The sequence below is a fragment of the Novosphingobium mississippiense genome (assembly GCF_044029535.1).
Classification (GTDB): domain Bacteria; phylum Pseudomonadota; class Alphaproteobacteria; order Sphingomonadales; family Sphingomonadaceae; genus Novosphingobium.
This window is the reverse complement of record NZ_CP147003.1, coordinates 1,621,885-1,737,227: the sequence shown is the minus strand read 5'-3', so window position 1 is coordinate 1,737,227 and position 115,343 is coordinate 1,621,885. Positions and strand designations below refer to the sequence as shown.

General features: G+C 62.3%; 101 protein-coding genes and 1 pseudogene (2 of these 102 only partly in view). 46 read left to right on the top strand and 56 right to left on the bottom strand.

Annotation, left to right across the window (positions count from 1 at the left end):
* The 3 genes from WBP06_RS26115 to WBP06_RS26105 form a co-directional block, all read right to left on the bottom strand.
* On the bottom strand, positions 1-1,002 hold the 5' portion of the coding sequence (locus WBP06_RS26115) for an NtaA/DmoA family FMN-dependent monooxygenase (RefSeq protein ID WP_395335410.1). It extends 321 nt beyond the left edge of the window; 1,002 of the gene's 1,323 nt are visible here — the first part of the coding sequence; its start codon is at positions 1,000-1,002; its stop codon lies beyond the left edge, outside the window.
* Between the two features lie 111 nt (positions 1,003-1,113).
* Entirely contained in the window at positions 1,114-1,863 is a 750-nt protein-coding gene (locus WBP06_RS26110; protein WP_395335408.1) for a 4-carboxy-4-hydroxy-2-oxoadipate aldolase/oxaloacetate decarboxylase, read from the bottom strand.
* Positions 1,860-2,816 (bottom strand): hydroxyacid dehydrogenase, encoded by a 957-nt coding sequence (locus tag WBP06_RS26105; RefSeq protein ID WP_395335406.1) that lies wholly within the window; start codon positions 2,814-2,816, stop codon positions 1,860-1,862. Before WBP06_RS26105 ends, WBP06_RS26110 begins: the two co-directional genes overlap by 4 nt.
* A gap of 171 nt (positions 2,817-2,987) precedes the next feature.
* On the opposite strand from WBP06_RS26105, the gene WBP06_RS26100 reads away from it, so the two are divergent.
* Positions 2,988-3,911 (top strand): SMP-30/gluconolactonase/LRE family protein, encoded by a 924-nt coding sequence (locus WBP06_RS26100; RefSeq protein ID WP_395335404.1) that lies wholly within the window; start codon positions 2,988-2,990, stop codon positions 3,909-3,911.
* Here WBP06_RS26100 and WBP06_RS26095 read toward each other — a convergent pair.
* Together WBP06_RS26095 and WBP06_RS26090 are read right to left on the bottom strand one after the other, a co-directional pair.
* The gene (locus WBP06_RS26095) at positions 3,893-5,524 is read right to left on the bottom strand and encodes a family 43 glycosylhydrolase (protein ID WP_395335402.1); all 1,632 of its coding nucleotides are present in this window, start codon (positions 5,522-5,524) and stop codon (positions 3,893-3,895) included. The genes WBP06_RS26100 and WBP06_RS26095 overlap by 19 nt on opposite strands.
* Before the next feature lie 17 nt (positions 5,525-5,541).
* Complete coding sequence (locus WBP06_RS26090; RefSeq protein WP_395335400.1) at positions 5,542-7,107, bottom strand: beta-xylosidase; 1,566 nt, start codon at positions 7,105-7,107, stop codon at positions 5,542-5,544.
* A 225-nt stretch (positions 7,108-7,332) separates the two neighbouring features.
* Between WBP06_RS26090 and WBP06_RS26085 the strand changes: the two genes are divergently transcribed.
* Positions 7,333-8,115 carry an IclR family transcriptional regulator gene (locus WBP06_RS26085; protein WP_395335398.1) on the top strand — a complete coding sequence of 261 codons (783 nt, stop codon included), beginning with the start codon at positions 7,333-7,335 and terminating at the stop codon, positions 8,113-8,115.
* Positions 8,116-8,214: 99 nt separating this feature from the next.
* Here WBP06_RS26085 and WBP06_RS26080 read toward each other — a convergent pair whose 3' ends face one another.
* From WBP06_RS26080 to WBP06_RS26025, 12 genes and pseudogenes are all read right to left on the bottom strand, one after another.
* A complete protein-coding gene (locus WBP06_RS26080; protein WP_395335396.1) occupies positions 8,215-8,472 on the bottom strand; it encodes a hypothetical protein in 258 nt (85 codons plus the stop codon).
* 206 nt (positions 8,473-8,678) lie between these two features.
* Positions 8,679-9,095 (bottom strand): hypothetical protein, encoded by a 417-nt coding sequence (locus WBP06_RS26075; protein ID WP_395335394.1) that lies wholly within the window; start codon positions 9,093-9,095, stop codon positions 8,679-8,681.
* Positions 9,096-9,496: 401 nt separating this feature from the next.
* Complete coding sequence (locus WBP06_RS26070) at positions 9,497-10,015, bottom strand: hypothetical protein (protein WP_395335392.1); 519 nt, start codon at positions 10,013-10,015, stop codon at positions 9,497-9,499.
* 81 nt (positions 10,016-10,096) lie between these two features.
* Positions 10,097-10,183: pseudogene (locus WBP06_RS26065) on the bottom strand (IS5/IS1182 family transposase); the annotation flags it as partial.
* Positions 10,184-10,343: 160 nt separating this feature from the next.
* On the bottom strand, positions 10,344-10,538 hold the full coding sequence (locus WBP06_RS26060) for a hypothetical protein (protein ID WP_395335390.1): 195 nt from the start codon (positions 10,536-10,538) through the stop codon (positions 10,344-10,346).
* Positions 10,539-10,657: 119 nt separating this feature from the next.
* On the bottom strand, positions 10,658-10,972 hold the full coding sequence (locus WBP06_RS26055) for a hypothetical protein (RefSeq protein ID WP_395335388.1): 315 nt from the start codon (positions 10,970-10,972) through the stop codon (positions 10,658-10,660).
* 56 nt (positions 10,973-11,028) lie between these two features.
* The gene (locus WBP06_RS26050) at positions 11,029-12,615 is read right to left on the bottom strand and encodes an MFS transporter (RefSeq protein ID WP_395335386.1); all 1,587 of its coding nucleotides are present in this window, start codon (positions 12,613-12,615) and stop codon (positions 11,029-11,031) included.
* Positions 12,616-12,667: 52 nt separating this feature from the next.
* Positions 12,668-15,130, bottom strand: coding sequence for a glycosyl hydrolase 115 family protein (locus tag WBP06_RS26045; RefSeq protein WP_395335384.1), 2,463 nt, complete (start codon positions 15,128-15,130; stop codon positions 12,668-12,670).
* Positions 15,131-15,132: 2 nt separating this feature from the next.
* Positions 15,133-16,248: a glycoside hydrolase family 105 protein gene (locus tag WBP06_RS26040; protein ID WP_395335382.1), complete on the bottom strand. Its 1,116-nt coding sequence runs from the start codon at positions 16,246-16,248 to the stop codon at positions 15,133-15,135.
* Between the two features lie 44 nt (positions 16,249-16,292).
* A complete protein-coding gene (locus WBP06_RS26035; protein WP_395335379.1) occupies positions 16,293-17,513 on the bottom strand; it encodes a glycosyl hydrolase 53 family protein in 1,221 nt (406 codons plus the stop codon).
* Positions 17,510-20,536, bottom strand: a complete 3,027-nt coding sequence (locus WBP06_RS26030) for a beta-galactosidase (protein ID WP_395335376.1) — start codon at positions 20,534-20,536, stop codon at positions 17,510-17,512. The genes WBP06_RS26035 and WBP06_RS26030 overlap by 4 nt, the downstream gene beginning before the upstream one ends.
* A 4-nt stretch (positions 20,537-20,540) precedes the next feature.
* Entirely contained in the window at positions 20,541-20,834 is a 294-nt protein-coding gene (locus tag WBP06_RS26025) for an L-rhamnose mutarotase (RefSeq protein ID WP_395337584.1), read from the bottom strand.
* A 488-nt stretch (positions 20,835-21,322) separates the two neighbouring features.
* Between WBP06_RS26025 and WBP06_RS26020 the strand changes: the two genes are divergently transcribed.
* From WBP06_RS26020 to WBP06_RS25970, 11 genes are all read left to right on the top strand, one after another.
* Positions 21,323-22,555, top strand: coding sequence for a CaiB/BaiF CoA transferase family protein (locus tag WBP06_RS26020; RefSeq protein WP_395335374.1), 1,233 nt, complete (start codon positions 21,323-21,325; stop codon positions 22,553-22,555).
* Between the two features lie 26 nt (positions 22,556-22,581).
* Complete coding sequence (locus WBP06_RS26015; RefSeq protein ID WP_395335372.1) at positions 22,582-23,235, top strand: GntR family transcriptional regulator; 654 nt, start codon at positions 22,582-22,584, stop codon at positions 23,233-23,235.
* Between the two features lie 289 nt (positions 23,236-23,524).
* A complete protein-coding gene (locus tag WBP06_RS26010) occupies positions 23,525-24,733 on the top strand; it encodes a MaoC family dehydratase N-terminal domain-containing protein (protein WP_395335369.1) in 1,209 nt (402 codons plus the stop codon).
* Between the two features lie 142 nt (positions 24,734-24,875).
* Positions 24,876-26,048 carry a CoA transferase gene (locus WBP06_RS26005; protein ID WP_395335366.1) on the top strand — a complete coding sequence of 391 codons (1,173 nt, stop codon included), beginning with the start codon at positions 24,876-24,878 and terminating at the stop codon, positions 26,046-26,048.
* Positions 26,045-27,232 (top strand): CaiB/BaiF CoA transferase family protein, encoded by a 1,188-nt coding sequence (locus tag WBP06_RS26000; RefSeq protein ID WP_395335364.1) that lies wholly within the window; start codon positions 26,045-26,047, stop codon positions 27,230-27,232. The genes WBP06_RS26005 and WBP06_RS26000 overlap by 4 nt, the downstream gene beginning before the upstream one ends.
* A gap of 47 nt (positions 27,233-27,279) precedes the next feature.
* The gene (locus WBP06_RS25995; RefSeq protein ID WP_395335361.1) at positions 27,280-28,158 is read left to right on the top strand and encodes an NAD(P)-dependent oxidoreductase; all 879 of its coding nucleotides are present in this window, start codon (positions 27,280-27,282) and stop codon (positions 28,156-28,158) included.
* A 25-nt stretch (positions 28,159-28,183) separates the two neighbouring features.
* Positions 28,184-29,134 (top strand): SMP-30/gluconolactonase/LRE family protein, encoded by a 951-nt coding sequence (locus tag WBP06_RS25990; RefSeq protein ID WP_395335358.1) that lies wholly within the window; start codon positions 28,184-28,186, stop codon positions 29,132-29,134.
* Positions 29,135-29,137: 3 nt separating this feature from the next.
* Positions 29,138-29,971: a MaoC family dehydratase N-terminal domain-containing protein gene (locus tag WBP06_RS25985; RefSeq protein WP_395335356.1), complete on the top strand. Its 834-nt coding sequence runs from the start codon at positions 29,138-29,140 to the stop codon at positions 29,969-29,971.
* Positions 29,968-31,446 carry an aldehyde dehydrogenase gene (locus WBP06_RS25980; protein ID WP_395335353.1) on the top strand — a complete coding sequence of 493 codons (1,479 nt, stop codon included), beginning with the start codon at positions 29,968-29,970 and terminating at the stop codon, positions 31,444-31,446. Before WBP06_RS25985 ends, WBP06_RS25980 begins: the two co-directional genes overlap by 4 nt.
* Positions 31,447-31,592: 146 nt before the next feature.
* A complete protein-coding gene (locus WBP06_RS25975) occupies positions 31,593-32,924 on the top strand; it encodes a glycoside hydrolase family 28 protein (RefSeq protein WP_395335351.1) in 1,332 nt (443 codons plus the stop codon).
* Positions 32,925-33,035: 111 nt separating this feature from the next.
* Positions 33,036-35,390, top strand: coding sequence for a GH92 family glycosyl hydrolase (locus WBP06_RS25970; RefSeq protein ID WP_395335349.1), 2,355 nt, complete (start codon positions 33,036-33,038; stop codon positions 35,388-35,390).
* 32 nt (positions 35,391-35,422) lie between these two features.
* Here the strand turns inward: WBP06_RS25970 and WBP06_RS25965 are convergent, their stop codons facing one another.
* Both WBP06_RS25965 and WBP06_RS25960 read right to left on the bottom strand, forming a co-directional pair.
* Positions 35,423-36,109, bottom strand: a complete 687-nt coding sequence (locus WBP06_RS25965) for a DsbA family protein (RefSeq protein ID WP_395335347.1) — start codon at positions 36,107-36,109, stop codon at positions 35,423-35,425.
* Between the two features lie 140 nt (positions 36,110-36,249).
* Positions 36,250-37,479, bottom strand: coding sequence for a rhamnogalacturonan acetylesterase (locus tag WBP06_RS25960; RefSeq protein ID WP_395335345.1), 1,230 nt, complete (start codon positions 37,477-37,479; stop codon positions 36,250-36,252).
* Between the two features lie 265 nt (positions 37,480-37,744).
* On the opposite strand from WBP06_RS25960, the gene WBP06_RS25955 reads away from it, so the two are divergent.
* Positions 37,745-40,702 (top strand): TonB-dependent receptor, encoded by a 2,958-nt coding sequence (locus WBP06_RS25955; RefSeq protein ID WP_395335343.1) that lies wholly within the window; start codon positions 37,745-37,747, stop codon positions 40,700-40,702.
* 74 nt (positions 40,703-40,776) lie between these two features.
* Here the strand turns inward: WBP06_RS25955 and WBP06_RS25950 are convergent, their stop codons facing one another.
* Together WBP06_RS25950 and WBP06_RS25945 are read right to left on the bottom strand one after the other, a co-directional pair.
* Positions 40,777-41,742: a glycoside hydrolase family 43 protein gene (locus WBP06_RS25950; protein ID WP_395335341.1), complete on the bottom strand. Its 966-nt coding sequence runs from the start codon at positions 41,740-41,742 to the stop codon at positions 40,777-40,779.
* Entirely contained in the window at positions 41,739-42,626 is an 888-nt protein-coding gene (locus WBP06_RS25945) for a family 43 glycosylhydrolase (RefSeq protein WP_395335339.1), read from the bottom strand. Before WBP06_RS25945 ends, WBP06_RS25950 begins: the two co-directional genes overlap by 4 nt.
* Before the next feature lie 413 nt (positions 42,627-43,039).
* On the opposite strand from WBP06_RS25945, the gene WBP06_RS25940 reads away from it, so the two are divergent.
* Complete coding sequence (locus WBP06_RS25940; RefSeq protein WP_395335337.1) at positions 43,040-44,332, top strand: tyrosine-type recombinase/integrase; 1,293 nt, start codon at positions 43,040-43,042, stop codon at positions 44,330-44,332.
* Between the two features lie 255 nt (positions 44,333-44,587).
* Here WBP06_RS25940 and WBP06_RS25935 read toward each other — a convergent pair whose 3' ends face one another.
* The gene (locus WBP06_RS25935) at positions 44,588-45,562 is read right to left on the bottom strand and encodes a hypothetical protein (protein WP_395335334.1); all 975 of its coding nucleotides are present in this window, start codon (positions 45,560-45,562) and stop codon (positions 44,588-44,590) included.
* A gap of 188 nt (positions 45,563-45,750) precedes the next feature.
* On the bottom strand, positions 45,751-47,148 hold the full coding sequence (locus tag WBP06_RS25930; protein WP_395335331.1) for a short-chain fatty acyl-CoA regulator family protein: 1,398 nt from the start codon (positions 47,146-47,148) through the stop codon (positions 45,751-45,753).
* A gap of 111 nt (positions 47,149-47,259) precedes the next feature.
* Between WBP06_RS25930 and WBP06_RS25925 the strand changes: the two genes are divergently transcribed.
* The 11 genes from WBP06_RS25925 (at position 47,260) to WBP06_RS25875 (ending at position 62,659) form a co-directional block, all read left to right on the top strand.
* Entirely contained in the window at positions 47,260-48,786 is a 1,527-nt protein-coding gene (locus WBP06_RS25925) for an acyl-CoA carboxylase subunit beta (RefSeq protein ID WP_132385597.1), read from the top strand.
* A gap of 102 nt (positions 48,787-48,888) precedes the next feature.
* Positions 48,889-50,070 (top strand): beta-ketothiolase BktB, encoded by a 1,182-nt coding sequence (bktB, locus tag WBP06_RS25920; RefSeq protein WP_395335328.1) that lies wholly within the window; start codon positions 48,889-48,891, stop codon positions 50,068-50,070.
* Positions 50,071-50,307: 237 nt separating this feature from the next.
* Positions 50,308-50,745: a methylmalonyl-CoA epimerase gene (mce, locus tag WBP06_RS25915; protein ID WP_132385595.1), complete on the top strand. Its 438-nt coding sequence runs from the start codon at positions 50,308-50,310 to the stop codon at positions 50,743-50,745.
* 137 nt (positions 50,746-50,882) lie between these two features.
* The gene (scpA, locus tag WBP06_RS25910) at positions 50,883-53,039 is read left to right on the top strand and encodes a methylmalonyl-CoA mutase (RefSeq protein WP_395335326.1); all 2,157 of its coding nucleotides are present in this window, start codon (positions 50,883-50,885) and stop codon (positions 53,037-53,039) included.
* 76 nt (positions 53,040-53,115) lie between these two features.
* Entirely contained in the window at positions 53,116-55,140 is a 2,025-nt protein-coding gene (locus WBP06_RS25905; RefSeq protein WP_395335323.1) for a biotin carboxylase N-terminal domain-containing protein, read from the top strand.
* A 5-nt stretch (positions 55,141-55,145) separates the two neighbouring features.
* Entirely contained in the window at positions 55,146-55,892 is a 747-nt protein-coding gene (locus tag WBP06_RS25900; protein ID WP_395335321.1) for an electron transfer flavoprotein subunit beta/FixA family protein, read from the top strand.
* Positions 55,892-56,821, top strand: coding sequence for an electron transfer flavoprotein subunit alpha/FixB family protein (locus WBP06_RS25895; protein ID WP_395335319.1), 930 nt, complete (start codon positions 55,892-55,894; stop codon positions 56,819-56,821). The genes WBP06_RS25900 and WBP06_RS25895 overlap by 1 nt, the downstream gene beginning before the upstream one ends.
* A gap of 230 nt (positions 56,822-57,051) precedes the next feature.
* Positions 57,052-57,960, top strand: coding sequence for a helix-turn-helix domain-containing protein (locus WBP06_RS25890; RefSeq protein ID WP_395335316.1), 909 nt, complete (start codon positions 57,052-57,054; stop codon positions 57,958-57,960).
* A 93-nt stretch (positions 57,961-58,053) separates the two neighbouring features.
* Positions 58,054-59,469: a hypothetical protein gene (locus WBP06_RS25885; RefSeq protein WP_395335314.1), complete on the top strand. Its 1,416-nt coding sequence runs from the start codon at positions 58,054-58,056 to the stop codon at positions 59,467-59,469.
* An 8-nt stretch (positions 59,470-59,477) separates the two neighbouring features.
* Entirely contained in the window at positions 59,478-60,935 is a 1,458-nt protein-coding gene (locus WBP06_RS25880) for an acyl-CoA reductase (protein ID WP_395335312.1), read from the top strand.
* Between the two features lie 11 nt (positions 60,936-60,946).
* Positions 60,947-62,659 (top strand): amidohydrolase family protein, encoded by a 1,713-nt coding sequence (locus WBP06_RS25875; protein WP_395335310.1) that lies wholly within the window; start codon positions 60,947-60,949, stop codon positions 62,657-62,659.
* 215 nt (positions 62,660-62,874) lie between these two features.
* Here the strand turns inward: WBP06_RS25875 and WBP06_RS25870 are convergent, their stop codons facing one another.
* A complete protein-coding gene (locus WBP06_RS25870) occupies positions 62,875-65,133 on the bottom strand; it encodes an aldo/keto reductase (RefSeq protein WP_395335308.1) in 2,259 nt (752 codons plus the stop codon).
* 29 nt (positions 65,134-65,162) lie between these two features.
* Positions 65,163-66,539: a hypothetical protein gene (locus tag WBP06_RS25865; protein WP_395335306.1), complete on the bottom strand. Its 1,377-nt coding sequence runs from the start codon at positions 66,537-66,539 to the stop codon at positions 65,163-65,165.
* Positions 66,540-66,825: 286 nt separating this feature from the next.
* Here WBP06_RS25865 and WBP06_RS25860 point away from each other — a divergent pair, with 286 nt between their 5' ends.
* From WBP06_RS25860 to WBP06_RS25835, 6 genes are all read left to right on the top strand, one after another.
* The gene (locus WBP06_RS25860; protein ID WP_395335304.1) at positions 66,826-67,200 is read left to right on the top strand and encodes a limonene-1,2-epoxide hydrolase family protein; all 375 of its coding nucleotides are present in this window, start codon (positions 66,826-66,828) and stop codon (positions 67,198-67,200) included.
* 11 nt (positions 67,201-67,211) lie between these two features.
* Positions 67,212-68,234: an LLM class flavin-dependent oxidoreductase gene (locus tag WBP06_RS25855; protein ID WP_395335301.1), complete on the top strand. Its 1,023-nt coding sequence runs from the start codon at positions 67,212-67,214 to the stop codon at positions 68,232-68,234.
* A complete protein-coding gene (locus WBP06_RS25850) occupies positions 68,227-69,285 on the top strand; it encodes a hypothetical protein (protein WP_395335299.1) in 1,059 nt (352 codons plus the stop codon). Before WBP06_RS25855 ends, WBP06_RS25850 begins: the two co-directional genes overlap by 8 nt.
* Positions 69,286-69,371: 86 nt before the next feature.
* The gene (locus tag WBP06_RS25845; RefSeq protein WP_395335297.1) at positions 69,372-69,755 is read left to right on the top strand and encodes a nuclear transport factor 2 family protein; all 384 of its coding nucleotides are present in this window, start codon (positions 69,372-69,374) and stop codon (positions 69,753-69,755) included.
* Between the two features lie 127 nt (positions 69,756-69,882).
* Positions 69,883-70,263: a VOC family protein gene (locus tag WBP06_RS25840; RefSeq protein ID WP_133085015.1), complete on the top strand. Its 381-nt coding sequence runs from the start codon at positions 69,883-69,885 to the stop codon at positions 70,261-70,263.
* 102 nt (positions 70,264-70,365) lie between these two features.
* Positions 70,366-71,580 (top strand): aromatic ring-hydroxylating dioxygenase subunit alpha, encoded by a 1,215-nt coding sequence (locus tag WBP06_RS25835; protein WP_395335293.1) that lies wholly within the window; start codon positions 70,366-70,368, stop codon positions 71,578-71,580.
* A gap of 790 nt (positions 71,581-72,370) precedes the next feature.
* On the opposite strand, the gene WBP06_RS25830 is transcribed toward WBP06_RS25835, so the two are convergent.
* Positions 72,371-73,948 carry a phytoene desaturase family protein gene (locus WBP06_RS25830; RefSeq protein WP_395335291.1) on the bottom strand — a complete coding sequence of 526 codons (1,578 nt, stop codon included), beginning with the start codon at positions 73,946-73,948 and terminating at the stop codon, positions 72,371-72,373.
* 21 nt (positions 73,949-73,969) lie between these two features.
* The gene (locus tag WBP06_RS25825) at positions 73,970-74,851 is read right to left on the bottom strand and encodes an SDR family NAD(P)-dependent oxidoreductase (RefSeq protein ID WP_395335289.1); all 882 of its coding nucleotides are present in this window, start codon (positions 74,849-74,851) and stop codon (positions 73,970-73,972) included.
* Positions 74,852-74,924: 73 nt separating this feature from the next.
* On the opposite strand from WBP06_RS25825, the gene WBP06_RS25820 reads away from it, so the two are divergent.
* The 4 genes from WBP06_RS25820 (at position 74,925) to WBP06_RS25805 (ending at position 79,045) form a co-directional block, all read left to right on the top strand.
* On the top strand, positions 74,925-75,680 hold the full coding sequence (locus WBP06_RS25820; protein ID WP_395335287.1) for a TetR/AcrR family transcriptional regulator: 756 nt from the start codon (positions 74,925-74,927) through the stop codon (positions 75,678-75,680).
* A 160-nt stretch (positions 75,681-75,840) separates the two neighbouring features.
* The gene (locus WBP06_RS25815) at positions 75,841-76,602 is read left to right on the top strand and encodes a GntR family transcriptional regulator (protein ID WP_395335285.1); all 762 of its coding nucleotides are present in this window, start codon (positions 75,841-75,843) and stop codon (positions 76,600-76,602) included.
* A 1-nt stretch (position 76,603) separates the two neighbouring features.
* Positions 76,604-77,767 carry an acyl-CoA dehydrogenase family protein gene (locus tag WBP06_RS25810; protein ID WP_133085102.1) on the top strand — a complete coding sequence of 388 codons (1,164 nt, stop codon included), beginning with the start codon at positions 76,604-76,606 and terminating at the stop codon, positions 77,765-77,767.
* Positions 77,768-77,833: 66 nt separating this feature from the next.
* Positions 77,834-79,045 (top strand): cytochrome P450, encoded by a 1,212-nt coding sequence (locus WBP06_RS25805; RefSeq protein WP_395337583.1) that lies wholly within the window; start codon positions 77,834-77,836, stop codon positions 79,043-79,045.
* A gap of 73 nt (positions 79,046-79,118) precedes the next feature.
* Here WBP06_RS25805 and WBP06_RS25800 read toward each other — a convergent pair whose 3' ends face one another.
* The 8 genes from WBP06_RS25800 to WBP06_RS25765 form a co-directional block, all read right to left on the bottom strand.
* On the bottom strand, positions 79,119-79,718 hold the full coding sequence (locus WBP06_RS25800; RefSeq protein ID WP_395335283.1) for a malonic semialdehyde reductase: 600 nt from the start codon (positions 79,716-79,718) through the stop codon (positions 79,119-79,121).
* Between the two features lie 2 nt (positions 79,719-79,720).
* On the bottom strand, positions 79,721-80,332 hold the full coding sequence (locus WBP06_RS25795; RefSeq protein WP_395335280.1) for a gamma carbonic anhydrase family protein: 612 nt from the start codon (positions 80,330-80,332) through the stop codon (positions 79,721-79,723).
* 130 nt (positions 80,333-80,462) lie between these two features.
* Entirely contained in the window at positions 80,463-81,788 is a 1,326-nt protein-coding gene (locus WBP06_RS25790; RefSeq protein ID WP_395335278.1) for an acyl-CoA dehydrogenase family protein, read from the bottom strand.
* On the bottom strand, positions 81,694-82,326 hold the full coding sequence (locus WBP06_RS25785) for a TetR/AcrR family transcriptional regulator (RefSeq protein WP_133085022.1): 633 nt from the start codon (positions 82,324-82,326) through the stop codon (positions 81,694-81,696). Before WBP06_RS25785 ends, WBP06_RS25790 begins: the two co-directional genes overlap by 95 nt.
* A complete protein-coding gene (locus WBP06_RS25780) occupies positions 82,323-83,135 on the bottom strand; it encodes an SDR family NAD(P)-dependent oxidoreductase (protein WP_133085023.1) in 813 nt (270 codons plus the stop codon). Before WBP06_RS25780 ends, WBP06_RS25785 begins: the two co-directional genes overlap by 4 nt.
* Entirely contained in the window at positions 83,132-84,301 is a 1,170-nt protein-coding gene (locus WBP06_RS25775; protein WP_395335275.1) for an NAD(P)/FAD-dependent oxidoreductase, read from the bottom strand. The genes WBP06_RS25780 and WBP06_RS25775 overlap by 4 nt, the downstream gene beginning before the upstream one ends.
* Before the next feature lie 13 nt (positions 84,302-84,314).
* A complete protein-coding gene (locus WBP06_RS25770) occupies positions 84,315-84,890 on the bottom strand; it encodes an aromatic-ring-hydroxylating dioxygenase subunit beta (protein WP_395335273.1) in 576 nt (191 codons plus the stop codon).
* Positions 84,891-84,908: 18 nt separating this feature from the next.
* Entirely contained in the window at positions 84,909-86,294 is a 1,386-nt protein-coding gene (locus WBP06_RS25765; protein WP_133085026.1) for an aromatic ring-hydroxylating dioxygenase subunit alpha, read from the bottom strand.
* 92 nt (positions 86,295-86,386) lie between these two features.
* On the opposite strand from WBP06_RS25765, the gene WBP06_RS25760 reads away from it, so the two are divergent.
* The gene (locus WBP06_RS25760; RefSeq protein ID WP_133085027.1) at positions 86,387-86,593 is read left to right on the top strand and encodes a ferredoxin; all 207 of its coding nucleotides are present in this window, start codon (positions 86,387-86,389) and stop codon (positions 86,591-86,593) included.
* Positions 86,594-86,723: 130 nt separating this feature from the next.
* The gene (locus WBP06_RS25755) at positions 86,724-87,875 is read left to right on the top strand and encodes an NADH:flavin oxidoreductase (RefSeq protein WP_395335270.1); all 1,152 of its coding nucleotides are present in this window, start codon (positions 86,724-86,726) and stop codon (positions 87,873-87,875) included.
* A 3-nt stretch (positions 87,876-87,878) separates the two neighbouring features.
* Here WBP06_RS25755 and WBP06_RS25750 read toward each other — a convergent pair whose 3' ends face one another.
* The 5 genes from WBP06_RS25750 to WBP06_RS25730 form a co-directional block, all read right to left on the bottom strand.
* Complete coding sequence (locus WBP06_RS25750; protein ID WP_133085029.1) at positions 87,879-88,604, bottom strand: SDR family oxidoreductase; 726 nt, start codon at positions 88,602-88,604, stop codon at positions 87,879-87,881.
* Positions 88,605-88,609: 5 nt separating this feature from the next.
* On the bottom strand, positions 88,610-89,626 hold the full coding sequence (locus WBP06_RS25745; RefSeq protein WP_236549403.1) for an NADP-dependent oxidoreductase: 1,017 nt from the start codon (positions 89,624-89,626) through the stop codon (positions 88,610-88,612).
* Positions 89,626-90,063: a nuclear transport factor 2 family protein gene (locus tag WBP06_RS25740; RefSeq protein ID WP_133085031.1), complete on the bottom strand. Its 438-nt coding sequence runs from the start codon at positions 90,061-90,063 to the stop codon at positions 89,626-89,628. Before WBP06_RS25740 ends, WBP06_RS25745 begins: the two co-directional genes overlap by 1 nt.
* 117 nt (positions 90,064-90,180) lie before the next feature.
* On the bottom strand, positions 90,181-92,517 hold the full coding sequence (locus WBP06_RS25735; RefSeq protein ID WP_133085032.1) for a membrane-bound PQQ-dependent dehydrogenase, glucose/quinate/shikimate family: 2,337 nt from the start codon (positions 92,515-92,517) through the stop codon (positions 90,181-90,183).
* 40 nt (positions 92,518-92,557) lie between these two features.
* The gene (locus WBP06_RS25730) at positions 92,558-93,013 is read right to left on the bottom strand and encodes a nuclear transport factor 2 family protein (protein ID WP_395335265.1); all 456 of its coding nucleotides are present in this window, start codon (positions 93,011-93,013) and stop codon (positions 92,558-92,560) included.
* A 148-nt stretch (positions 93,014-93,161) separates the two neighbouring features.
* On the opposite strand from WBP06_RS25730, the gene WBP06_RS25725 reads away from it, so the two are divergent.
* On the top strand, positions 93,162-93,686 hold the full coding sequence (locus WBP06_RS25725; RefSeq protein ID WP_133085034.1) for an ester cyclase: 525 nt from the start codon (positions 93,162-93,164) through the stop codon (positions 93,684-93,686).
* A gap of 168 nt (positions 93,687-93,854) precedes the next feature.
* Here the strand turns inward: WBP06_RS25725 and WBP06_RS25720 are convergent, their stop codons facing one another.
* The 12 genes from WBP06_RS25720 to WBP06_RS25665 all read right to left on the bottom strand — a co-directional run bounded on the left by WBP06_RS25720 (position 93,855) and on the right by WBP06_RS25665 (position 102,989).
* Complete coding sequence (locus WBP06_RS25720; RefSeq protein WP_159831191.1) at positions 93,855-94,775, bottom strand: alpha/beta fold hydrolase; 921 nt, start codon at positions 94,773-94,775, stop codon at positions 93,855-93,857.
* A gap of 15 nt (positions 94,776-94,790) precedes the next feature.
* Positions 94,791-95,543: an SDR family NAD(P)-dependent oxidoreductase gene (locus WBP06_RS25715; protein WP_395335261.1), complete on the bottom strand. Its 753-nt coding sequence runs from the start codon at positions 95,541-95,543 to the stop codon at positions 94,791-94,793.
* On the bottom strand, positions 95,540-96,379 hold the full coding sequence (locus tag WBP06_RS25710) for an alpha/beta fold hydrolase (protein ID WP_133085037.1): 840 nt from the start codon (positions 96,377-96,379) through the stop codon (positions 95,540-95,542). Before WBP06_RS25710 ends, WBP06_RS25715 begins: the two co-directional genes overlap by 4 nt.
* A 15-nt stretch (positions 96,380-96,394) precedes the next feature.
* Positions 96,395-96,949, bottom strand: coding sequence for a VOC family protein (locus tag WBP06_RS25705; RefSeq protein WP_395335258.1), 555 nt, complete (start codon positions 96,947-96,949; stop codon positions 96,395-96,397).
* A gap of 21 nt (positions 96,950-96,970) precedes the next feature.
* Positions 96,971-97,360: a MaoC family dehydratase gene (locus WBP06_RS25700; RefSeq protein ID WP_395335256.1), complete on the bottom strand. Its 390-nt coding sequence runs from the start codon at positions 97,358-97,360 to the stop codon at positions 96,971-96,973.
* Positions 97,357-97,815: a hypothetical protein gene (locus tag WBP06_RS25695; protein ID WP_395335254.1), complete on the bottom strand. Its 459-nt coding sequence runs from the start codon at positions 97,813-97,815 to the stop codon at positions 97,357-97,359. The genes WBP06_RS25700 and WBP06_RS25695 overlap by 4 nt, the downstream gene beginning before the upstream one ends.
* An 11-nt stretch (positions 97,816-97,826) precedes the next feature.
* Positions 97,827-98,990 (bottom strand): acyl-CoA dehydrogenase family protein, encoded by a 1,164-nt coding sequence (locus tag WBP06_RS25690; RefSeq protein ID WP_395335252.1) that lies wholly within the window; start codon positions 98,988-98,990, stop codon positions 97,827-97,829.
* Positions 98,991-99,053: 63 nt separating this feature from the next.
* The gene (locus tag WBP06_RS25685) at positions 99,054-99,608 is read right to left on the bottom strand and encodes an NADPH-dependent FMN reductase (protein WP_133085041.1); all 555 of its coding nucleotides are present in this window, start codon (positions 99,606-99,608) and stop codon (positions 99,054-99,056) included.
* A 1-nt stretch (position 99,609) separates the two neighbouring features.
* Positions 99,610-100,386 (bottom strand): SDR family oxidoreductase, encoded by a 777-nt coding sequence (locus WBP06_RS25680; RefSeq protein ID WP_133085042.1) that lies wholly within the window; start codon positions 100,384-100,386, stop codon positions 99,610-99,612.
* Positions 100,383-101,123 carry an alpha/beta fold hydrolase gene (locus WBP06_RS25675; RefSeq protein WP_395335249.1) on the bottom strand — a complete coding sequence of 247 codons (741 nt, stop codon included), beginning with the start codon at positions 101,121-101,123 and terminating at the stop codon, positions 100,383-100,385. Before WBP06_RS25675 ends, WBP06_RS25680 begins: the two co-directional genes overlap by 4 nt.
* Before the next feature lie 5 nt (positions 101,124-101,128).
* The gene (locus WBP06_RS25670; RefSeq protein ID WP_133085044.1) at positions 101,129-102,085 is read right to left on the bottom strand and encodes a VOC family protein; all 957 of its coding nucleotides are present in this window, start codon (positions 102,083-102,085) and stop codon (positions 101,129-101,131) included.
* A gap of 52 nt (positions 102,086-102,137) precedes the next feature.
* Positions 102,138-102,989 carry a fumarylacetoacetate hydrolase family protein gene (locus tag WBP06_RS25665; protein ID WP_133085045.1) on the bottom strand — a complete coding sequence of 284 codons (852 nt, stop codon included), beginning with the start codon at positions 102,987-102,989 and terminating at the stop codon, positions 102,138-102,140.
* A gap of 130 nt (positions 102,990-103,119) precedes the next feature.
* On the opposite strand from WBP06_RS25665, the gene WBP06_RS25660 reads away from it, so the two are divergent.
* Positions 103,120-103,827 carry a GntR family transcriptional regulator gene (locus WBP06_RS25660; protein WP_201282527.1) on the top strand — a complete coding sequence of 236 codons (708 nt, stop codon included), beginning with the start codon at positions 103,120-103,122 and terminating at the stop codon, positions 103,825-103,827.
* A gap of 8 nt (positions 103,828-103,835) precedes the next feature.
* Here WBP06_RS25660 and WBP06_RS25655 read toward each other — a convergent pair whose 3' ends face one another.
* Both WBP06_RS25655 and WBP06_RS25650 read right to left on the bottom strand, forming a co-directional pair.
* Positions 103,836-104,618, bottom strand: coding sequence for an SDR family NAD(P)-dependent oxidoreductase (locus tag WBP06_RS25655; protein WP_133085046.1), 783 nt, complete (start codon positions 104,616-104,618; stop codon positions 103,836-103,838).
* 29 nt (positions 104,619-104,647) lie between these two features.
* Entirely contained in the window at positions 104,648-106,312 is a 1,665-nt protein-coding gene (locus WBP06_RS25650) for a class I adenylate-forming enzyme family protein (protein WP_236549399.1), read from the bottom strand.
* Between the two features lie 157 nt (positions 106,313-106,469).
* Between WBP06_RS25650 and WBP06_RS25645 the strand changes: the two genes are divergently transcribed.
* From WBP06_RS25645 to WBP06_RS25625, 5 genes are read left to right on the top strand one after another with little or no spacing between them, the layout of a single operon-like run.
* Positions 106,470-107,672: an acetyl-CoA C-acetyltransferase gene (locus tag WBP06_RS25645; protein ID WP_133085048.1), complete on the top strand. Its 1,203-nt coding sequence runs from the start codon at positions 106,470-106,472 to the stop codon at positions 107,670-107,672.
* Between the two features lie 47 nt (positions 107,673-107,719).
* The gene (locus WBP06_RS25640; protein WP_395337582.1) at positions 107,720-109,879 is read left to right on the top strand and encodes a 3-hydroxyacyl-CoA dehydrogenase NAD-binding domain-containing protein; all 2,160 of its coding nucleotides are present in this window, start codon (positions 107,720-107,722) and stop codon (positions 109,877-109,879) included.
* Positions 109,876-111,033 (top strand): acyl-CoA dehydrogenase family protein, encoded by a 1,158-nt coding sequence (locus WBP06_RS25635; RefSeq protein WP_133085049.1) that lies wholly within the window; start codon positions 109,876-109,878, stop codon positions 111,031-111,033. The genes WBP06_RS25640 and WBP06_RS25635 overlap by 4 nt, the downstream gene beginning before the upstream one ends.
* 17 nt (positions 111,034-111,050) lie before the next feature.
* A complete protein-coding gene (locus WBP06_RS25630) occupies positions 111,051-111,929 on the top strand; it encodes a MaoC family dehydratase (RefSeq protein WP_133085050.1) in 879 nt (292 codons plus the stop codon).
* Positions 111,926-112,753 carry an SDR family NAD(P)-dependent oxidoreductase gene (locus WBP06_RS25625; protein WP_395335242.1) on the top strand — a complete coding sequence of 276 codons (828 nt, stop codon included), beginning with the start codon at positions 111,926-111,928 and terminating at the stop codon, positions 112,751-112,753. Before WBP06_RS25630 ends, WBP06_RS25625 begins: the two co-directional genes overlap by 4 nt.
* Before the next feature lie 131 nt (positions 112,754-112,884).
* On the opposite strand, the gene WBP06_RS25620 is transcribed toward WBP06_RS25625, so the two are convergent.
* Both WBP06_RS25620 and WBP06_RS25615 read right to left on the bottom strand, forming a co-directional pair.
* Positions 112,885-113,661, bottom strand: coding sequence for an SDR family oxidoreductase (locus tag WBP06_RS25620; RefSeq protein ID WP_133085052.1), 777 nt, complete (start codon positions 113,659-113,661; stop codon positions 112,885-112,887).
* Positions 113,658-114,659, bottom strand: coding sequence for a zinc-binding dehydrogenase (locus tag WBP06_RS25615; RefSeq protein ID WP_133085053.1), 1,002 nt, complete (start codon positions 114,657-114,659; stop codon positions 113,658-113,660). Before WBP06_RS25615 ends, WBP06_RS25620 begins: the two co-directional genes overlap by 4 nt.
* Before the next feature lie 228 nt (positions 114,660-114,887).
* Between WBP06_RS25615 and WBP06_RS25610 the strand changes: the two genes are divergently transcribed.
* A protein-coding gene (locus tag WBP06_RS25610) for a LuxR C-terminal-related transcriptional regulator (RefSeq protein ID WP_395335238.1) crosses the window boundary here: on the top strand, positions 114,888-115,343 show its start. It continues 2,226 nt past the right edge of the window; the window shows 456 of its 2,682 coding nt (coding positions 1-456); its start codon is at positions 114,888-114,890; the stop codon falls past the right edge of the window.

Sequence of the window (115,343 nt, the reverse complement as noted above, 5' to 3'; positions counted from 1 at the left end):
CTGTTCCTGCATGGGCTGGTCGAGTTCGATGCCGGAGAAATCGACGCCCATCGTCCCCGAAAGCCGTGCCAGGCAGCCGTCGAGCGGCAGACGCTCGATCAGATCGTCCAGATGGCGCTGGGCTTCCTCCTCGGTGCCGCCCAGGATCGGCTGCACCCCGAACAGCACGCCGGGCGCCTTGCGGCCAAGGCTGGCGGAAGTTTCGCGCAACTGGCCCATGTAGCGCTGCATGCCGGGCAGGTTGGGCTGGATCGCGAAGACCACATCGCCATGCTCGATCCCGAAGCGTAGGCCGCGCCCCGAAGCGCCCGCCTGGAACAGCACCGGGCGCTTCTGGGGGGAGGGCAGGACGGGGCCGACCGTCTGGCACTTGTGGAATTCGCCCTGAAAATCGACGAACTGCACTTTCGAGGGATCGGCGTAGACGCCCGCCTCACGGTCCGCCAGCACCGCGCCTTCGCCGATGGAATCCCACAGGCGGTAGCAGATCTCCATGTACTCGTCGGCGGCGTCGTAGCGGCGATCGTGGTCCAGCTGTTCATGCCCCAGCGCGCGATGTTCGCCGCGCAAATGGCCGGTGACGATGTTCCAGCCCACGCGCCCGCCGGAGAGATAGTCCAGCGTCGAAAGCTGCCGCACGATCGACCACGGGCGGTACGAACTGGTGGACATCGTGGTCGCAAGGCCGAGATTTTCGGTAACGGCGGCAAGGGCGGAAAGCAGCACGACCGGATCGTGGTTGGGCCAGCAGATGCCGTATTTCACGGCATCCTCGTGGCTGTCGCGATAGCGATCGAATACGCCGGGGGTGTCGGCGAAGAACAGGCCGTCGAACTTGCCGCGCTCCAGCGTGCGGACAAGGTCCTGCCACGCCTTCAGGTCGGCCATTGCCTCCAGCCGGTTGTCGCCCGGGGCGGCCCAGCTGAGCACGGTATGGTTGATGGGGGAATGGATCTGGAAGCTGACCAGATGCATCCGGCCGTTCGGCGTCTTGGCGTCCATAGTGCCTCTCCTCGCATGTGGCGCATGTGGCCGGCTTTGCCGGTCCGGTGTTTCCCCGGGGATACGGCCGAAACCGGCGGAAATGCCGGCTTCGGCCGTCCTGCTGGACCGCTAGCGGTCCCCTCCCCAGGTGCAGTCGTGAAAGGTGCAGTCGTGAATTTCGATGCCCAGGTCCGCGACGATCTTGTCCATGCCCAGAATCTCGAACAGCACTTCGCCCTCGCCGATGCGGCGGCGGAATTCGACTTCGGCGGCGGCGCGCACCTCGGCCTTGGCGACGGTCTGTTCGATCAGCGCCCGCGGGATCACCAGCACGCCGTCGGAATCGCCAACGATCAGATCCCCCGGCTCCACCTGCACGCCATCGGCCACCACCGGCACGTTGACGGCAGCCGGACCGCGTTTCTTGGGATGTTCCACCGAGACGGCGGTGGACCAGACCGGAAAGCCCAGTTCCCGGATCGCATCGACATCGCGCATCGCCCCGTGGACCACGGTGCCGGCCAGACCCTTCTGTTTGGCATAGGTGCAGGCCACATCGCCCCAGAGCGCGCCCTGGTGGCCGCCGCCATTGGTCAGCACCAGCACATCGCCCGCCTCCGCCACCCAGAGCGCGGCGTGGATCGCCAGATTGTCGCCGGGGAAGTTCCAGGCGGTGACGGCCGGACCGCAGAGCTTTTGGCCCGGCGCGATCGGCACCATCGCCGGGCTCATCAGGCCCATGCGCCCGGCGATTTCACCCAGCCCTTCGTGCAGGTCGGCGACGCCGAATTTGGCGGCACGGGCGACCAGCGCGGGATCGGGGCGGGGGATGCGGCGATAGATCACCGATTTGAGTGGGGCATTCAGGGGGGCAGTCATGCGAAAATCTCCGGATTGAGCAGGGTGTCCGGCCGCTCCCCAAGGCTGACCAGATCGACGACGCGGGCGACGTTCAGCGCCATGTCGCGCATTCCGGCCTCGGTAACGCCGGCGACATGGGGGGAGAGCAGGCAGTTCGGCAGTGCGAACAGCGGATTGTCGGGGGAGGGGGGCTCGGCATCGAACACGTCGATCCCGGTCGCAGCGATCTGGCCGGTCTTCAGGGCTTCGGCCAGCGCCGCTTCGTTGACGATGCCGCCGCGCGAGCAGTTCACGAGGATCGCGTGGGGGGCCATCAGGCCCAGTTCCACGGTGTCGATCAGATTGCGCGTACCCTCGGTCAGCGGCGTGTGGATGGAGATGACGTCGCGCTTGAGGATCTCCGCCAGCGGCAGCGGTTCCACTCCAGCGGCGCGGATGTCTTCGTCTGCCACCATGGGGTCGAAAGCGGCCACTTCGGCGCCGAAACCCGCGCCGCAGATCGTGGCGACGCAGCGGGCGATGCGGCCGAAGCCGATCAGGCCGACGCGTGCGCCGGTCAGGTCGCCCAGTCGCACGCCCCAGCGCTCGTCCCAGCGATTGCCGCGAACAAGTGTATCCATCTCACGCGTGCGGCGCAGCAGCGCCAGCATCATCGAGACGGCCCCTTCGGCCACCGCTGTCGAGTTGTTGCCGCCCGGCGTATTGGCCACCAGAACCCCGCGCGCGGTGGCGGCGGGAATGTCGATATTGTCCACCCCGGCGCCGTGCTTCACGATCGCCTTCAGGCGCGGCATACGGCCGAAAACCTCAGGGCCCAGCGGGCTGGTGCGGATCACGATCACGCTGGTTTCGGCAAGGCGCGGATCGTCCTGCCAGTTCGCCGGAGCGATGATATCGTGCGCGTTCGCCATCCGCTCCATGCCGAGGGGATGGATGGGATCAATAATGCATACGAGTTCGCGTGAACTCATCGGGTTTTCGCCTCTCCAAGCCAATTATGTATACTTTTATGGGCTGACTGAGTGGTGAAGCCTCTTTCCAGAACGGTCAATGGGCAATAGGTCTGTGGGGCGCCGGGCGGGCATCGAATGCCGTCGGAGCGATACCGAACCCCATAAAACGGGCCGGATGAGGAGAGAGAGATGTTCGCTGCGCCGCCCGCCGTCATGGCGGAAGTCTTCTGCCGCATTCCCGACGAGTTCCGCCGCTTCGGCGAAAGCAGCGAATGGGCGCGCGTGCAGCTTCACGGCGCGCCGGCGCCGGTGTTCCTCGAAGGGCCGGTGTTCGATGCGGCGGGCAACTTGTGGGTGACGGACATCCCTTGGGGCCGCCTGTTCCGCATCGCGCCAGACGGCACATGCGAGCTTGGCTTCGAATATGACGGTCAACCGAACGGCATGAAGTTCCTCTCCGACGGACGCCTGCTGGTGGCGGACCATCACAAGGGTATGGTGATCTGCGATCCGGCCACCGGAAAGTCGGAAGTCTGGTTCGACCGCTATCTGCTGGAGCCGTTTCTTGGCTGCAACGACCTGACGATCGCCCGCAATGGCGACGTCTATTTCACCGATCAGGGTCAATCCGGCTGGCAGAATCCCAACGGCCGCCTGTTCCGCGTGCGCGCGGGCACCGGGCGACTGGAACTGCTGCTGAGCGGCATTCCCAGTCCCAACGGGCTGGTGCTCAACAAGGCCGAAACCGCGCTGTTCCTGGCGGTAACCCGCGCCAACGCGGTCTGGCGCTGCCCACTGGTGGAAGACGGCGAGGTGGTGAGCAAGGTCGGCACTTACATCCAGATGTCCGGCGGTTCCGGGCCGGACGGGCTGACTATCGACGAGGACGACAATCTCGTCGTCTGCCACGTCGGCTTCGGCGCGGTCTGGCTGTTCAGCAATCGGGGAGAGCCGATGCTGCGCATCGACGTGCCGGAGGGGCGCTACACCACCAATGCCGCCTATGGCGGGCCGGACAATCGCTGGCTCTACTTCACGGAATCGAGCACCGGCACCGTCTACCGCGTAGAGATGCCGGTGCCGGGCCGGGTAATCTATCCCGCGACGATCTGACTGTTCGCGCGATAGCGGAAATCGCGCAGCCGCACTTCGCCCTTGCCCGCGGCATAGATGCCCAGTCGCAGGCTGAGGAAGCCGCCGAAGGTGTTGTGGTGCAGGCCGGACACTTCCATGCGCGTGTCGTGCCGCTTCCACGTGCGGCCTTCGTCGTGCGAATAGTGCCAGGTGATGACGTTCTCATCACTGGTGACGCGCAGGCGAATGCTGCGCGCCTGGTGCTGGATTCCCGCCCACTTCAGCTCTTCCGAATACTCGAAGATTTTCAGCACCGAAGGGGTGAAGCCCAGCCCGACATAGGCCTTGTGGTTGTAGAACAGCAGCAGCCCCGCCTCGGCCTGATCGTCCAGCAGGTCCAGCGTGATCTCGGCCTGATAGCGGCGATCGCCGGCGATGCAGGTCAGCGGCGCGGAATCGGCGGGAGAAGTGCCCGCCGCTGCCAGCACCAGCCCGCCGGGACGGTAGGCGGCGCGCGATGCTCCCGCTTCCGGCGCGAAGAAGGTCCACTGCACGCCCATGCGGTCTTTCGAAAAATCGTCCGAAAGCGCGGGCGTGGAAGGGGAGGGCTTGCCCCCGGCAGGCTTGGGCAACGGGCGGGAGAGATCGCCGCCCTTGGCGCGGAACCAGCCGTCCGCCGTCCATTCGATCGGCTCCAGCAGGGTCTGGCGACCCAGCGTGCGCAGGCCGTTTTCGTAGCCGTGATAGACCATCCACCAATCGCCCGCCGGCCCCTCCACCAAGGTGGCGTGGCCGCGTGACCACCAGGGTTCCGCCGTGCTCTGCGTGCGCACGATCGGGTTGTGCGGGCAATGCTCCCACGGCCCGTTGACCGAGCGGGAACGCGCGGCGATCACCATGTGCCCCGTCACCGGCCCTGCCGTGCCGCCGATCGCGGTGACCAGGTAGAACCAGCCGTTGTGGCGCAGCAGTTTGGGGCCTTCGGGGGCGAAGTTCTCGACGATCCAGTCGTCGGGATAGCGCCAGGGGTCGTAGGCCTTTTCGACCGGCCCATCGGTAGCGAGGCCATCGTCGGTCAGGCGCACCTTGCGGATGCCGTTGGTGAAGAGATAGCGGCGGCCGTCCTCGCCCACCACGTGGCCGGGATCGATGCAGCCGGGGATGTTCAGGTCCACCGGATCGCTCCAGGGCCCGCGGATGTCGTCCGCCCAGATCGCGTAGATGCCCCAGGGCTTCCCGTCCGGCGCGGCGGGCAGGTAGATGAAATAGCGCCCCTTGTGCTTCACCAGATCGACGGCCCAAACGCTGCCCAGGTTGTGTTGCAGCGCCGGCCCGATCGGCGACCAGTTCACCAGATCGCGCGACTGCCAGATCACCAGGCCGGGATAGTAGTCGAACGAGGAGAACGTCATGTAATAGACGTCGCCATCCTTCAGGATCGTCGGGTCCGGATGGTCGCCCGAGAGGATCGGGTTGCGATAAGTGCCGTTGCCCAGATCGGCCTTGCGCTGGCCTTCGGCGCCTTCGCCCCAGTTCGGCGCGGCGGGAGCAGCGCCAGAGCCAGCTTCACGCGCAGCCAGTGGGCCAGCCAAAGCGGGTAGGGCGGCGCTTGCAAGCGCGCCCTTGAACACGGTGCGGCGCGAAAGGCTCATGGTGGTTCCTTCTTTCGTCATGGTGCGGGCTTCAGCGTCACCAGCACGACGTCATTCGTCTGCATCGGGATATCCAGCGCCGCTGTGCCGTCACGGCCGACGGTGATGGTCTTCGCCACTTCCGGCTTGTCGGCGGTTTCTTCCCGCAGCCGCGCAAGCTGCGCTGCATCGGCCGATTCCGGCATGCCCATGTCGATATAGAGCGAGAGCGGATCGTTATGCCGATAGCCGGTGCGGCGCGTCCCCACCCGGTACTTGCCGGGCGCGAGGTGGTCGAACCGCACGGCCAGCGGCGCACTGGCGCGCGAGGGCTGGAGGCGGGTGTAGAACGGCTTGTTGCTCAGCGCCTGCTCCGGCTGGTGCCAATCCCACACCACGGCGGAGATCGCCTTCCCCTCGCGCGCAGCCAGCGTGAACTCGTCCGCCACCGGGATCGCCCGGCCCTGCAGCGCGTGGAGGTACTTGTAGGCGAACCACGCCGGCTTGCGGATGCCTTCGCGGTTCATCAGGCCGAAGCCGCCGTGGAACGGGGTGGGCGGCGGGCCGGGTTCCTCGAACAGGTCGGTATAGGTCCAGTAGCTCATGCCCTGGGCCATCCCTTGCGTCTTCTTCAGCTTGGTGAGGATGTAGGGCGCGCTGACATAGCTGTCGTGCACGAAGTCACGCGGGGTATAGCTGGTGCTCCACTCGGTGAAATAGAGCGGAATGCCGGGATAGGCGGAGGCCTCGATCTGCTCCCGCACATGCCGCACGTCGCCGATCACCGCATCGGGGGAGGGGGAGAGCTTGGTGTCCTGCTTGCCCTGTTCGTCCAGGAACCCGCCTTCAACGCCGTAAGTATGCGTCGTCACGAAATCGACCGGCAGCTTGTTCCGGGCGGCATAGGCCAGGAATTCCGGCACCCATGCCGCGCCCGCCGTGGCCGGGCCGCCCACGCGCAGGCGCGGGTCGATGGCCTTGATGGTCCGGACGGTATCGGCATAGAGGCTGAAATAGGCGCCCTGGTCCGCGCCTTCCCAGAACCCGTCCAGATTGGGCTCGTTCCACAGCTCGAAATACCAGCTGCGCACTTCCTCGGCGCCGTAGCGCGCGCGGATGTGGGTGACGAAGGCATGGATCAGGTCGCGCCACATGGCCGGATCGGGGTGGCTGGTATTGCCCTTCCAGTAGAACAGCTGCTGGTCGGACGTGCGGATCGCGGCCGGGCTCCAGCCCAGTTCCACGAAGGGTCGCACCTTCTTGGCCAGCAGCGCATCGTAAAGCGCGTCTATCCCGGTCCAGTCATAGACGATCTTGCCGTCCACCTTGCGCACGGTGCCCAGCACATCGTGAAACACGTCGTGGAAGCGGATGGTGCGGAAACCCAGTTCGTCCGCCGCGATCTTGAGCTGCGCCTGGCTGTCGGCGCGCTTCAGGGTGCCGGGAAAGTCCGACCCCACCGAAAGGTCGAAAAAGCGGTCCACGGGGCCGGTGGAGGCCGCCGCGTCGATGCGGACCTTGCGGGCGGCACCGGCATCGTCGGCAAGCGCGGGGCTGGTCAGCGCGCAGGCCAATGCGATGACGGACAGGCCGATAAACTTCATGGATTTCCCCTCCCGGCATCCTTCGGGACGCCGTTTCTCGCGTTTATGGTAGCGCAAACATTTTTGGCTGCAAGAGGGCTGAAAGAAGTTTTCGCGGCAGAGGGCCGATCCGCCCCGACCCGCCGCCCTTCGCAATTGAGTTGACCTTGGCCACGCACGCGATAGATCGTTGGGACAGGTGGAAATGCGTCCCTCTAAGTGGGGCGCAAGAACGGATTGCAGACAATGACGGCACAGCGCGAAGACAAGGCCGATGGTGAAGTGAAGGGCACGCAGACGCTGATGCGCGCGCTCGACATCATGGACGAGGTGATCGACGGGCCGATCCGGGCCGCGGATCTCGCCCGCAAGCTGGGCATGAGCAAGACGACCGCGCACCGCCTGGCACAGGCGCTGAAATCACGCGGTTATCTTTCCGTGACGACCGACGGCTTCGGCCTTGGCCCCAAGCTGCTGGAACTGGGAGTGATGGCCACCGAACAGATCGACTATGTGCGCGTGGCGCGCCCGTTCATGGAAAAGCTGTCGGACGAGACCGGCTTCTGCGTCTTCGTCGGCAAGCGAGAGGGCGACTGGTCCCGCCACCTTGACCGGGTGACCGGCCGCCAGCGCCTGCGCGTGGCCACCGCGCCGGGCGACCGCCGCCCGATCGCCGAGACCGGCCTTGGCAAGGCGCTGCTGCTGGACGAGCCGGAAGAGGTTTGGGAAGCCCTCTACCGAGAGGCCAATGGCGGCAAGGTTTCGGCCAAGGCGATGAAGGACTACATCGCCCTGATGCGCGAACACAAGGCGCGCGGCTATGTGCTGCATGACAGCGAACTGGGCGACGGCGTCCGCTCCATCGCCGCGCCGATCCGCGATGCCCGCCGCCAGATCTGCATCGCCCTGTCCATCGCCAGCGCCGCGCATTACCTGACCGACGATATCGTCGACGACCTTGTCGCTGCGATCGTAAAGACGGCGGGCGAGATCGGCGAGGCCGTAGGCTACCGCGCGCCGCGCCGGTAAACGCGCCCGAGGCGATCGGGGAAACGATCCCGAGGGGGCGGCGGAGGGAGGCGACCGGGCCGGATCGCGCCCCTGGCGTTCAAGCCGTGGCGTGCGGCCTTATGACGGGCTGTTCGGCCCGGCGCTCAGGCTGGCGGCGATCTCTTTTTCGGCAGCGGTCGCTTCGGTGACAAGCTGACGCAGGGCCTTCGCGGTATCTTCCAGCAGCCCGTCGCCAAGCGGGCGCTCGCCATTGATGAAGCGCCGGATCGCTCGCTCGTCTATGCCCAGGCGGCGCGAGAATGCCGTGGTGCCGCCAAAAAGTTGGACGCAATAGGCAAAATGCTCACGTCGCTCGTCGATGGAAGGTGCTGTCATGGTGTCCGCCTGTCGATGTCTTGCCGTTGCCATACGCTATCCTGCGCATGAGGCAATGCAGGTGCGCGCCCCGCACCTTGGCGGGATTGATGAATTCCGACCTGAACGAGCGCCCGCTATCGAGAAGTTTTAGGGGCGGTCTGAAGGGCAGGAATGTTGGGGGAAGGCGATCAACAGGCTTCGAGCAGGCGAATTGATTTCGACCATCAGAAGCGCTTCACTTCGAGTGCGTATTCTGAAAGGTGATGGGGAATTCCGGCGGTCGTTAGAAGCGTCGATAAGCCGTCAACGTCCTGTTCATGTTCCCATTGCCTAAATGCGTCTCTTGGCCAAGGCTCTTCAATAAAAATCCGTGGAATAATGATGTGCGCGAGGTCGTCATAAATAAATGGCTGCCCCCAAGTTCCCCCATCAGATACGGATAACTTTCCTAATTCCGCCTCAAGAGGCAGTTGACCCGTCCAATAGCCAGCATCGACCGAAAGGCGGCCATAGGTGGTCCATGAGCACCACGATCGGCACTGCGCTTCGCGGTCATCAGCGCTGCAAATTCCTAAGGACGTTTTCATCGGCCGGATAAGATAGCGCGTAGATATGAGCAGGAACGAACGCAGATCGGCCATATCAACCTCGTTTACGGATCAGTGATCCATACTTCCGAAAAATGAATAATTTCAGCTTTGATACAGCGGTTAGCCGATTGGCGATATCCAGATCCATCGCGGGCAACCTAGCAATGGGAATGTCCGCGATGTTGGCGGGTCCGGACAGGCCGCTTTCGGATTGAGATCCTGAAAAGCCGCCAATCCGCTGATCAGCTGCTTTTCTTCTCCGCACCCGCTTTGCCCGCAACCCTGCTCTTCCGACTCTCGATCCGTGAGTCCTGAACCTCGGCCCGTCCGCAGCCGCGGGTGTGACCTGATGACCCCAATCAAACCCAACCCCCGCCCAGTTGCGACCAGTGCCACTTCACGACCGGTGAAAGATCAGATACAGTCTCGTCACGATGGCTTGTGGCACTCGATTACAGCCGATCGTTATTCATGTAATCGATAATCTCCTGCGAAAATGCATCCGGACGCTTCTGGAATATAAAGCGCAAAAGAAACTTTAGCTCACGCTGATGCAGATAATTAGGGGAGAGCATAAACAGCTCTTGGCCATCCCAATCTTTACGATAAATACGGACGAACTCGAAGGGTTTTCCGAAGTTCAGACCCCGTCCAGGATCACCGACAATCGAATAGATGTCCTCATATCGCATCACTTTCGTGATCGATCGCTCAAAATCGCGTGCGCCGCGCTGATAAACCGCGTCGCCATCATACGAAACCCTGTATATACGAGCAGAACTCAGCAAAGGAAATAGGAAAAAAGCACCACCAAAGATCGATATATATGTGAAATTCCACAATTCTCCACGTAATGACCATCCATCTTTATTAATAGCATTGATAAAGGCAAATATTGATACCGCAGGCCATACAAAAACTATGGGTAACAAATTTAATGGGACGACCCAGTGCAAATACTTTCTTTCCATCAACGATCTCCCATCGATTTATTCGGCGGTGCCCCCCACGCTCAAACCTCCATTCGCTTCAATCGTTGGCGAGCTGGCTATGATGAAGATGATCTCGCTCAGAACCCGACGATCGTCCACCCATGACTTGCCGCGGCTCTTGGAAAGATATGGCGGCAGGCGTTCCATCCGATCGTCCGTAAACCAGTACAGGCGCTCATGCGTGTTCTTCTTGTGTAGCCTGTACGCATCACCGCCTGCCAATCAGTAGGTCCTGAGACTAACAAAAACGGACAGCGACTGCTATGTTGGCGTGTCCGGAACAGCAGAAATCGCTGGAAAGTCGGGGTTAGCTGCCGTTCGATGGTGAATTAATAAACTTGTTGCGAAGGAAGAAACGGCAGCCTTCCCAGATCGCCCCGGCCCCAATCAAGACGATCCAAAAATTTACATCTTCTTCGGTCGAAACTGGAAAGCGCATGGCCACAACGGCTAGCGTCAGCGCCACAGTCACCGAGATGGCTTCTATCCCGATCCTGTTCATCTGGTCATGCTATCTTGATCCAGTCGTACCGGCAATGTCCGCAAAGTTGGCGTGTCCGGAAAGTCGGCTTTCGTCAGAAAAACCGCAAGATCGGGCGCTATCCAGGGCGATGAACGCGGCTAATTGCCATCCGCATCGACGGTAAAGACCATGGGCTTGCCGCGCGAGGTGGGCTCCCACCCGGCCGCCAGCGCGGCCCGGATGCCCCGCGATATCACCGCGTCGCTGATCTGAAGGCGACCGCGCTGCATGCCTTTCAGCAGGCGTTTCGGTGGCGGGAACTCCAGCAACGCGCCGCGCTGGGTGTGCTTCTGCAGCAGGGCGATCGTCATGCCCCGCCAGCCATCGGCATCGCCCCACTGCGGTTCGCTCCGCAGTTCCCATTCATACTGAAGTCCATCGACCTCGACGATACCGGATGACTTGTTGCTCATGGCAGCAGGCCTAGCAGGTCTGGGCCGGCAAACCACCTTTCAGTGGGGAGCGGTAATCAGTGGCCGGCATTGACCGGCTTGCCCAGATCGCCGTTGCGCTCTTCCTGTTCGACCAGCGGATTGCGGCCCCAGAGCTGGTCGTAACGCCAGCCGGACAGGTCCTCCACCACGGCCTGCGCTTCGGGGCTGGTCGGCGCGCGGGCGCCGGTGCGCAAGTGCTCGATCTCACGCATCAGCACTTCGTGGGTGCGGGGGGAGAGGCGGAAGCGCTGCGAGACGGCGATGCCGAAAGCCAGCATCCCAACGGTGCCGAGGCCCAGCAGCACGGCGATGGTCAGGATCGCGCCGTGCGATTGCTGCGCCGCGCCGGAGACGAAGCCGCCCGCCTGCATCACGAAGCCCACGCCGGCGACGGCGGCCGCCTGGGTGGCCTTGCGCACGAAGGTCATGACGCCGGCGAAGGCGCCTTCGCGGCGGCGGCCGGTGACGATCTCGTCCACGTCGGCCATGTAGTTGTAGGTGGCCCAGGGGATGTAGTTCAGCGCGCCGCGGCCCAGCCCGGCCAGCACGATGGGCAGCCAGATCATGGGACTGCTGGCAGTGATCCCGGCGATCCACAGGCCGATCAACGTCAGCGCGCCGGCGCCGAAGCTGGCGGCGGCGATCTGGTAGGCGCGGCTGGGGGAGGCGCGCAGGGCCATGTTGATGGCGACGATCACGGCCATGAACTGCACGATGTACATCGTCCCCAGCAGACCGGATGCGATCGCGGTGGTGCCCGCCAGCGCGAAGATCACGAAGAAGGTGAAGGCGGCGTTGAACACGTCCTGGCTGATATAGCCGCCCAGATACATGCCCAGATGCAGGCGGAACGCGCGGATCCGCATGGTGGAAAACAGGTTGCGGTAAAGCGCCTTCAATGCCTCCAGCGGGCTGGCGGACTGGCGGTGTTCGACGGGCAGCGGCGTGCCCCCCGGATGTCCTTGGGGGCCGTGCCGCTCCCAGCTGAACGCGTAGAGCGTGGCCGCCGTCACCATGAACAGGGCGGAGAAGATCAGGCCCATGTAAAGGAAGGTATCCGCACTGTCGCGGCCCAGCGCCTCGATCAGCCAGAGCGGCAGGAAGCCCGCGAGAATGGCCGATGCCTGGCCGAACAGGATGCGCCAGCCGGCGAACTTGGCCTTGGTGCGATAGTCGCTCGACATCTCGGCGGCGAGCGTTTCGAACGGGATGATCTCCATCGCGTAGACCAGTTCGAACAGCACGTAGCTGACGAGGTAGTACCAGAAGCTTTGCCCCGGCAGCCACATCAGCGCGAAGCTGGGCAGCAGGGGAATGGCGGCAAGGATGAAGAAGCGCCGCCGCCCGAACCGGCGACCGAGAGCGGTGGTGCCGAAGTGGTCGGAGATATAGCCGATCATGGGCGAGGCGAAGGCATCCAGCACGCGCGCCACCGCGAAGATGGTCGCCGCTTGGCCTGCCGAAAGCCCGCAGAACTGGGTGTAGAAGATCAGCACCCAGCCGGAGATCACCGCCATCGACCCGGCCCCGAGCACGTCGTTGGAGCCATAGGCGAGGTAGTTTCTCAGGCGCACGGGGCGCACGGCCAGTGTCTGGCTTTCGGGCACTACAGGATCCTTCACCGTATATGTTCTTGTGCGGGCCGCCTTCGGGGGAAGCCTCGTCGAGCGATTATTATGTCGGAGTAATTGGCTTGTCAGCAGGCAAGAAGCGGATCGCCTCGATCATCACGGCGGGATCGCCGGATTCCAGCGTGATCTGATGGCGACCGCTGGAGAGCGGGGCGGACAGCGGCACGGAAATGCGGTTGTCGAGCACCGCCAGCGCCCAGGCATGGTCGCCGGTGTGACGGGGAATTTCCAGCGTCTGCGCCGCGCCGTCGATGCGCAGGGTGAGGCGCAGGGCATCGCCGTTGTCCGAAGGGTAGCTGGGCAGCACGTCGATCACCGCGCGCCACGCGCCGGTCGGCAGCGTGACCGTTGCGCGTGCGGCAGAGCCACTCGCACCGAGCACGGAGCCTTGGCGGCCGAGGCCGTCGATCCGCCGCCATCCCTTGAACTGGTCGGGACGAAGCAGCGGTAAGGCAGGCACGGGCGCGGCAGGAGGCGGCGCGGCGACTGGCCCGGCGGGCATGGAGGCCAGCGCCGGGATCACCGGCAGGCTTTGGCGGAAACTGCGCCATTGGCTGTCGGCAGGCTCCACCGTCATGATTCCGCGCCATTTGCCGCCCGCGATTTCGCGGTTGAAGCGCCAGGTCAGCGTGCGGATGCGTTCGTCGGCCTCAGCCGCGATCTGCCCGCGCCGCCAGCTTTCGGCGGCGTTCCTGTCGCGCAGCATGTCGTGCGCCTCGGCCGCGAAGAAGCGGCGGTTGGCGGCGGCGGCGGCGGAGACGGGATAGTCCACCAGTTCGAAGAAGGCATCGGCGCGGTCGGCGGCGATCTTCGGGCGCAGCGCGGCCAGGCGCGCCTCCATCGCCGCGAACTGGGCCAGGCGGGCGTCGGCCTCCGGAATGGAAAGCGGGCTGGCGTGCGGCTTCTCACCGGGCAGATACCACTGGAGATGTTCGGGCCGCCGCGCGAAGTTCAGGCGGTGATAGTCCGCCATGATCGCGGCGACATCCGCGCCCGTTCCCCGGCCCAGCGTCTCGTCCGCCCAGCGACCGACCCATGTATCGATCGGCGTCGTCCGGGTGCCTTCCACGTCCCACGCAAGGCTGAGGAAGTAATCGATGTCGATCTCGGCCGGCTTGATGTCTCCGGCGTTGACGATCCACATCTGCCGCGCGCCCAGATCCCAGGCCCGGCCCATTTCCGCGCGGATCAGCGCGGGCGGCGTGGTCGAGAGCCAGAGGTAGGACAGCGGCGCGCCGAGGTAGGACACGTGGTAGTAGACGCCGGCCCCGCCGGTGCGGCGCCGCTCTTCGGCATTGGGGAACTGGCGGATGTAGCCGAAGTTGTCGTCGGTCCACATCAGCGTCACATCGTCCGGCACTTTCAGCCCGGAGCGATAGATATCGAGCACTTCCTTGTACGGCGTGAAGACTTGCGGAGCGCCGGAAATCCCCGCTTCGCGCAGCAATTGGCGCTGATCGGCGAAGACCTGTTCCAACACCGCGCGGCGTTCCGCATCGGTGGTCGGGCCGATCATCGCGCTGTCGTGGATGCCGCGCTGGCCCAGCGTCCAGATCGTTTCGTAACCGCGGTTGGTCTGCACCCGCGCGCGCCAATAGTCGCGGATCGCATCGCGGTTGGTCAGGTAGTTGAACTGCTCCGCCGTGCCCTGCCATTCGCCCACATTGTTGCGCAGCATCGGTTCCGAATGGCTGGATCCCATGACCACGCCGTAGCGTTCCGCCAGCGCGGCATTGGCCGGGTTGGCGTTGAACGCGCGGCTGACCTTGTGCATCGCCGGCCAGAGCATGTTGCCCTTCAGGCGCAGCAGCAGGTCGAACACCCTGGCATACGTCTTCGGGCCGGGCGCGGGCTCATCGGGCGCGAACGTGCCCTGTGCCCAGGGGACGAGGCCCCAATCCTCGTCATTCACATAAATCCCGCGATACTTGACCGAGGGCGGGCCGAAACGCTGCGTTCCGGCGGAGACGTAGAGCGCGTCATGATGTTCCGGCGGCACGTCCGCCCACCAGTGCCACGGCGAAACGCCGATCGCGCGGGATATCTCGTAGGCGCCATAGGCGGTGCCGCGCCGGTCGCTGCCGATCACGACCAGCGCCTGCTTCACGCCGGGCGCCGGGTTGGCAACCGGCACGATCAGGAAGCTTTCCCAGGCGCCGCGCAGCTTGGCGGCATCGATCCGGCCGGTCGCGACCAGCCGGTCGATGGCGGGATTGCGGCCCAGCGTGCCGATCCAGACCTGCCTATCCGACGGCTGCCGCGCGCCAGCGACGGAAGCAAGGTCCGTCCGCAAGTCCTCTGCGGCGATGCGGACCAGTTCGTGGTCCTCCGCCGCCGTGACGACTTGTGCGGCGCGGCCGTCCTGCGCCAGCACGAAGTCGTCCCGCGCGGGCTGGAAATGCACCCAGTCTGCCGGGGCGGCCGCCTGCGCCGGATGGGCGAGGGCAAGCCCCGCTGCTACCGCCGCAAGGCCCCCTATTACCGCAAGGAAGGCCGCCCCGCGCATCGTCAGATGTAGGTCCGCAGGAATTCGGCCAGCGCGCAGATGGCAAGGCTCTGGCCATAGGGCATCGAAGTGAGCGCGATGTCCTTGTAGAACTGCAGCGTGTCACCCATCGCGGTGCCGAAGCTGACCTGCTGCAGCTCGCCCGCATCGTCGATATTGGCGAGCACGCCGCGCACGGCGCGGATGCCGACCTCTTCATATTCGCGCGGCAGGTAGCCCTTCCGCACCGCCTTCAGGATGCCATAGGCGAAGCCCGCCGTGGCGGACGCCTCAAGGTAGCTGGTGGGATCGTCGATCAGCGTGTGCCACAGGCCGGTTTCGGCATCCTGCGTGGCGGCCAGCGTGCGGACTTGGGCCGCCAGCGTGTCGATCAGGAAAGTGCGGAAGGCATCGCCGGGCTCAAGGTCCAGCAGTTCGATGATCTCCGGGATGGCGATCGTCACCCAGCAGTTGCCGCGCGCCCACAGCGCTTCGGCAAAGTTGTGGCGTCCGGTGAAGTCCCAGCCGTGGAACCACAGGCCGGTCTTCTTGTCGGCCAGATACTTGATGTGGACCAGGAACTGGCGCTTGGCTTCCTCGATATACTGCGGACGATCGAGCAGCAGGCCGATCTTGGCCAGCGGCAGCACGCTCATCATCAGCGTGTCGTCCCACAGCTCGCCCGGATTCTCGTCGTTGTAGACGATGTGCTGGAAGCCGCCTTCCTCGGTCTTGGGCAGACCGTCGGGCGCCATCAGCCATTCGGCCCAGGTGTCGAGATAGGGAATGTAGCTGGGATCGCCGTCCAGTTCGTAGAGGTAGGCCAGCGTGATGAACGGTGCCATCGTGTTGATGTTCTTGGTGGGCGTACCTTCAGCGAAGCGGTCCGCGAACCACTGGCGGATGATGTTCAGCGCCGTTTCGTCACCGGTCTGTTCGAAATAGCGCCACATGCCGAACAGGCCGACGCCGTGGGTCCATTCCCAGCCGGCCCAGCCCTTGGTGTCGATCACGCGGCCGTCTTCCAGGTGCAGCAGGAATTCGCCGGTCTCGTCCTTGATGTTGACGAGGTTGTGCATCAGCAGGTCGATCGCCGCGGTGACCTGCTGGCGGGGGATGTCATGGGTAAGGGCGGCCACTCAAGTTCTCCTGTGGGCGTAGCTGCGGCGGGGCGGCGAGCGGGTCATTTCAGGACTCCGTAGTCGCGCGCCATCCGGCGATAGAGTTGGAGGAAGGCGGGATCGGCATCGTACCGGCCGCCATGGTTTTCGGGTTGTCTGGGGACGTCGGGCGTCGCGGAAGGTGTCGCGCCGGGTGCTTCCGCGGCGTTGAGGCCCTGTGAGAGCAGGTCGGCGCGCGGGCCTTCGCCGGCGCTCTTGCCGTCCTTCAGGAAGATCGCCTCCTGATGGCGCGTCGGTTCCCAGATGAAGCTGCCCCAGCCGTTGGGATGGGCGTGGACCAGGTCGTTCAGGTAGCGCTTGCGCGACGAATACTCGATCGCGAAGAAGCCTTTGTCCGGATAGCGGCGGCTGAATTCGGCGAACGTCCGCTGCCAGTCGCCCTGTGCCGCCTGCTGGTAGCAGGAAAAGCCCAGCGCATCGAAATCGACACCGCGCGCGATTAGGCTGTCGGTCCAGTGCTGCACGATCGGCCAGTGGCGGCCGAGGTGGTTGTGCAGCGCGATCGGCGTTCCGGGAAGCTGGGCGCGGGTGGCGGCGACGCCCGCCTTCAGCAGCGCGGCGAACTTGTCGTAGCCGCCTGCGTCCGAGACATGCATGTGCTCTTTGTCGGTCACCGGATTGCCGGTGGGAATGGTCAGCGGCACGCGACCATCGGGCCAGAGCATCCCGAAGGTCGTCTCATTGCCCAGGATCGCCAGATCGGGTGCGACGCCGGCGGCCTTCATCGCCGCGAATGTCTCGTCGGTATGGCGGTGGACGGCGTCGACCAGCTTGGGGAACGGCAGGTCCGCCCATGCGGCCGGCTTGTCCTGATGCTGCGGATCGGCCCAGGTGTCCGAATAGTGGAGGGTGAGCGAAAGGTGGAAACCGGTCGCCTTGATCCGCCGTGCGAACTCGATCGTGCGGGGCAGATCGCACCACGGGCCGCCCGGCTTGCCCTTGGAATAGCCATTGGTGGGATCGACGAAGAGCCGCAGCTTGATCGCGTTGAATCCGGCATCGCGGAAGATCGCCAGCACGTCCTTGCGCTGACCGTCTTCGTAATAGGTCGCGCCCGCCGCTTCGTCTTCCGGCACCCACGAGATGTCGGCGCCGATCAGGTAGGGCCATGGGCGCGCGCCTGACTTCGGCGCGGCGCGTACCACGCCCGGCAGCGCAGCAAGGCAAAGCGCGCCGGCGCCTGCCATGCCGAACTGGCGGCGGGAGAGGGTATCGTCGATCACTTCAACTGGTCCGGCCGGGTCGGCGCGGCGACCATCTGGACGGGAATGCCGCCGCGGACATTGTGCAGGGTGACGAGTTTCACCGCTTCCAGCGCATCGCCGGGCGCGCCGTCGCTGGTCACGGCGAGGGCGACGTGGTTGGTGCCGTGGTGGTTGAGCACGCCCTCCGGGATCGGGAACACGCGCTGCGGGCCGACATGGGCGACGAACTGGCCCATGTTCCAGCCGTTGACGAAGATCAGCACGCGGTACTTCGCAACCGAGCGCGGGCTTTCGGTGTCGCCGAAGGCAAGGCCGATAGTGGCGTCCTGCCCCTTGGGCACGGCAAGGTCGAAGGCGGTGCGGAACCATGTGGTGCCGGGCTGGGCGCTGGCTGCGGGGACCTCAGCAGCGGACCACTGGCGGTCGTCGAAGGCGGGCAGGTGCCAGCCCATGCGCTCGCCATAGAGGCCGCCGTTGTTGGCCATGCCGCGCACCGGATCGGCAAGATCCTCGCCGCCGCGTTTGCCCTGGATCTTCCACGCGATCGGCACCGCGAAGCTGCGCCCGCCCGGCTGCGAGATCGAGGCGGAGATCAGCCCGCGCGCTTCCTTGTGGAAGTCGTCGGCATCGAGATCCCAGTTGTGGCCGTTGTTGCGGACCATGACCGAGAGAACGTGGTGGCCGCTTGCCTGCGCCTCGGGCGGAAGGTCCAGCGTGACGGTGCCAGTGGTGATCGGGCGGGGGACGCCGCTGGATGTCTCCGCCTGCCCGATGAACTTGCCGTCCAGCCACGCCTGCACCAAGCCGGAGCCGCCTGCGCCATAGAACAGCGATACGGTCTTGGCGCCCGCCGCACCGTCGAAACGGCCGCGATACCAGACGTCGCCCTCGTGGAAGCCATAGGCGTCCATGTTTAGGTTCGGCTGGCCGTCGGGGCGCTGGGTGATGCTGGCGTTGGGGCGGCTGCCGCCCACCGCCTGCCATGCGCTGTCATCGAACGCCGGATCGGCCTCGGGCGAACCCTTGGCCATGCGCCAGCCGGTGAGCGCCGGAAGCACGACCGATGCCGGGCCGGGCAGCGGAGCGGTGGAGGCCATGCTGCCCATGGAGGTGGCCTTGGTCGCAATGCGGGCGCCATCCCAAGCGAGGGAGCGGACGGCAGAGGGAGCCCAGACCTCGATCGCGCCCGCTTCACCGGTGTCGCCGGTGAGCGTCAGCGCGCCATTTTTGAGCGAAGCCTTGCGGACCAGTTGGGGGCCGCGCACCAGAACGGTGCCGGCGGCGGTCTGCACGCGGGTATAATGCGCGCCTTCCGCCTCGTCCGCGAGGATCAGCAGCAGGTCGCCGCGCCCACCGCCGGTCACGCGCAGCACGGTGCGGCTTGTGTGCGTGTAGGTGACTTTAAGGTCGCCCTTGGTGCCGTCAAAGACGCTGCTCGCCGCGCCTTCCAGAACCGTGACTTTCGGGGCCGAGGCATAGCGCAGCACGGTCTCGCCAGTCTCGCCCGCGCGGCCGTAGAGCAGCAGCAAGTCGGCACTTCCGGCCTTGGACACGGATTGCAGTTCGGAGGTCGAATAGACCAACCGCTGGCCGCCCAGATTGACGCCGGCGACCAGCCACTTGGCATCGAAGCCATTGAGCCGCATCGGGAAAGTATAGCGGCCATCGGGCAGCGCGGCGGTGACGGTGAAGCTGTCGTCGGTCTGCCCGTTGGATGGCTTGTGCGTCACCATCAGGAAACGCGCGTCGGTCTCGGGGCTCTTGTTGTGGTAGACCTGGATGTTGGGGGAGGAGATTTCCGGCGTGCCCGCCGGGATCATGCCCGCAAGGTCCGGCACGGACGCGATCAGCCCGCCCAGCTGCTTCATTTCCATCGCCTTTTCGCGCAGGTTCCGCGCTTCGGAGATGGCGGCGCCATAATCGTAGCTGGTGAACACCACCGGGGCAGGCAGCCAGCCCCAGCTGGTGCCGCCATAGACCATGTAGAAGCTCTGGATATCGATGCCGTTGGCCAGATTGGTGCCGTAGAACACCCGCTGGAACCGCTTGCCGCGCTGGATCGCGTTGCATTCGTATCCGCCGTTGGAGCCCCAGTAATCGAACCAGCCGCCGCCGAATTCGGCCAGGAAGCCGGGCGTCTTCGGCGAAGCGGAGGCGCCGCCCTTGGCGCCGCCGGGACCGTAGAAGCCCCAGTCCGGCGCGGCCACGCTGCGCGTGGGTTTGCCTTCCACCGTGCAGGTGCCGCCGGGATAACCGTCGAACGCATACATGTCGTTGGGGCCCGGAACCGTCTTGTCTACGACTTTGTCCACGCTCGAACCTTCCGGCACCCAGTAGCCGTTGCGGCCCTGGTCGTTGTGGAAGATCGGCACGGTGATGCCGTCGGCACGCGCCTTGGCGTAGATATGGTCCATGTAGCGGCGCTGCGCGGGCGTGGTCAGCGCCAGTTCGTTCTCGATCTGGTGGAGGATGACGGAGCCCTTGTGCCCCTTGCCGTCGCCGTTGATCTGGTGGCGCGCGATGATCGCGTTGATCTGCGTCAGCCACTCATCGGCAGCCGCCATGTATTCGGGATCGTCGGTGCGGGCGCGGCCTTTCTGGTTGACCAGCCAGCCCGGAAACCCGCCGCGCGACACTTCCGCGTTCACGTAAGGCCCGGCGCGGGTCATCACCCACAGGCCCTCTTCCTCCGCCATGGTCAGCAGGCGGTCGAGGTCGCGGATGCCGCTGAAGTCGTAGACGCCCTGCTTCGGCGAGTGGTAGCCCCAGTCAAAATAGAGCGCGACGGTGTTGAACCCGCTGGCCTTCATCTTCTGCAGCACGTCGCGCCAGAGGTCCGGGCTGGGCAGGCGGAAGGGGTGGAACTCGCCCGACCAGATCACCTGCCGCTTGCCGTCGATCATCAGTGAGCGCGCATCGAAGGAGACGCGGCCGAACGTCTGGACCGGCGCGGAAAGGTCTGCCGTGGGCTTGGCTTCCTGCGCGCTGGCGGGCAGAGGCGCGGCCGTCAGCAGCAGGGCGATAAGGAGTGCGCGCTTCACTGCGTCAATCCATGTGGAACAGCAGGGGGAGGGGCCATTCGAGCGGGCGGTTACCCGGTTCCACTTCCATCAGCGGCGCCATGTAGTCCCACCAGCGGCGCATCACCGGATGATCGGGCAGCGTCTCGCGGGTGTTGTCCGGGGTCACGCGCAGCACGGCGAAGAGCGACAGGCTGCCCTCGTCCAGGAAGATCGAATAATCGCGGATGCCCGCTTCGGTCAGCAGGGCGGAGAGTTCCGGCCAGATCGCGTCGTGCCGGCGGCGGTATTCCTCCACCGTGCCGGGCTTCAGTTGCATCCTGAAGGCGTGGATCGATCCCGTCCCCAAATCCGGCACTACCACTCTCCCGACGTTCCATTATGTGGATACTAATGCCGTTATTTGGTAACCTGTCCCAATCCGCTCGTCAATCGCCATTCTGACGAAGTGGTGGGTTGGAAAACGTCGGAAATTCGCCGTTTTTGCGGTGGATCGGCATGTGTGGGTCGTTGAAAAGTGTTTCCGGGGGGCACGTGTCCACGGGCTGACTGTCCCACATGGCGGACCCAGAGTGCCCATGCCGGGAGCGGGCCGATCAGGCCGGGCTCGAGATAGGCGGTCCACCAGTTCCGGCCCGTTCTCCGCCGGTTCAGGCAGGCGGTTCGCGCGATTTCGCCGTCTCGCCATCGAACAGGCGCATGTCGCTCGATTCGATCGGCCTCATTACCCTCCGGCCCTGCGCGGATATCGCCCGGCGGATGCGCTTCGCGCTATCATGCATAATGCATTATTGTTAGTCAGGCTCCATGAGTAACGGATTTCAGCCCCTCGCGGGCATGCGGGTGCTGGAACTTGGCACCATGATCGCCGCGCCTTTTGCGACGCATATTCTTACCCAGCTGGGGGCGGAGGTGATCAAGATCGAACCGCCTGCGGGCGACACTACCCGCTCGCTGGTCCGTGGCGGGCCTTCGGGGACGATCATCGCCTATAGCCATTCGAAAAAGGCGATCTGCCTTGATCTGACGACCGAGCAGGGGCGCGAGGTGTTCCGCCGCCTTGTGGCCACGTCGCGGGTCGTCATCCACAATTTGGCACCCACGGCGGCGCGCAAGCTGGGGGTGACGGCGGACGATTGCATGGCGGTGAACCCGAACCTGGTTCACGTTCATATCAAGGGGTACACCCACGGTCCGCAGGCGGAGGGCCTGATGACCAACCCCATCGCTGAGGCCGCGACGGGGGCGATGGACGACCACCGCGTCGATGGCCGGCCGACGCGTTTCGGCCCTTCGTATCATGACCAGTTTGCCGGCACTTACGCGGTGATCCGCGTCCTGGCCGCGCTGATGGACCCTGCGGCGGACCAGGCCGCGCGCCGGATCGAGGTGGGGCTGTACGAGACTGGCCTGCACCTTGCCGCGCGCGATCTGGCCGGCATGCAGCTCAAGACCCAGCTTCTGGGCCGTCTGGAGAAGGAAGGCGGCGGCGAATTCTCGATGCCCGGCTATGGCGCCTATCGCACCGCCGACGATCGCTGGGTCTACCTGCTGGTGCTGACCGATGCGCATTGGGCCAGGCTGACCCGCGCGCTCTCCATGCCGGAGGACGGCGCGCCTGAATTCGCCAAGCTGCGCGATCGCAAGAAAGCCCGCGAAACGGTCGAAACCGCGGTGCGTCGCGCTGTCGAGGGGTTGGCGTTCGCGGAGGTGGAGGCGCGTCTGGACGCGGCCGGTCTGGGGTTTCACGAGGTCATGCCGCTCGAACGCGTACTGGATGCGCCGCAGGCGCGCGCCGCCGGCAAGTTGCGCGAAGTCGGGTTTCGCGGCCTTCAGTTCGAAGTGCCCGAATTCGCGCCCGATCCGGCCGGTGCGGCCGATCCCGGCCTGCCGCCCCCCGAAATCGGCGAGCATACCGAAGCGCTGTTGGCGGAACTGGGTTATGCCCCTGACGAAGCCGCCGCGCTGTTGTCATCGGGGGCGGCAAAGGCCTATCAATCGGGTGATTTCGCCTGGGCACCCGTCCGGCAGAAGGCTTGAGGTAGAGAATGGCCGGTGGCGCAACGATGCAGTTTCGCACGAAGGAGGAGCAAGTTGCCGACTTCCTGCGCGAAGGCATCATTTCCGGCCGGATTGCCCGTGGATCGCGGCTGAAGCAGCAGGAAATCGCCACGCTGCTGAACACCAGCATCACCCCCGTGCGCGAGGCGCTGAAGCTGCTTTCGGCGGAGGGCTACGTGATCGGTGACAGCCATCGCGGCGCCACCGTGGCCCCCTTCGATATCGAGGCTTCCAGCGAAGTGCTGAACTTGCGCATCCTGCTGGAAACCCAGCTTGTGCGCGGCGCGGTGGAGCGAGTGACCGGTGCGGACATCGCCGAACTCAAGGTGCTGGGATCCGAATTCGCGACCGCTTTCGCGGCGGGCGACAACGAGGCGGCGCGCGCCGCGAACTACCGCTTTCACCACCGCATGTTCGAAATCGCGGCGATGCCGCAGACGCTGCATTTCGTGCAGATTCTCTGGGCGCGCTATCCCTTCGACCTCATCAACCGGCTGGAGGGCCGCGTCAGCCGCGCCGCCGATGAGCATGACGATATGCTGGCCGCGCTGATCGCCGGGGATGCGGCGGCGGCCATGCTGGCCACGCGCCAGCACATCGAAACGGGCTTTCGTGAACTGCGCGAATCCGTGGAGCAGGCCGCTTCGGTCAAGCGTTAATAGCGGCGAAAACTATCGATTTTGCGACTGTTTCGCCGCGTACCTGAACGACACCCAAGCGGCACCTAGCGACACCTGACGCGCACTCGGGCACGCACTCAGCCGCGCCAACGGCAGCCCTGCCTGCGCCTGCCGCATCCGGCCACTTACCGCGTCCGCGATCAATCGCCGGGATGGCCTGCCTTCGCTGGACCTCATCGCCGCTCCAAAATAATGCATTATCCATCATTGATGGAAATGCGGTGAGGGCAGCCCCCTTGCCCGATGGGAAAAGGGATCAGGCACAATCATGGCTACCATTACCGGCGAAAAGGAAGTTGGCGCCGCCCCGGCAGAGGGCAAGATCACGCCCGAGGCGATCAAGGCGGCCGAGAACATGATCGGCATGCAGCTTCGCCCCGAAGGTCCGTACCTTCAGGACGCGACCGAGGACACGATCCGCAATTTCTGCAACGGCATCGGCGATCTCAACCCGCTCTACCGCGATCTGGAAGTGGGCCGCCTGACGCGCCACGGTTCGATGCTGGCGCATCCGAACTTCCCGATGGCGTTCGGCTGGGTGGGCCGCACGCGCTGGGGCCTGCCCGGCGTTCACGGCTTCTATGCCGGCAACGACTGGGAAATGTTCCGCCACGTCCGCCCCGGCGACCGCCTGACCGCGATCGAGCGTGTGGTCGGCGTCGATGTGAAGGAAAGCCAGTTCTCCGGCACGCTGGTCCTCCAGTATGTCGAGGCCAGCTACTTCAACCAGCGCGGCGAACTGGTCGCCCGCGCGCTGGGCACCTGCACCCGCCACGAGCGCAAGGCCGCGCGTGAGGCGGGCAAGTATGCCGATATCAAGACCCACGAATACACGCCTGAGGAATTCGAGCAGATCGACAACGCGATCCTCGACGAAGAGAAGAACATCCGCGGCGGCAACGTGCGCTATTGGGAAGAAGTGCAGGAAGGCGAAACCCTGCCGGAAATCGTGCGCGGTCCGCTCAGCCTGATGGACACCATGGGCTTCCTGGTCGGCTGCGGCCGTGGCCACACCCATGGCGTGATCTTCAAGAACGCTGTGAAGCACCCCGGCCACTTCTTCCGCAACCCTGAAGCGGGCGGCGGCATCGAATACACCGGCATCGGCCACCACCGCGAATCCACCGCCAAGGAAGTGGGCGTGCCTGGCGTGTACGATTACGGCCCGCAGCGTTCGGCCTGGATGGCATCGCTCATCACCAACTGGATGGGTGACGCCGGCTTCCTGAAGCGCATCAAGACCCGCATGAGCCGCTTCAACACCATGGGCGATTGCACCTGGGCGCGCGGCACGGTGACGCGCAAATACATGAAGGACGGTTTCGCCCTGGTCGATATCGAGATCAAGGGCGAGAACCAGCGCGGCGAACTGACCACGCCGGGCCTGGCGACGGTGGTGCTGCCTTCGCTCGATCCGCAGACCAAGGTCTTCGTCGACGGTTCCGGCCTCGATCTCGAACTGCCGGTGGTTCGCTAATGTCCTTCCCGCAACGGGGAGGGGGACCGCTCGCGCAGCGAGTGGTGGAGGGGACTCTCAGCCCGACGCGACGTCGCGCGATTACGCGACTCCCCTCCGTCAGCCTTTCAGGCTGCCACCTCCCCGGGACGGGGAGGACTGCATGAGTGCGCCTCTCGATGGCCTCAGGGTCGCCGTCCACGCTTCGGGCGTGGCGGCGGCCTATGCGGCGCGCCTGTTGGGCGTGCAGGGGGCCGAGGTGATCTTCGTCGAACCGCCCTGCGGTTCGGCCTTGCGCAAGGAACCTCCATTCCTTGCTTCAGGGGAGGGAGCGAAGCCCACCTCGGCCCTTTTCGCCTATCTGGCGGCGGGCGCGCGCAGCACGACTTGCGATCTGGCGACAGCCGAGGGGCACGCCGCGCTCGGCGCCCTGCTGAGCGAATGCGATATCTTCATCGACGATTCCCCGCGAGGGGGGCGGCAGAATCCAAACCCGAACCTGAGCCTGGACCACGCGGCGCTTTCCGCGCGCCATCCGCAACTGATCCATGTCTCGGTCCTGCCCTTCGGCGCGCATGGGCCAAAGGCCGACTGGCAGGCGAGCGAGATCACCGTGCAGCACGCCTCTGGCGAGGGCAACCTGCTGCCCAATGGCCTGTCGGTGGAGCTTTTCCCGGACCGCGCGCCGGTGAAGATCGCCGGGCACTTTGCCGAGATGCAGGGGGGTATTGCCGCCGCGCTGGGCGCGCTGTCCGCGCTCTGGGTGCGGGACGAGGTGGGCGGCCAGTTCGTGGACATCGCCAGCCAGGATGCCGCGCTGGCGGTGGGGGCCTTCGCGATCCAGCGGCTGGGCGACGGATCCATCGAGCACCGCGTCGAACGATCGTTCCGCTATGGCGGCGTGATCCCCTGCGCGGACGGCCATGTCGAACTGCTGACCTTGGAACAGCGGCAGTGGGACGGTCTGGTCAAGCTGCTGGGCAGCCCGGAATGGGCGCTCGATCCGGCATTGGCGGACAGCCTTGAGCGCAGCCGGCGCGGGCCGGAGATCAATCGCCACATCCGCGCATGGGCGATCGTGCGCAAGGTGGATGACATCGTGGCCGAGGGGCAGAGGCTCTCGGTGCCGATCGGCCGCTACAAGACGCCGACCGATATCCTGCGCGGGGCGCAGGAGCATCATCGTGGGCTGTTCCAGCCCGTGCCGATCGCGGAAATCGGGCTGGTGAACATGCTGGTCTCGCCCGTCCATGTCGATGGCGCGCCGCTCTCGCTGCGCGGCGGGCCGCCCGAACTGGGCGAAATGAACAGGGTGGGTGCAGAGGTGCTGTCATGACGCTTCCCTTGAAGGGCATCCGCATTGCCGATTTCACCGTGCACAACGCCGGGCCGTTCTGCACGCAACTGCTCTCGCAACTGGGCGCCGAAGTGGTGAAGGTGGAGAGCGCGATGCGCCTCGACGCCTTTCGCAAGCCGCATCCGGTCTATGGCCGCATGGGCCCGGCGACCTTCGATCAGGTTGCCTCCAACAAGCTGTCCGTCCGCATCAATCTGAAGAAGGCCGAAGGCGCGGCCTTGGCCAAGCGGCTGGTGGCGGTGTCCGACATCGCGGCGGAGAGCTTTCGCCCGGGCGTGATGGACCGGCTGGGGCTGGGCTTTGCCGCTCTGCAGGCGGTGCGCCGCGATCTGGTGATGCTGTCGGTCTCTTCCTCCGGCCAGACCGGGCCGGACAGCCACTTTGCCGGTTACGCTCCGCTGTTCGGCGCCTGGGGCGGGCTGGGCGAATTGACCGGCTATGAGGACGGGCCGCCGGTGGAGATGCGGCACGTGATGGACCATACCGTGGGCATGAACGCCGCCGTGGCCGTGATGGCCGCGCTGCACCGCCGCCGGGCTTGCGGAGAGGGCGGCCATGTGGACGTGGCCGCGCGGGAGGTTGCCGCTTCGCTGGTGGGCGAGGCGCTGTTGCTGGCCGCCGCGGGAGGAGAGACCCGGCGTGCCGGCAACGATCATCCGCGCATGGCGCCGCACGGCGTCTATCCCTCTGCGGGCGAGGATCGCTGGATCGCGATCGCGGTGGAGAGCGATGCGCAGTGGCAAGCGCTTTGTGGGGTGACCGGCATCGCGGCGGAGCCACGCTTCGCGCGCGAGGCGGATCGCCATGCGCAGCGGCGCGAGTTGGATGCGCTGGTCGCGAGGTGGACGGGAACGCTTGCCGCAGAGGATGCGGCGCAGCGCTTGCAGGCGGTGGGCGTTGCCGCCCATGCCTCCTGGACGACGCCGGAAATCGCCGTCGATCCACACTTGCGGGCGCGCGGTGCCATCGTCGAAGTCACCGAGCCGGACGGCAAGCGCCGCGCCGCCGTGGGCGTGCCGATGCGGCTTTCCAAGGGTGCGGAGATCGGCATCGCGCGCGGCACGCCGGCGCTCGGCGAGCATGAGGACTATGTCTACGGCGAACTGCTGGGCATGGGCCGCGATGAGCGCAAGGCGCTGGAAGAGGCCGAAGTTATCTGGTGAACTGGGCGCGAAGTACCTGAAGCATAAGACAAGAGGACTTTGGGAAGATGAGTGAAACGGCACCGACCTTGGGCTTCATCGGCCTTGGCGTGATGGGCAGCGGCATGTGCGCGAACGCGGTCCGCAAGCACGCCGCGCCGCTCCATGCCTTCGACATGAATGCCGATGCGCTGGCCGTGCAGGTCGCTGGCGGGGCGGTGGCGGCGGGATCGGTGGCGGACGTGGCGAGGGCTGCAAACGTGATCTTTCTCTCACTGCCCGGCGGCAAGCAGGTGCGTGCGGTGTGCGAGGAGATTGCCGCGCATGGTTCGGTGGGCTCAACCGTGATCGACCTTTCCACCACCAGCGTGGCCGAAGCGCGCGAGGTGGCCCTGCTGCTGGCGGCCAAGGGCATGGAGTTCGCCGATGCACCGGTGGCCCGCACGCGGCAGGCGGCGATCGACGGCACGCTCTCGATCATGGTGGGAGCGGGGGAGGACCTCTACGCGCGGATCGAGCCGCTGCTCCGCTACATCGGGTCCGATGTCACCCGCTGCGGTGAAGTGGGCTGCGGGCAGGTGGTGAAGCTGATCAACAACACCCTGCTGTTCGAGCAGGTGGCCGCGCTGGCCGAGATGTTCGTGGTGGCAGAGCGTGCAGGCGTCGCTCCGGCCAAGCTGGTGGAGGCGGTTTCGCTCGGCTCCGGAGACAGCTTTGCCCTGCGCAACCACGGGCTGAAGGCGATGGTGCCGCGCCAGTTCCCGGAAAAGGCTTTCCCTGCACCCTACGCACTGAAGGATCTGGGCTACACCATCGAACTGGCCGAGCAGATGGGCGTGGAACCGCGCCTGCCGCGGCTGGCTGCCGAATACTATCAGGCGGCGGTCGATGCCGGGATCGGGCAGGCCTATTTCCCCGTGATCATCGAAGTCGTCGACCCCCGCTGAGAGGGCGCCGAGCAGGAGAGAACCGATGGAACTGCGCAAGCTGGAATATCGCGACGTCACCGATGGCCTGATCTTCCCCGAAGGCCCCATCGCCATGGCGGATGGGTCGGTGCTGGTGGTGGAGATCAAGGGCGCCCGCCTGATCCGCGTGCAGCCGGACGGAACCAAGCAGATCGTTGCCCATCTCGGCGGCGGGCCGAACGGCGCGGCGATCGGGCCGGACGGGGCCTGCTATGTCGCCAACAACGGCGGCTTTCACTGGATCAGCGAGGATATCCAGGGCGTGAAGGGCTACAACCGCCCGCACGGCCGCGCGGCGGACTATACCGGCGGCCATATCCAGCGGGTGGACCTCGACACCGGCGAAGTGACCACGCTCTACACCCATTGCGACGGCGTGCAGATCAACGGCCCGAACGACATCGTGTTCGATGCGGCGGGGGACATGTGGTTCACCGATCACGGCAAGACCTACGACCGGGTGATGGACTGCGGCGTAGTCTATCACGCGGCGGCGGACGGTTCATGGATCCGGCAGGCGGCGTTCCCGCTGGTGACGCCCAACGGCTGCGGCCTCTCTCCGGACGAGAAGACGCTCTATGTCTCCGAAACCGAGACGGGGCGGCTGTGGCAATGGCCGATCTCAGGCCGGGGCGAGTTGCAGAAGGTGGCCTGGCCCTCACCCAATGGCGGAACGATGCTGGGGCAGGCGACCGGCTACCAGCGCTTCGATTCCATGGCGCTGGAAGCGAATGGGAACATCTGCGTGGCGACGCTGGTGACAGGCGGGATCACCGTGTTCTCTCCCGAAGGGGAGAAGCTCGAATACTGGCAGGGGCCGGAGCCCTATTGCACCAACATCTGTTTCGGCGGGCCGGACATGAAGACGGCGTGGATCACCGTATCCGGCCACGGCCTGCTGATCGCCGTAGACTGGCCCCGCGCCGGCCTGCCGCTGCTCCATCAAAGGAACTGACAAGTGAGCGAATTCGAAGACTGGATCGGCCGCAGCCAGAGCGTGACGGACGTGCTGGAACCGGCGCGCAGCAATGCCCTCGATATCGCCTTGGGCGGCGAGGGAGTGGGCAAGGCCGGCGATCCGCTGCCGCTGCTGCACCACTGGCTCTACTTCTGGGATGTGAAGCCGCCGCAGGGTCTCGGGCTGGACGGGCATCCGGCGAAGGGCGGTTTCCTGCCGCCGGTGCCGCTGCCGCGCCGCATGTGGGCCGGCGGGCGCGTGTCGTTCGTGAAGCCGCTGCTGCTGGGGCAGACCGTCACGCGGACCTCCACGATCACCGCGATCAAGGAAAAGACCGGCAGCACCGGCCGCCTCGTCTTCGTGACGGTGCGGCATGATCTGGACGCAGGGGACGGCTTGGCGGTGAGCGAGGAGCAGGATCTGGTCTATCGCGAACCCGCATCGGCCATGCTGCCCGCGCCGGTTGCCGCGCCAGCGCCCGATGCGGCGTGGCGGGAGGCAGTGAACCCCGATTCGGTGCTGCTGTTCCGCTATTCGGCGCTGACCATGAACGGGCACCGCATCCATTACGACCGGCCCTACGCGATGGAGGAGGAGGCCTATCCCGGCCTCGTCGTCCATGGCCCGCTTCAGGCGACGCTGCTGTGTTCGCTTGCCGCGCGCAATCTGGATGCGCCGGTCACCGGCTTCGATTTCCGGGGGCAGCAGCCCGCTTTCGACGGCGCGGTGCTGCATGTCTGCGGGCAGTCGACCGAGGGCGGGGCCGAAGTCTGGACCCAGCAGGGTGAAGGCAAGAACATGGTCGCCACCGTGCGCACCGGGAGCGCGTCATGACCGAGACGTACGGCCTCTTCATCGACGGCAAGTGGCGCCCGGCGTCGGACGGCGGCACGCTTCCGGCGATCAATCCCTACGACCAGTCGGTCCACGCGCATATCGCCGTCGCCACCGCGGGGGATGTGGAGGATGCCATCTCCGCCGCCCGCCGCGCGTTCGACACGTCGTGGAGCAAGACCACGCCCGGTGAGCGGGCAAAGCTGCTGAACAAGGTGGCGGACCTGCTGGACGCCGATGCCGATCGCATGGCGCTGCTGGAGACTACCGACAACGGCAAGGTCATCCGCGAAACGCACAACCAGATGGGCTATGCCGCGCGCATCTTCCGCTATTACGCGGGCTGGGCGGACAAGATGCACGGCGATGTCGTGCCGCTGGACCAGAAGGACACGCTGGATTTCGCGATCCGCGTGCCGTTCGGCGTGGTGGCCGCGATCACCGCGTGGAACTCGCCCGTCGCGATCCTGACCAACACGCTTCCCGCCGCGCTGGCGGCAGGCAACTGCGTGATCCTGAAGCCTAGCGAGCATGCCTCCACCACGACGCTGGAAGTGGCGAAGATGTGCGAGAAAGCGGGCTTCCCCGCCGGTGTCGTGCAGGTCGTCACCGGGGCAGGCGACGTTGGCCGCGTGCTGACCGAAAGCACGCGGGTGGACAAGATCAGCTTCACCGGCAGCCCCGGTGTTGGCCGCATGATCGCGCAAGTCGCGGGTGCCAACCTGAAGCCGGTGACGATGGAACTGGGCGGCAAGTCGCCCAACATCGTGTTCGACGATGCCGATTTCGACCGCGCGCTGATCGGCGCACTGGCGGGCATTTTCGGCGCCACCGGGCAGACCTGCATCGCTGGATCGCGCCTCTTGGTGCAGCGCGGCGTCTATGATCGCATGGTCGAGGGGCTGGCCGCGCGCGCGAAGATGATCCGCATGGGCGACCCGCGCCTGCCCGAAACCGAGATGGGCACCGCTGCCAACCAGCCGCAGTTCGAAAAGATCCTGTCCTTCATCGAAGCCGCCAAGGGCGACGGCGCGCGTCTTGTCGCGGGCGGCAACCGGGCCGATGGTCCGGGCCTGGAAAAAGGCTTCTTCATCGAACCGACCATCTTCGCGGACGTGAAGAACGACATGAAGGTCGCGGCGGAGGAAATCTTCGGCCCGGTGCTCTCGATCATCCCCTTCGATGACGAGGACGAGGCGGTCTCCATCGCCAACGATACGCCCTATGGGCTGGCGAGCGGCGTCTGGTCGGAAAACATCAGCCGCTGCTTGCGGATGATGCGGGCGATCCAGTCGGGCGTCGTCTGGGTGAACACCTACCGCGTGGCGGCCCCGCAGGCGCCGTTTGGGGGCATGAAGGATTCCGGCTTCGGCCGTGTGCGCGGGGAGGCGGGAATTCTGGAATTCACCCAGACCAAGAACGTCTTCATCGACTTTTCGGGCGATCGACGCGATCCCTTCTCGATGAAGTTCTGATCCGGATCATCCGCTTCGGGGCTTCGCCGCGCCGCCTTTCTCGCGAGCACTATATGGATATTTATTCCATATAGTGCTTCAATGCTCCCCGAGCGACGCACGATCTCCATCCGGGGAGGATTCGCGCCGCGTGAGGGGAGCATGAGATGTCGGACGCCAAGCCGCCGCGTTCCGGAAGGATTTCCGCCAGTTCGACGACACGGCGGAATGTCATTGCCGGTCTGTCCTCGGTCCCGTTCCTGGAAAGCGCGGTTCATGCCGATGACGCAGGGCGCGCGGTGGCACTCGTCACGGATTTCGGCGCAAGGCCCGACAGCATAACCCTCTGCACGGCGTCCATCCAGGCGGCGATCGATGACCTTGCCCGGCGCGGTGGTGGAACGGTGGTCGTGCCCCAGGGCGTCTTCCTGAGCGGCGCGTTGTTCCTGAAGCCCAAGGTGCACCTGCATCTGGAACGCGGCAGCGTGATCAGATGCACCAACGAGATGGAGCACTTCCCGAAGCAGCGAACGCGGATCGAAGGGCATTTCGAGGCGCATTTCACGCCCGCGCTGATCAATGCCGATGGCTGCGACGGCCTGCGGATCGATGGAGAAGGCACGCTGGACGGTTCCGGCCGGCCCGTCTGGGATCTGTTCTGGTCGTTGCGCAATCGGTCACCTGACCCGCAAAACTTCCCGAATATTGCGATCGACCGGGCGCGGCTGATGCTGATCGAGAATTCTGCGGCAGTCCGGATCAGTGGAATCACCTTCAAGGATTCCCAGTTCTGGAACCTGCATTTGTACAAGTGCAGTAACGTGACAGTTGCCGGCGTTCGTTTTCTGGTGCCGGACGACTACGCATGGGCGCCCAGCACCGACGGGATCGATATCGACAGCTGTCAGCACGTGCTGGTGGAACACTGCCATTTTTCGGTGACGGACGACTGCATCGCGGCCAAGGGTTCGAAAGGTCCACGCGCGTTGGAAGATCGCGACAGCCCGCCGGTGGAGCACATTCTGGTACGCAATTGCCTGTTCCGGCGCGGCCATCAGGCCTTTTCCTGCGGCAGCGAGGCGACCATCGTCCGGGACGTGACGATCGAGAACTGCCGGGTTGTCGGCGCCATGAACGTGCTGATGCTGAAGCTGCGCCCCGATACGCCGCAGCTTTACGAGGATATCCATGTGCGCGACCTGACGCTCGACAGCGATGGTGGGGCTTTGCTGGTGGTCCGGCCCTGGAGCCAGTACAAGGACTTGCAAGGCGCGCCGCAGCCCCAGTCGACGGTGAGCAATGTCACCTTGAGCCAGGTGAAGGGCCGCTTCGGCAGTTTCGGCGAGGTGCGCCCCAATCCGGGGCATACCGCGATCACGGACATCGTGCTTCGCGATCTGGACCTAGTTCTTGCGCAGGAAGCCGAACTGGCGGTGACCGACGCCGCGGTTCGGCTGGAAAGGGTGCAGGTAAACGGCCGTCCGGTGCGATCGCTCTGAATTCGCGTCACGGGGATGGCCCGGGGTTGAATGGACCGGGCTTGAATGGGCTTGGTTCGAACGGGCTGGGCCTGGTTGAACAGTCCGGCATGCTCTGTCTATTCTGGCACCATGAAGCTGTCATTCGCGGTCGCCGCCTTAACCTGTGTTCTTGCCGTCCAGCCGCTTGGCGCCGCGCCGGAAGACGATCGGCTGCCCGACGATCCGCTGCACTGGGTGGATCCGATGATCGGCACCGGGCCGGAAGGGCACACGTTCCCCGGCGCCAGCGCTCCCTTCGGCATGGTCCAGCTATCGCCCGACACGGACACCACCTGCCAGGTGCGCGATTGCTATGCCCATGCGGCGGGATACAGCTATCACGACGGCACGATACAGGGGTTCAGCCACACCCACTTCTCGGGCGCCGGGCATTCGGACCTGGGCGACATTCTGGTGATGCCGGCGACGGGCCGCGATGATGACGTGCGGCTGGATCCCGGCAGCGCCGGCCAGCCCGGCTCCGGCTATCGCCAGCGCTTTTCCCATGAAAGCGAGGTCGCCAGCGCCGGCTACTACGCGGTGACGCTGGCCGACAGCGGGGTGCGCGCCGAACTGACCGCCGGCACCCGCGTCGGCATCCACCGCTACACCTTTCCCAAGGCGGCCGAGGCGCATCTGGTGCTCGACCTTCGCAGCAGCCTTTATGACTATCCGGGCAAGATCCTGTGGTCCGGCCTGCATCTGCATGAGGACGGTACGGTCACCGGCTTTCGCGAGACGCGCGGCTGGGCGCCGGGGCGCAAGCTGTTCTTCGCCATGCGCTTTTCCGCGCCCCTGAAGAACCACGCTTTCGTCGATCGTGACGAGCATGTGGCCTACAAGGGATTTCGTGCCCCGCAGGCGCTGCCGGGGCGTGGCGGCGACGGGCTGGCCGAAAAGCTGGGCAAGGCGCTGGAAGCGCGGCTGGACTTCGGCGCGCTGGATCGGCCGCTGGAAGTGCGCGTGGCGATTTCCGGCGTGGACGAGCAGGGCGCGATTGCCAACCTGGATGCGGAAGGCGCCGACTTCGATACCGTGCGCCACCGGACCGAGGGGCAATGGCGGGCAGCGCTGGACCGCCTGAAGATCGACGCCGCGCCGCAGATGCGGACCAACCTCTACACCGCGCTCTATCACAGCCTGCTGGCGCCCAGCGTCTGGAGCGATGCCGATGGTCGCTATCGCGGGCCGGACGATCAGGTCCACAAGGCGGAAGGCTTCACCTTCCGCTCCACTTTCTCGCTCTGGGATACGTTCCGCGCGGAGCATCCCTTGCTGACGCTGGTGCAGCCCGAAGGCACGACGTCCGACATCGTCAACTCGCTGGTCGCCAGCCGCGAGCACAGCCCCTGGGGCATCCTGCCGGTATGGCAGTTCGCCGGGCGTGAGACCTGGACGATGATCGGCTATCACGCGGTGCCGGTGATCGCCGATGCCTACCTGAAAGGGTTCGGCGGGTTCGATGCGGCCAAGGCCCTCGATGCGATGGTGGCCAGCGCCGATTACGCGCCCTACGGCGGGTTGGGCGAGTACATGGCGCGCGGATACGTGCCGATCGACAAGGAGCCGGAGGCGGCTTCGAAGACCGTCGAATACGCGTATGACGATTGGACGATCGCCCGCATGGCGCAGGCGATGGGGCGCAAGGACCTGGCCGCCCGGTTCGACAAGCGCGCCGGTTACTGGCGCAACTCGTTCGACGCCAAAAGCGGCTGGCTGCGCGCGCGCAAGAGCGACGGATCGTTCCGCACGCCCTTCGATCCCACCGCGATCAACTATGGCTCGGACTATACCGAAGGCAACGCCTGGCAATACAGCTGGTTCGTGCCGCAGGACCAGGCGGGCCTTTTCCGGATGCTGGGCGGGGACGGCAAGGTGGTCGCCCGGCTGGATGCGATGTTCGACTTCGACAATTCGAAGCTGGATTACAGCCATGCGGAGGACATTTCCGGGCTGATCGGCCAGTATATCCACGGCAACGAGCCCAGCCATCACGTCGCCTACCTCTATGTCCACGCCGGCGCGCCCTGGCGCACGCAGGAGCGGCTGAAGCAGATCGTCGAGAGCCAGTACAAGCCGACGCCGGACGGGCTTTCGGGCAATGACGATCTAGGGCAGATGTCGGCCTGGCTGGTCTTCACCGGGCTGGGTTTCTATCCAGTGACGCCGGGTTCCAACCAGTACGTGATCGGCCGCCCCTTCGTGCGCCACGCCGCGATCACATTGCCGAACGGCAAGATCTTCACCATCGAAGCCGAGAACCTGTCGGACGCGAACCCCTATGTCGGGAAGGTGGAACTGAACGGTCGCCCGCTGGAACGGGCGTGGATTTCCGATGCCGAAGTCCGCAGCGGCGGCACGTTGCGTTTCACCATGCAGGCCGGGCCCAACAAGGCATGGGGCACGGGCGCGGCGGCAAGGCCCTATTCGATGTCGACGCGCTGAGCGGTGCCGGCGCGGACCACGCCGGACGACAGCTACGTTACCGGTTTGCCGTTCTTCTCGGTCCGCGACTTCTGGACGACGCTGCGCAAGGTTGCGGCATCGATGGCGCCGGGGATCAGATAGTCGCCGATGACCAGCGACGGCGTGCCCGATAGGCCCAGGGTGTCGGCCAGTCGCCCTGTCCTTTGCAGCGCCGCGTCGATTTCTCCGCCGTGGCGGGCAAGGTCGGCCTGCAGCCGGGGCCAGTCGACGCCGGCGCGGGTTCCTGCCTGGCGAATGGCTTCGGAATCGAGCTTGACCGGGCCGGCCATCAGCGCGTCATTGAAGGCGGCATGCTTGCCTTGATAGCGCGCGGCCATGGCGGTCCGCGCAGCTTCCCGCGAGGCAGTGCCGAAGATCGGCCAGTCGCGATAGACCACGCGCAGTTTCTGGTCGGTGGCGAGCAGCCGCTTCAGGTCGGCGTGAAACTTGCGGCAATAGGGGCACTGGTAGTCGGTGAAGACGACGATGGTCACGTCGTACCTCTGCGGCGCCAGGCTGGGCACGCCCGGATCGTTGGCGAGCGCATCCTTCATGCGGGCCCGTTCCTGCGGCGAGGCCATGGTATCGGCCCTTGCGCTGGAGATGCCAAATTCGCCCGAGAAGACCTGTCCGTTCGAGAACAATGCGGCGAGCGCAATGGCCAGCCCGAGCAGGCGCCATCCCATGCTCTTTTTCATAACGTGAATTCCATCCGAAGCTTTGCCGTGGCGCTGCGCCAGATCGGCCGCGACGGCAAGCCCCGAATTTTCGCCTTCAGCTACGCCGGGAGTGGCCGGTGCCGCAAAATTCGCCTTGAGCGAATTTCAGACAGATCCCCTCAGCTCCCTTCCGGCTTGCTTTCGTCGATCGGAATGCTCGGCGCGATCGGCAGGGCATCGGGCAGAGGCGGATGCGCAGGATCGAATGGCTTCACGACGACATAGGGTGCGAGTTCGGGGATCTTTTCGGCCACCTGCCGGGCAATCGCGGCGGCGAACAGCCAGGCGCCATAGTTGTTGTTGTGCGTCCGGTCCTTGCCGTCCTGGGCAAAGGCGCGGGGCGAGACGTCCGGCCCCAGCGCCTGCATGATCGCGATGCTGTCCCGGTTGAGGTCGATCAGCGGCACGTTCTCTTCCGCCGCCATCTTGCGCACGGCGGCGGCATAGGCGCCCAAGGTGTCCTTGATCTTCCCGTCCGCGTCGAAATTGCGGCGTTCGGGCGACGTCACCAGCACCGGATGCACGCCGCGCCGGCGGGCCTCGGCGATGTAGCTGCGCAAGTAGGCGGGATAGGTCAATTCGGGATCAAGATAGGTCATCGGCCATTCGGCCTTCTGGTCGTTGTGGCCGAACTGGATGAACAGCCAGTCGCCCTCGCGCGCCTGCGTCAACAGCTTGGAGAAGCGCAACTGGGCGATGAAGGACTTCATCGTCGCGCCGGACTTGGCGTGGTTGGCGACGACCACGTGATCGTCCAGCATGGCGGGCAGCATCTGGCCCCAGCTGGTGAACGGCTCCGTATACTGGTCCGCCACGGTCGAATCGCCGGCCAGGAACAGGCGCGGCACCTTCGCCGGTTCGATGTGGATCGCCGAGACGCGCGGCTGGCCCAGGAATTCGAAAGTCAGCTTGTCATCCCAGCTGAAGCTGGCGAGATCGCGCTCGTCCAGCAGCACGGTCTGGCCGAAGCGCGGCGCGCCGGTGGGCTGGCGCGGCAGGCGGGCATCGCGCACGTCCACCAGGAAGCTGCGCGTCACCGTCTGTCCGCGACGCGTGGCGACATCGCTGAGGAACAGGCGGCGGCTTTCGGCCTTCACCGTGGTCTTGCCCGCGCTGTGCCTGTCGCCCAAGGTCAGCGTCACGCGGTAGATGCCTTCGGGCAGCGCCACCGAATAGAGGTACGCGCCCGAGGGATCGCGCCGTTCCACGCCGTTGCCGCCCGCGTGATAGGCGGGCATCTGGTCCGGCGTCTTGCCCGCAAGGTCGATATCGATGACCGGCGGGCCGGACGGGGCTGCAGAGGCGGTTGCTGCAGTGACGGCCAATGCCAGCGCCGAGGTCAGGGACATAGCGATCCTCTCTTGATCTTTCGTCGTGCACCGTTTTGGGCTTATATCCCATATGACGGTTCGTGATCGCATATATCGGGAGCATGGAAAGTCAATCCGGGCAAGGCCCGCTGCGCCGCGACCAGCCGTTGCGGGCCTGCGTGGAAATAATGGGTGAGGATCGTTTGAAAGCGATTTTGACTGGATTTGAGCGAAAATGTCATATATCGTAAAACGCAATCCCACATAATGGGACAAGTTAAAGATCGATAATGGGAGTGAGATAATGGGAAGGGCACCCTTCAAGACCGTTATGCGCAGCCGCGTTTCGGCACCCACGCTGGCTGTCGCCGTGCTGATGTCGGTTTCTCATCCCGCTTTCGCGCAAGATGCCGCCGCGCCGCAGGATAGCGGCGCGCAGCAGCCGCCCAGTGCCGAGGACATTATCGTCACCGGCTTCCGCGCATCGCTGAACGCGGCGCTGGCCGACAAGCGTGACCAGACCGCCGCGATCGACACCATCAAGGCCGAAGACCTGGGCAAGTTCCCCGATTCCAACCTGGCGGAATCGATGCAGCGCATTCCCGGCGTCGCACTCCAGCGCGGGGATGGCGGTGAGGGCAAGAACATCTCCGTCCGCGGCCTGGGTGCCGATTTCACCCGCGTGCGCATCAACGGCATGGAAGCCGCCGCGCAGACCGGTGGTTCGGACATCTATGGCGCAGGCAACAATGGCCGCAGCTTCGACTTCAACGTCTTCCCGACCGAAATCTTCTCGGCGCTGACCGTGCGCAAGACGCCTTCGGCCGATGTGGAGGAAGGCTCGCTGGGCGCCACGGTAGACCTTACCGCTCCCAAGCCGTTCGATTCCGCCAAGGAATTCGTGTTTTCCTCCACCGGGCGCGGGGTGTGGAACGAACTGTCCAAGCAGGTCGATCCGCGCGCCTCGGCATTGGTTTCCAAGCAGTTCGGGGACAGCGGCTTCGGCGTGCTGGGATCGATCGCCTACCAGAAGCGCCACACCCGCGAAGTGGGCTATTCGGCGGTGGACATTCTTTCCGCCAACCAGAACGGCATGTTCTGCTCGCCCGTGGGATTCACGCCGCAGAACCCGGCGAACAGCGCGACCACCGGCGCCAGCGCCACCAATTGCTCCACCGGCAATCCGCGCACCAGCGATTCGGCCGCCTACCAGACCGTCTACGACGCGGTGCGCGAAGGCATGACCGGCACGCCCGGCAGCGGCGCCTTCTTCCCGCGCATCCCGCGCTACCTGAATTCCGAACAGACGCAGGAACGCATCGGCGGCACGCTGACGCTGCAGTACAAGCCCGATGACGATACCGACATCTCGCTGGACCTGCTCTATTCGCGCTTCAACGTCACGCGGGATGACAACTACATCGAAGCCATCTCGTTCGGCCGCTCCGCGTCGAACCAGGGCTTCCCGATGATGTCGCTGAAGGATGTGCAGCTTTCCGACCTGGGATCGGTGGAATATGCGCTGCTCGATGGCGTCGATGTGCGTTCGGAAGGCCTGCATTCCAAGTATTCGACGACGTTCAAGCAGGCGAACCTGAACTTCATGCACCGCTTCAACGACCGGTTGACGGTCAACGGCAAGGTGGGCCTCAACGAATCGGTCTGGAAAGACAAGATTCGCATGCAGTACTTCATGGATGCGCTGGATACGGACAACTTCTCCATCGACTATACCGGTGGAGGGCGCACGCCGGTGCTGGGCTTCGGCTTCGACGTGTCCGATCCCACCAACTTCCTCTACGGCCCGACGCCGGGCGCCGGTGTGGTCACCGGCGGCTTTAGCCTTCAGGGCAAGCCCGCCAGCAACACCACCAAGGGCGTGCTGGCCGAATGGAACGCGCATTACGAAGTGTCGGACGCGTTCAAGGTCCACGCTGGCGCGCAGTTCCGGTCCAGCGACTTCAAGCAGCGCTTCACCACCTATTACACCGCCGATACCCTGGTTCAGGCGCTGCCTGCCGGCACCGCACTGTCGGACCTGACGACGCAGATCACCGGGCTGGACAGCCTCTGGGGCCACGGCGCACCGTCCAGCTGGGCCAGCCTCGACTGGCAGAAGCTGGCCGATACCTACAACCTGTTCGACGCGCGCACCTGCACCGGCTGCGGAGAGACCAATCCGGGCGTCAAGGAACAGGAATCGAGCGCCTACCTGATGGGCACGTTCGATTTCTCGGACGCGGTGGGCTTCGGCCTGCGCGGCGATGTGGGCGTGCGCTACATCCACACCTGGCAGCGGTCGACCGGCTACCTCAACCTGTCGGACGCCAGCTCGCCCACCGGGCTGACCGGCCAGTTCCGCGCAGTCTCGCGCAGCTATGACGACTGGTTGCCTTCCGCCAACGTGGTGATCGAGCCGGTGCACAACCTGCTGCTGCGCCTTTCCGCTGCCAAGGTGATGTCGCGCCCGGCGTTGACCCTGCTGGCGCCGACGGTGACGATCAACGCGGTCACCCGCTCCGGCTCGCTGGGCAATCCGCTGCTCGAACCGATCCGCGCCAACACGTTCGACGCTGCCGTGGAATGGTACTTCCGTCCTGGGGCGCTGCTGTCGGCCGCGTTCTTCTACAAGGACATCAAGACTTACGTGCAGAACGTGAATTCGCTGGTGCCGTTCAGCTCGCTGGGGCTGCCGAACGAACTGCTGATCGGCAGCAACACCACCCCGGATGAACTGTTCAACATCGCCACGCCCACCAACACGCCGGGCGGCCCGCTGAAGGGTATCGAGCTGAACGCGCAGATTCCGTTCAACTTCACCTCGGGCTTCCTCAGCCACTTCGGCGTGCTGGCGAACTACACGCACGTCATGTCGAAGATCACCTACTGCCTCACCAGCGCCAACGGCGTCTGCACGGTGACGGTGAAGGACGATCTGGTCGGCCTGTCGAAGGACACCGCATCGGGCACGCTCTATTGGGAAAACAACAAGTTCTCGATCCGCGGCACGATCAACTATCGCGGGCCGTTCATCCGCGGCATCCCGGCCTCGCCCGGCAGCGACCTGGTTGGCAACCACGCCACCACGTATGTCGACGCCTCCGCCTCGTACAACCTGACGGACAATGTGAAGCTGATCCTTGAGGGCAGCAACCTCACCGATGAGCAGAACAGCCTCTACACCGACAGCCAGCGCCAGGACACGCTGTTCCAGACGCGTGTCGGCCGCACGATCTCGGCAGGTGTGAACGTGAAGTTCTGATTTTGTAGATCCCGGCAGGGCCCTCCCGCGCCGGCACTGACGGCTCCCGGATCCTCCATCCGGGAGCCGTCTTTTCACGCGTCGAGGGCAGTCAGCAGTGCGCGATCGATCCGCACCAGCGATCCGTGGCGCGCGCCCTGCGGCATGGAGAGGCGGTTGCCGACGTCTTGCCAGGTCACCATGTCGCGCGTGGATTTCACGCCCCAGCGACCGTCGCGATAGACGTCGTAATAGCAGACCAGATCGGCACCGATCCGCGTGGTCATTGGGCCTTCCACCCAGGAGGGCGTAAACGGATCGCCCAGCGGCGCGAACGGACCCAGCGGGCTGCGGGCGGAGGCGGCACGCAGCCATTTGCGCGGCGGATTGACGGTCTCGTCCTTCACAACCAGCCAGAGGCCGCCGTCCGGTGCGTGGGCGAACGTGCCGTCGATCACGCTGAAGCCGGGATCGTAGAGCACTTGCGGCGCGGCGAAGCTCTCGAAATCGGCGGTGGTGGTGTACCAGAGGCGGTGGTTGTAGCCGCTTTCGGAAGTGCCGGCCGTCTCGGTGAAGCGGCCGTCCACCGTGCTCGACCAGAAGATCACGGTGCGGCGCGTGGCCGGATCGTAGATCGCCTCTGGCGCCCAGCAGTTGCGGGTGCCGGGAACCGCGGCCATCACCGGGATCGCGCGCTGCGGCGTCCAGTTCACGAAATCGCGCGTGGTGGCGTGGCCGATGGTCACGCCCTCCCACGCGGTGGTCCAGACGCAGTGCCACGGCGCGTCCGGCCCCTCGCCGCGCCACAGGAACGGGTCGCGCAGCAGCTTCTTCTCGCCCACTTGCGGCACCAGGAAAGGTTTGCCGCTACCAAGCGTTCGGAAGGCGAAGCCATCGTCGCTCACGGCCAGTTTCAGCCCGTCCGCCTCGCCCTTGCCGGTGCTGAAGTAGGCGAACAGCAGCGGGCCTTCGGGCTCTGCGGAGGCGATGCGCGTGGTTGCGCAGCCGGCGAGCGCGGCCCCGCCCAGGCACAGCGCGCGCCGATCGAGGGTAAAGCTCATCGCCGTGTCTCCTTCGGCGGGGTAAGCCGCACATGCGTGGGGCTGTCGCGGTCCACGGTGATCACGCCGTCCTTCTCCTTCAGTTCCGCGATCTGGAGCACGCTGCGGCGGTTCCAGTCGGGGTTCGCTTTCGCCTCATCCTCGCCGCCCTGATGCACGAAGTAGACGATATAGGCCCGGTCGCCGGAGACGATCACGTCGGGGTGCTGCCCCTTGGCGCGGTCGGTTGGCGCCTGTCCCGGCGTGGCGAGGATGTGGCCAGGCTGGGTGGTCCAATGGTCACCGTCATCGCTGCGCATGACCAGCAGGCCCTTCCACGCATCGGACACCAGCCACCAGCGGCCTTTCCAGCGAAACGCCTTGGGGCCTTCGCCGGGCGTGGTGGTCAGACGGTCCTTCACCGTCCAGTGCACCAGATCGGCGCTGTCCGCCGTGCGGATCGCCTTGCCCATGCGCTCGTCATTGAAGAACAGGCGATAGCCGCCCTTGGGCAGCGCGACGACGCTGGCGTCGATCACCCGGTCGGAGCCGAGATCGAGCTTGTCCCCGCAAGTCCACGATTTCAGGTCGCGGCTGGTGAGGTGGACGATGAAGCGCGGCGCGTTCCAGTCGCGAAACACTCCGGGCACGACGGTCAGCCACATATGCCACTGGCCATTGAAGCGCTCGATATCCGGCGCCCAGAGCGTGGCGCCGGTGCAGCTTTGCGGGATCGTCGCGGTGCCGCCATAGCGCCAGTGGACGCCGTCCCTGGAACGCGCGGTGCCGATCGCGGTGCCGTGGACCCAGCGCACGTCCTTCTCATCTTCCATCGGCAGGTCGGCGCGGCGGTTGGTGTAGAACATACAACGATCGGCAGAATGAAGGATTGAGGGACCTTCCAAAAACCTCAATTTTTGAGGTGCTTAAGAAGGTGTCATTGGCGCATTTTTTTTTCAAGCAAAAACATGATACAAAACTTGATACAAATTTTTCAGCGCTGATATTCACGGCTCGCTTGGGGCATCCCGTCGTGCGGAATGCGGTGGAGCGAGGCTATGCCGGCTCGTGCTGGGAACGCGCCAATTGCGGGTTCAAATCTTGCCCCCGCAACCACATCCAGTCCTGATCCGACCGTCCCGCACCGTCCGGCGACGTCCACGGGCGACCATTTTTCCAAGCATATCAAATATTTTTGACCATCCCGGCGGGCCGTCATGCGTCCCGCTGCGTCCCGTTCAATGCACCCAGAGCCATTTGAATTGGGGGTATTTTTGGGGGTAGCATTTGGGCCGATACCCCCAGATGGACACGGCCCATGGCGCTCACGGAACTCGAGGTCAAATACGCGGCAAAGCGCGGCAAGCCTTACAAGCTCGCCGATGGCGGCGGATTGCATGTTCTCGTCCATCCCAATGGTTCCAAGCTGTGGCGCATGAAGTACCGCTTCGCCGGCAAGGAAAAGCTTCTCAGCTTCGGTCAATACCCCGACGTGTCGCTGACCGCGGCCCGTGCCAAACGACACGAAGCACGCCAACTGCTGGCGCTGGGAAAAGACCCCGCCAAGATCCAGCAGGCCAAAGACGAGGCGGAGGCCCGTACCTTTGAGATCGTCGCGCGTCAGTGGCACGCTCGCCGCGTGGATAGTCTCAATCCCGCCCATGCGAAGCGTCTGCTGGCGCGATTGGAACGCGACGCATTTCCGGCGATCGGATCCACTCCCATGGCCGGTGTGAAGGCGCCCGAGATACTGGCGGCGATCAAGGCCGTCGAGGCGCGCGGCGCATTGGACGTGAGCAGGCGCGTACTCCAGTCGATTGGCCAGATCTTCCATTATGCGATTGCCGAAGGGTTTGTTGAGCACGATCCCTCCGCGCATCTGACAGGTGCGCTCAAGGCGCGTCCCAAAGTGCAGCACATGGCGCGGCTCCCACTGCAGCAACTTCCCGAACTCGTGCACGCCATTCAAAACTATGACGGGGAAGAGGATCCCCGGCGCCGCGAGATTACGCGAGAGGCGATGCTGTTCACGCTGCTGACCTGGTGCCGGACCAGCGAGACACGCTTTGCGGCCTGGCACGAGTTCGAGAACCTCGACGGCGCGAACCCGCTCTGGCGCATCTCCGGCGAGCGCATGAAGATGCAGCGCGAGCATATCGTCCCGCTCTCGCGTCAGGTCGTGTTGCTCCTCCGGCGCCGCCTGCGCGCGACCAACGGCGAAGGGCTGGTGTTTCCGGGAACCAAACCGAGTAGTCCCATCTCGCAAAACACCATGATCTACGCCTGCTACCGGATGGGCTATCGCGGCCGGCAGACGGTGCACGGCTTTCGCGGCATGGCCTCGACCTGGGCCAACGAGAAGGAGATCTACAATTCCGACTGGATCGAGATGGCGCTCGCGCATTCGGAAGACGACGACATTCGCGGTGCCTACAACAGTGCGCTCTATCTGACGCCGCGTCGCCGCATGCTCCAGGACTGGGCGGATACCATAGGGCGCAGTGGAGATGCGGCGATCGAGAAGCGAGCGTCTGCTTATGACAAGGTCGAAACGGACGCCGCTGCAGAACCAGAGGAAGGAAACGTCATCCGATTTCCTTCAAAGCTATAAACACCTTTAGAGTAGAGACTGTCCATCACAGCAACGGGCTCCATCTCGATCGCTTAAACTTCGCCACCGATCCCCGGAAGCCGCCATCACATTGGTGCAGAGTGCAATGACTGCGTCGGTGGTCGATCCGGCACCTTGAAATGGGATTCGATTGTGTCCAGCCGCAGATTCTTGCGCATCGTCTTGCGTGAGAGCCCGGGCCATGATCTCACTGGGCGAACCCATGCAGCTTCGATGGCGTTGTGTTTTGCGGACTCAGTCCTTCTTTACGAAAGGCGCAATAGCAGTCAGGAGTTTCCCGAGGGTCTCGGCCGAGCGTTCGAGTTCTGCTTTTTGCTCAGTATTGGGGGCGCTATTTCGATCAATCTCTGCGAGACCACAAACAAGCTTCGAGTACGAAGTCTGATCCGGTAGTTCAGATCCGATAACCACGGCAGCGATCCTGGCTTCTGCCGAAGTCAGTTCATTATGATAGTATTTGATCTCGGTAAGGCTGTATTTGTAGAGTCCGAGGAAGAAAAATGCAAAAATCTCAATTGAAAGGACGAGCGAGATGCGTGGTGCAAAACTGTATAGAAACTGAGATATCGTGACGTTGGCGTAGTTGGCCGTAAATACAAACACGCCTAGGGTCGTAATTCCAATAATGGTGGCCACAATGCCAATCGAGAGGTTGAGATTGCCTCTAAATTCAAGCGCCTCGATCTCTCTGCGCATTCTGTTGACCGATTGTTCCATTAAATCGGTGTATCGCTTGGCGCGATCATCGGCCAGAACGCGCTGGCTTATCCGGGCCAACAGTTCGGTATGTGCCAGATCATCGATCTGATTCTCAATCGCCTCTCGAACCTTATCCTTGTCGACCTTGCGAAGATCGTTGCCGAGACGTGCAGCGAGACGTTGAAAAGAAATAATTTTCTTTGTGTCGCCGCCAAACGGCAGGATGCTATCCGGGAAAGCCGAAGATCGTCTTCTTGTTTTGTTCAGATAAGTCAGCGTGGCCATAAACAGCGTGGCGGATGCGGCGGCGAACAGTGCAAGTAATTTGGCATCATGGGTTTGGGTAAAATTTTCAAAATCCGATTTGTTCAGGCTGGACGTGGAACCAATCAGTGCAATCAAAGCCGCGGATAGACCCATCGTTGCGGGTACTACCGACATCACTAGGTGTTTCAGTTCTTTGAGATAGTGTTTCTTCAAGAGCTTCAGTTCGACCTTACCCGCAGACACCTTCTATCCCCCTATGATTAAGGGGGGGTAATGCAAAGTATGGACGGAATGTTCAAGGCGATATCGAAGGCGCAATTCGACCGAGCGACGTCGCCCTAACGATAATAATTTGTGAGATTAAGTGCAAAACGAGGTCGAGTTCGCACGGTAGATTGTGCTGTGAACGGTCTAATCGATCTATTTATCTATTAATCGATTGAGTATGGGACTACTTCCCGCCGAAAGCTATCGATGGAGATGTCTTTTCCGTTAGGAGGAAATGCTCTCTGGTCGCAATTATGCCGGCTACAAGTTCGGCATGAAGCTCCGATAGGTGTGGCGGGGTGGCTCAGGTTTATTTCGTCCGCGTAAACGAACTCTGCAGCGAAGTCGACTTCACACCCTAATGCAACGGCGTAGCGACGAGGGCGCTCCGCGTAGCTGCCGGTCGGCTTCACAAGACCTTTCGCCATGGAAACGTAGCGGACGCCATCTGGCATCTCCGCGAGCTGAATATGAATTCTATCAGGCACCGCGGCAGCCTCATGGACTACCCAAAGGGGGCAAGCGCCGCCGAAACGCGCAAATCGAAGGCGCGTAGCCGAGTGCCGTTTTGTGATGTTGCCGGCCAGGTCGACGCGGCAGAAATAAACTGGCGTGCCGCGTGCGTTTGGGCGCTGGAGTGTGGAAAGCCGGTGACAAACTTGCTCGAAGGTCACATTGAAAAGGTGTCGGAGCCTATCAACGTCATGCCGCATGTCGCGCGCCATCGAACGAAATTGCTCGTATGGCATCAGGATCGAACCCGCCATGTAATTGGTTAGGCCAATAGATAGAAGATTCCGAGCGGTTTTGGAGCGGACGTCTGCGTTACTTGAAATCGTCGCGATGTCTTCGTTGAAGTGCGTGCTGCTGATGTGCCAAGCTAGGTGGAACCTAAGACTGTCGTTCGCTTTTGCCGTATTTATCGTGAGTGTACTTTGTTGTTCGTCGAATAATCGAACAGGCCCTTTGTCTGAAAAAATGAGCGAGATATTTTTATCATTGAGCCACGATACCAAGTTTTGGGTTGATGGTGACAGAGTATCATTTGCCAATTCGTGAGAGAAAGCCTCTGCTAGGCGATCTAAATCATCGACATAATTGTTGATGTTGTGAAACCAGTCGCGGACCTCCTCCCATGGTAGCCTGCCTCCAGCCAGATTGTCTGCGCCCAGAGCCTCGTCGAGCATCTCGAGGCGCTGGGAATTGTCTCGATTCACGCGTGCAAGCTGGATGAATGACTCTGCAAAGCTTGGGAATTGTTCCACGATCTTGCGAACTTGTGCGGAGGATTGCGGATCCCGTGAGTGCGTGTCCGACATTGCGTCCTCGAAGGCGCGAAGAAGTTCGGCGCTTTGATCGACGGGGACGTCCTGCCACTCCACCGGAAAATTGCTCCGCAAGCGGTCGAAGATTGCGGGGGTCAGCGGGCGATCGTCGCTTTCGAGCTGCGACAGATATGATGCGCTGATGCCAATAGCTTTGGCTAGATCGGCTTGTTTCATCCCGCGAGCAGCACGCAGGCTCCTCAGCGTGGTTCCTGCGAAGGTGCGGCGCAATGTCATTCTGCGTGTGTAGTTTGCAAACCTCTAGTTTGCAAATTTGCAGATTTGCATTGGACAGCGATCCATTGGCCGCGCAGTTAGGCCGGAATCGGGTTTGTATGGATAGTGGATATGTCAGCCAATATCGCCGAAATGGAGAAGCGCCGCGCCGCAGCAAAGCTGGGTGGTGGTGAGAAGCGCATTGCCGCGCAGCACGCCAAGGGCAAGCTGACCGCGCGCGAACGCCTCGATATCCTGCTGGACGAAGACAGCTTTGAAGAGTTCGACCTTTACGTCGAGCATGACTGCACCGATTTCGGCATGGAGAGCCAGAAGATCCCGGGCGACGGCGTCGTTACCGGATCGGGCACCATCAACGGCCGCCTTGTCTATGTGTTCAGCCAGGACTTCACGGTGTTCGGCGGCTCGCTCTCGCATCGTCACGCGCAGAAGATCTGCAAGCTGATGGACAACGCGATGAAGGTTGGCGCGCCGGTGATCGGCCTCAACGATTCCGGCGGCGCGCGCATTCAGGAAGGCGTGGCTTCGCTCGGCGGCTATGCCGAAGTGTTCCAGCGCAACGTGCTCGCCTCGGGCGTGGTGCCGCAGCTTTCGCTGATCATGGGCCCCTGCGCAGGTGGCGCGGTCTATTCGCCGGCGATGACGGACTTCATCTTCATGGTGAAGGACAGCTCCTACATGTTCGTCACCGGGCCGGACGTGGTGAAGACCGTCACCAACGAAGTCGTCACGCAGGAAGAACTGGGCGGCGCGATCACGCACTCCAGCAAGACCTCGGTGTCCGACCTCGCGCTGGAGAACGATATTGAGGCGCTGCTGGCCGCGCGCGATTTCTTCGACTTCCTGCCGCTCAACAACCGTGAGGAAGTGCCCGAGCGTCCTTGCGCCGATCCGTGGGACCGTGCCGAGGAAAGCCTCGACACCGTGATCCCGCCTTCGGCCAACCAGCCTTATGACATGCATGAGGTGATCCGGAAGACGCTCGACGAGGGCGATTTCTTCGAGGTTCAGCCGCTGCATGCCGGGAACATCATCGTCGGTTTCGGCCGGATCGAGGGCAAGACCGTGGGCGTCGTCGCCAACCAGCCGATGGTGCTGGCGGGCGTGCTGGACATCAACTCGTCCAAGAAGGCCGCGCGTTTCGTGCGCTTCTGCGATGCCTTCAACATCCCGATCATCACTTTCGTGGACGTTCCGGGCTTCCTGCCGGGCACCGATCAGGAACACAACGGCATCATCAAGCACGGCGCCAAGCTGCTGTTCGCCTATGCCGAGGCGACCGTGCCGAAGATTACCGTGATCACCCGCAAGGCCTATGGCGGCGCTTACGACGTCATGGCGTCCAAGCACCTGCGCGGCGATCTCAACTATGCCTGGCCGACCGCCGAAATCGCGGTGATGGGCGCCAAGGGCGCGGTGGAGATCATCTTCCGCGGCCTCTCGCCCGAGGGCATTGCCGAGAAGACCAAGGAATACGAAGACCGCTTCGCCAACCCCTTCGTGGCGGCAAGCCGGGGTTATATCGATGAGGTTATCTACCCGCACTCGACCCGCAAGCGCATCGCGCTGGGGCTGCGCAAGCTGCGGACCAAGAGCCTCGAAAATCCCTGGAAAAAGCACGACAACATTCCGCTTTGATAGCGTCACGGATCGCGGCGCATCGCCTTTGGGCGAGCACCGCGATCCACCCCAGCCGCGAAAGACGGCACGCATCGAAAAACCAGATTGGGAAGTCAGGTCATGGAAGACATCTACATCGTCAGCGGCGTACGCACGGCAGTTGGTGATTTCGGCGGCTCGCTGAAGTCGTTCATGCCCTCCGATCTCGGCGGCAAGGTCGTGACCGAGGCGCTGGCCCGCGCGGGCGTTTCGCCTGAGGACGTCGGCCATATCGTCATCGGCCAGGTCATGCCGACCAGCGCCAAGGACGAGATGCTCAGCCGCGTTATCGGCCTTAACGCGGGCGTGCCGTTCGAAGTGCCTTCGATGACGCTCAACCGTCTTTGCGGATCGGGCGTGCAGGCGATCGTTTCGGCCGCGCAGATGATGAAGCTGGGCGAGGCGGGGATCACCGTCGCGGGCGGCGCAGAATCGATGTCGAACGTGCCCTATCACGACCACGGCGTGCGCTGGGGAAAGAAGATGGGCGACAATACGCAGGAAGACGCACTGACCGTCGGCCTGTCGGACGCCATCGGCGGCTACCACATGGGCATCACCGCCGAGAACGTGGCGGAGCGCCACTGCATCTCGCGCGAGGATATGGACACCGTCGCTGCGACCAGCCACCAGCGCGCCGCCAAGGCTATCGCGGAAGGCCGCTTCAAGGAGCAGATCCTTCCGGTCGAAGTGAAGACCCGCAAGGGCGTCACCGTCTTCGATACCGATGAACATGTTCGCGCGGACACCACGGTCGAGACGCTCGGCGCGATGCGTCCGGCGTTCAAGAAGGACGGCACGGTTACGGCGGGCAATGCCTCGGGCATCAACGACGGCGCTGCCGCCGTGGTGCTGGCTACGGCTTCGGAAGTCGAGAAGCGCGGCTTGAAGCCGATGGCCAAGATCGTTGCCTGGGGCCACGCCGGCGTTGAGCCTGCCTACATGGGCGAAGGTCCGATCAAGGCGGTGCCGGTGGCACTGAAGCGCGCCGGACTGTCGCTCGACCAGATCGACGTGATCGAGAGCAACGAGGCTTTTGCCGCGCAGGCTGCCGCCGTTTCCAAGGTGCTGGGCTTCGATCCGGAGAAGGTGAACCCCAACGGTTCGGGCGTTTCCATCGGCCACCCGGTCGGCGCGACCGGTACGATGCTCGCCATCAAGTGCATGTACGAGCTGAAGCGCACGGGCGGGAAGTACGGCCTTGTCACCATGTGCATCGGCGGCGGGCAGGGCATCGCTCTCGTGCTTGAGAACATGGCCTGAGCCTGTGACGGAGGCGTTGCTCTTCCTTGCTGTCCTGACGGTGTTCTGTTGGCTGACGGTATGGGAAATGCGACGCTTCGGCCGGTTGAGGCTGCAGATTGGACGGAGCGGGGTAGAACATTGGCTGACAGAAAACGAACGGCCGAAGCTGTTTCGAGCGGTGCTGGTCTTGATGTCAGCTCTGCCGGTCCTCGTTGGAAGTATGATGCTAATGTCCCAACTGAAGGTTTTTGCTAAATGAAGCTGGGTCGTCTCAACCATATCGGCGTCGCCACGCCGGATCTCGACGCCTCGATCGCGTTCTATCGCGACGTGATGGGCGCCACCGATATTACCGAGCCGTTCGTGCTGGAAAGCCAGCAAGTGCGGGTCTGCTTCGTCAACACACCCGGTGAAGACGGCACAGCAGGCACGCAGATCGAGCTGCTTCAGCCCACTACGCCGGATTCGGCCGTGGGCAAGTGGCTGGAGAAGAACCCGCTCGGGGGCCAGCACCACATCTGCTACGAAGTGCCGGACATTCACGCCGCCAAGGCGTGGTTCGAAGGCCTTGGCAAGCGGGTGCTGGGTGAGCCGCGCATGGGCGCGCATGGGACGCTGATCTTCTTCGTCCACCCCAAGGACATGGGCGGTCAGCTCACCGAGATCATGGAAACGCCCAAAGAGGCGCATTGAATAGAAGCCGTCGCCCAAGCTCCACCGTCATCCTGAACTCGTTTCAGGATCCATTTCGCCTCCGGGCGACGACGGTGAGAGGGCGAGGAATGGATCCTGAAACGAGTTCAGGATGACGAAGCTGCAAGGGTAGTGCGATGACCGAGGGACCGAACATCAACGACTGGAAGGCAGCCGCCGACAAGGAGGTCAAGGGCAAGGACCTGACCTGGAACACGCCCGAGGGTATCGCGGTAAAGCCGCTCTACACTGCCGAGGACGTGACCGTCGATCCCGGCCTTCCCGGCTTCGCGCCGTTCACGCGCGGTGTGCGCGCCTCGATGTATGCCGGCCGTCCCTGGACCATCCGCCAGTACGCGGGCTTCTCCACTGCCGAGGAATCGAACGCCTTCTATCGCCGCAACCTTGCGGCAGGTCAGAAGGGCCTTTCGGTCGCCTTCGATCTTGCCACCCATCGTGGTTACGACAGCGATCATCCGCGCGTCGTGGGTGACGTGGGCAAGGCCGGCGTCGCCATCGATTCCGTCGAGGATATGAAGATCCTGTTCGACGGTATTCCGCTCGACAAGATGTCGGTCTCGATGACGATGAACGGCGCGGTGATTCCGATCCTGGCCTTCTTCATCGTTGCCGGCGAAGAGCAGGGCGTCGATCGCAAGCTGCTCGACGGGACCATCCAGAACGACATCCTCAAGGAGTTCATGGTCCGCAACACCTACATCTACCCGCCAGAGCCTTCGATGCGGATCATCTCGGACATCTTCGGCTACACCAGCCGCGAGATGCCGAAGTTCAACTCGATCTCGATTTCCGGCTATCACATGCAGGAAGCCGGCGCGACGCAGGTGCAGGAACTGGCCTTCACCATCGCCGACGGCGCGGAATACGTGAAGTACGGCGTGGCATCGGGCCTCGATATCGACAAATTCGCGGGCCGCCTGTCGTTCTTCTTCGCCATTGGTATGAACTTCTTCATGGAAGTGGCCAAGCTGCGCGCCGCGCGCGTGCTGTGGCACCGGGTGATGACGGAGCTTGGCGCCAAGGACGAACGGTCGAAGATGCTGCGCACGCACTGCCAGACTTCGGGGGTTTCGCTGCAGGAGCAGGATCCCTACAACAACGTCATCCGCACCACGATCGAGGCGATGGCCTCGATGCTGGGCGGCACCCAGTCGCTGCACACCAACGCGCTGGACGAGGCGATTGCGCTGCCGACCGACTTCTCGGCCCGCATCGCCCGCAACACGCAAATCATCATCCAGGAAGAGACCGGCATGTGCAATGTCGTCGATCCTTTGGGTGGGTCCTATTACATCGAATCGCTGACGCAGCAGCTGGTCGACCAGGCCTGGGAGATCATCGAGCGCGTGCAGGCCGAAGGCGGCATGGCCAAGGCTGTCGCCGCTGGCTGGCCCAAGGCGATGATCGAGACCGCTGCCGCCGCCCGTCAGGCCCGTGTGGACCGGGGCGACGATGTGATCGTCGGCGTCAACAAGTACCGCCTTGCCAGCGAAGACCTGCTGGAAACGCTGGAAGTGGACAACGCCAAGGTCCGCGAAGGCCAGATCGCCCGCATCAACAAGATGAAGGCTGACCGTGACGAGGCTGCCTGCCAGGCCGCGCTCAAGGCCCTGCGCGACGGTGCCGCCGCGCCTGCCAGCATCGAGAACAACCTGCTCGCGCTCGCCGTCGAATGCGCACGCGCCCGTGCGACGCTGGGCGAGATCAGCTCGGCCATGGAAGACAGCTTCCAGCGCTATGGCACTCAGCCGACCCCGGTGAAGGGCGTCTATGCCGCGCCTTACGAGGGCGACAGCCGCTGGCAGCAGGTGCTGGATGGCGTGCAGGCGGTGGAGCGTCGCCTTGGCCGCAAGCCCAAGGTGCTGGTCGCCAAGATGGGTCAGGACGGTCATGATCGCGGTGCGAACGTGATCGCCTCCGCTTTCGGGGACATGGGCTTCGACGTCGTTTCCGGCCCGCTGTTCCAGACTCCGGAAGAAACCGTGGTGCTGGCGCTGGAGAGCGCGGTCGACGTGGTCGGCGCGTCCTCGCTGGCCGCCGGTCACAAGACGCTGATCCCCGAACTGATCCAGAAACTGCGCGCAGCCGGCCGCAGCGACATCAAGGTGATCGCCGGCGGCGTCATCCCGCCGCAGGACTATGAATTCCTGCGCAATGCCGGCGTTCAGGGCATCTACGGCCCCGGTACGAACGTGGTTGAGAGTGCTGCCGACGTACTGCGCCTGCTTGGCCACAACATGCCGCCGCTCGGTTCTTCGCTGGAAGTAGCATGAACGATCCAACAGCAGGAGAGTTTGCAGAAAATCTCCGCAAACCATTCGGTACGAATACCTGGAAAACGGATATCTGATGTTCAAGAAAATCCTCATCGCAAACCGGGGCGAGATTGCCTGCCGCGTGATCAAGACCGCGCGCCGCATGGGCATTCAGACGGTGGCCGTCTATTCGGACGCCGATGCCCGCGCACCGTTCGTGCAGATGGCCGATGAGGCCGTCCACATCGGCCCCGCGCCTGCCGCGCAGTCGTACCTGATTGCCGATAAGATCATCCAGGCCTGCAAGCAGACCGGCGCCGAAGCCGTCCATCCGGGCTATGGCTTCCTGTCCGAGCGTACCTCCTTCGCAGAGGCGCTGGCCGCAGAAGGCATCGAGTTCATCGGCCCTCCCGTTGGCGCTATCGCCGCGATGGGTGACAAGATCGAGTCCAAGAAGCTTGCCAAGCAGGCCGGCGTCAATGTCGTGCCCGGCTTCGTCGGCGAGATCGAGGACACCGAGCACGCCGTGCGCATCTCGAACGAGATCGGCTATCCGGTGATGATGAAGGCCTCGGCCGGCGGCGGCGGCAAGGGCATGCGCCTTGCCTACGACGAAAAGGACGTGCGCGAGGGCTTCGAGAGCGTGAAGCGCGAGGGCCTGAACTCCTTCGGCGACGACCGCGTCTTCATCGAGAAGTTCATCCTCAACCCGCGCCATATCGAGATCCAGATCCTGGGCGATAAGCACGGCAACATCCTCTACCTGAACGAGCGCGAATGCTCGATCCAGCGTCGCCACCAGAAGGTGGTCGAGGAAGCGCCGTCGCCCTTCGTCACCGAAAAGATGCGCAAGGCCATGGGCGAGCAGTGCGTCGCCTTGTCGCGCGCGGTGGGCTACTATTCGGCCGGTACGGTGGAACTGATCGTCTCGGGCGCCGATCCGACGGGCGAGAGCTTCTACTTCCTGGAAATGAACACCCGCCTTCAGGTCGAACACCCGGTCACCGAAGCGATCACCGGTGTCGATCTGGTCGAGCAGATGATCCGCGTCGCCGCCGGCGAAAAGCTGGAGATGACGCAGGCCGACGTGAAGATCGACGGCTGGGCCATCGAAAACCGCGTCTATGCCGAAGACCCCTATCGCGGCTTCCTGCCCTCGACCGGTCGCCTCGTGCGCTATCAGCCGCCGGTTGATGGCTGGGACGACGACGGCTCCGCAAACGGCCGCCGCGGGATCGACGGCGTGCGTGTCGATGACGGCGTCTATGAAGGCGGCGAAGTCTCGATGTTCTACGACCCGATGATCGCCAAGCTGATCACCTGGGGCGAGACCCGCGACGAAGCGGCGGACAAGCAGGTTGCCGCGCTCGACCTGTTCGAGATCGAGGGCCTTGGCCACAACATCGATTTCGTCTCGGCCATCATGCAGCACCCGCGCTTCCGCTCGGGCGAGCTGACCACGGGCTTCATCGCCGAGGAATATCCCGAAGGCTTCACCGGCGCGCCTGCGTCGGAAGAACTAAAGGGCAAGCTGGCTGCCGTTGCCGCCTTCGTCGCTACCGCGCGGGCAGACCGTGCGCGCCGGGTCGACGGGCAGCTCGCTTCGCGCCGTCTGGCGCCGCCGTCGGAATGGACCGTCCTCGTTGACAAGGCGCCGTACGAAGTCGTCATCGACGATGAGGACGTGACGGTGAACGGCATCTCCGTCGATCTCGCGATGGAATATACGCCGGGTGATCGCCTGATCGATGCCGAGATCGACGGCGAGGCCATCGGCATCCGTGTCGCGCCGACCCGCACGGGCCTGAAGATGACCACGCGCGGGGCGATCCACGACGTGCTGATCCTCCCGAGCCACATCGCCTCGCTCAACAAGCACATGATCGAAAAGATCCCGCCGGATCTCTCGAAGTACCTGATCTGCCCGATGCCGGGCCTGCTCGTCGCGCTCCACGTGGGCGAGGGTGACAAGGTTGAGGCTGGACAGCCGCTTGCCGTTGTCGAGGCGATGAAGATGGAAAACATCCTGCGCGCCGAGAAATCGGGCGTGGTGAAGGCGGTCAACGCCAAGGCAGGCGAAAGCCTTGCAGTGGACGCGATCATTCTGGAAATGGAGTGAGTTCGATGAAGATCCTCGTCCCCGTTAAGCGGGTGATCGATTACAACGTGAAGCCGCGCGTAAAGGCGGACGGCACGGGCGTTGACCTGGCCAACGTCAAGATGAGCATGAATCCGTTCGACGAGATCGCGGTCGAAGAAGCTATCCGCATCAAGGAAGCGGGCAAGGCTGAAGAGATCGTGGCCGTCTCGGTCGGCCCGGCCAAGGCGCAGGATACGCTGCGCACCGCACTCGCCATGGGTGCAGATCGTGCGATCCTCATCGAGACCGATGCCGAAGTCGAGCCGCTGGCCGTCGCCAAGATCCTCAAGGCGATCGTTGCCGAAGAGAATCCGGGCCTCGTGATCCTCGGCAAGCAGGCGATCGACGACGATTCGAACCAGACCGGCCAGATGCTCGCAGCCCTCACCGGCCGCCCGCAGGGCACGTTTGCCAGCAAGGTCGAGATCGACGGTGATCACGTTGCCGTGACCCGCGAAGTCGATGGCGGTCTGGAGACCGTGAAGCTTTCGCTGCCCGCGATCGTCACCACCGACCTGCGCCTCAACGAGCCGCGCTATGCTTCGCTGCCGAACATCATGAAGGCGAAGAAGAAGCCGCTCGATGTGAAGACCGCCGCCGATTACGGCGTCGACATCGCTCCGCGCCTCAAGACCCTCAAGGTCTCGGAGCCGCCCGTGCGCTCGGCCGGGGTCAAGGTTGCCGACGTCGATGCGCTGGTAGCCAAGCTCAAGGAACTGGGAGTCGCCTAATGAAGACGCTCGTTTGGGTCGAACACGACAACGCGTCGGTCAAGGACGCAACGCTCCACACCGTCACTGCTGCCGCCAAGCTGGGTGAAGTTCACCTGCTGGTCGCAGGCGCTGGCTGCCGTGCCGCTGCCGAGGCTGCCGCGAAGATCGCCGGCGTCGCCAAGGTCCACGTGGCCGACAACGCCGCCTACGAACATGCGCTGGCCGAAAACGTCGCGCCGCTGATCGTGGAACTGATGGGCCACCACGACGCGTTCCTGGCGCCCGCCACCACCACCGGCAAGAACGTCGCCCCGCGCGTTGCCGCGCTGCTCGACGTGATGCAGCTGTCGGACATCCTCTCGGTCGAAGGCGAGAAGACCTTCACCCGTCCGATCTACGCCGGCAACGCCATCGCCACCGTCGAATCGAGCGATGCCAAGCTGGTGATCACCGTGCGCGGCACGGCCTTCGAGAAGGCCGCTGCCGAGGGCGGTTCGGCTGCCATCGAAGACGTCGCAGGTGCCGGTGACGCCGGCCTTTCGAGCTTCGTGGGTGCCGAACTCGCGAAGTCCGAACGTCCGGAACTGACCAGCGCCAAGGTGATCGTCTCGGGCGGCCGCGCGCTGAAGGATTCGGAGACGTTCGAACAGTACATCATGCCGCTCGCCGACAAGCTCGGCGCTGCCGTCGGCGCCTCGCGCGCTGCGGTGGACGCGGGCTATGTGCCGAACGACTATCAAGTCGGCCAGACCGGCAAGATCGTGGCTCCCGAAGTCTACATCGCCGTCGGCATCTCGGGCGCGATCCAGCACCTTGCGGGCATGAAGGACTCCAAGACCATCATCGCCATCAACAAGGACGAGGACGCCCCGATCTTCCAGGTCGCCGACGTCGGCCTCGTGGCGGATCTGTTCAGCGCCGTGCCGGAACTGACCAAGTCCGTTTGAAATGTTCGCCTCCGCTGTCAGGGCGCTCAGGCGCCCTATCCGAAGGAAGGTTGCGGTATATGGAGGTTCGCCGCAAGGTGACCAGGAATAGAGTTATAGCGTTTCAAGGCCCCTTGCTTTGAAACGCGGGCGCCGGGCGGGTCGGAGGAGGGCCTGCTCGGCGCATGACATCGAAGACCGGATTGGTTCCATCGACGAGCGGAACAATTCGGCTGACGAGGAGGCCGAACATGGGCATTGCGGATCGAGGCGATTTGCCGATGTGCGCACCTCACACGGCGTCTCATTTCCGCATTGAACGCGAAATCGAAATCAATGGCATTTTTGCGGACATCCGCCATTTCGGTTGGAATGAGGGCAGTCGCGCTCTGTACGAGCCGAATTCATACTACCTTGATTTTTCGCTCGGCCCGCGTTGCCCAAACTCGCGATTTTTCAGGACCGCCAACGAATTAGCCGATCCTCCGGGAAACGTCGTGTTTCTCCCAAAGGGCGGCGAATTTGCGACGTGGAGTGAGCCTGGCGAACATAGCCTTCTTTGCCTGACGTTCGCTAACGAGCGCGCCGAGGAACTGTTCGAAGATGAACAGCTTGCTGATCTGGCTCCTTGTCTCGATGTTCAGAGCGTGTCGATAAGGCAGGGCCTAGCCCGGTTGGCGAATGAATTGCGGCATCCGGGATTCGGTCAGGCTATTCTGCTAGAGAGCATGGCGCTCCTCCTTGTGGTCGAGCTGTGCCGCCATTTCCAGAAATCGGGATCTCCACGGGATGCCGGATCCGGACAAATGCCGGTTTGGCGATTGCAGCGAGTGAGAGACAGGATCGAAGCGGACTTGGGCACCGACCTCTCGGTATCCTGCCTCGCCGCCGAAATTCGCACCAGTCCGAGACATCTCATCCGTACCTTTCGCGCGACCACGGGAGAGACGTTAACCGGCTATATCGCCAAGCGCCGTATCGCCCGGGCTCAGGAGCAACTTCGCGACGATGCGATGATGATCAAGGTTATCGCCGGTAATTGCGGTTTTCAGAGCCCGGCCGCTTTTTCGGCGGCTTTCCGGCGGGCAACCGGCCTGACGCCACGCGAATATCGCGAGCGCTCAATCAGTTGCACACCGTCATTCGACATGACCTCCTGACAATAGTTTGGCGCGAACGCGGCACCGTTCTTCGTTGTCGTGAGCCCCAATGGAGAGCCAGAATTCGTCATCGAAACAGGACGGATTCGCATCATGACTACGTACCTCGACCGCCTCATCGAAGACCCGACAAGCTTTCATGATGCGCCCTATGATCTGGCATTTACGCTTGAGCAGGAGGAAATTGACAGGCTCCATCTTGCGGGCGCGCGCAAGCGCTTCGCACAGCTCCGGCCGGGTCTTTCCGTTCTCGACCGGTTGGCCCGAGAACAGGGGATCGAGACGATCGAAACGATCGATGACCTGGCGCCGCTGTTATTCCCACACACCGTCTATAAGTCCTACCCGATAAGCTATCTTGAGCGAGGCCGCTTCGACAAGCTGACCAAGTGGCTTTCGGGCCTTACGACGAGCGATATCTCTCATGTCGATGCGTCGGGAATAGAGACTATCGATGACTGGATCGATCTGCTGGATGCCGCGACCGACCTGACCGTGCAGCATACTTCGGGCACCACCGGCAAGCTAAGCTTCGTACCGCGCAGCAAGGCGCAGTGGCGAGAGACCATTATCCACTCCGCGATAATCATCCGCGATTGGTGGCCGGAGCGCGGCCCGGACATCCTGAAGGACGGAATGCCGATCATCATCCCGGGCTATCGCTACGGGGCGGCTGCGACGCAGCGAGGGAATGGCATCCAAATCGAACTCTATGCCAAGGGTGAGGAAAATGCCCTTTTTCTCTATCCAGAATCCCGCTTCAGCGCGGATATTGCTTCGCTCGGTGGGCGGCTGAGGGCCGCTGAGGCGAGGGGCGAGGCTGGTGCCCTCGCTATTTCTCCTGCGCTGGCGGAACGCCGGGAGGCTCTGCTCGAGCTCGAACGCCGAAGACCGGAAGACCTCAAACATTTCTTTGCCGAGGCGCAGCGTCGTTTCGGCGGCAAGGATGTCTATGCCACGGCTATGTGGGCAATCCTTTACGATTGGGCGGAAGAGGGGCTGAAACGTGGTCTCACGAACGTTTTCGGTAAAGGCAGCGTGTTGCTGACCGGAGGGGGAAACAAGGGCAAGGAGCTTCCGGACAATTGGCGCGAGCGCGTGCTCGAATTCCTTGGATTCGACACGATCTACGAAATGTATGCCACCTCGGAATTGATGGGGCTGTGCATGATGTGCGAGCAGGGCCACTATCACATCCCACCGATCCAAATCCCGTTTCTGCTCGATCCGGCCACGGGTAAGCCCCTGCCGCGCAAGGATGGCCAGACCGGACGATACGCTTCGTTTGACCTGATGCCCAATACCTATTGGGCGGGGCTTGTCACGGGCGACGAAATCACGCTCTCAGGCTGGCAGACGCCCTGTTCCTGCGGCCGTACTGGGGTGCACATCATCCCGCCGGTTCGCCGTTACAGCGAGAAGGAGGGCGGCGATGACCGCGTAGTCTGCGCCGGCGCACCCGAAGCTCATGACAGGGCGCTGGAATTCCTTGCCGAACTATCGATGTGAGAAAGCTGATGAACGATGACTTCCGCGTTCCTCTCATTATCCGAGGGCAAATCATCGATGATGGTGATGTCCTCTATGGTGGACGCCGGGGAGGCGTATCCTTTCGTGCCCCGGATTTGGCAAAATACGTAGCGGACTTGCCGCTACGCACGCCGTCGGCGATGGCCGATCTCTATTCGCTGCGGTTCGAAGAAATCCTCGATTTCCTGGTCGCGCTGGGTGAACGATTGGACATCGGACGGAACCGCCATCTTCAGCAGGCATTTCGTCTGTCCTGCCTGACGTCTGGACTGTCCGAAAGCATCCTGCGCCGCCACTTCCAGCATATGGGCGCGACGTTTGATCGCGGGGAGATGCGACGAATGATGGAGCGTTCGTGCGGCGTCGATTATCTGGAAGGCTGGGTTGACCAAGGACCGAGCATTTTCCCTGGCCTTTCCGCGCGCACGCGCGCTTTCGGGGCACGAGCTGTCCATGTCATAGCCGGCAATGCACCTATCGTGTCGATATTGACAGTAATCCGCAACGCGTTGACGCGATCTGATGCGATTATAAAGTTGCCGTCGAACGATCCGCTGACGGCAGCGGCGATCGTCCGGACTATGGCCGAGATGGCGCCGGAGCATCCATTGTCCAGACACATATCCGTCGCCTATTGGAAAGGCGGCGATGAGCTGGTTGAACCGGTGATCTATGATCCGCGGGGCATCGAGAAAATCGTTGCCTGGGGCGGTTTCGATTCAGTGAAGCACATCACGCGCTACCTCCAGCCAGGCATCGATCTCATAACGCAGGACCCCAAGCTCTCCGGAACGATCATCGGAAGGGAAGCCTTTGCCGACGACGCAACCATGAAACAGGTGGCGCGTCGCCTCGCTCTGGATATTGGCGCACAGAACCAGGAGGGCTGCGTTTCGGCGCGCGTCATCTACGTCGAAAGCGGGACAGATGATGTCGGACTGCGCAACGCCAACCGCCTGGGCGAACTCACCTTCGAGGCTCTCCAGCGATTGCCCGATCATCTCAGTACGCCTCACAAGGCATTCGACACAGCACTCAAGTCGGAAATTGATGGCGTTCGCCTTAACGATGAAGAGTACCGGGTTTTCGGCGGGCGATCTAATGAAGGCGCGGTGATCGTCAGCCAGGATGACTACCCAGTTGATTTCTCTCGGACACTGGCATGCCGCGTGGGCAATATCGTCCCGGTCGATACCACGGATACTGCGATCAATTCCGTGAACGCCTACACTCAGACGATTGGGATTTTCCCGGAAAGTCTCAAAGAGGCGCTGCGCGATCGCTTGGCTTATCAGGGAGTTCAACGGATCGTGTCGTTGGGGGGCGCTGCGACCATGCAGCATAACATGGAGCGGCAGGATGCGATCGAGCCGGTCCGCCGGATGGTGAAGTGGGTGACCGAGGAACATGCACCGGGTGAACTCTTGGCCTCGTTGGCGGATTGAAGGATTGAGCCATGCCCGACGCAGATTTGATCATCCGAGGCGGCACGATCGTCGACGGGACCGGCGGGAATCCATTCGTGGCAGATATTGCTGTCCTCGACGGCCGCATATCTGCCATCGGGGCGAACCTGGAGCGAGCCCGAGAAGAGATCGATGCCAATGGTCTCCTCGTGACGCCGGGCTTCATTGACATCCATACGCACTACGATGGCCAAGTGACTTGGTCGGACAGTTTGGTGCCGTCCGCCGAACACGGCGTCACAAGTGTAGTCATAGGCAATTGCGGGGTTGGCTTTGCGCCATGCCGCGCGGGCGACCGAGAAGCACTCGTCAATGTCATGGAGGGTGTTGAGGATATCCCCGAGGCTGTCATGGCCACGGGTTTGCCGTGGAACTGGGAGACTTTTCCGGAGTATCTTGAAGCGCTAGGCAACTGTGGGTGGGACGTAGACGTCGGCGCATACATTCCCCACTCTCCCTTGCGCGTCTATGCGATGGGCCAGCGCGGCCTGGACCGAGAAGCGGCGACGCCTGCGGATATCGTCCGTCTCTCCGAGCTTGTCAGCGAGGCCATGGATGCCGGCGCACTGGGGTTTGCAACCTCGCGCTCGCTCGTCCATCGTCGCGGGGACGGAGCCTTCATTCCCTCCTTCCAGGCCGCGTGCGAAGAGTTGGAAGCACTCGCCCGGGCTGTGGGAGAGAGTGGACGAGGGGTCATTCAAATGATCCCTAACCTCGACACTGCAGACTGGTCGGGCGACATCGATCTGATGAAGCGAATGGCTTGCGCTTCCGGCAGGCCAGTGACGTATTCGCTGGCCCAGTGGGCCGGAAATCCCGATGGCTGGCGGCAGACGATGGACGCGCTGCTGGAACATAACCGTAGCGGAGCGGCACCGATCCTGGCTCAGGTCTTTCCCCGGCTCATGGGAGCATTGTGCGGCCTTTCCACTTCGGCAAACGCCTTCAGTTATTGCCGGACCTATCGGGCGCTCGAGGATCTGCCATTACCTGAAAAAGTAAGGCTCATGCGCGATTCACGCTTTCGCGAACGACTTGTGGCGGAAGAGCCCGATGAAACGCCTACGCCGCTCCACGCACTGCTGCGAACATGGGATAATCTCTTTCCGCTCGGTGATGAACCGGACTACGAGCCGTCGCCCGATTCCAGCATTGCATCTCTTGCAAAACGACGTGGAATCGAACCGGCCGAACTCGCCTACGAACTGATGCTGGAACAGGAAGGGAAATCCTTAATCCTGATGCCTTTCTCAAACTATGCGCAGTGCTCTCTCGATCCGGTGCTCGCCATGATGAAGGATCCTTGCAGCATAATCGGCCTGGGAGATGGAGGAGCGCACTACGGTATTATTTGCGATGCCAGTTATCCAACGACAATGCTCGCCTACTGGGCACGCGACCGCGCCGGTGAGCGACTTTCCGTCGCGGCTGCTGTCAAGGCGCTTAGCGCTGATAATGCCGCCTTTCTCGGTCTGCACGACAGGGGGCGGCTGGCACAAGGGCTGAAGGCCGACATCAACCTGATCGACCATGCAGCCCTCAGGCTTCACGCCCCGTACGTCGTTCATGATTTGCCGGGAGGCGGTCGCCGCTTGGCGCAACATGCGTCCGGATATCGTGCGACGATGGTTAGCGGCGTCATCACTCGTCGGGATGGCGTCGATACCGGCGCACGCCCCGGACGGCTAATCCGGGCAACCTGAGCCAGCACTCCATCAGCTTGCTCGGGGTCGCACTTTGGTGCCGGCGGTCAATCCGTGGCGAATGAAGTCCGTTGCCAGGAATTCGTGCGGGAAGCCTTTCGGAGTGAAACTGGCCGCTTCCAATCGATCGAGATGGTGCAGATCCAGCGAAACGCCGAGAGCGGCTACATTGTCCTCATATTGCCGCATCGTTCGTGCACCCAGCAACGGCGAGACTACGGCCGGGAAGCGATGGCCGCTTGTGCCGAAGTAGCGCCGACGTCGTCGGCGACTGCCTGAACGGCGTCAGCAATGGCCAACGTACGAGCGTCCAGCTTGCCCGCAGCGGCCAACATGGCGCCGCGTCCTCCAGTGTCCTGACCCTCTCCGTTGCTCCGGGCCGCGTATTTGCCGGACAGCAAGCCGCTGGCAAGAGGAGACCACGGCATCACGCCAATGCCGAGTGCTTTTGCAGCAGGAATGAGATCCCGCTCGGCGGTACGCTCCACAAGATTGTATTCGGCTTGCAACGCTGCGAACTGGGTCCAGCCGCGCAGGTCGGCCATCGTCTGCAATCGCGCCATCTGCCAGGCGGGCGTATCGGACAGACCCAGATAAAGAACCTTGCCCTGGGTCACCAAGTCATCAAAGGCGCGCATGATTTCGTCTGCGGGGGTGCTATCGTCCCAGACATGGAGAAATAGCAGATCGATGCGATCGGTGCGAAGCCGGCGCAGGCTCGTCTCAACGGTCTGCATCATGTTGCGCCGGCTGTTTCCGGCAGCATTGGGATCTCCAACCGATCGCGTCAGGGAGTATTTGGTGGAGAGAACCAGTCTGTCGCGCTTTGCCTCGGCGAATTTGCCCGTCAAATCTTCCGAAACGCCGCCTGCGTAATATCCTGCAGTGTCGATGAAATTGCCGCCCTGATCGACGTAGGCATCGAAAATGCGTCGGGATTCCTCTTCGCCAGCGCCCCATTCCTCGCCGAATGTCATTGTACCCAGAGCCAAAGGCGAAACTCGTAAGCCCGAACGGCCAAGCAGCCGGTAGGTATCGAGCGAAAGCGGTCCTGTATGCGTGCGGTTCATGGCTGTGTTGGCTCTCTCTGCTTCGGTCACGACCCAATGCATCATGCGATGGACGGGCCATCCCCCGTCGTGCGGCAGGCCGCCGAACTTTCCGCTATTGATGTTGCCAAGGCCGACGATGCGTTGCGCGCCGGCCGACGACAGCCCGTCGCGCAACTGCGTGATGCGGCCGGGCGGATAGACGCCGACCGACTGGGTGGCCACGGAGACATGGGCAATCGCCTCCGCTAGGCTGGAGACGGCGACCACGTTGACAAGCTTGCCACCGGGATTGAATGCGACCGGATCGCTTGATCGAACAACCATTCCGGTGCCGTCGGGTTGTCCGAACACACGGTAAATCGGCTCGAGATTGCCGAGCATATCGAGTTCGTCCAACAATGCCTCGGGAGGACGTGGTCCGCCTTGTCCATTCCCATACCGAACATCCTTGCCCATCTCGGCTACGAGAGCCTCACAATAGGCATCAACTTGCGGTAAGGATCCCTCGACGAACTGGAAGCGAGCGCAGCTACATGCGTCCTGATTGAAAGCGATGATATCGGCCGCGCTGCGCCGGGCGATCTCGGCTATAGGCAATCCTGCGAAAGCCTCCTTGCCGATCAGCGAAATCGAGATCTTGGGGTCGAAGGATACGATCTCGAAACCGGCAGCTGCATATTTCATTGCATGGCGAACGGCCGCTTCGCCTCCCCACACTGCCAGCTTGTCGAAATACTGGGATCTGAAGATGTGTTCCTCGATCGCGGTATCGCCGCCGCGCCAATAGGCCGCCGAGAACGAGCGTGTCACCGGGTGATTGGGCCCGACATCAGCCATCGTGCGCAGAAGTGCCGTGGCAGTGAACATGTCGTTCGAGGGCATCTTCAGCAAATGAACGCCCTTGCTGATAGCCCCGCGCACGATCGTCACTGGCGGCACGATGGGGGCATTTCCGGCAAGAATATGGACCATGCGCGGCGGAAACGCCCGGATGTCGAAGGCTTGGCCCTGGATATCACGTCTAATCCAGCCGTCATTCGCGCCGAGCCAACCGAGAGATTGCTCCGCCTCGGCTTCGACGGCCTCGCGCGTGAAGAACCAACCGATGTCCCTGTAGCAGTTTTCCAGAATCCGCGCGCCAAGACTATTGCAGTGAAGATTGAGGGCTGCCGCTTCCTGTAGATGGGCATTTTTATCGAAATCGAGTGCCTTGCCGACCTCGACGAGGAAATCGACGATTTCCGCCAGCGGCGTTTCGAACGCAGGTCCGGGGTCGCGTCTGGGCCAAATCAGCGCGTCGAGATCCAGTGCAGGGCTCATCACCGGGCTCGCGCTCGCTCGGGAGCGATGCTCGACTGCAGCGTCGAGCTGTACTTCTCCCTTTATGACGTGCGCTATCAGCAGCCTCGGCTCGTTGGACATGCTTTCCGGTCGCATGACTGTTTCCTCGTTCAAGCCGCGAAAGTCGGGGGAGACGAGATCGACCCGCGGACGTAGGAGTCGATGGATCCCGCGCAGCTGAGTTTGTCCTCGCCCTCTTCGAGATCGGCATAACGAGCTACCGCGTGGATCACCGGTGTCTTAACCCCTTCAAGGCCCGATCCGAACTCCACCTGCACCTTGTCGCCGGAAATCACGCCGCCCCAACGCGCATCGGCGAGGATGTCGAAAAATGCCATACGCCCCTCGACGAGGCCCATGTCACCGGTCGTGCCGAGCAGATGTTCGCCGGACTTGTCGAGAACCAAGGGGACGATCCACGGGGGTACCGCATAAGACTCGGTCGGCTGGATCTTGGCGCAGAAGCCGCTCATCTCCACCATTGCATAAGAACTGGTAATCCGGTCGGGCGTGACGCCGAAGAATTGCTGGATTTGTTCCCGGTAGTCTGCTGGGACCGCAGCGCCCTTCGTGCCTCCCCCGAAGCTCATCAGAGTGTCGGGGTGGAAATCTCCGTTCTTTATCCCGCGCTTTCGCAGCGTTTCTACGATCTGCCAGGCAACGCCGTACATTACGCCGATGTAAAGGGGACTGTGCCGGCGGTCTTCCAACAAGTCGATCCAGGTCTCGAACTCGGCTGCACGCTTGATGCGGCGGACCTCAAGTTCGGCTTCGTAGGCTGCGATCTCGCCTGGGCCGATCTTGCCTGCTGCCAACAAACGCCTCAATTGCGCAGGCCTCATAGCATCGAACGCACGGATCGGATCCTCGCTCAATCGGTGCAGTTCGCCGGGCGCTGCCCAGCGAGGAAAGTGGCGGTTGCAGAAATCGATCATCTTATGGGTGCCGCGCTCCGGCATCATCGTGAAGACCGAGCGCGAGTGATCGGCGACGTAGCTGGGCGTGGACAGGTCAGCGGCATGCAGACAGGCCGTGACGCTGATGTCCCGGTCCTGGTCCGACTGATCCAGAAATGAGGATTTTCCAGATGTTCCGCTCGAGGCAAATACGTGGTGGCCGGCCAAACGTGCGCGGTCCAACCACTCATCGATGTCGCGCACGTCCGACACGTCGATGTTGTCTGTGGGATAGGTTGCGAGGGTGCCAAGCCATAGGTTCATGTGAGCCCATTGCCCGTTGTCGACAAAGGCTTCCGGATAGCTTTTGTAGTTTGTGTGAGCGAAGAGAAGGGGCACAAGATCGGACAGCCCGTCTATGCTTTCGATCCCTGCCTCTCTGGCGCGCTTGTTCAGCACACCAATCTGTCCGCGCCGCTCGGAAAAACGTTCTCGTGCGGCTTCGAGCTGCAGTTCGGCCAACTGTTCCGGGGCGTTGCGGAATGGGTCTGCTGATCGTGCAAGTGCGATCAGTTCGTCGACGGCGCTCATGGTTGCGGCACTCCCGTTCGCTTGTGCCGCAGCACTATAGGAAGAGCTGTGCAGCATGCTGCAACTATGACTTTCAACACGAGGACATAGTGTCGCCGAAGCGACGTCATGTTGCGGCAAATGATTGGGGGGCAACGAACGGCCAATGCCAGGCACGACGGATTCCGATCTTCCCAAGGCGATGAGGCCAGGGCGCCGGCCCTAACTCGGGCTGGCTATCTTTCGGCAGGGGCATTGCCTGCCATCAGTCCCCATGGTGCCCCGATTGCAGATCGGGGAGGCGAATATGGCGGGGCCGTTGCAGGAAGTGCTGGCATTTTTCGATGAAAGCGGCGGCACCGCGCAAGACATGATCTCGGCAATGAGGAAGCGATTCACGTCCGTAACGCGCTGGGAAAATGTTGGCGTGGCGACGACAGTCGGAATCGAAGAAGCGATGGCCTTCGTTGAGGGTTTCCTGGCCCGCATTCCCTTCGAGCGCTGCGAAGTCGTTGTTCACCATGCCGCAGCTCATGGCAACGTCGTCCTCACGGAGCGCAGCGATATTTTTTACGGAGCAGACGGCGCGGAACTCGTTTCGCTGCGGCTGATGGGCGCACTGGAGATGGACGGCCCGTACATTACGGCGTGGCGCGACTATTTCGACACCAAGGGCTTCTGAAAGGCGATAGCATGGCAAAAGGAAAAGCTGTTTGGGCGCAAATCGCGCCAATGCCTGGTGAGGAGCTGGTCGCGGCGGTGCGGAGCTACGAAGCCGCCGGAGTAGAGGGAGTTTGGGCACCCCAAATGTTTGGGGCGCCGTTTTCGACCCTCGCGGCCGCCGCGCCTGCCACGCAGAAACTCAAACTCGGGACGGGCATCGCCTTGGCATTCGTGCGCAGCCCGCTTGAGACCGCTTGCAGCGCGGTTGATCTCGATCTGATCAGTGGCGGCCGTGTCGTGCTGGGACTTGGCTCCAGCGCGCAAAGCCAGACGGAAGGATCGTTCGGGTCGACCTATGGAAAGCCGCTTGCACACATGCGCGAAGTTGTGGGCATGATCCGCAAGATTGTGGCTCTCGGCCACACCGGCGAACTGTCGCAGCTCAAGGGCGATTACCACAGTCTAGACCTTTCGCACTTTCGCCTGTTGCAGCCGCCGGTGCGAAATGAGATTCCGATCTATCTTCCTGCAGTATTTCAGAAGGCTTGCCTTCAGGCTGCCGAGATTGCCGATGGACTGCTGGGCCACCCTCTGTGGAACGAGGCCTGGATCGAACGCGAGGTCATTCCGAATATCCGGGCAGGGCTAGACAAATCGGGACGAGAGCGCGGAGATTTTTCGCTCAACCTTTCGATCTTCACGGCGATTGATCCGGATCGCAAAGAGGCCATCGAAGATTGCCGGGCGACCGTGGCCTATTACAGCCAGTCCCCGCAATATCTGCGCTATTTCGAGGAGATCGGCTTCGGCAAGGAAGCCTCCGCTATCCAGGCGGCATTTGCTCGAGGCGATCTAGCGGCGATGACTGCCGCATGCCCGGACGAGATGGTGGAGAGCATCGCGGTTGTAGGCGATGTAGACGAGGTGCGCGCCGGCGTGGCTAGGCGCGCAGCGGCGGCAGACGCGATTACGCCCGTAATTCCGCATTATGGCCTCTCGCCCGAAAAGAGCAGGACATACAGCGTGCGGCTGGCGGAGGCTTTCTATGGCTGATCCAGTGCGCCAACCGATCGCCTCGATGGCAGGAGCAGGTGCTTACAACCGGCATTCCGGTTTGCAGCATGCCAATCTTCATTCGGCGCTTCCTCTCTGGGAGGAGGCAGTGGGAACTATCGCTGCGAATTCCCAAGGCTTGGTTCGGATTGTGGACTACGGCGCCTCGCAAGGGCGCAATTCGCTGCTTCCTATGGGCACAGCCATTGACCTTGTGAGGGATCACAACGGCCAACGAGCACTGGAGATCATTCATACCGATCTCCCATCCAACGATTACACGTCATTGTTTGGGCTCCTTGCGACCGAATCGGACAGCTACCTTGCGGGCCGGCGCGATGTATTCCCGATGGCGGTGGGCCGGTCCTATTTCGAACAGATTCTACCCTCCGACAGCGTGGACTTGGGGTGGTCGTCCAACGCCTTGCATTGGCTCAGTCACAACCCCGTCAATGTCGCCGATCACGGCTGGGCCGTATACAGCAGCAGCGTGCTCGCGCGCGAAGCTGTCGATGACGTGCTTGCCCAGGATTTACTCAATTTCCTGCGGGCCCGGTCGCGGGAATTGAGGGTCGGAGGGCGTCTGGTGTGCCAGTTCATGGGGCGTGGCGGCGACCGACATGGCTTCGAATGGATGGCTGGCCACTTCTGGGCAACGCTCCTCGACTTGAGGCGCGAGGGCCTGCTCGATGACGACGATACATTCATGGCGACCTCTCCATCGGCGGGACGTTCCCTGGAGCAATTGAAGGCGCCGTTCGAGCAAGGGCTCCTTCCTGACCTCTCGGTAGTTCACGTGTCTTGCGTCCGCTCGCCAGATCCATTCTGGGATGCCTACCGCGAAACCGGGGACGCGGAGGCATTCGGCTTTCAGTGGGCGTCGATGATGTGCGCGGCGAACGGCCCCAATTTCCTGGCCCAGATAGGCCGCAACAGAGATCCGGAACGCCTGATGGAAGAATTAAGAACAAGGCTTGCCACGCGTCTGGCCGCTGATCCGCAGCAGAGTGTTTCCTATCTCGCGCTCCTGTCGATCCGAAAAGGGAGCTAGCCACGCGGAATGGACGATCAACGAAAGTCATATCGGAACGTGTAGATTTCCGAACGGCACCTTGGTGAAGGCAGCGGAGAAAAGCGGTGAGCGATATCGAGAAAAATAAGGCAATTGTACGGCGTTATATGCGGGCTGTGGAGGAAGGGGATCTCGAGACAATCGAGGCTTTGCAGCACCCCGATTGCCAATGGTGGATATTGGGCCATGGCGACATGACACGGGCGGATTTCATCGCCAGCGTGAAGGGCGGATTGCTGTCGGCTGAGCGGCGCACGGCGAACGTTGTTGGAATCACCGCTGAAGGTGAGCGAGTTGCCGTGGAAGTGAGCGGCGAGATGGTTTTTCCCGACCGGGTCTATCGCAACGAGTACCATAACCTTCTGATCATCCGAGATGGTCAGATCGTTTCGGGCAAGGAGTACATGGATACGCGCGCGGTGGCTGAGGCTTTTTCGTCCGGCGCTTGAGCGCGTCAATATTTCGCTGCTCAAGCTAGAGTGTATTTGGGATGGCCTGATGCCCCCAAGCGGCCTCGCCAACTGCATCGGACGGTAATTCGAGAGCGCCTGCTTGAGGTGCTTTTTGGGAAAGAAAATGGGCATTTTTACCCACGCGTGCCTCGGCACCAATGACTTGGGGCGGGCAGCCTGCTTCTATGATGCTGCGCTGCTGCCGCTCGGTATTGCCAATTTGGGGCCGTTTCAGGAACAAGGTCTCTGCTATGGGCGCACTGTTCCGGAATTGCTCATTCTGCATCCCCTGGAAGGCCGCGCGACTTCGTCAAATGGTGCGACCTTGGGATTCAAGGCGCCCAGCAGGCTTGCGGTCGACCAGTTTCATGCGGCCGGGTTGGCGGCGGGCGGAACCGATGCAGGGGGGCCGGGACAGCGGAATGCGGTCCCCCACGCCTATGGCGCCTATTTGCTCGATCCCGACGGTAACAAGATCTGCGCCTATTGCTTCGATCCGTGCTGATCGGATTTCCGCCACTGAACCCTATCGGATTGCAGGTTCGCTTTCGCACCTCCCCGCCATCCTGCCCACATCGGGAGACGAGAATACCCAGGAGGACAGCCCATGCATGAAGCTGCATTGCAATTGCTCAAGCGGACGATGGACGATCAGTTGGCCCGGACCGAACACCCGAGCGACTTTCCTGCCTTGCCGCCCATTCCGGCTGGACGCTACACCGATCCCCGGTTTGCGGCCCTCGAGAAAGAAGGGCTGTGGGATCGTGCGTGGTTGCTCGCCGGCATAGCTTCGGAGCTGCCAGAGCCCGGTTCTTACCGACTCTTTCAGCACCTCGATCGATCCGTGATCCTTTCCCGCGGAAAGGACGACCGGATTCGCGCATTCCACAACACCTGCCGGCACCGCGGTTCGCCCCTCCTGCTTGAGGAGGAAGGACGGGCCTCGCGGTTCGTCTGTCCTTACCACTCCTGGAGTTACGCGCTGGACGGTGCCTTGAAAGCGGTGCCCAGCCAACACGATTTTGCCTGTTTCGAAAAGTCGGACCACGGATTGGCAGAAGTGCGCTGCGAAACTTATCGCGGCTTCATCTTTATCAATTTTGATGACGCGGCGGGTCCTTTGCGCGAATTTCTTGGCGAATTTGTTGCCTTGACCGAAGGATATCCCCTCGAACGCATGGTTGTGAAGGACCGGTTCACGGTCGAAATGGATTGCAACTGGAAAATCGCCTATCACAATTTCCTCGAAATCTATCACGTCAATACTGTTCATCCAAAGACGCTTGCACCGCACCTCGATTCCCGCAGTTTCGTGATAGCTCTTTACGACGGTGGCCATATGCGTTTTGGCACGCGCAAGAAAGGCGGCGTTTCGCTCTTCGAAAAGCCGCCTGTGCAGCCTGACGATATTGCCGACGTCTTTCTCGAGAACACGGTCGCATTGCCCACTTTTCCGAACACGTTCTTCTCGCTCGATCCCGTAGGTTTCAATCTGCAATGCTTCTGGCCGGCCGGGCCGAACAAGTCGATCATGGAAGTGCGCCAGATGGGATGGGCAACGGATGACGATGCCGACAGGGAATATTGGGGCGAAATGCGAAAGGCCACCGAACACATCCTGTCAGAGGACCTTTGCCTATTCTCCAGCATACAGCAATCGCTGCGCAACGGCGCATTGTCTTCTATCGTTACGGGTTATCAGGAGCGCGCCCTCTATTGGTTCGAAGAGGAAATCGACCGCCAGATTGGTCCGGATCGTGTACCGCGGGACCTTCAGGTGCAGCCGCGATTGGGCTCCTATTCCACGCCCCATAGCGAATGAGCCGGGCAAGCCGACAAGCTGCGCGATCGTCGCGGTGAACCTATCAGTTGCGCCGTCATATCGTCCATGGGCGGCATGACGGCGTGGCTGATGCGATATACTTGGTTTCCGCCGAAAATTTGATGAGCAGTTTTGGAAAAATGAATCCAGTTGTTTGCGGCAATACAAGCGCATCGGCGGAGCGGTCAAATTCTCCTCGGGGAATAGCTCCGCCGCACTGGCTCATGAAGATGGATGCGGCGCGCGCGAATATCATTCGTCGATTAAACGCGTCATGTGGTGATTTGCATGCATTCAAAAGTTGAAGAACGAGTAGACAATTTGGAACGCGCAGCTCTCGAGTTCGAGGGAGCACAATTCGCAACGCGCCACCTTCTGGCAATGCTACTATCCAGGCTCGACAGACATGAGGCTGAAGAATACTTTCGGGAGCTGCAATGCACCGGGCGTAAACACGTCGTCGAGCTCGGTAAGGCCCGCTTGACCGGGTATCTAGATGAGCTTGAAGCAGTTCGTCACGCTGCTTGCCTGGCGAGAACCCAGCCAGTTACGCCCTTGCGCGTCGTTTTGTGAAGCCGATTGCCCGAGTTTGGTGGCCATCAGACGGATTTCACGACTATCGCCCTCATCAGATGTCGACGTAATATCCCTCGCAGCAGTCATTAATTCGGAGACAAATCAGAGATAGTCTTTGCCAAGGTTTCAGTTTCGCTGGCCAACGCAAAGTGCGCACCATCACAGGTGGGCGGAGTGTGGGACAGCGTGGGTTTGGGTCAGTTCAAACCACCGGCTACCTTGTTTTTTTAAGCGCTCGTAGCGCGCGGGTAGCGGCGATCCGTCCTGCAATACCGGACACACCGCCGCCGGGATGAGCGCCTGCACCGCCGATAAGAAAGCCGGGAAATGGCGGCCGGGGGCCGCCGAAACCGGAAGCCGGACGGTGCACCCCCGATCGCAGGGCACCGAAATCTATGTGGGTGACGCACCCATTGCTGACGTTGAGCCGCTTTTCCCGTTCGCGCGCGGTTTCCACGAAGCGCCCGACCTCTGTGTCGAGCCCGTCGTAGAACTCGCCAAGATGGCTTATGATCGAGGCCATCGTTCGGTCCTTCAGCTCCGGGTTCCAGCCCTCGCGCGCATCCACAGCAACACCGGGCAAGTAGATGTAGGCCAGCGAACCGCCCGCCGGAGCCTGTGAAGGATCAGTATTGGACAGCGGGCTGAGGGACATCGCGTGACGTTCGGGAATGTCGCCGCGTCGCGCCATGGCAAATGACTGCCGCACTTCGACGGGCGTTCCGATGAGCCCCACAGCCTTGTCGAGATCGGCATCGTCATGGCGCATGTCCTGATGTCGCTTGAGCCGCAGCGGCCCGGACATCGCGACATTGGCGAGAAACGGCGCGGCGTTGGATCGGTTCGACGGGGCGTGCTCGATACGTTGCAACAATGTGCGTGAAACGCCGCCCGGCGTCGTCAGGCGCATCGCCGTTCTGGGATCGCACGTCGCGATCACCATCTTGGCGCGTATGATCCGGCCATTTTCCAGCCGCACGCCTTTGGCCGCGCCGTCGTCGACGATGATTTCCGCGACCGGCGCATTGAGCTCGATCGAGGCGCCCGATGCTTCGATACTGCGAGCAAGCGCGTCCGAAAACGACTGGAGGCTGCCGATGGGTTTACCGGTGCCGTATTTATGCGTGACGGCGAAGATCATGTACGCGGCAGCATTTCCGTCGTCATCGATGGGACCGGCGCCTGCGGCGATTCCCAGCAACAGCGCGATTGTTGCGGGGTCTTCAAACCTTTCGCAGGCGATCTGGTCGGCGGTCGCCTTGGACATCGCCACCAGTTCGTCTTTCAGCCGGACGTTGCGGACCGCGCTTTTGATCACCTTCGACATATTCCGCACGTCGGGGCGTCCGGGCTCGGCCATCATCATGGGAAATCCGATATCCATCATGACGTTCAACGTCTTCATGAAATCCAGATAGGCCTTGCCGTCGTTGCGGTTGATGCGGGCGATGTCTTCCGCCGTGCGGCGATAGTCATAGAAGAGGGCGATAGAGCTGCCATCGGGATGGAGGTAGGCGTAAGTGGGATCAGGATCGACAGTCCGCAGGCCGTATTTATGGAGATCGAAGTCCTCGATGATGCCAGATTTGCGCGCAAACAGCAGTTCCACGGCGCAGGGCGTTACCAAGTGCTCAGGCGCTTCCGGAATCATGTAGCCCGAGCTCGTCATCCCGCCCACTTTCGCAAGGCGCTCGACGACGACGACTTTCTTGCCCGCACGCGCCAGATAGCCTGCGGCCGCCATGCCGTTGTGGCCGGCTCCGATAACGACGACGTCGACCTCGTCCATCATTTCCCGCTATCCCTTAGCAAATCAGCCGTTCGCCGCAGCCGTGTACGCCTTGCCCCATTCGGCGAGGGCAAGAAGGCGCGTCTTTCGGTCTGCCTGGATGCGCGGGATCTGCGCTTCATCCGGACCGTCGGGCACGATCACAAGGGGCTCCTTGCCCAGGCTTGCAAGGGCCAGTGCACAGACGTTTGCGGGATCGTAGGCGGTCGAATAGTCCATCCCGAGCCCTTCGGTCGCCCGGCGCAGGGTCGGAGTGTCCATGATCGGGGCGGCAATTCCGAGGATATCTACGCCTTGTCCGTCGAGCTCTGCCCAAAGCGATTCCACGAAATTCAACTCGAAAGCCTTCGTCGCTGAGTACATAGTCAGCCAGGGCTGGCCGCCAAGTCCGGCTCCCGAAGACATGACTATGATCCCCCCGCTGCGCCGCTTGACGAGTCTGTTGCCGAAGCCATGAACGGCTTCGACGACATTGGCTGCATTCATGGTCAGAAGGCTGAGCGCTCGATCAACCGGCTCTCCAAGGAAACTGTTGCCGGCCCCGTCGGCCCCGGCGTTCGAAACGAAGAGTCCGATATCGAGATCACGTGTCTCTTCGACGAGCCGGGAGCCCGTTCCCGATTGCGTGAGATCGGCAACCACCGAGCGAAACGCAATCCCGTACAAACCGGCGAGCCGTTCGCCCAGTTGATCCAGGGCCTCCTTGCGGCGGGAAACGAGGACCACGTTGATGCCCATCGCCGCAAGTTGTTCTGCATAGCTTGCACCGGTTCCTTCCGAGGCTCCGGCGATCACCGCCCAAGGGCCGTAACGGCGTGCAAATTCGGCGTGATCAAGCGGGGGAAGCTCTACTGTTCGCATGCTGGAATGATCCTTGCCCGGGTAACCCGTGTCAGTTTGATTCATTGCGCGGATGGCGCTTGTTACAAGCTGACGGGGAAGCTCCGTCCTATCGGGAGGCAGGGAGCATCCTTGTTGATTGAAAGGACTGGGACATTGCAAGGTCGTTAATGTTCCAAAACATCGGAAAACTACCATTCCGCCCGACGTTGATATGGATTCTTGCGGCAAAGGTGTTAATCCTTGCCCGGTGGAAACGGCCTCGCCTCAACGACGTATACGGATTCTCCGGCGAGCAACCGAAATTTTCCTCGATCGCGGTTATGCCGGTGCGACGATCGACGACATCGCGCAGGCTGCCGGTGTGGGGAAAGTTGCGATCTATCAGCTCTTTGGTGACAAGGTGGAATTGTTCGCCGAATGCATGATCGACGCTGCGAAAACCGCTTCGGAAGGTACCCGGTCTGTGCTGCGCTGTGATGAACCGGTTCGTGACGTACTTGTCGCGTTTGCCGAGCAGCACATTCGCCAGATGCTCCGGCCGGTCTTCGGCGCCAGGCCGTTCTACGAATTTATTCGGGTGCTCCTGAGCGCTTCGATCACACATCCAGATATCAGTGGACGCTGCCTCGATATCCTTCGGACCGAGGAAGCCGCCCGGCTGAACGACTACTTCCAAGCGATGATTGATCGGCGGACGCTGGCAGGGGGCGATGCAGATTTTCTCGCGCGCCAATTCATGCAAACGATCTTCTTTACCAATGTGGTCATTTTGGAGCCCGCAAGCGCAGAGTGCTACAGCAATCCGCGCGTTTCCGCGGAAAATGCAGTTGACCTGTTCTTGAATGGATGTGCGCGAGGCGCTCTGCGATGTCTGGCGGTTGCTTCAGATTGACGTGATCGATTCTGAATTCTCGTCGTGCCATCATCTTCGGCCAGGCCCTGATCTGCTCGCATCATGAAGATGCCAAGCTGGCCGCTTGACACTAATCCATGAGACGCACCCTATCCTTGGAAAGGCGCGAAGATGCAGGGGCTCCGCAATTCTATAGAATATGGAATTGCATCGCCGCCTCCCTTCGCCAGACGTGCCTTCCGGCCCGAGCCTGTTCGGCACGGAGCCGGTCAGTACGCCGCCGACCCGCCGCCAGGCCGTTCTTGAGCGCCTTCGCAGCAGCATCGTTTCAGGAGCCTTGCCCCCCGGTACGCTGCTGCGCGAAACGAGTTTGGCGGCGCATCTGGACGTCAGCGCGACGCCCGTTCGCGAGGCACTTGGCACGCTAGAGGCCGAAGGGCTGGTCGAGATTGAAGTGCACCGCCTGAAACGGGTTGCGCGCATTGACTTTCGCAGCATGCGGGACCTGCTTCGCGTTCAGTCCGAGCTGTGGCGGCTTGGATACATATGGGGCATGCCACATGTTGGCGCAGGGCAGGTAGCTCAACTCGAACACGCACTTGCGCGCTACCGAGCGTGTTTGGCGAGCGATGATTCCGCAGGCGCCCTCACTGCTGGGCTGGATTTCCATACGATCTTCATCGCGGCGTCAAGCAACCAGGAGCTGCTGCGCTCAACGCTCGACCGCAGAGCCCTGATTGCAAGGTTTGTCCTGCTGCACGGTCTTCAAACGATTTGCCCTCTCGGGCTTTCCCAGCATGAAGCGATCCTTGCCGCCTTCCTGGCGAACGACCGCTCCGCAGTGCTCGCTGGTGTCGACCGCATCGCCACTCGCCTGATCGCGCTGGCCGAACAGGGGTGCGAGCTGTCCGACAATGTTGCTGAAAATCAGAAAATATCACTATACGAAAGAGATACCTGAGATGGATTTCGAACTCGAGGACGAATACCGTTCCTTTCGCGACACCGTGCATCGCTGGGTCGAAAACGAGGTGCCCAAGGAGTGGGCGCGAGCGCTCGAGAAGGACGAGCATGCCTACCCCTATGCCCTTTGGGACAAGCTGACTGAGGCGGGCTTTCACGGCGTCGGCATTCCCGAGGAATACGGCGGGCAGGGCGGCGACGTGGTGATGCAGATGCTGCTGGCCCGCGAACTGGCGCGTTCCCTGGGTGGACTGGCATGGATCTGGGGGATCACCAGTTTTGCTGGGGGGAAGTCGATCGGTCTCTACGGATCTGCCGAGCAGAAGGAGAAGTATCTGCCGTTGATCGCTTCCGGTCAGCTCAAGGCCGCCATCGCATTCACGGAACCGGGGGGCGGTACCGACCTGCTTGGCGCGATGACGACAACGGCGGAACGCGTCGATGGCGGCTGGAAGCTCAACGGCGAGAAAACCTGGTCCTCATCTGCGCATGTCGCCGACTATCTTCTGGTGATTGCACGAAGTGACAGGAATCCGGAGAAAAAGCATCAGGGACTGACTCTTTTTTGGGTTCCCGCCAAGACTGCCGGAGTGACGATAACCCCGCTCGCCAAGCTCGGCATGCGATCGATGGGGAGCTGCTCGATCCATTTCGAGGATGCTTTCGTCGCAGACGAACAAGTGCTCGGCGAGCCGGACAAGGCCTGGTACATGTTGCTGCCCACGCTCAACAACGAGCGGATCATGGTCGGCGCGTTCTGCCTGGGCGTCATCGACGGCGTACTGGAAGACGCTGTCGCCTACATGCAGCAGCGCAAGGCATTCGGCGGGATCATCGGCCGTTTCCAGAGCCTGCAGCACTATGTGGCGGATATCGCCACGATGCAGAAGACCACAGAACTCATGCTGCATTTCTGCGCCGACAAGCAGAGCCGAGGCGAAGACGTTGGCGTTGAGGCGAACATGCTGAAACTCATCGCGTCAGAGAATGCCAACGCGGCCGCAGATCTCGGCATCCAGATCCTGGGCGGCATGGGCTACTCCGCAGAGACCGACATGCAGCGATACTGGCGGGACAGCCGGCTCTGGCGGATCGGCCCGATCACCAACGAGATGGTGCGAAATGGCATCGCCGAGAGCCTCGGGTTGCCCCGATCCTTCTAAGCGACAGGTGCAGGAATGACCGGCCCCGGAAATGGGGCGGGACAAACGACAGGGAGTGTGGGAGTGATGATGTTTCCGGAGCAGCCGATCCCCGATCACGTGCCGCCAGCCTTGGTGAGCCGGGACTTTCCATTCATTTTCGGAACGACGACGGACAAAGATCCGTTCGACGATCTGGCCATGAGGATCCATGACGGACCCGAAATCATTTACGCGGCCCATGCCTATCCCGGAGGAACGGGAGCATGGGTGCCACGCCGCATGGCGCATCTTCGCGAAATCTATCTCGATACAGAGCACTTTTCTTCCACCGACTTTTCGCCTTTCTCGAAGCTGGTCGGTGGAGCGTGGATCAATTCGCCGGCGGAACTCGACCCTCCGGCGCATGGCCCATTCCGTCAGATGGTGAACCCGGCCTTCACGCCCAAGGCCATGGCGGCGCTGGAAGACAGGATTCGGCACTATGCGGTGGAGTACATCGAGACCTTCGCCAAGCGCGGGCAGTGCGAATTCATGGGCGAGTTCGCATTCGAATTCCCGATCAAGGTCTTCATGGAACTGATGGGTTTGCCGCTCGACCGGGTCAGCGAATTCATGGAATGGGAAATGAACCTCTTGCATAACCACGATTTGTCCAAGATCGCGGATGCCACGCGCAGTGTGCTTGACTATCTGGCCGGCGAGATTGCCGACAGGCGCGCAAATCCGCGCGACGATCTCATTTCATTCGGCGTGCGGGGCGAGATAGAGGGACGTCCTCTGACGCAGGACGAACTGCTCGGCTTCATGTTCAACCTATTTATCGGCGGGCTCGACACTGTCTCCACGAACATGGGCCTACAATTTCGCCACCTCGGCACACACGTTGAAGACCAGGCAATTTTGAGAGCCGACCCTTCACAGATCCCGCATGCCATCGACGAATTGATGCGGGCATACGGGGCGGTCACCACGTTTCGTACCTGCAAGAAGGAAGCGGTGATAGGCGGTGTGCAGTTCAGGCCGGGAGATAAGGTCGCCATGTCGACAACGCTCGCCGGGCGGGACCCCGACGAGTTCGAAAATCCCTGCGAGGTAAAGTTGGACCGGCGGCCGAGGCACGTCGGCTTCGGCTTCGGCATACATACCTGCGTCGGCATGCACCTGGCTCGCCGCGAATTGCGGATCGCGATGGAAGAGTTCCTGGCGCGGATTCCGGAATTCCGCCTTGCGCCCGGTCATCGGGTGCGTTGTCATCTGGGCATGATCCAGCCAGTGGAATTGCCGCTGGTCTGGTGAGGGTGCGACGGAGCCGTTTCCAGGACAGTCGCTGCTTTCTGACAGGAGAGCGCCTTGGAAACGGCTTTCGAGCCTAAAGGTCGACGCAGGCTTCGTCGAAGTCCAGCCGGGGATTGCGGGGATGGAGTCCTGCCGGATCGCCGTGACCGATGTTGCACAGGAAATTGCTTTTCCAGCGGCCATCCGGGAAGAATTCGGAATCGAGGCTGGCCGCATCGAAGCCCGACATAGGACCGCAATCGAGACCCAGGGCGCGGGCGGCCATGATGAGATAGGCGCCTTGCAATGTCGAGGAACGGGCGACAGTCTGCGCGACGAGTGCGTCATTGCCTTCAAACGTCGCCCGCATGTCCCTTGCGGGAAACAGCTTGCCGTAGAATTCATAGAACCGTGTGTCACCCGCTACGATCACAGTGCAGGGAGCTTGCATGACCTTGTCTCGGTTGCCGGCGTTGACGTGAGGCAAGAGCCGGACCTTGGCATCGGCCGAGCGGATGAAGACAAATCGGGCCGGATTGCTGTTCGCGGTCGTCGGGCCCCACTTCGCGAGTTCGTAGAGGTTCCGAATGGTCTCCGTGCTGAGCGGACGATCTTGCCAGGTGTTATGCGTGCGGGCTTCCCGAAACAGGAGGTTCAGCATCGTGTCGTGTTCGAGCGTGGTTGCGCCAGTCATCCTCATTCCTCGTCAGTGGAGTAGGAACCGGGAATTCCACGCTCGATCCATTGGCGATGTTCGCGTGCGAGGATAGCTTCGGCCTCTTCGGCCAGAAGCGCCATCTCCGCGATCTCCCAGACGCGGTGGTTTCCGGTCGCATAGGCGCGGGCGTTCTCGCGATAGAGGAGCGCATCGATGATGTTGCCGTGCAGCTTGTCAAGAACGCGCGTCACTCGGCCGGGCGTGCCCATTACCAGGGAATTTGGCGGAATAATGGTGCCGGCGGGCAAGAAGCTGTGAGCAGCAACAATCGAGCCGTGGCCTATGACGCAGCGCTCCATGATCGTGGCACCGATGCCGATGAGGCAGCCGGGCTCCAACGTGCATCCGTGCAGGACTGCACGATGTCCAACTGTACAGTAGTCGCCGATGATGGTCGGGTCATTCCAGCCGATGTGGATCATGGCGTGATCTTGCACACTTGCGCATTTTCCGATGCGCACATGACCTCTCTCGCTCCGAACGACCGCGTAAGGCCACAGACTGCAATCCTGTTCCAGCATGACGTCGCCGAAGATCCGGGCTGTGGGATCGACGTAAGCTGGTAGAGAGCCGATGCTCGCCTCGGTCACGATATCGCCGTTCGTTGTCTCTGTTGCTACCCCTGCGCAGCATCCATGGGCCGTCCCTCTCTAAATGGGCTGTGGATGCTGCCACTGGGGCGATCGCCTGCCTAACACGCGATCGCCCCGGCATTTTGGATCAATAGGCACCCGGCGGAGAGATCGGATCGGCTCCGGCAAGGTTCCGGCCATAGATTTCGTAGCCGATGGTCGGGATATTCTGGATGTGGCGGAGAGCCATCGAAATATCGCGCCAGTAGCGGTTGATCGGCTTGTCCAGCGCAAAACCGGAAGAACCCGCCTGGAACATCAGCGATTCACTTGCACTGTGAACGAGTTCGACCATCTGGGCACCGCCGGAGCGCTGCTTTGCCTTCTCGGCGAGGGTGAACTCCTCACCCTGCGCAACTCGGTCGAGCTTGGCTGTGAGGTTGAACAGGATCAACTTGGCCGTGTCGATCATGGCGGCCGCTTCACCAAGGTCGCGCATGTAGGCACCGGAATTGGTGCGCGGCGAAATCGTCGTCGTCAGTACGGGCTTCTTCGGCGATTCTGCCGTAACGATCTCCAGCATGCCCTCGACTGCGCCAATGAGCTGGGCAATGCCGGTCGTGCGAACCACCGGAACGGCAGGAAGGAGGTCTGAAGGCGCGCCGAAATGACGCTTGGTCCGATCGATCTGGCCCGCGCGTTCGTCCATCAATACCATCTGGTCATCGGGAATGAACACGTCCTTTGCTATCGCCGTGTCCGACCCGGTTCCCTGCATGCCCGAAACGAACCAGGTGTCCTCAATAGTCATGCTGTCCATCGGCAGATAACACATGCTGATGCCCGGAACGACCGGCCCGTCGTAGCCTTCAAGCACCACGCCCTGTTGCGCCCACTTCGACTGGCGGGAGCCGGACATGTAGGGCCATTTACCGTTGATGATCCAGCCGCCGTCCACCTTGCGCGCCTTGCCCGGCGGGTTGTAGGCGCCGCACACGGTCTGCGGGCCCTCGCCAAAAATCGTGTCCTGGACACCGTCGGGCGCGAGACTGGTGATCCAGCTGGTGCCGTTGATGATCTGCATCACCCAGCTGACCGCGGGGTCGCCCTTGGCGATTTCCATCTGGACGCGGCAAAAGTCGGTGGTCGAGAGTCCGAAGCCGCCGAGGCGTTGAGGCAGCAGAAGCCGCAGGAAACCTTCCGTCTTGAGCATTTGATCGACGGCCGGGGTTGGGCTGCGCCGCTTTTCCCCTTCAGGCGCTTCCTTTTGCAGGAATTCGCGCAGGCTGCGCGCCTTTTCCACTAGGCCGTTGGCCACCGCCTTGTCGGCGAAACCGGATTGCGTGTCTGATTCGAGCTTTGCTACTGTTGCCATGAAATCATCCTCTCGTATTTTCGGCTTGGTGGCCGGCGATTTGCATTGCGATTTCGTGCAGCCGATCGGGAGAACCGTTCCAGAGTTCCAGCCACTCACCAGTGGCCGGAATGATCAGCGTGCTAAGCTGCAGGCGAACGAGCGTGTCGCAGAATGTGTCCCGGTCTATGGTATTTCCGGTCAGTCCTTCGAAATAGTCGAGCACGGGTTCGAGAGCGCGTTGCACGGCGGCCTTGTGACGGCCGAAATGGCTGCGCAGGAAACTCAGGTGAAAGGCAGGTTCGACTTCGAAGATCCGTTCCGGCGACCGCTCGATCGTAAAACGGCCGAAGAATTTCATGACGGCACGGAACCGCTCGATCGGATCGGGAATGCCTTCGCCAGCCTCGACAATGCCCTTTTCGAAACTGCTGCAGATGTATTCGCTGACTGCCGCGAGCACTTCTTCCTTGGACGCGAAATGACGATAGAGGGTCCCGCGCGACACCCCGCTGCTTTCGCTGATGTCACTCATCGACAGTCGCCGCGTGCCGATTGTTGCGATCGCGCGCAGTGTACCGTCCATGATCTTCTGGACGCTGCCCGTGCTGTCGGTGGCGACGACTTCGCTCCAGTCGGTGTGCGGCGTCAGTTTCATGTTTGGGCTTCCATTTCGGCAAGGTTGTGCGGAACGCTTACATAGCCGGGCAGATGCTGACCGCCATCGACATTGATCAGCTCGCCATTGACGAAACGCGACATTTCCGAAGCGAGGAAGAGCACGACCGGTCCGATGTCCTTCTCGGGATCGCCCGCGCGCTTGAGCGGATTACTTGCTGTTGCCATTTCAAGGAAGCCGGGCACGTCCTCTGCCAGCTGCGCGAACACCTGGCCCATCCCTGTCGGTGCGATCGCATTGGTCCTGATGTTGAACCGGCCCCATTCAACCGCAGCGGTGCGGGTCAGGCCCAGGATCGCCCCCTTGTTCATGTTGTAGTCGGCATGAAGCCATGCACCCGTCTGGGCGTCGATCGAGTAGAAATTGACGATCGAGCCGCCGCCGCGTGCCTTCATGTGCGGGAAGGCGGCACGCATGGCCCACCAGGTTCCCCAGGTACCGATCTCGAGAGTGCGCTGGAGCATCTCATCGGTCTTCTGTTCCAGCAACACGTTGGCAGACAGCTGCGAGGCATTGTTGATCAGGATGTCGAGGCCTCCGAACTCGGAGACGACCCGCTCGATCATGCCTTCGACGTCGTCCTTGATTCCCATGTCCGCCGAAAGGCCCATGGCGCGGGTTCCGAACTCCTGGCTTATCTCGGCCGCAACCGCTTCCGCCGCCGCGCCGTCGCGCCCGGTAATGAGGATATCGGCGCCCTCACGCGCCAGACAGCGGCTGATGCCGTAGCCCAGCCCTTTTGCCCCGCCCGTGACGATCGCGATCTTGCCCTGAACCAACCCAGTCAAGCAGCTTCTCCTGCAAATTGTTCGCCCAGCGCCCGGTCCATTTCCATGCGTTCCTGGCAATAGTCCTGCGTAAAAACGTAGCCCCGCACGTTCTTGTCGTTGTCGCGGAACAGGTACTTGAGCCCCCGCTCGTCGTTGGCCGCTTCCTCCCACCGCCCGGCAACGCCGATCGGAGCCGGAAGCAGCACCACCGGGTAGGCTGTGGTCTTGACCTGCACCGAGAGCGGCGGAAAGTGGATATTGGTAGGTGTTCCGAGCGCACTGGGAGCGATGGCGCGCGCTGCCGACATGATCGGTGTTACATAGGCTGCGAGGCCTTGCGGATATTCCGCGCAGTCGCCGATAGCGTAGATGTCGGGATCGGAGGTCCGCCCGGTCTGGTCGACAGTAATGCCCCGGCCGGTCTCCAGCCCCGCCTCACATGCCAGCGCGACATGAGGGCGAAGACCCACCGCTGAAAGCACCGCAACGGCTTCAATGACCATGCCGCTGTCGAGCTGCGCGCGAACCCCGCTTGGAGACTTGTGGATGGCCGTGATCTTGCTGCCTAGGTGCCATTCGACGCCCTTGGTAGCCAGCGCATCACGGATTCGATCACCGACCCCGCTGGGTACCAGCTGAGCCAAAGGATGGAGCAGCATGTCCACGACTACCGGAAAATAGCCTGCGGCAGAAAGATCGTTCGCAAACTCAGTTCCGACAAGTCCGCCGCCCATGACCAGCACTCGCCCGCCAGCGGGCAGCCGCTCGCGAAACTCGCGGTAATTGTCGAGATTGTTGACCGCAAGAGCCCGGTGGGCCGCGTCGCCATCGATCGGCGGCCGCACAGGATCTGCTCCAAGCGCGAGGATCAGTTTGTCGTAGAAGATCGGCCCGCCAGTTGTCAGTACAGCCTTGTCCTGCCGATCTATGGCCTCGACGAGGCGTCCTGCGCGCAGATCAATTCGGAGCTGAGCCGCCATTTTCTCACCCGGCGTGGTAATCAGGGCGTCGGGCATTTTGCCCTTGGCCAGTGCGGTGGACAGCGCCGGTTTGGAATAGAAGTGGCCATCGTCCTGCGTCACCAGGGTCAACCGGGCGTGCGGCGCGAGCTTGCGTAGCTCCCGCAGGACGCCGTAGCCGGCGAGGCCGCTCCCGATGACGACGATGTGCGGGGATGACGTCACCGTGCCCGTCCGATCAGAGGAAGATCGCAAGATTGGACATTCCCAGCGTGGATTGGTCGACAATGATCTCCCTTACGGACAGCTTGTAGTTGCCATCCACAAGACGCCAGACGTCCCGGCGCTCGGCGGTAAGCGTCTCGTTCTCCGGATTGTCGAAGCGGCTGCGCTCGACGAAGAGGTAGCTGACCACTTCATATTCGCCGGTCTTATCGCTCTCGGCGATCCGCACATTAGTGACGAACCGCCGCGTGCGCGAGGGCGGGTCTTCTGCCCAGGCGCTCTTCGAGAGACGACCAGTGCGCATGAGGATCGACCCGTAATTCTCGTCGAAATGCTTCATCGTCCGTACGACGTCACGGTCCTTGTTGGGGCCATTTCGCGTGAGACGCAGCGGTGCCGTATAGATCAAATCCTCCGCAAGGAAGGCGACCCAGTCGTCGAAGCGCCGCTCGTCGAGCGCAGCCGCTTCGTCATAGAGCGTTTCCAGAATGCGGTTGTAGACCTCCGAACCGAGCGGTACCCGCTTGGTGGAAACAAGACCGCGCATCACTCCAGTCTTGTCGATTGCGGCCGTGGCGTAGTTCACCATGTCGTGATCCTCCCAGTCTCAGGCTTCGGCCATCAGATTGTAGTAAGCCATCCACCAGGCCCACTGCGTGTCGTCCTTGGTGAAGCCGGGATAGAGATCGCCGCCTCCCACCCAGCCTTCCGGCCGCTCGTGGCCGTGAAGCGCCTGGTACTTGAGCGTGATGGTCTTGCTCATGTGGCCGCGTGCATTGCGCATGATCTGCGGCCAGGTATCGGCGTCGTCCTGCTCGATCGTTCCGGAGGTGCCGGTCGACCAGATGGCGTTCTGCAACATATCGCGCTTTACGTCCTCAGGTGCGTCCTTCTCCGCGAAAATGAAGTTCACGAATTCGACCCTGTCCGGCCCCTTGGGAACATAGGTGTGCAGCGACAGCGCGCCTGACGCGCCGCCATCGGTGCGAGGCGCAAAGATGAATGCGATCAGCACGTTGGGGAACATGCCGCCGACTTGCGGGGGGATCGTCGCTAACTGGTTGACCTGATCTTCCGTCAGATTCTTGAAGAGCTGAGGGATCAGGTCCTTGGTGATGCCGGGCGGCGAAAGTAGATGAAGGCGCTCTTCGGTCGACTTCCCTTCAAAACTGACATCCGCAAACATCTTGAAGGTTTGGGCCGCTTCCAGACAGCGCAGGGTATGGCCTTGCGGAACCGAGATATCGACACCGTACATGCCGGGCGCCGTATCGTAGATCGATTCGGCAGTACCGCCCATGATCCCGCCTTCCATAAGCGAGCGGTGCAGCGTCAGAGTATGGAAGCCGTCGGATCCCGACTGTTCGCCAGGGATCTTCCAATTGCAGGGCAGCACGAAGCGCTGCGGCGGGCCGAGCATTTCAAGGCCGTTATCGGTACGGCAGAACAGCTGATCGAGATAGAACTTCGCGTCGCCGAGGTAATCGTCGAACGAAAGATCCTCGTTCCACGTTGCGAAGATGAGGCCGCCGTACAGATGGACGCGGGCCTTCTTGAGCCCGAGTTCTTCCTTCTGGCGCTTGTTGCCGTGCATCTGTTCCTTTTCGATCGGGGCGCCGATAAAGCTGCCATCGGGTCGGAAGGCCCAGCCATGGTAGATGCAGCGGTGGGCATGGGCATTGCCCGCCTCGGCAGTGCAGACCTTCATTCCGCGATGCGGACACACGTTGAGCATGACGTGAATTTCGCCGCTACGGTCGCGCGAGACGATGACATTGTCCTCGGCCATATCGCGCATGACGTAGTCGCCGGCCTTGGGAATCTCGGACTCATGGCCCAGCAGGAGCCAGGTTCGCGCGAAGATGCGCTCCATCTCCAGCTCGTACAATTCCTTGTCGTTCATCACACGCAGCGACACTTCGTTCATCTCGCGGTCGATGAGATTGTCGAGCGTCGTCCCGTCGCTGAGTGTCAACCCAGGGTGGTGCAGCATCTTCCTCTCCTTGGAAAATCCGTGTTTGATCGCGTTATACATATTGAACGAAATCTGTTCAAGCTGTAATAATCCGAAAAAAGGAGAGGACTATGAGTCAGAAGCTGAAAGTCGTGATCGATAAGGCCGCATGCTGCGGATACGGCGTCTGCGCCGAGATCTGCCCCGCGGTGTACAAACTCGACGCCAACGGCATCGTATACGTGGACGACGAAATCGTGCCGGACGGCCTGGAAGAGCTGGCACGCGAAGGCGCCGAAGCATGTCCGCAGGCCGCGCTCGCAGTGGTCGACGCCTGATAAGGGCTCGGTCGGTGGTACAAGAATCCTGATTCGCCCTCTGGGCGAACCTGTCGCCGGGAAGGTCTCAGGACGGAGCGGCTAGAGGCAGCAGTGTCAGAAATCAGGCAGGACGGGAAACCACGGCACTATGGCAAGCGGCACCGAAATTCTTTTCAGGCCATGTGAAGTCGGGCCGCTAGCGCTGCCCAACCGCTTCGTAATGGCGCCGATGACGCGAAATTTCTCGCCTGACGGGATTCCGTCAGCGGGTGTGGCGGACTACTACCGCCGCCGTGCCGAAGCGGAAGTAGGTCTGATCGTCACGGAAGGCATCGGGGTGGATCATCCTGCTGCCGTCGGCAGGGAGACAATGGGGGGCGGAGCCTCGCCGATCATGCATGGCGAGGCCGCGCTTGCGCGGTGGCGCGCGGTCGTGGACGGGGTCCATGAGGCCGGGGGAAAGATCATTCCCCAGCTATGGCACCAAGGCGTCATCCGAGTCCCGGGAACCGGCTATCATCCCGACGCGCCGTCTGCGCGCCCCTCAGGCATCTGGGGCCCACTCGACAAGGCGATGGTGCCCCCGGAATATCTCGAACAGGTTCGCGAGCCTACCGCGCCGCTGACAGAGAACGAAATCGCCGACATCATCGCCGGGTTCGCACGAAGCGCGGCAAATGCGAGAGCCGCAGGCTTCGATGGCATCGCCCTCCACGGTGCACATGGCTACCTGATCGACAGCTTTCTCTGGGGAGAGACAAACCTGCGAACGGACCGGTGGGGAGGCGCACTCCCAGACCGCGCCAGGCTTGCGGCAGAGTTGGTCCGGGCAGTGAGGGCCGCGACGGCGCCCGATTTTCCGATCATGTTCCGGTACTCGCAGTGGAAATTGCAGGATTACGATGCGCGAAATGCGCAAACCCCGGATGAGCTCGAATCCTTGCTGACACCGATTGTCGAGGCGGGCGTGGACCTATTTGACGTCAGCACCCGGGTGTTCTCGGCGCCCGCATTCGACGGCTCCGATCTCAGCTTGGCGGGATGGGTAAAACGGCTTACGGGCCGGCCAACGATAGCGGTGGGCGGCGTCGGCCTCTCGCGCGATTTGCAATCGTCGTTCGCCCAGCCGACCGTGATGACCAACAATCTTTCGCTTGTGGCGGAGCGCTTGGCGAAGGGTGAGTTTGATCTGGTGGGGGTGGGAAGGGCGCTACTGATGGACCCGCAGTGGGTTTGCAAGATGCGGAAGGGAGAGAGCGTCAATCCCTTCCGGCTGGAAGCTTACGGGTCGCTGGATTAACGCTTAATGCGTGTCACAGGCGGCAAACACTTGAATCCGGGCGAGGTTGGTGCGCTCGGGCTGAGCCGCCATGTACCGCACGGCATCCGCAACATCCTCAGGTTGCATCGGCGGTATGAAACTGTCCCAGGCCGGCTGTCCGCGTGACTTCATGTCCTCGAATATTTCCGTGCTGGTCGTGCCCGGCGAAACGATACCGACTTTCACTCCAGTGCCGGCCAATTCGACCCGCAAACAATCGGTGAACCCCTCCAGTGCTCGCTTCAGGCCGCCGTAGACACCGACACCAGGTGCAACGATGTTGGCGCCGATGCTCGAAATATTGATGATCTGGCCTCTGGCTGCCGATTTCATTGTCCGTGCAAACAGAGTACTGGTGCGAACGACCGCTTCGTAATTGAGCGCCATCATCGGTCGCAACTGGTCGAGATCGAAATCGTCGATCGGTGCCGCATGAAGAATGCCCGCATTATTGACCAGAATGTCGGCTCGCCCGAACTTAGCCAGAACGAAGTCGTGCAAAGCCCGAGCGGCGTCGGGATCCGCCATGTCGGCTGAATGGACACAGGCATGCTCGCCAAGTTCGCCCGCCAGTGAGGCAAGGCGTTCGGCGCGGCGGGCGACCAGCACTGTCCTCGCGCCCGCCTCGGCGAGCGCTCGCGCAGTGGCCGCGCCTATCCCCGACGATGCCCCGGTTATAATGGCGACCTTACCTTCAAGGGCGTTCATTACCGTCACTCGTGCGCTCCTGTCTCTTTCAGCCGGATCAACCGCTTGCCGTGGTTTTCCCCACGGTAAAGGCCCGCAAGGGCATCCGGACAGCTCTCAATCCCGTCGAGTATTTCCTCGCGCCACGTCAGGCGGCCCTGCTCGGTCCACTCGCGCAGCTGCGCAACTGCGGCGGCGTAACGGGCCATGTGATCGAAGACGACGAAGCCTTCCATTCGTGCCCGCTTGACCAGAAGGTGGCGTTCCACGCGCGGACCATCGGGCCAGGGAGCCCAGCGGTCCTGCGACGCTGTTCCGCAGACGATGACACGGCCGCCGAGCGCGAGGTGGGGCATTACCGCGTCGCTGATCGGGCCGGCGACGTTGTCGAAATAGACGTGGATCCCCTGGGGCGCGACGCGGCTCAAAGTGGCGGCCACGTCCTGGCCGCGGTAGTCGATCGCAGCCTCGAATCCAAACTCCTCGACACAGCGCCGCACTTTGTCTGCTCCCCCGGCAATACCCACCGTGCGGCATCCAAGGATATTGGCAATCTGGCCCGCGGCGGACCCAACCGCGCCTGCGGCCGTGGATACCAGCACGGTTTCACCGGCGCGCGGCTGCCCGACAAGCGTGAGGGCCAGATAGGCCGTGACGCCGTTTATTCCCAAAATGCCAAGCGATGCGCGAAGTTCTTTTTCGCTGGTCTTCTGAAGGATTTGATCGGCCGCTACGCAAGCGAAATCCTGCCACCCGAACCATCCTGCGACGTATTCGCCAACTTGGAAATGTTCGTGGTTCGATTCGATGATACGGCCTGAGGCGAGGCTGCGCATGACCGAGCCCAGGGCCACCTGGTCTCCGTAGTTACCGACGTCGGCGATCCAGCCGCGCATGGCGGGCTCGACCGAGAGATAGTGATTTTGTACAAGTATCTGGCCCGGACCGGGACGGTCCACCGGAGCGCTGCGGATTTCGAAATGCTCGGCCTGGGCAATGCCTGCCGGACGAGAGCGCAACCTGACCTGCCGGTTCGTCGCCATCAAAAACCCGCTCTGACCATCGTGAATTTCCGGCGGGATATCCGCCAGCCTTCTGCCGTGCGGATCAGGCAGTCGTCATAGAATCCGGCCGCTCTGGTCGCGCTGCCTCCCGGTGCCGGGTCGGTCAGCACAGCGTCCACATAACTGCGGGCCAGAATCTCGCTATTGCGGCTCTCGACCACGATATTGGTTATGCGGTGAAGCGTCGCGCCTAGATTGCGATGCGCGGATTCCATGTACTCGGTGATCTCGCGCGGTCCGCGCCATTGACCGAAGCTGCCGTAATCCACTTCGCAGTCATTCGCGAAGCAGGAGCGAAACAAGGGCCAGTCCCGGGTATCGATGCCGGTCGCGTAGCGCAGCAGCAGATTGCGGATTGCGCGCTCGTCATCGGCCGCGACAGGCGATGTTCTCGTCAGGCTGCCTGATGTCGGCATGCTCCATCCTCCCGTTTTTGTTACTTGCGACGATAGTGCGTAATCGGGGCGACTTGCCCGTCCAAGGATAGGAGCTTGCGGGGACACGCCCCTATTTTTTACGATTTATCTGGCCCATCATTTCGTCGGCAGAGCATAGGCGATCAATTCGTCACTCGTTCCAGACAGCATGGCTGCATGGCCGCCGGCCGCGATGACGACAAATTGGCGTCCGCTGGGCCGGGACCAATACGTGGTCGGCGATGCATTGCCGCCGGCTGGCAACCGTGCTTTCCACAACACCTGCCCACTTTCCGTCGCAAGGGCGCGAAATACGTGCTCCTGAGTCGCGCCGATGAAGGTGAGGCCGCTCGAAGTCGTTAGAGACCCGCCAATGTTCGGCACCCCCATAGGTATCGGTACGAGCGAAGGCAGAGCCAGCGGCCCGCTGTCGCGCGATGAGCCCAAGGTACGGGACCATACCAGCTTGCCGGTTCTGAGATCGACGGCGTTGATGCTGCCATAGGGCGGCTGCTGACACGGGATCGCGAGCGGCGAAAGAAAGGGTGCGATTTGCGCGGCGTAAGGCACGCCCTGTTGAGCCGCTGGACCTCCCACATTGCTCATGTGCGCTGCATTCATCGGCTTGATGCCGCGCCGGTCCGCCTCCGCTCGGGAAATGAGGCGGTTGTAGTTGGCGACCTGGTTGTTGTTGACGATCATGAGGCCGCGTCTCACATCGACGGAGACACCGCCCCAGTCGATCCCCCCAAGGTAGCCAGGCCACGTAATCGTGAAGCGGTCTGTCGAGAGGGGTGTCATTTCGCCTTCGAAACGGGCTTGCCGAAAGCGGATGCGGCACAATGCCTGATCGATCGGCGTGAGCCCCCACATGCTCTTTTCCGTGGGAGCCGGGCCGCCGAAACTTGGCATCGCGGCGGAAAAGGGCTGGGTGGGAGATAGTCGCTCACCGGCGACCGCTCCGCGGGGAACAGCGCGTTCCATTACAGGCAGTAGGGGTTTACCCGTCATGCGGTCCAGGACGAAGATCTGCCCACGTTTTGTGGGTTGTACAAGTCCATGGATGCCGCCGGGCAGGTCGAAGAGAGTAGGCTGCGCCGCAACATCGTAATCCCAAAGATCGTGATGTGTCGTCTGGAACGACCAGCGGACTGCTCCTGTCTGGGCGTCAAGTGCGACAACAGCGCTGGAGTAGCGATCGTCCAGCGCCGTGCGGTGGCCGCCGAAGTAGTCAGGCGTTGCGTTTCCGGTTGGCACATAGACGAGCCCCAGAGCTTCATCGGAACTCATCGGAGCCCAGCTATTCGGCGTGCCTCTTGTGAATGTCGCGCCTGGTTCCGGTGAACCGTGATCGTCCGGGCGGCCAATATCGAATGCCCACGAAAACTCGCCCGAAACAGCATCGAACGCGCGGATGACGCCCGAAGGCTCCTGCGTTCGCTGACCGTCGATGATCCAGCCGCCGACGACCAGCCGTCCGCGAACCAGCGCCGGGGGCGAAGTGACGAAGTAATAGCCCTTTTCGACGGACCCAAGGCCCTTGGTGAGATCCACCTGGCCGTTCTGTCCGAAGGCGCCGCAGGACTGTCCCGTGGCAGCATCGAGCGCCAAAAGCCGAGCATCCAGCGTAGCGGTATAGATACGTTCTGAGCAGGTGCCCGTCGCGCCGGGCACGCGGTAATATGTCACGCCGCGGCATACAAGGCCGTAAACGCCTTCGAGGTTTGTCCTTGGCGAGTGGCGCCAGAGCTGGCGGCCGGTTTCAGGGTCGAGTGCGATTACATCATTGTTGCCCGCGCAAATGAACAAGCGATCACCGATCTTGAGGGGATTGGTTTGAAAGGCCGTGCCCTGCTTGCCGCTTGTCAGTTTGCCCGTATGGTAACTCCAGACGGGTTTCAGATTGCCGACGTTTGCTGGTGTGATCTGACCAAGCGGTGAATAGCGCGAGCCTCCGCGGTCGTTGCCGTAGGCAATCCAGTCACCTTCTTCCGAAGCTGCTGGTGCCGGTCCCCAAGCTGTGCTTGTGGCAGCAGGTGTGCGGTCAGCCCAGAACGCCGCCCCGATCCCGGCTATCCCGATTACCGCGAGGCCAGGCCAAAGTAGGCGGCCGCCGGGCAGGGCTGCCTGCTGGCCCACATGCCGGCGGTACCAACCTGTCAGCATGTAGAGACCCATGACAGTCGGCATTGCGATCCGCGGCGCCAGTGCCCAGCCATCGAGGCCGCACTCCCACAGCGCCCAGCATAAGTTCACACAGAGAAATACCCAATAGAGCAGCGCAGACTTTGCTTCCCTCCGCCATCCCAGAACTGCGCAGACAAGCATGACAAGGCCGCTCAGCACATACCAGGGCGATCCACCCAGCAAGGCGAGCTGGGCGCCAAGGACTGTCAGGGTACCGCCTGTTGCGCCCAGCAGCACCAGGAAAGCATGATTGAATAGGCGTCGCATGTCACCGCCTTGGGTCTCAGGATGGAAAGTGAGCGCGAACTCAGGACGGCAGTTGTTCAGCCAGCCAGTCCGGGACATTGATCCGGTAGCATTTCTGTTCGTAAAGGCGGCTGATCTTCCAGCCCTGCTCGGTCCGGATAAAATCGTGAATATACCAGAGGCCAAATACGAGCGTGTCGCTCGATTGCCCCTGCGAGACGGTCATCGGATTGTAGCATACCGTCTTGGTCCGGGCGGTATCGCCATCGATAGCGTATTTTGTGGTCGACACTGCGTGCTGGTAGGCGAGAATGGGAGATAGCCCCTCCACGAGGAATTGCTTGATCTCGGTCAGTCCGCCGCGCACGCCCACCATTTCTGAATAGTCTATCAGCGCGTCTTGCGTGAAGAACTCGTCAAGCGCGTCCCAATCGCGATTGTCCACGGCATAACAATATCCCACGATCAGGTCCTGCAGTTCAAACCTGTCGGACATTTCCTGCATGCTCAGGGTCATGGCCTCTCCTCCGTTCGATATGGTGCGATCGCACGGGCGTTCGTCCTGGCCGCCTTTCGTTGGGTAGGTGGCAGCAGGTGCGGGGATCGGGATGACGGGCTACGGCCTGCGCGATGGGCGGGCCAGATATCAAGCAAGGAGAATACTGATGGGCCTGGCCCCGTTCACTGAAGCCGATTTCGTCCTGTCCAAGGAGAAGCGGGCCGAAATCACAGCCGGACTGACTGAGCGGCAGGCTTTCATGGTCACGCAATGGATGGACCTGCACGAAGTCATCAATCGGGGCGATTGGGACGGCATGGATGCCTTCTTCAACACCGACACCATGACGTATGACAATCCGAACCGGCCGGATCTTGGCACCTACCATATCTGGAAGACCTCGCCGCAGGGCCTCTACAAGACGTTCCCGCCCAGCACTTACCGGACTTTGAAGGCATGGGGTCGCGGCGACGATGAGGTCTGCGTGCTCTGCCATCACTACGGCAAGCACACTGGCGGTCCCTACATGGGTGTTCAGCCGACAGGAAACGAACTCAACGTCCTGTGGTTCTCCTGGCTGCGTTTCCGCGGCGACAAGATCGACCACATCTATTCGATCTCCGACGTGCTCTCGATGCTGAAGGACCTCGAAGTGATCGATGTGCCTCAGCCAGTCGACCCCTACAAGTGATCGAGCACGCCCCGGCCGCCTGCGTTGTCGGGCGGTCGGGGTGTGAAAAGGCCCAATCTTAGAGCGGGACTTGCGGCATAGCTCGCCAAGGGTTTGACGTGGGGCTCTCGGGTGCCTCGGGGTATCGGCGTCCTTAACGCTGAGAGTTTCCCAGTAGCGGCTGGCGTCTCATTCGCCCGTCTTGGCCATCTCATCGATCCAGCCGTTGAGTTTCGCCCAGCTGTCGCTGCGCGTCGAGGCGAAGTTATGGCAATGCGCAGAACCAGCGAGCGGCATCAGGCTGATACGGCGCGACTTGCCGTAGAACGACGGCTCAAGAAGCGGATCCGGACTGACGTCAATGTCCCCGAAATGCAGATAGACGGGAACATCGATCGCGGCTGCCTCATCCGCCACGCCGCCGGGCACTATCGCCAGGCGGCCGTAGCTGTTGGGCGTGACCGAGGCGCGGGAATCGTCGGCGGCAATGACGGCTTCAGGCACGTCAGGGGCGTGGAAACTCGCGCGCATCGAACCCCGATCCGCTTGACTGTAACCACTGCCTTCGACCCGCTTTTCGAGATCTGCACGCACTTCGTCCGGCAGATCGAGGCTGATATTGGTGAACCCAAGGATCGCAACCTGATCGAAGCTGCGAAACGAGGCCTGCTGAATGATCGTGAGCATTCCGCCCATGGAGTGACCGATGCCGCTGATCCGTTTGCGCTTCGCTGCAAGTTCGGCGCCGAAATCTCCAGCGTCGATCCGGCACAGGATGTTTGCAAGCGCCTGATGGTGCGCCTGCGCGCCGAGCAGGGGATTTAGCAGTCCTTCATCGAGTGGCTTGGAACTATCCCCCATTCCCAGTGCGTCGAGGGTGAGGACGGCCTTTCCCTGGGAGAGGAAGTAATCGATGAAGCTGTAGCCGGGGTGACCGTCAATCCATGCATCCCAGTACCAGCGACTGTACGATGCGCCATGTAGGCAGACGAGCAGGTCGAGAGCATCTGAAGGCACGGTTTCGGGCAGGGCCAGCGTAGCGGCAACCGTGAGTGGCTGCGCGAATTCGATCGCGGGTGCAACGGGTATCGACAGCGTTAATTTGGACACGGTTGCTATCCTGTTTCAGAGGCTGAAGCCACCGTCGACGATGAGGGTCTGACCCGTCACGTAACCTGCACGCGCTGACGCAAGGAAGGCCACGGCGTTGGCGATATCGCCTGCGCTGCCAAAGCTCTGGAGCGCGATCCGCTTGCGCTGGGATTCCCAGATGTCCGGTGTGTAGAGAGTTGAAAGAAATTCGGCGCCAAGCCCTGCGTCGATGATGCCTGGTGCGACCATGTTCGCCCTGATGCCGTATCGCCCTTCTTCTTTCGCAACAGCCCGGCAAAGAGCCTCGATACCGGCTTTGGGAACCGATGAAAGCGCATCGCCAGGGGGGAAGCAGTAATTGGCAACCGATACGACCGCGACGAAATTGCCGAAGCCCTGCGTCCGGAAGTGCGGCAGGGCATGGGCAACCACGCGGGTGAAACCCATCAGTTCGATCTCGATGACTTCGCGCCATTGCTGTTCGACGATCTGACTGACGAATGGCTGCGGAATTTCGACGCCGCTGGCGTAAACGACGGTCCCGATTGCTCCGAACCGCTCCACGGTGCTGCGCATGGCCTCCTGGATCGAAGCATTGTCAGAAAGGTCGCAGCGGACCGCGAGGGTGCCGCCGTTTCCGCCCATTGTTTTGGCGACTGCGAGGGCTCGCTCCTGGCTGGAACGATATCCAATGGCGACTCCGTTCCAGTCAGAGGCAAGCTGCCTGCATATCTCGCTTCCGAGGCCGCCGGTTCCGCCAATGACTATTGCGGCTCCCCGGTTCATAAAGGCAGATGCTCGGCCAGATGGCGCAGCAGTCGAACTGCGAAGGCATCGTTCTGGTCGCCGGTGAACATGTGACCGACACCCTCGGCGATTTCGACCTCCAATTGCGGTGTGAGGCTTTTGAAATGGCGAACGCTCTCGTCCGAGACAAGTTCGCTGAGCTGCGCCTTCACCAGCACGACGGGTGATTTCACCCTGCCGGCCGCTGCGAACAGGGATGCGCGTTCGGAAGGCGGATGCAGGAATTCGGGTGCGGTTGTGCGCGGATCCCAATGCCAGAACAGCCGGCCGTCTTGCTTCCGCATCGACTTGGCCAGCCCGGATACATTGGCAACGCGCGGTTGGCCCAAATGGCGATGCAGAGCATCGGCTGCGTCATCCAGCGTCGCAAAGCCGGCGTCGCTGCTGCGAAAGAAATCGCGAATGCCATCCACGCCGTCATCGACGATCAGCGGCGCCACGTCCGCCAGCATGATGAGCCTGACGAGATCGGGATGACGCGAACCGCCGACCAGTGCCGATTGGCCGCCTCGCGATGCGCCGACCAGCGCAACGGGCCTGGAGAGACGGGTGACGATGGCTTCCACATCGCGCCCGTAGGCTTCCAGCTCATAGTCGCCATCGGCCGCCCAGCCGCTCTCGCCATGCCCGCGCAAATCGAACGTAAGTGCATAGTAGCCGGCCTCCGCTGTCCGCCGTGCCGAACGCGTCCATGAGCGCCGGCTTTGGCCGCCGCCATGGAAGAAGCACACTGCAGGAGCAACAGGGTCGCCGAAGGCATCGGCTACCATGTCGAGATGGTCACCGGGCCACGTAGTTTGGGAAGCGGTGATCATGCGCAAGTCTGCCGATCACGCTGCCGCGACCGGGGGTACCAGTTCTGCAAAGGAAGGATGTTCGCCTGGCCCGCGGTACGCGAACTTGCCCGGCGCATGGTGCCACTTGCCGTCGTTCCTGCTCTCGTAGGGCGAGGCGACCTCGATAAGGCAGCCATGGGTGCTTTTCGGGCCCACCCAGCTCCATTTCTGCCAGGTCATGTCCGGGTCGTTGTAGGTCTTGCCGCCGCCAAGCACCTGAATGCCTTCTGCGGCCAACTTCTCCATCGCGTCCGGTACGTCGTCCGTAGCAAAGCAGAAGTGATGCACGTGCTCGCCGACCTTTTCGAGGCGGTCGCCCATTGGCGTTCCCGGAGAGGGCTGGATGAACTGGATTTCCGTTCCGCCATTGTTGACGAAAGTGGCCCACCGCATGCCTGCATCCGCACCGCTCGAGAATTCGTCGTACTTGACGATACGCTCTTCCAGCGATGCAGGGTCGAGAACGCGCAGGATCTTGGTCCAGTTCTCGATGGCGGTGTCGAGGTCGCGTACGACCATGCAAACGTGGGCAAAAGGTCCGCTAGGCATAATCTCTCTCCTGGAGAATCTTCAGATTTCTATTGTTGCTGTGCCGGAATTGACGGTACCGCGCCCGTCCACGTCGAGCTTGAATTCGCAAGTGACCGTGCTTCCATCGATCGCCGTGACCTTGCCGGTGACGACAGCGCGATCCTCGCCATAGACATTGTCCAGAAAGCGCGAATCCATCTTCGAAATCCGGCCTTTGGGGAAGGCACGCATGAGCATGTTCATCATGTAGGCCACGTTGATTGGCCCCTGGTTGATGACGCGGTTGCCCAGGCCCTTCGCCTTCACGACTTCGACGTCGAGATGGATCGGATTGGGATCCGCGAGAAAGACCGCCCACTGCTTCATTGCATCGGAGCTGACGCGTTCGATGGTGAAGGAAGGCAGTTCGTCTCCAACGTCGTATGTCATGCCGCAAACTCCTTGCGGGGCAGTACCCACACGTTGTCGGTTTCAAGCACTTTGGTGCCGTCCAGCAGGTGCAAACGGAGCCGGTAGGTCAGTACGTCCATGACGCCGAGCTTGCGGCTGCGCTTGCGGACGAGATCGAGGATTTCGCCGGTGACCCTGTAGCTTTCGCCCACCTTCAGAGGGGCGTCGAACGTTACGCCGCTCGAGCCCATCATCGGACCGTCCTCGACGTCGAATTCGCAGGCCTCGCATACGCCGGCCACCGTCTTGCCCATCGCGACCTGGGTCGCGATGTAGTAGTAGATCGGATGCGCAGTGCCGTCAGGCGCCGGCTCGATGCCGGTCGAACGGCACAGCGCAGCGTTTTCCTCGGCACTGATCGTGAAGATCGCGCTGCCGTCAAGAGAGGTGCCGGCAGCGTCTGGGGCAGGGGGCAGATCGTCGAGATCGCTCATGACCATTTCCTTCAGAAAGAGCGGGGCAGCCCGAGGCTTTCGGCAATCGTGTTGCGAACCATCTCGTTGCTGATTGGCGTCATTCTCAGGATCCGATGATCCCGCCAGTAGCGTTGCATGTCCGTCTCTGCGGAATAGCCCATGCCGCCCAGGATCTGGATGCCTAGATCGGCCGCTTTTACTGCATTTTCAGTGGCGACCATCTTGAGCATGTTCGCCTCGACACCGCAGGGCATGCCGTTGGCTTGCATCCATGCGACGTTGTTGAGCAGCAATTCGGTCGTTTTTTGCCAGGTGGCGATATCCGCGACGTAGTGTTGAAGGATCTGAAAGCGGCCGATGATGCCCCCGAACGCCTTGCGCTGCTTCATGTAGTCAAGCGCGTCTTCAAGTACGCCGTCTATCGCACCGAGGCACTGCGCGCCGACCATGATACGCTCGTTGTTGAGCGTCGGCAGCATTGCGTACCACGCCTGCCCCGGTTCCCCGAGCACGTCCTCATCCGGGACGAAGACATCGTCGTAATGGACTTCGCACGAACCCATCGCCCGCATGCCAAGCTTGGGCAGTAGCGAGCAGGTAATGCCGGGAGATTTGGCATCGACGAAGAACATCGTGAGGCCGTGATGCTTCTTTTCGACATTGCGATCCGTCCGCGCGAGGACAAGAAGCCGGTCAGCCGCCTTGGCGGCCGTCGTCCACATCTTGGCCCCCTTCAGCTTCCAGCCACCCTCGACCTTGTCCGCGTAAGTCTTCATCGCGCCCAGGACATCGGTTCCGCCATCGGGTTCGGTCATCGACAGCGAGACGCGAAGCTTGCCCTGGGCCATCGGCCTCAGCCAGCGGTTCTTCTGCTCTTCGGTTCCCACCGCACCGATCGTCTTGGCGCCTCCGAACGAGGTAAGGCCCCACACCCAGAGCAGCCCCCCTGCCGTGCGGGCAAACTCGCGGGCGAAGATCATCTGCATCATGACGTCGCCGCCCAGCCCGTCATATTCTTCCGGGATGCCGATGCCGAAAAAGCCTTGCTCTGCCAGCTTGTCCCAAAGCGCGTAAGGGTAGTTTTCCTCGTCGGCTTCGAGCGTGCGCATCCAGTCCTTCGGGGCTTCTGCGTCGACCCAGCGGCGCACCACGTCACGGAAGGCCTGCTGCTCGTCGGTGAGCGAAAAATCCATTGTACTTCCTGTTCTCTTGCGCCCCCAATTGGCACCCATCCGGTGCGCTCAGAACCTATCGTCCTATAGGGTCGGCCCTGCGTGGAAGCGAAACATCTGGTCTACCATCATGGTAAGCTGGCTGGTGACGGGCGCCTGTTCGATGGGATCGCCCTCGGTTCCGACCGTGTTGATCGCAACCCCGAGAGGTGTGGGCCAACCGCGCAGGGCATGGGTTATGCTGCGAAGCTGCTGGAGCGTTCCAACCGCAGCCTGCCAGCCAGCAGCCGTGGCGATTGCGCCGACCGGCAGGCCGTCGAAGTAGCAGCGACTGTCCCGGTTCGTATCCTCGACATAATCGAGCGCGTTCTTGACGAAGCCCGATATCGCACCGTGATAGCCCGGCGAACCGATGATGATGCCATCGGCGGTCCGAAGCAGTTCAATATAACGCCGTGCTGCGTCGGAGCGCTCCTGATTTTCCGGTGCATACGGGGGGAAATTGATGTCTTCGCCCGAAAGGATGGTAGTGCGTGCGCCGCGCTCCTGCGCGATTGCTAGCGCTTTACGCAGGGCGCGTTCGGTCGATGACATGGCGCGCATGGTGCCGCCGATGGCGATGAAATGGGGCTGAGTCATATCAGATCGACAATCCACCTTCGACCGGAATGACCGATCCTGTCACGTAGGCTCCGGCGCGAGAGGCCAGATAGATGGCAGCGCCCGCCAGGTCTTCCGCAGTACCGGTGCGCCCGCGCGGCACCATGCCTTCGACCATTTTTCTCATCTCGTCGGACGTGATGACGGTCATCTCCGTCTCGAAGAAGCCGGGCGCGATGACATTGGCCGTGATGTTATCGCGGCCCAGTCGTTTGGCGAGACCCTTCGCCAGCCAGTGGATCGCACCTTTGGATGCCTGGTAGGCGTAGTTCTCCTTGGGACCGACCTTGAGAGCGCCTACCGAGCCGATGTTGATGAGGGATGCCGGCCGTTCCTTTGTCCCGCCGGCGCGCAGTAGAGGGAGAAATTTCTGAAGCAGGAAGAACGGTGCCTTCAGGTTGAGATCCATGACCTGGTCCCAGTCCTGCTCGCTGTAATCGTCGATAGGCGCCTCGGCCATCGCACCGGCATTGTTGACCAGGATATGAAGCGCATTCTCGGCTTCACTCACGCGGGCGACGAGAGCGTCCACTCCCTCCAGGGATGAGACATCAGCGGTTAGCCCGATGCATTGACCCCCGGTCGAGGTGCTGATTTCCCGGGCGGCATCGAGCACTTTGGCCTCGGTCCGCGCGCAGATATAGACCTTGGCGCCGGCGGCCGCGAAGCCGGTCGCTATATGGCGCCCAATGCCGCCGGAGCCGCCCGTCACGACGGCGATGCGGTCCTTCACCGAGAACAGTTCTGCGGGGTTCATGCGTCTACCTTCAATCCGGCGATTTTAAGGATCAGGCCGGTGGTGCCTTCGGGATCGCCCACCAGCAGAGCATGGTCGCCGGGATGTTCGTGAATGTTCCAGCCGAGCGCGCGCGCGCGCTCGTGCATCGCCGTCATTACGGTCACGGCGGCGGCGATATAGTCCACCGGTCTTGCGATGGTTTCGCTGCCCTTGGCGATGGCGCCCGCTGTCGCCTTCATTGGCTGGTCAGAAAGGTTGTCGAGCAGCCACTTTTCCCGTGCGGGATCCATGAGGTGCGGATGCTCCTTGGCAGCCGCACGCTGCATCTCGTCGACGCCCGAACCGATCGGTCCCTCGCCGGCTTCAAGCAATGCATCGAGCTGTGCGACTTGTTCCTCGGGTACATAACCCATCAGCGAGGCGATGCGCTCGCCCGAATGGGCGATAATGGCGTCGAGGTAGATGATGCTGGCGATGCGGTCGCCCACCTCTGCTATGATACCCGGCGCCACGGTGCCTGCATAGCTGTGCGCTACCAGCACGACGTCATGCAGATCTTCGAATTTGAAGACGTTGACGATGTCGCGCACGTGGGTCTCGTTGCCCACATCGCGGCCGATGAGATGGCTGCGCTCGCCAAAGCCGGTAAAGGTCGGTGTGTAGACCTTGTGCCCTTGCGCTTCGAGAATCTCCCGGACGTATTTCCAGGTCCAGCCGCCCATGCCGCCGCCGTGAAGAAGAACGAATGTGGTCATGGCAATCAGGCCTCCGCTGGTTCGGTGTTCTGGATAAATTCGGGGAATGGGTCCGGCCCCCAAAGGAACATGCTGTCGTCAGGGGCGTGGTTGGCCGAGGGCCAGTCCACATCCGCAGGAATGAAATCGATGTCGGCGGAATACTCGCTGAAGCTGCCCCAAGGATCGCGTACGTAGTAGAAGTAGTTCGCACCCAGCACGTGCTGGCCGAGGCCCCAGTTGGGTCCGTAGCCGGCGCGCGCCATGCTTGCGCCGCCGAGACCCACTTCCATGACGGAACCCACGTCCCAGCTGTTGTGATGCATACCGCGGCGGTCGGAGAGCACGAGTGCGAGCAAGTGGTGATCGCTCCCATGGACACCATGGAGAAAGGCAACAGCGGGCTCGCTCTTGTCGGAGAGCCGCAGGCCAAGCGTCCGCTCATAAAAGTCGATCGCGGCGTTCACGTCGGTGGTGAAAATCGCAAAGTGCGAAAGACGCCGGGGGTGGACCTTGGGTGCCTTGCTGTTGGGAATCGCGCCGGACTTGCCGGGTTCTGAACTCGTGAAGCTGAAGCGGCTCTTTTCGGCGGGCGTCGCCTTTTCCGCAACGCGGACGTTGATGGGAAGGCCGTCGAACCCTCTGAACCAGATACCCTTGGCTTCTGCGTTGTCAGGTGCCGGGATGAATTCCACACCGGCGCGCTTGAGGTGGCCGCGAAACGTCTCCTCCTCATCCGCGAATATCCCGAAGCTGAGATAACGCAGCCGCTTGGCATCGCCTGCCTGGCTGAGGACTGCCCACCTGTGCGGATGACCCTGCGCATAGAGTTCGAGCCGGCCATCCGCCTCGCGCACGTCCAGACCGAAGAGCGTGTAGAAGCGTCGTGCCTCGTCGAGGTCGGGCACTTCCACCGCAAAGTGATCGATGGAATGGACACCAAGTACATTGGCGCGGCGACTGGCGATGCTTTTCTCGTTCATCCTGTCCTCCATGGCGGCCGAGCGATGTTCTGGCGCATCGCTCGGCCCGAAATCACGCTGCCTTGATGGGATTGACCAGCAAGCCGATTTTTTCGATCTCCACTTCGCACACATCCCCGTCCTTCATGAAGAGCGGAGGATTGCGGGCAAGTCCGATGCCCGACGGCGTGCCCATGACCAGCACGTCGCCTGCTTCCAGCGTGAAGCATGTGGAAAGCAAGGACACCGTATCGACAACATCGAAGACCATGTCAGAGGTATTGGCGCTCTGAACCACCTGCCCGTTCAGCCTGGTCTCGATCTTGAGCCCAGCGCCGCCCGCGGGCAGTTCATCGGCCGTGACCAGCCATGGACCGAAGGCACCGGTATCGTCGAAATTCTTGCCCACGGTCCATTGCGGCGTCTTGAGCTGATAGTCGCGCACGGAGCCGTCATTGAACACCGAGTAAGCGACGATGTGGGACAGCGCGTCTTCCTTTCCGATGTTCTTTCCGCCCTTGCCGACGATTGCGACCATTTCAGCCTCGTAATCGAGCTGGTCCGATGTGGCCGGCTTGATGATCGGTGCGCCGTGGCCGATCAGGCTCGAATTGAACCGTCCGAAAACTGTCGGGAATTCGGGAACCTGAAAGCCGCCTTCGGCAGCGTGATCCTTGTAGTTGAGACCAAGGCACAGGATTTTCGGCGCCTTGATGAGCGGAGGCAGAAATTCAAGGTCGTCTTGCGCGACGCTCTCTCCCTGGGCCAGGACTTTGCCGCCCGCCTTTGCGAGCGCTTCGCCGCCCTGAGCGACAAGGTCGTCCAGATCGTAGAGTGCCGCGTCGCCGAAAATCGCCTTGATGCCGGAGCCAGTGTCCACCGCAACGCCGATGCGACCGTCCTTCGAAACTTTTGCCAAGCGCATGATTCGATCCTTTTCCAAACTCGGGCACCGTGGGGTGGCTCGGTCGGCTCGTCAATCTGAAATATATTCTAAGTACTCAAATATACCTCTAGCGTTTACCTTGCATTTCGTTGCTGCTATGGAGACTGGGATGACAAAAAAGCTCAGCCTCACCGAGCAGGCCTATCGCCGGCTGCGGGACAATCTCCTGACCTGCCGCCTTGTGCCGGGGGAGCGGATCAACATCAAAGACGTGTCGGACAACCTGGGGTTCAGTCTCGGTGCAGTCCGAGAGGCCTTGTCGCGCCTGACGTCTGAAGGGTTCGTCGTCCTTGACGATGCGCGAGGCTTTCGGGCAGCGCCGATTTCCATCGCCGATCTGACTGACCTCGTCATGGTGAGGAGTGACATCGAGGGACAGTGTCTTCGCCGCGCCATCGAACGCGGCGGCCTCGATTGGGAATCGACGATCGTGAGTGCTGCCCACCGTCTCAGCAAGACGCCGACACGCGATCCCGACATGCCGGAGCGGCTCAATGAGGACTACGCCGAGGCCCATGGTGACTTCCATCATGCCCTCGTCGATGCTTGCGACAGCCCATGGTTGCTGCGCATGCGCGAATGGCTCTACGCTCAATCCGAACGATATCGCTACCTCACGGTTCCGCTCGCAACCGGCGAGCGGGATCTGGTGCATGAGCATGCCGAAATCGTCGAAGCCACGCTTGCCAGGGATGCGGATCGGGCCGTCGCTCTCCTCAGAAGCCATCTCGAGGCAACAGCCAGGCTTCTGATCGATGGACAGACCGACCCGGCGGGTGAGGCGAACCTGCGTTTCCTGGATGACAAGGCCGCCTGACACCATTTTCAGCGTTGCCTTTGCTGGCCCGTGCCGCCCCCGCTGGCCGGCATCAGCATGTTGCTCATGCCGCCGTCGACAAGCACATCGATACCGCTGATGTGGCTGGCCTGCGAACTGGCGAGGAACAGGATGGCGTTGGCGACATCCTCGGCCAGGCCGAGTTTACGCAAAGGTATACTGGCTTCCCGCTCTTCCCGGCGCGTCTTGTCACCGTAGCCGGCGGCCGTCATCGGCGTGTAGGTAGGACCGGGAGAGACGGTATTGCAGCGGATGCCATCGGGACCCCACTCAATGCAGAGTTGCCGGATCAGCATCAGAAGCGCCGCCTTGCTGCACGAATAAAATCCGAGCCCCGGCGTGGGCTGGGTGCCCGACATCGAACCTGTAGCAATGAAGGCACCCTTGCTGGCTCGCAGGTGCGGATGCGCGGCCTTTGCTAGCAGCCAGGTGGAGCGAGTGTTTACCGCGAAGATCCGGTCGAAGTCGGCAAGTGGCTGGTCGACAAGAGCGCCACCCATGATGATGCCCGCATTGCTGATGACTGCATCGATACCGCCCATGTGGGCGAGTGCAGCCTCGACGATGCGATCGCCGCAGTCGGGCTCGGCAAGATCGACGACGCAGCCCCCTGCCGCCGGCCCAATTTTGCCCGTCACTGCTCCAAGATTGGCCTCGTCCCTGTCGGCGAGGAGCATTGAGTGCAGGCCGGGCAACACTTGTCCCGCCGCCAGCAGTTCAGCGCAGGCGCGGCCGATGCCGCTGGCTGCACCAGTAATGACCACACGCATTCCATTCTCCCTTTGCGCGCAGCGCCTGATCAGTCCTTGAGACCAAGCTCGTCCATCAACGCGCTGCGCAGCTTGAACTTCTGTATCTTCGATGCCGACATCGGCCATTCGTCGATGAACCGGATGTGCCGGGGCACCTTGAACGAGGCAAGGCGCGCCTTGGTAAAGGCGATCAATTCCTCCGGCTCGACAATCACGTCGCCGTCTCGCTCGATGTAGGCTGCAGGGATTTCGGCCAGCCGCTCGTCCGGCAGGCCAACGACCTGGGCAAGACGAACAGCCGGATGCGCGGCCAGGACCGCTTCGACTTCTGCCGCCGCGACGTTCTCGCCGCCCACCTTGAGCATGTCCTTGAACCTGCCGTGAAACATCACATGCCCGTGCGCATCGATCGAGCCGATGTCGGCGCTGTGATACCAGCCCTCGCTGTCGAGCGCCTGGGCCGTCTTCTCAGGATCTTTGTAGTATCCGTCGAACAGATTGTAACCGCGGATCAATATCTCGCCCCGTTCGTCGACGGCTTTCTCCAAGCCTGTTTCAGGGTCGATGATTTTCATTTCGATGCCGGCAAGAGGATAACCGAGCTTTCTGAAGCCCATTTCCGGCTCCATCCCGTAGCCGCCGGTGGTCACGATTCCTGTAGCCTCCGTCATGCCCATGGTCCCCACCTGCAACATACCGGGAGCCTTCTCCCGGTATGCCTGACCGACCCGGTCGGGCATGAAGGCAAAGCAGCTGTTCTGGAGCCTGACCGAGGAAAGATCTGACGTTTCCCAATCGGGATGCGCGATCATTGCCTGATGAAATGTGACGAAGGGGAGGAACATCATCGTCACGCGCTCCTGCTCGATCTGGCGCAGGCTTTCTCCGGCGTCGAAATGCGGCTGTCCGATGAAGGTACCACCTACCTCCATCGCGCCGAGCATGCAGAGCATTGCGGCGATATGGAAAAGCGGCAGCGGCGACCATGCTCGCTCGCCGGGCTGGAAGGCCCAGCGATAGTGCGCCAGGTTGTTCGCCTCGCGCGTCACGGCTTCATGGCTTAGTAGACAGCCCTTGGGATTGGCCGAAGTGCCGGAGGTGTACAGAATCATCGCGGTATCACGTACGCGAACAGTGAGGCGCGCCGCATGGATTTCGTCTTCGCTGACCTGTTCGGCGGCTTCATCGAACATCGCCTGGTCGATGAAGCCGGGAACCGAACGACCGCCAAGCATGATGATGCGGGAAAGCTTCGGTGCCGCGGCAAGTGACAGGCGAGCAGGATTGTCGGCACTCGCCAGGTCTGCAAACGCCTCGTAAAGCCGGGCACCGAAGTCGACGTGTTCAGAGACAAGATCGTTTGTGACGATGGCTGCAAGGTCGGCGTTCTCCGACACGTACGCCATCTCTGGTGCCTTGTAGCGGGCATTCATGAGAACCGAGACGGCACCGCACATCGCATTTGCGAAAAGCGTTTCGACGAATTCGATGCTGGACGGCAGCAAGATGCCGACATGGTCGCCCCGCCGAATCCCGAGCGCCCTTAGCCCCCTCGCGCGGCGCAGAACACTGGCCACGACTTCGTCATAAGTCTTGCGTTCGCCCGGAAAAACCAGGGCCTCCCTGTCCTTGCCCTTGTCCCACCCCGCCAAGAGGTGATCACCCAACGTCGTCGCGGTGATGCGAATTGCGGCGTCGTCTTCACCCGTCATGCTCACAAAAGCTCGTCCTCAAAGTTCGTCCCTGCGCGATGAGTGCGAGATTGCAGCGAACCCGCGATCCTGCGCCTTTCGTTGGATAGGTGCGGACAGGCTGGCCAGACCCAAGAGCAGGATCACGAAAACACCGATCACTGGCCGGGAAATGACGATGGAAGCCTATATCTACGATCATGTTCGCACGCCGCGCGGCAAGGGCCGGCCCGATGGCGCGCTGCATGAGATCACTTCGGTCGAAATGGCGACACAGCTGCTCAAGGCCTTGCAGGAGCGCAACGCACTCGACACCGCCTTGCTCGATGACGTTATCATTGGCATGGCGCAGCCGGTCGGCGAACAGGGCGGTGTCCTGGCGCGCGCGGCAGTTCTTCAAGCCGGCTATGCGCAATCGGTGGCTGGCCAGCAGATTCACCGATTTTGCGCGACTGGCCTCGATGCTGTCAGTCTCATCGCGGCCCAGGTCCATTCCGGCATGATCCAGGCCGGCATCGGGGGCGGCGTTGAATCCATGAGCCGGACGGTCATGGGCTATGATTCCGGTGCCTGGACGTCGGACCCGGCTGTTGCATTCGGCAACTATTATGCGCCGCAGGGCATCGGCGCGGACATCATCGCGACGCTCGACGGCTACACCCGCGAGGATGTCGACCGTTTCGCGGTCGAGAGCCAGCGCAAGGCGGCCCGTGCCTGGGAAAACGGCTATTTTCGAAATTCCATCGTGCCAGTGAAGGACGTGCTGGGCGAGGTCGTGCTCGATCATGATGAGCACATGCGTCCGGGCACCACGCTGGAGAGCCTGGCAAAGCTCAAGCCCGCATTCGAAGGCTTCGGGAAAGCCGGTTTCGAAGCTGTCGCAAAAGCGCGGTACCCCGAGATCGAGGACCTCGACTACGTCCATCACGGCGGCAACAGCTCCGGTATTGTCGACGGTTCCGGGCTCGTCCTGGTCGGCTCACGGGCGTTCGGCGAGAAAGCGGGGCTCAAGCCCCGCGGGCGCGTCCGTTCCTATGCCAATATCGGTTCTGAACCGACGATCATGCTGACGGCCCCTGCGGAGGTCTCGCGCAAGGCTTTGCGGGCCGGAGGAATGATGCCCAAGGACATCGACCTCTGGGAGCTCAACGAGGCCTTCGCCAGCGTAGTTATGCGCTTCCAGCGCGACATGGACATTCCCGACGACCGGATCAACGTGAACGGCGGCGCGATCGCCATGGGACATCCGCTCGGCGCCACCGGCGCGATGATCCTCGGCACCGTGCTCGACGAATTGGAACGCCGCGACGCCGAAACCGGCCTCATCACGCTGTGCGCGGCCAATGGTCTTGGGACCGCCGCTATCATCGAGCGCGTCTGAACGCTGCTCCATTCCTAGAAAAAGATCGGGACACACCCATGAAGACAATGCGACTGGAGAAGGCCGAAGACGGCTTCGCGATCCTGACTCTCGATGCCGAAGGTTCGATGAACGTCGTCAACGACGGCTTCATTGCGGGCATGACGCAGGCCACCAGGCAGATCGCACAGGACGACGCCATCAAGGGCGTTATCCTGACCTCGGGCAAGAAGTCGTTCATGGCCGGCGCGGATCTCAAGCAGCTGGTCAATGGCTTCGATACGCTCACACCGCTCGAGGCCTATGCGTTCTCGAAGCGGGCGACCGACATGCACCGCGCGATCGAGCAGTCGGGTAAGCCGTGGGTTGCAGCGATCAATGGTTTGGCGCTGGGCGGAGGTTTCGAACTCGCGCTGGCCTGCCATCATCGCATCCTCGTCGATGATGCAAAGGCCACTGTCGGCCTGCCCGAAGTTACTGTCGGTCTCCTTCCCGGATCTGGAGGCACGGTTCGGCTCGGTATCATCGCCGGCATGAAAACGGCGCTCGACCTGCTTCTGACCGGCCGCGCCGTCGCGCCTGCCGAAGCGCTCAAACTGGGCATCGTGGATCAGGTGGTTCCCGAAGCGGAACTTCTCGATACCGCCCGGACGTGGCTGGCGAGCGGGCCCGACCCTGTCAAGCCGTGGGACGTCAAGGGCTGGGTTCCGCCTCAGAAGAAAGGGCTCACGGTACCGGAAGATTCCGCCGCGTACATGATGGCGACGGGAGGCCTTGCGAAGAGCGGCTATAATCAGCCGGCTCCGCTCGCAATTCTCAATTCGCTGTTTCAGGCATTGCAGTTGCCGTTCGACAAGGCGCTCGCAGTAGAGGGCAAATACTTTGCTAAGCTGCTAACCGATCCGGTCGCCCGCAACATCATTCGCACGACCTTCATCTCGAAGCTGGCAGCAGAAAAGGGCGCTCGCCGCCCCGCAGGCTATCCCAGGTTCGAAGCGCGAAAGGTCGGCGTGCTGGGCGCGGGGATGATGGGTGCGGGAATTGCCTACGTTGCGGCCAATGCCGGCATCGACGTCGTCTTGATCGACCGCGATGTGCCGACGGCGCAAAGGGGCAAGGACTATTCAGCCAAGGTACTCGACAAGCTGGTCGAAAAAGGCAAGGTGACGCGGGACAAGGCCGATGCGGTTCTTGCCCGCATTGTCCCGACCGACGATTTCGGCATGCTCCAGGGCTGCGATCTGGTCGTCGAAGCCGTGTTCGAGGATACCGCGATCAAGGCGGAGACCACGAAGAAGGCAGAGGCAGTGCTGCCGCCCGAAGCCATTTTTGCTTCTAACACCTCGACTCTTCCGATTTCGCAGTTGGCGCTGGCTTCGAGAAGCCCGGATCAGTTCATCGGTCTGCATTTCTTCTCGCCGGTCGATCGCATGGGTCTGGTCGAGGTCATCATGGGCAAGCAGACCAGCAAGGAAACGCTGGCCAAGGGTCTCGATTTCATCGCGCAGCTCCGCAAGACGCCGATTGTCGTCAATGACAGCCGCGGCTTTTATACCAGCCGCGTGTTCCAGATGCTGATCCACGAAGGAGCGGCCATGCTGGCGGAAGGCGTGCCACCGGCAGTGATCGAGAATGCCGCCAAGGCAGTTGGCATGCCGGTCGGTCCGCTCGCGCTGCTGGACGAACTCACGCTGGATCTGCCGCTCAAGATCGTCGACCAGGCGATCGCGGAAGAGGGCGAGGCCTATACTCCGCCGGCCGGCGTTGCCGTCATGCGCAAGATGAAGGACGAGATCGGACGCTCCAGCCGCAAGACCGGAGGAGCCTTCTACGACTACCCTGAAGGCGGCAAGAAGCACTTGTGGAAGGGGCTCGTCGAGCACTTCCCTGTCAATGGCAGTTGGGACATCGAGGAACTCAAGAAGCGCTTTCTATTTGCCCAGGCGATGGAGACGGCGCGCTGCCTGGAAGAGGGCGTGTTGGAAACACCGCAGGACGCCGATCTCGGCGCGATCTATGGGTGGGGTTTCCCGACGTGGACCGGCGGAACGATCAGCTACATCGATACGATCGGCATCGGCTCGTTCGTCGGGGAAGCGGATATCCTTGCCCAGCGATATGGGCCCCGTTTCCTGCCTTCCGCGTGGCTGCGTGAGAAGGCATCGCGCGGCGAGACCTTCTACACTGCCGAAAGCGCCGACGAGGCCAAGGAGCCCATGCCAGCATGAAGCGCCTGATCTTCGAGCCGGAGCACGAGCAGTTTCGCGACAGCGTCGTCAAGTTCATGAGCGCCAATGTCGGCGCCCATGCCGAACGCTTTCGCGAACAGGGCATGGTCGATCGCGATCTTTACCTCAAGGCAGGCGAGCAGGGATTGCTCTGCACCTGGGCCGAGGAACGGTACGGGGGTGCGGGAATCGACGATTTTCGTTTCGAGCAGATTATCATCGAGGAGAATATGCGCCACGGCGACATAGGCTTCTACATCAATCTCCATAACGATTTGGTCGCGCCCTACATCGCCAAGCTCGGCACACAGGAGCAAAAGGAGCGCTGGATGCCCGGCATCGTCAGCGGCGAGACTATTCTTGCCGTGGCGATGACCGAGCCATCTACGGGCAGCGACCTTGCAGGAATGCGCACGAGCGCGGTCGAGCATGACGATCACTGGGTGCTCAACGGCGCCAAGACATACATTTCCAACGGCATTTTGGGCGATCTGGTTGTTGTCGCGGCACGGACCGATCCGGCCAGCCGCCATGGGCTTGGCCTGTTTGTGGTGGAGCGCGGCTTCGAAGGCTTCGAGCGCGGGCGCAAGCTCGCCAAGATGGGTATGAAGGCGCAGGATACCGCCGAGCTGTTCTTCAGCGATGTCAAAGTGCCCAAGCAAAACGTGCTGGGCGATCCGACGCAGGGCTTCAAGTATCTTGCGCGCTTCCTGGCACAGGAGCGCCTTGTGGCAGCGATCGGTTTCATGGCCACTGCCCAGACTGCCTTCGACCTTACGCTGGACTACGTGAAAGAGCGCAAGGCCTTCGGAAAGCCGATCGGCGCGTTTCAGAATACGCGCTTCAAGATGGCTTCCATGCGCGCGGAGCTCGATGCGATCCAGACGTACGTGGATCAATGCGTGATCCTGCTCAACGCAGGCGAACTCACTGCCGAAGATGCCTCCGCTGCCAAGTTGCTCACGAGCGAACTGGAGGGCCGGGTGATGGACGAATGCGTCCAGCTCCACGGCGGGGCCGGGTACATGGACGAGTACCGGATCAGCCGGATGTACACCGATGCCCGCGTCAGCCGCATATTCGCCGGCACGAGCGAGATCATGCGCGAGATAATCGGGCGCGGGCTCGGGCTCGACGAGCGCAAGCTGACCTGACCGAAGGGAAACTCGCTATGCTGAACCTTGAGCGCATGCGCGGTTACCGGGTCCCGATCGCGCAGGACGTTTGCGATCCGCGTTCCGCCATCCTCTACGCCCTGGGCGTGGGAGCGGGGCTCGCCGCCATCGATGAGAGCCGCTTCCTCTTTGAGCGTGACCTCACCGTTTTGCCAACCATGGCGCTTGTGCTTGGCACGCCGGGGTTCTGGCCGATGGCTGCGGAACTCGGGTGGGACTGGCCGCGAATTCTGCATGGCGAGCAGAGCTTGCGTCTTCATCGACCGCTGCAACTGGGCCAGGTCATTCATGGCCGGATCGAGATCGGAGAGGTCGCCGACAAGGGACCGGGCAAGCCCGCTCTCGTTCGGGCGAAGCGGATACTGACGACGCCGACAGACCAGCTGATTGCGGAGGCAGAGGAAATCTGGGTCCTACGGGGCGAAGGTGGTTTCGGGGGAGACCGATCTCTCGTTCCGCTTGCGGATGGACAATGTCCCGATTTTCCGCCGGATGCAGTGCTTGACCTGCCTACGGCGGCTAACCAGGCGATGCTATACCGGCTGACCGGCGACCGCAATCCGTTGCACATCGATGCCGGAACGGCGGCGGCGGCGGGGTTCGAGCGCCCGATCCTCCACGGACTGGCGACGATGGGCCTCGTTAGCCGCGCATTGATCCATTTGTGCTGCGGCGGAGACGCGTCGTTGCTGACGCGCATGCATGTCCGTTTCACCGCGCCTGTGTTCCCAGGCGAAACCATTCGGACCGAGATCTGGCGCGATGGAGATGACATTCGCTTTCGCGCGTCTGCGAGAGAACGCGGCGTGGTGGTGATCGACGGGGGCAGTGCCTGCGTTCAAGGATTTGTGAAAGAACAGGAAGAGGTCACGTGAAAATACTGGATGGAAAGGTCGCGCTCGTTTCGGGATCGGGGCGGGGCATCGGCAAGGCGATCGCGCTCAAATTGGCTGGCGCGGGCGCAAATGTCGTGGTCAATGACCTTGACGAAGACGTGGCCCGCGCCACCGCGGCCGAGATCGAAGGACTTGGCGTTCGCGCCGTCGTTTGCGTCGGCGACGTTACTGATCCGACTTTTGGCGATACCTTCGTGTCCGCAGCAGTCGCGGCTTTCGGCACGATCGATATCATCATCAATAATGCCGGCTATGCCTGGGATTCGGTGCTTCAAAAGACCAGCGACGAACAGTGGATCGCGATGCTCGATGTACACCTGAGCGCGCCTTTCCGGATTCTTCGCGCCGCGCAGCCGATCATTTCGTCCGCAGCCAAGGCCGAGATCGAACAGTACGGGCGTGCCAAGCGACGGACAGTCGTAAACATTTCGTCAGTTTCGGGTCTTGGCGGAAACCCGGGGCAGGCCGGTTATGCTGCCGGCAAGGCAGGGATTGTCGGCCTCACCAAGACTGTGATGAAAGAGTGGGGGAGATACAACACCACGGTCAATGCCGTCGCCTTCGGCGCGATCATGACGCGTATGACGGCTGGCGAGGCTGGCAGTTCAACCATCGATATCAAGGGCAAGAAGATCAAGGCCGGGGTCAGCGACGAGATCCTTGAGGCCATGGAGAAAGGAATTCCCCTCGGGCGCGCAGGCACTCCGGAAGAAGCAGCAGGAGCCGTCTATCTCCTTTGCATGCCGGAGGCCGATTACATCACAGGTCAGGTCATAGTCGCGGGGGGCGGCTGGCAGCTCTGACCTGTGGAGCGAGGGAGGAACTATGTCCTCCCTCGCTCAAGTCTTTTCGCTGCCGGAGGAATGCGGTCCTCGGAGGATACGGCATCAGGGATGAGCCTGGCTGGACGCTCGTCCCTCTGCCGGCATCAAGATCACCCGCAGCCGACTACGCCGCCATCGACCGGAATTTGCGCGCCGGTGACATAGGCTCCTGCTCGCGAGCAAAGGAAGACGACAATTCCGGCGATGTCGTCGGCGCGGCCCAGCCTGCGCAGCGGAATATGGCTGAGCAATTTCGGGTCGACTGCATCCTCGTCACGCATGTGAGCGGTCATTTTGGTAGGGAAGAAGCCCGGTATCACGGCATTGACCGTGATGTTCCGGTCGGCAAGGTCGCCGGCGAGATCCCGCGTCATCATGTGGACCGCCGCCTTGCTGGCAGCGTAACTGTAGGCATTGAGCCGTTCGGCCTTCATGCCCGCCACCGAACCGATGTTGATGACCCGCGATGGATCATCGGCCGTGCCCGCCGCGACCAGTTCGGGAAGGAGTTCGCGCACAAGAGTGAAAGGCGTCTGGACATTGACTGCCATCACGCTTGGCCAGGCCTTGTCGGGAAAGGTATCGATAGGGCCGCCCCAGGTCTTGCCGGCGTTGTTGATCAGGATGTCGCATTGGCCCAGCGCGCTGCGATACAGTGCGGCAAGCTCCACCGCGGCTTCCGGAGTAGACAGGTCTGCGGCAAGCGGCAGGCATGGCCCGAGACCCGACATTTCCGCCGCGGCGGTCTCACACACATCGGCCTTGCGCGATGTGATTGCCACGCTAGCGCCTGCGCGCAGAAGACCTTCAGCGATCATCCGCCCCAACCCCTGTGCGCCGCCGGTGACGAGGGCTTTCTTGCCGTGCAGGCTGAACAGATCGCTCACATCGTCACCACGACTTTGCCGAACTTGTGCTGGTCGCGAAGGTGAAGAAGAGCTTCCTTTGCCTTCGCCAGAGGGTAAGTAGCCTCGATGACCGGCTTGATCCGATGCTCGCCGGCGAACGCTAGCATTTCCCGGAAGTCCTGCGGATCGCCGACCTGACTGCCGACGATGCTGGCGCTCTTGAGGAAAATATCCGTCGCATTGAACTTGACCTCGTTCCCGGCGGTCGACCCGTAGATGACTATGCGCGCACCCGGGTTGATGGCGCGGACATAGTTGGCAAAGCTGGGTGACGGTGCACCATCCAGGACCACGTCAATCCCGCCGGTCAGCTTGCCAACCTGCTTTCGCCAATCCGGGTCGGTATAGAGCAGGCCGCCCTTGGCACCCATCTCGATCGCCCGGTCGAGGACTTCCTGGCTCTCACCGGTCACATAGACGTTCGCGCCCTTGGCGACGGCGAATGCGAGGCCGAACGTGGCGACTCCGCCGCCGACCCCGCTGATCAGCACAGTTTCTCCGGCCTGAAGCCGGCCCTTGAACATCAGAGCCCGCCACGATGTCAGCGCTGTGAGCGGCATTGCGCCGGCTTCCTCAAAGCTCATGAAGGAAGGTTTGGGAGCCAGGTTCTCGGCAGGGATACAGATGTATTCGGCGATCGTCCCGGCAAATGGCATGCCCAGCAAACCGAAGTCTGCAGCGGGCGCATGGCGATTGGGGCCCCAATTGCGGGCCGGATAGAGAACGACTTCTGAGCCCACGTCCACGCCGCTAACGTCGGCGCCGACCTTGTCGACAATGCCTGCGCCGTCGCAACCCAGCGTTACCGGCACCACCATGCCGGGATATTGTCCATGAGAAATGAACAGTTCTCGGTGGTTGATCGAGGCGGCTTTGAGTGCGACTCGCACTTCCCCGGGACCGGGTTCCGGCGTTTCGACGTCGGCAACGCGGGTGGATTCAGGTCCCTCGGCGTTTTCGAGATACAGGGCCTTCATGGTCAACCTTTCCTAGCTTTTGGCCCCGGCAGCTTCGGGCGGCCTGTTTGTTTCGGGCGTAAAGACGGCAATTTACGAAAATTCCCGGCCATCCGGAGCAGGACAATATCTCCGGCTCGCGAGGACCTATCTGCGGATAGGAAAAAGGATTGCGTTTAGGATTTCACACGTCAGAATATATTTCGGATCAAAAAACAAATTGCCACAAGGCATGTCCAGGAGAGAGCCATGAAAGTCATTCCGACGAGCGCTTTGCCGCATCGGATAACGCCGACATTGATTGAGCGCGCTGCCATGAGAGACCTGACGGCCAAGGTCCGCGATTCCCGATTGACGATGGTGTCAGCGCCCGCTGGAAGCGGAAAGACCACCTCGATGCTCTACTGGGCGGACCTGCTACGCGCGCAAGGCCACCCGCTCCTCTGGGTGGCGACACGTGCGGGGATCTTCAACAAGGCATCTTTCCTCTCTGCCCTCAAGGCAGCAGGCGTTGCGGCCGGCCTTCCTTGGGAGCAACTTTCCCTGGATGGCGACGATGCGCCCTGGCTCGAAGCGTTGTCGATAACGATCGACCCGCGGCCCGTCCTTGTCATCGACGATGCCCATCTGCTCGATCAAGCCGCTCTCGATTTTATCGCACAGCTATCGGCGACAGCTCGGGATGCCCTGTGCATGATCGTTTCT

Coding starts and splice junctions, on each gene's coding strand:
- WBP06_RS25710 (WP_133085037.1), bottom strand. CDS start 96,379: ATGATCACCGCTTCCCAAACTACGTGGCCCGGTGACCATCTCGACATG.
- WBP06_RS25925 (WP_132385597.1), top strand. CDS start 47,260: ATGTCAGCCAATATCGCCGAAATGGAGAAGCGCCGCGCCGCAGCAAAG.
- WBP06_RS25670 (WP_133085044.1), bottom strand. CDS start 102,085: ATGAACGAGAAAAGCATCGCCAGTCGCCGCGCCAATGTACTTGGTGTC.
- WBP06_RS26020 (WP_395335374.1), top strand. CDS start 21,323: ATGAGTAACGGATTTCAGCCCCTCGCGGGCATGCGGGTGCTGGAACTT.
- WBP06_RS25840 (WP_133085015.1), top strand. CDS start 69,883: ATGGGCATTTTTACCCACGCGTGCCTCGGCACCAATGACTTGGGGCGG.
- WBP06_RS26010 (WP_395335369.1), top strand. CDS start 23,525: ATGGCTACCATTACCGGCGAAAAGGAAGTTGGCGCCGCCCCGGCAGAG.
- WBP06_RS25615 (WP_133085053.1), bottom strand. CDS start 114,659: ATGAAGGCCCTGTATCTCGAAAACGCCGAGGGACCTGAATCCACCCGC.
- WBP06_RS25730 (WP_395335265.1), bottom strand. CDS start 93,013: ATGACCCTGAGCATGCAGGAAATGTCCGACAGGTTTGAACTGCAGGAC.
- WBP06_RS26060 (WP_395335390.1), bottom strand. CDS start 10,538: ATGAACAGGATCGGGATAGAAGCCATCTCGGTGACTGTGGCGCTGACG.
- WBP06_RS25835 (WP_395335293.1), top strand. CDS start 70,366: ATGCATGAAGCTGCATTGCAATTGCTCAAGCGGACGATGGACGATCAG.
- WBP06_RS25885 (WP_395335314.1), top strand. CDS start 58,054: ATGACTACGTACCTCGACCGCCTCATCGAAGACCCGACAAGCTTTCAT.
- WBP06_RS26045 (WP_395335384.1), bottom strand. CDS start 15,130: ATGCGCGGGGCGGCCTTCCTTGCGGTAATAGGGGGCCTTGCGGCGGTA.
- WBP06_RS26055 (WP_395335388.1), bottom strand. CDS start 10,972: ATGAGCAACAAGTCATCCGGTATCGTCGAGGTCGATGGACTTCAGTAT.
- WBP06_RS25965 (WP_395335347.1), bottom strand. CDS start 36,109: ATGAAAAAGAGCATGGGATGGCGCCTGCTCGGGCTGGCCATTGCGCTC.
- WBP06_RS25900 (WP_395335321.1), top strand. CDS start 55,146: ATGAAGATCCTCGTCCCCGTTAAGCGGGTGATCGATTACAACGTGAAG.
- WBP06_RS25680 (WP_133085042.1), bottom strand. CDS start 100,386: ATGAACCCCGCAGAACTGTTCTCGGTGAAGGACCGCATCGCCGTCGTG.
- WBP06_RS25640 (WP_395337582.1), top strand. CDS start 107,720: ATGCGACTGGAGAAGGCCGAAGACGGCTTCGCGATCCTGACTCTCGAT.
- WBP06_RS25875 (WP_395335310.1), top strand. CDS start 60,947: ATGCCCGACGCAGATTTGATCATCCGAGGCGGCACGATCGTCGACGGG.
- scpA (WP_395335326.1), top strand. CDS start 50,883: ATGACCGAGGGACCGAACATCAACGACTGGAAGGCAGCCGCCGACAAG.
- WBP06_RS25735 (WP_133085032.1), bottom strand. CDS start 92,517: ATGCGACGCCTATTCAATCATGCTTTCCTGGTGCTGCTGGGCGCAACA.
- WBP06_RS25785 (WP_133085022.1), bottom strand. CDS start 82,326: ATGAAACTGACGCCGCACACCGACTGGAGCGAAGTCGTCGCCACCGAC.
- WBP06_RS26080 (WP_395335396.1), bottom strand. CDS start 8,472: ATGACAGCACCTTCCATCGACGAGCGACGTGAGCATTTTGCCTATTGC.
- WBP06_RS25765 (WP_133085026.1), bottom strand. CDS start 86,294: ATGCTGCACCACCCTGGGTTGACACTCAGCGACGGGACGACGCTCGAC.
- WBP06_RS25905 (WP_395335323.1), top strand. CDS start 53,116: ATGTTCAAGAAAATCCTCATCGCAAACCGGGGCGAGATTGCCTGCCGC.
- WBP06_RS25825 (WP_395335289.1), bottom strand. CDS start 74,851: ATGAATCAAACTGACACGGGTTACCCGGGCAAGGATCATTCCAGCATG.
- WBP06_RS25660 (WP_201282527.1), top strand. CDS start 103,120: ATGACAAAAAAGCTCAGCCTCACCGAGCAGGCCTATCGCCGGCTGCGG.
- WBP06_RS25665 (WP_133085045.1), bottom strand. CDS start 102,989: ATGCGCTTGGCAAAAGTTTCGAAGGACGGTCGCATCGGCGTTGCGGTG.
- WBP06_RS25750 (WP_133085029.1), bottom strand. CDS start 88,604: ATGAACGCCCTTGAAGGTAAGGTCGCCATTATAACCGGGGCATCGTCG.
- WBP06_RS26095 (WP_395335402.1), bottom strand. CDS start 5,524: ATGAGCCTTTCGCGCCGCACCGTGTTCAAGGGCGCGCTTGCAAGCGCC.
- WBP06_RS25725 (WP_133085034.1), top strand. CDS start 93,162: ATGGGCCTGGCCCCGTTCACTGAAGCCGATTTCGTCCTGTCCAAGGAG.
- WBP06_RS25800 (WP_395335283.1), bottom strand. CDS start 79,718: ATGACTGGCGCAACCACGCTCGAACACGACACGATGCTGAACCTCCTG.
- WBP06_RS26000 (WP_395335364.1), top strand. CDS start 26,045: ATGACGCTTCCCTTGAAGGGCATCCGCATTGCCGATTTCACCGTGCAC.
- WBP06_RS26070 (WP_395335392.1), bottom strand. CDS start 10,015: ATGGAAAGAAAGTATTTGCACTGGGTCGTCCCATTAAATTTGTTACCC.
- WBP06_RS25990 (WP_395335358.1), top strand. CDS start 28,184: ATGGAACTGCGCAAGCTGGAATATCGCGACGTCACCGATGGCCTGATC.
- WBP06_RS26015 (WP_395335372.1), top strand. CDS start 22,582: ATGCAGTTTCGCACGAAGGAGGAGCAAGTTGCCGACTTCCTGCGCGAA.
- WBP06_RS25675 (WP_395335249.1), bottom strand. CDS start 101,123: ATGACCACATTCGTTCTTCTTCACGGCGGCGGCATGGGCGGCTGGACC.
- WBP06_RS25755 (WP_395335270.1), top strand. CDS start 86,724: ATGGCAAGCGGCACCGAAATTCTTTTCAGGCCATGTGAAGTCGGGCCG.
- bktB (WP_395335328.1), top strand. CDS start 48,889: ATGGAAGACATCTACATCGTCAGCGGCGTACGCACGGCAGTTGGTGAT.
- WBP06_RS25860 (WP_395335304.1), top strand. CDS start 66,826: ATGGCGGGGCCGTTGCAGGAAGTGCTGGCATTTTTCGATGAAAGCGGC.
- WBP06_RS25815 (WP_395335285.1), top strand. CDS start 75,841: ATGGAATTGCATCGCCGCCTCCCTTCGCCAGACGTGCCTTCCGGCCCG.
- WBP06_RS26005 (WP_395335366.1), top strand. CDS start 24,876: ATGAGTGCGCCTCTCGATGGCCTCAGGGTCGCCGTCCACGCTTCGGGC.
- WBP06_RS25745 (WP_236549403.1), bottom strand. CDS start 89,626: ATGGCGACGAACCGGCAGGTCAGGTTGCGCTCTCGTCCGGCAGGCATT.
- WBP06_RS25995 (WP_395335361.1), top strand. CDS start 27,280: ATGAGTGAAACGGCACCGACCTTGGGCTTCATCGGCCTTGGCGTGATG.
- WBP06_RS26025 (WP_395337584.1), bottom strand. CDS start 20,834: ATGCAACTGAAGCCCGGCACGGTGGAGGAATACCGCCGCCGGCACGAC.
- WBP06_RS26105 (WP_395335406.1), bottom strand. CDS start 2,816: ATGAGTTCACGCGAACTCGTATGCATTATTGATCCCATCCATCCCCTC.
- WBP06_RS25890 (WP_395335316.1), top strand. CDS start 57,052: ATGGGCATTGCGGATCGAGGCGATTTGCCGATGTGCGCACCTCACACG.
- WBP06_RS25975 (WP_395335351.1), top strand. CDS start 31,593: ATGTCGGACGCCAAGCCGCCGCGTTCCGGAAGGATTTCCGCCAGTTCG.
- WBP06_RS25830 (WP_395335291.1), bottom strand. CDS start 73,948: ATGATGGACGAGGTCGACGTCGTCGTTATCGGAGCCGGCCACAACGGC.
- WBP06_RS26100 (WP_395335404.1), top strand. CDS start 2,988: ATGTTCGCTGCGCCGCCCGCCGTCATGGCGGAAGTCTTCTGCCGCATT.
- WBP06_RS25690 (WP_395335252.1), bottom strand. CDS start 98,990: ATGGATTTTTCGCTCACCGACGAGCAGCAGGCCTTCCGTGACGTGGTG.
- WBP06_RS25940 (WP_395335337.1), top strand. CDS start 43,040: ATGGCGCTCACGGAACTCGAGGTCAAATACGCGGCAAAGCGCGGCAAG.
- WBP06_RS25635 (WP_133085049.1), top strand. CDS start 109,876: ATGAAGCGCCTGATCTTCGAGCCGGAGCACGAGCAGTTTCGCGACAGC.
- WBP06_RS25770 (WP_395335273.1), bottom strand. CDS start 84,890: ATGGTGAACTACGCCACGGCCGCAATCGACAAGACTGGAGTGATGCGC.
- WBP06_RS25880 (WP_395335312.1), top strand. CDS start 59,478: ATGAACGATGACTTCCGCGTTCCTCTCATTATCCGAGGGCAAATCATC.
- WBP06_RS25760 (WP_133085027.1), top strand. CDS start 86,387: ATGAGTCAGAAGCTGAAAGTCGTGATCGATAAGGCCGCATGCTGCGGA.
- WBP06_RS25950 (WP_395335341.1), bottom strand. CDS start 41,742: ATGAGCTTTACCCTCGATCGGCGCGCGCTGTGCCTGGGCGGGGCCGCG.
- WBP06_RS25645 (WP_133085048.1), top strand. CDS start 106,470: ATGGAAGCCTATATCTACGATCATGTTCGCACGCCGCGCGGCAAGGGC.
- WBP06_RS25705 (WP_395335258.1), bottom strand. CDS start 96,949: ATGCCTAGCGGACCTTTTGCCCACGTTTGCATGGTCGTACGCGACCTC.
- WBP06_RS25700 (WP_395335256.1), bottom strand. CDS start 97,360: ATGACATACGACGTTGGAGACGAACTGCCTTCCTTCACCATCGAACGC.
- WBP06_RS25695 (WP_395335254.1), bottom strand. CDS start 97,815: ATGAGCGATCTCGACGATCTGCCCCCTGCCCCAGACGCTGCCGGCACC.
- WBP06_RS25960 (WP_395335345.1), bottom strand. CDS start 37,479: ATGTCCCTGACCTCGGCGCTGGCATTGGCCGTCACTGCAGCAACCGCC.
- WBP06_RS26090 (WP_395335400.1), bottom strand. CDS start 7,107: ATGAAGTTTATCGGCCTGTCCGTCATCGCATTGGCCTGCGCGCTGACC.
- WBP06_RS25865 (WP_395335306.1), bottom strand. CDS start 66,539: ATGAGCGCCGTCGACGAACTGATCGCACTTGCACGATCAGCAGACCCA.
- WBP06_RS25740 (WP_133085031.1), bottom strand. CDS start 90,063: ATGCCGACATCAGGCAGCCTGACGAGAACATCGCCTGTCGCGGCCGAT.
- WBP06_RS25715 (WP_395335261.1), bottom strand. CDS start 95,543: ATGAACCGGGGAGCCGCAATAGTCATTGGCGGAACCGGCGGCCTCGGA.
- WBP06_RS26085 (WP_395335398.1), top strand. CDS start 7,333: ATGACGGCACAGCGCGAAGACAAGGCCGATGGTGAAGTGAAGGGCACG.
- WBP06_RS25810 (WP_133085102.1), top strand. CDS start 76,604: ATGGATTTCGAACTCGAGGACGAATACCGTTCCTTTCGCGACACCGTG.
- WBP06_RS25805 (WP_395337583.1), top strand. CDS start 77,834: ATGATGTTTCCGGAGCAGCCGATCCCCGATCACGTGCCGCCAGCCTTG.
- WBP06_RS25870 (WP_395335308.1), bottom strand. CDS start 65,133: ATGTCCAACGAGCCGAGGCTGCTGATAGCGCACGTCATAAAGGGAGAA.
- WBP06_RS25895 (WP_395335319.1), top strand. CDS start 55,892: ATGAAGACGCTCGTTTGGGTCGAACACGACAACGCGTCGGTCAAGGAC.
- WBP06_RS25655 (WP_133085046.1), bottom strand. CDS start 104,618: ATGCGTGTGGTCATTACTGGTGCAGCCAGCGGCATCGGCCGCGCCTGC.
- WBP06_RS25955 (WP_395335343.1), top strand. CDS start 37,745: ATGGGAAGGGCACCCTTCAAGACCGTTATGCGCAGCCGCGTTTCGGCA.
- WBP06_RS25685 (WP_133085041.1), bottom strand. CDS start 99,608: ATGACTCAGCCCCATTTCATCGCCATCGGCGGCACCATGCGCGCCATG.
- WBP06_RS25930 (WP_395335331.1), bottom strand. CDS start 47,148: ATGACATTGCGCCGCACCTTCGCAGGAACCACGCTGAGGAGCCTGCGT.
- WBP06_RS26110 (WP_395335408.1), bottom strand. CDS start 1,863: ATGACTGCCCCCCTGAATGCCCCACTCAAATCGGTGATCTATCGCCGC.
- WBP06_RS25850 (WP_395335299.1), top strand. CDS start 68,227: ATGGCTGATCCAGTGCGCCAACCGATCGCCTCGATGGCAGGAGCAGGT.
- WBP06_RS25980 (WP_395335353.1), top strand. CDS start 29,968: ATGACCGAGACGTACGGCCTCTTCATCGACGGCAAGTGGCGCCCGGCG.
- mce (WP_132385595.1), top strand. CDS start 50,308: ATGAAGCTGGGTCGTCTCAACCATATCGGCGTCGCCACGCCGGATCTC.
- WBP06_RS25970 (WP_395335349.1), top strand. CDS start 33,036: ATGAAGCTGTCATTCGCGGTCGCCGCCTTAACCTGTGTTCTTGCCGTC.
- WBP06_RS26075 (WP_395335394.1), bottom strand. CDS start 9,095: ATGGCCGATCTGCGTTCGTTCCTGCTCATATCTACGCGCTATCTTATC.
- WBP06_RS25650 (WP_236549399.1), bottom strand. CDS start 106,312: ATGACGGGTGAAGACGACGCCGCAATTCGCATCACCGCGACGACGTTG.
- WBP06_RS25630 (WP_133085050.1), top strand. CDS start 111,051: ATGCTGAACCTTGAGCGCATGCGCGGTTACCGGGTCCCGATCGCGCAG.
- WBP06_RS25855 (WP_395335301.1), top strand. CDS start 67,212: ATGGCAAAAGGAAAAGCTGTTTGGGCGCAAATCGCGCCAATGCCTGGT.